The organism is Acetobacterium malicum subsp. dehalogenans DSM 11527, assembly GCF_000472665.1.
Taxonomy (GTDB): Bacteria; Bacillota; Clostridia; order Eubacteriales; family Eubacteriaceae; genus Acetobacterium; species Acetobacterium malicum.
On sequence record NZ_AXAC01000008.1, the window covers coordinates 1 to 115,343 of the forward strand.

Genomic DNA, 115,343 nt, shown 5'->3' on the forward strand with positions numbered 1-115,343 from the left:
CAACCATTGTTTTTACCCGTTACATTCTCCTGGAATGGCTTCGCCGAAGCGAAAATGATGATAAAACCTTGTGCGAATTATTCTTCAGGCTTTGTGATGACATCCAGGATATGGTACTCTCAACCGCTCTTCAAAGTTTGATGAGCTTATTTGTTGAACAATTAAATTCGGTAGGCGCTAGAAAGTCTACACTGTTAAAAAATCAACTCCAGCAATGGATTGACTCTCAGGCCTCTTTTATAAAGGCTTTGTTCGGTCAATTAAGCTGGGAAAGTTGAGTTAATAATTGTTGCGCGCTATAGATCCAAATTCTTAAAAATGACTAATTAATATTTTAAACCGGATTCAAAGGGGTTTTCATTTAATAACCGACATTATATTGGGGAGGTAAAGAGAATGAACATTGAACAAGTGATCAAGAACCTGAAAAAAATTGATGGTTCCCGGGATATCTGGCGGGACATTATCAAAGCATTCGAGGGCTTTTCTTTTAATGGGGTGACTGAAGTCGCTATTGAATCGCAAATGGATGATGAAATTGTCCAGGCTTTTATCGATACCGACGACTCGCCGGTGATCCAAATCGCGCTGGATCAGTGGGCCGATGGCAGCTATGTGGTTATCGATGCGTCGCAGCTCCGTTGACCAACTTTTTTAAGCCATAAAAAACACGCTGGATGGAATCCTTATTTATAAGATGAAAGGATTGTGATGAAAAAAATAATCATCAACGACACCATGCAAAAAGGCTCTTATTATTTAAATGAAGCGATGGGTGCAAATTTTGATCCTGATTTTACACCAGAGCTCTCACCCAAAGAGCTATTAGCTTTGGGTCTTTTCGGAGGCAAGTACATGACTGATTGTCGGTCCGAATTTCCGGAGGATTGGTTTGACCATGCCAAACTCTCGCCGACCCGAAAAGATATTTCTTTAAATTATTATCAGGTCGATGCCTCACAGCCGCTTAAAGTCTGGCAGGCCAATGGCTGGATCAATCCCATCGATCCCCGGGGCTGGTTTCAATGGTATTGCCGCTATTATTATGGTCGCAGAGTTCCTGACGAAGACCGTCGCCAGATCAAACGCTGGAAGGCGATGGTGCGCCATATTGGTGCGATTAAAAAGAATTGCGACAATATGGATCAAAGCTGTCGCAAAAAACAGCGACAGGCCCTGCTGCACTGGGCCTATGACAGTCGCAAACTATAACCACCAAGACATCAGTCTAAAAGCCAATACGTTTAAAAAACCTCGAATCAAGTTGTCGAGGTTTTTTTGCTGAAGCAATCGGATCAGATTATTTCCTACTTATCATAAAGAATATTTTTGCGCAGGGTCTCGGCTTCTGGCGCGCCGACTAAAACCGTCACCAGTTCCAGGGCAAAATCGACGGCTTTGCCCGGGCCCCGGGAGGTGATCAGGTTGCCGTCCCGGACAACCGCGTCCGTTTGGTAGATTGCCTGGGGCAGATCCGCTTCAAAGCCGGGGTATGAGGTCACTTTTTTACCTGCGATGATCCCAGCTTTGGCCAGAACGATAGGCCCGGCACAGATGGCTGCCACTAATTTTCCGGCGGCATTCATGTCGTTGACGATTTTGACAACCCGGGGATCGTCGCGCAGATTGGCGGCTCCGGGCATGCCACCAGGTATAACAACCGCGGCGTAGCCATCAAGGTTTAGCAGTTCATCAATATGTTTGTCCGCTTTGACCTCGATCTGATGACTGCCGGCAACCATCAGGCTGTCGCCGACGCTGACCATCTCCACCGTAATCGGCTTGACGCGTCTTAAATAATCGACCACTGTTAAGGCTTCTACTTCCTCAAATCCCGGTGCTAAAAAAACAATTGTTTTCATCTTTTTCCTCCTTATTACAAACGATTCACTGCTTGTTTCTCTCTCTATTTTAACAGAAATCAGACCATAGTTGGAGAGAATTATCAAACCGGCTGGCGTTAAAATAAAAACCACGCTGGCAATGGTTTAATGCGCCATTGCCAGCGTGTCTTTTTTACTTGTATTTGCGATGTTGTGGGACCCGGTCACAGCGGTTTACCATTTTTATTTCAACCATCCCATCGATCGTTGCACGGCTTGATCCCAGAAGCCACACAATTCCTGACGTTTTTCGGCACTGATTTGCGGTTCAAAGCGCCGTTCAATTTTCCAGAACTCCGCAATTTCGGCAAAGCTGTCCCAATAGCCCACGGCCAGACCGGCGGCATAAACCGCCCCCAGGGTCGTCGTTTCGGTAATCACCGGGCGCTCAACGGGAATACCTAAAATATCCGCCTGAAACTGCAGCATGAAATCACTTTTGGCGCCACCGCCGTCTGCCCGTAGTTTGGTCAATTTAAAACCCGATTTCTTTTCCATCACATTAAAGGCATCTTTCACCTGAAAAGCCATCGATTCCAGGGCCGCCCGGGCAATGTGATGCTTGGTCGTCCCCCGGGAAATCCCGATAATGGTGCCGCGGGCATAAGAATCAAAATAGGGCGCTCCCAAGCCCACAAAAGCCGGCACAAAATAGACCCCAAGACTATCTTCCACCTGCAGTGCCAGTTCCTCGGCCTCTTTGGCATCGTTGATAATTCCCAGACCATCCCGCAGCCATTGGATGACGGCGCCTGATACATCGGCCATGCCTTCCAGACCGTAATCGGTTCGTCCTTTGGCGCTCCATAAAACCGGTGAAAATAGACCGTCAGAAGGCGGCACATATTTATCGCCGGTATTCATCACCATAAACGATCCGGTACCATAGGTGTTTTTAGCCATCCCCTTTTCCAGACAGCCCTGGCCAAATGCGGCGGCCTGCTGATCGCCTAAAATACCGGCCACCGGAATTTCGGCCCCAAAGAACACCGCCGGATCGGTCATGCCATACACCTCGCTGGAGGTTCGCAGCTCCGGCAGGATTTCCCGGGGGATCTGTAATTCATTCAGAATCCATTCATCATAAGCTAACGTTCTGGCGTTTTGCAGCAGCGTAACCGAGGCGTTGGAGTAATCGGTCACATGAGCCCGGCCGCCAGTCAGCTTCCAAACCAGCCAGGTATCAATGGTGCCGTAAAGCAATTCACCGTTATCGACGCCGGCTTTCACCTTAGGGTCATTGTCCATCAGCCAGCGAATTTTTGTGGCCGCATCATTGGGGACAATGATCATCCCGGTGCGATCAACAATCCCGGCCCCGTCTTTGGCTTCCAGGGCTTCGCAAATGTCCAGACTGCGGCGGTCCTGCCAGACAATCGCCCGACACACCGGTTGGCTGGTGGTTTTGTCCCAAAACACCGTGGTTTCCCGTTGATTGGTAATGCCGATGGCTTCAATCGCTTCCGGTTTGACGTTACCGTTTTTTAGCGCCTCCGCCACCATTTTTAGGGTCACTTCCCAAATTTCATTGGCATCATGCTCAACCCATCCGGATTGGGGAAAATGCTGGGTAAATTCCGAGTAAGCCTGGGAAATAATGTTCACAGCTTTATCAAAAATCATGACCTTGACGCCGGTGGTGCCTTCATCAATTCCTAAAATATACTTCATCGCGCTTCTCCTTTATTTTTTATAAACAATTTTGCCTTGATAAATGGTCATCACAACCCCAATATCCTTGATGGTTTCCGGTGCGACCGCCAGCGGATTTTGCTCCAGAACCGTGATATCGCCGGCTTTACCGGAGCTTAAACTGCCACGGAGCAGTTCTTCTTTGGCGGTGAAAGCCCCATCGATGGTAAACAGCCGCAGGGCCTCGCCGGGGCTGATGGCGTTCTGTGAATAGGGTGGATTGACCGCCGCATGAATCCCCAGAACCGGATCGATGGGGGTCACATTGGAATCCGATCCGCCACTGACAACAAGCCCGGCATCGAGAAATTCACGAATCGGATAAGCCCGGTGATTTCGTTCTGCCCCAACCCGTTCTTCGTAAACGCTGTCGGGACCGCCGCGTAAATAGGTAAATGCCGGTTGGGTCGAAATTACCGCACCCAGCGCCGCCGCCCGTTTGATATCGCGGTCATCCGGGAAGCCAAAATGTTCAATCCGAAAGCGATGGTCATCAACCGGATATTTATTTAAAGCCCGTTCCAGACAGTTTAACACCTGGGTGATGGCCCGTTGTCCAATGGCATGAAAACCGGTTTGCAGTCCCGCTCGATGGGCGGTTTCGATGTAATGAGTGATCCACTCATCGGCATAGTAAAGTTCACCGAGCGCTTCGGGATCATCCGCATAGGGTTCCTTAAAAGCGGCGGTGCGAGAGCCAATGGAGCCATCCAGGAGGATATCGATGCCAATAATTCTTAGCCCCTTGGCCACCACCTCCGGCACCGCGGTACTGCACCAGTGCAGCACCACATGGAGCGGCAAACTGTCGATGATTTCTAAAAATACCGGGATGTCGGAATCGGAAGACAGATCGCCGCCTTCCATCGCGTGAATAGTGGTGACGCCCATTGCCACCGCCATTTTTGCGGTATGGCGAATGGCCGCTTCCCGCTGATCCCGGGTCAGCTTATCAAAAAAATATTTGCGGGCATGGCTGTTGGCATGACTGTGAAGCCGGCCATTTCGCTTTCCCGCCTGATCCCGGCCCAGGCCTTCTTCATTTTCTAAAAATCCCATCAATTCCATGGCAATGGTATTGACCTGGGTATAATGCAGGCCCCGGTCGACCAGATAAACGGGCCGGTCTCGGAAAACCTGATCCAATTCGCTGGCAGTGGGCGGTCTTTTCTCCCGTAACCGGGATTCATCCAGCCCATAGCCAAAGATCCATTCCTGTTCATTGGTACTCTTGTCGGCTGCCAGTTTTTCCAGCACTGCGGCAATCGATCGGCAGTCATACAGGTTGATGCCGATCGCCGCCAGGCCGGTACTCATCATATGCACGTGACAATCATGAAGACCGGGCAAAAATGTTTGGCCGTTGAGATCAATAATCGCGGCCTGTTCGAACTCGGCCAGTTTTTTTATCGCCTCGCTGGTGCCGATTTTTTCAATGAACCCATTTTTAAGATAAATTCCCTGGCAAACTGGATGATCTTCATCCATGGTGATGCCAATTCCGTTAATGAGGGCAAGTTTTTCTTCCATTGCTGCCTCCTTCCTCATTCTGATCGATACTGATAAAAGTTCAGGCGGCTCGCGCCGCCTGGGTTTTCGCTTATGCCAAGATCTTTTTAACTTCAGCGGCGACGGCTTTACCCAACGCGGCGTGACTGTCCGCATCTAAATGAAGGCCGTCAATGGCACTGGCCTGGGCCACGGTTCCGGCATCAAAGAAGGGCACGCCCCGGCTGGCGGCGACGCCTTGGTAGAATTCGGCCATCTCAATTGATTTTTCGCGGTTGCCGGCAAACATAAATTTGAAGATGCCATCTTCAATCGGTCCCAATGGCGGTGGCGCAATAAACAGCACCTTTGGTCCCGCCGGGCCAAACGCCCCGACCTGGGCCAGCGTTTTATCGAGAATCAGACTGGCGCCATTGGCAATATCCTGAGCGGTAACGGTATAACGGCATTTTAAGTCATTGGTGCCAATCATGATAATCACTAAATCCAGCGGCGCATGGCTATCCAACAGGGGAATAATCTGTTGTTTGCCGCAGCGGTATTCTTCAATGGGATCGTCCCAAACCGTAGTCCGGCCGTTTAAGCCTTCCGGGATGACCTTGTAATCATCGCCTAATTCGGCCTGGAGCACCCCAGCCCAGCGCACCTCATCCGGCCAGCGTTTAATCGCAGCCACTAAATCATTGGATGGGTCCCATCCCCAGGTGTTTGAATCGCCAAAAATCATCACGTTTTTCATCAATTTTCCTCCATTTATATAATTTTTTTTGATACCATGTAAAGCTGTCAAGCCTGTTGATCCCAGAGTTCCAGATTGCTGGTGGCCACTGACGCGACGCCGATTTTTATCGCCCTGCTGACTTGTTCACTGGTTGTCATTAATCCCCCTAAGATGATGGGCACCCCGGTTTCACCTTTTATCTCCCGGATCAGCTGTTCCGGAATGGTGCCGGGCATCAGAATAACCACATCCGGGTGATGTTCTTTGATATTGATCAGGCCGGTTCGACAGGCATCCGAATCGATGACGAAAAAACCGAATGCCGCCATCATGCCGGATTCCTTAATATATTTCACGCAGAGCGATTTCATCGTGATGACACAGTCGACCCCACAGTTCGCCATATACTGAATATCCATTTTATCCCGGGCTATTCCTTTAATCGAATCCTGATGGACCATCACCTTTTTTCCGGCCCGATGAATATGTCCCACCAGTTGCGGCAGGGTATTGATGTCCCCCAATTTGAGCATAATCCAATCCGCATCGGTTTTTTCGATGGCGTAAAGTAATTCTTTCCGTTGATGGACCGACGGAATAACCGCTTTGAATTTCAATTGTTGACAGCCATTGACTGACACGCCGTTTTTTATTTGCATCCTATTCCCTTCCCGTAACACCGCGGTGACTTTTTTAAACATAAAAAAGTCCGCATCATACCGAGGACGCAAGCCAGAAATTTCCGGCTCGGTGCACCCTCAGTATCATACGGACATCTCTTAAACTCTTGTCCCATGTTTATTCTATTGTCATAAATTCGGTTGTAATGGTTTTCTTTTTCTAATTCTATTCCTTTTTTACCGAGGTGTCAAGGGATAAAGAATCGTTAACAAAGAATTGATTCGCTTAAACCAGTATGAGCAGATTTCAATCTGCGGCAACGATCGCAGTGTCCATGTCTATGAGGGCATCGGGGCGCTGGCCGTAGCCGCCGGTCAAACCCTGACCATTAACCAGCATAACTATCAGGATTATCCGCTGGAACTTTCTTTTATTCACTAGGGGATCACCTTCTACCAGCTCAAATCAGCGGCGGCGGTGGCCGCTTTGGGCTGGGGGCGGATGCTTGATAAACGGAATACACGATAGTTTTGAGGCGCGGGTGGCGGCGCAAAAAATAAAGAAACGCCCACGGGAGTGCGCGTTTCTGGTTCTGAAAGTTATTTAATTAGTCTTCAAAGATTCTTCTACCATCATAAATTTGCATCATCGTTTTAACAATTTCTGTGAAAAATACTTCCTTGAGTTGTTCATAATCATTGTTAAGGTCCACACATTGAAGGGCATCATAATAGCGTTCTTTGCTTTCATATTTCAAATAAACTGGTGGCAAACCTTTGATTTTAAACAGCCAATTGAGGAATACTCTAGATATTCTCCCATTCCCATCATCAAAGCGATAGGCTAACGTAAATACACACGACTCAAAACTGACGCCGAAGTGTAGCGATAATTTCAAGGCATCATCAAACGTTACCTTTCCATCAATTAAATATTTTTGGGCCTCAGCCTCAAAATAGCCTCTTGGCATTAACAGCTCTGAAGCGAACTGATCGGCAAACTTTTCTTTCGCATCCTTATGTCCGCCAATCGGGCAAGCCTTATTCGAACGATCTTTAATATGATGACACAATTCGTGCGCAGCTGTAAAACGCTGTCGCGGAATCGGTCGATTACAATTGATACCAACAATGGGGATATCCTCTTGATTTAGTGGAGCAATATAAATCCCCTCAAGTTCTTTGAAGTCTCGAAATTGGTAAACAATACCATTCATAGACAATAACTTGAAGGGATCAATCGGAAATGTTATCTCATTTTCTTCCTGTAACCTGTCGATGATTCTTTTAGCTAATTGCTGCGGCGAATCTAAATATTCATCATATTTATAATCTCTCAGCATCTAGATCCTTGACTCCTTAAACTTCCTTTTAAAATCAATCAGATTCATTATTTCTTTTTTATCATTGTCGGAAAGCGTTGAAAAAGCTCTGGCAAACATATTAACTTCAGCCTCTTCAGGTTTTGTTTCATGAAGGATTTCATCTACCGTTACACCGTAAATCCGAGCGAACATATCCAATTCATTGGCTAAAACATTACGTTCGCCACATTCTATTGCAGTAATGGTAGTTCGAGAAACCCCAATCTGTTTTGCAACATACTCTTGAGAAAGACCTAACGCCTTTCTGTAACCTTTCAATCTTTCAAAAATAGTTTTCATTTTACTCACTCCTCTTATAAATATTATACTGCCCTGCGCAAAAAAACACAATCTATTTCGTCAGGATTCCTGACATTATTAGTGTTAAGTAAATTCAAGTCTAATTTGTTTTTTAACATGAAACAATTAATATCTTACTGAGAGTATTTCTATTTCTTCCCATGAATTCTTAAATCAAATTGCGCAGTTGAGCACTTATCTCAACCGGCTGGGGGGCGGATGCTTGATAAATGGGGTTAACGGTGGTTTTGAGGCGTTAGTGGCGGCGCAAAATATAAAGAAACGCCCGTGGGAGGGGGCGTTTCAGGGGTGTTGATAAGCATACCGTACCGACCAATTGTTAATCTGTTGTATGCGCACAATTCGTACAGTTGCAATTAAGATTCGGCTAACCAAGTGTTTCTTTGCAACTGTTCGCCTTGAGGCACACAACATGATATAACAATTGTCGGTACTGGGTTAGCTTTTTTTATAATGCTGGTATGCCCTTAGATCAGAGGTTACGTATTAGTTATAACTGATCACTTTGGCTATTGGCTTCCAGCCCGGATCGTTTATTTTTAGCATTCAGTCATCATCTCAGCGACAGCCGGATCGCCCTGATCCGCCTGGGGCTAGCGGGTCATTTGATCAACTTCGGCAATGGCCGCGATTGTTTTGGCCTTTGGCCGCTTTGCGGTCTTCCCTGCCGCCTGGCCGGCTGCAGCGGCGCTGATTTTTTCCTGATACAGCCGCATCAATTCGGCGACACAGGCTGACTCGGTTAGTTTTTTATCAAAACCGTAGGCGTCCATCACGGCCCGGTCATTAAGCTGGTGGGCTTTGCGGAGTTCTGGTGGCATTACCGTTTCATCATAAAGGTCGGCAAAACTGCTGTCGGGGTACAAGGCCCGGGCATCGAGGATGGCCTGGGCAGTTTTTTCGATCATGGCTTTTTGTTTATCGGTGGGTTCCGGCCAGATAAAATTGTTGTAGACGATGTTAATCGAATAGCGGTAGTCACTTTTCAAACGACCCGCTACCGTACGCATCCAGGCCATGTGAACATTGGAAGTGAGGATGCCAAAGTGGTAGAGGGTTGCTTCTGGCATAAGATTAGTCGCATCACCACAAATACAAGACGGGTCCATAAAACCAATTGGTATGTAGCGTCTGTTTTCTGAAGAAACTTTAGGTATAACAATAAACTCTTTTTGTGGCATATTCTCAACATGAAAACGAGTTGGTTTCTCGGCTATCTTACGCGTACCTGCGCTTACACTGTTCAATCTAAACTCTTTGACAGCTTGCACTCTTTTCATGCATTCGGGCATTTTCCTCAGCTCATTTGGCGGACAATCTCCCAGCCAGAGACAATACCTCGGTTTTTGATTGATGAATTCTCTTGACCCATACCATGGTTTAAACCATTTTTCAGACTGCGACTCTTTAGCGATAAATTCGTTTTTTTCTTCCTCTGAAAAAAGATAAAAGCCCCCATCAATCGGTTTATTCCCGATTCCGATTGATGGTACATTGCAAATGGGCATCGTTCGACTTTCCACAAAAGTATTCGGCGCATCCACTAGGTAGCCATTAATATTTGCCACCATTTGTATGTTACTTTCATTTAGGTAAATTCGTTTGATTGAACCATCTTGTATTTGACTAAATCCGATAATGACACAGTGAACCGCCGCTTTATCCTTTGCTTCACTTTCCCATTTAAATGAATGGTAGGCAAAGTCAATGTAAACATTATGACGTTCCATCAAATCTTTCCAGAGTATTGCTGGCTGTTCACCCTGGGTTATAGAATTTGTACTTACAAACGCAACATGAATTGGATTGCTGTCAATGTATTTGGCTGCTTTTTTAAACCAAGCACTTACATAATCAAGATTGCCAACACCTTTTAATTTTTCAAAAATGTGTTCCATATCCACTTTCTGTTCAAGTGTCATCAACCGCGCCCCGGAAAACGGCGGATTCCCCATAATATAATCCAGGCTCGTTTTCGGCACCACGGTCTCCCAGTCCAGCCGCAGCGCGTTGCCTTCGACAATATTGGCGTAGGTTTTTAGCGGCAGAAAATCCAGATGCATATGGATAATGTCCTCGGTTTTCATCATCATCTGAGATTCGGCAATCCATAGCGCCGTTTTGCCAACCGAAACGGCAAAATCATTGATCTCGATGCCATAAAACTGATTGATCGAGACCTTGATCGGGGTATGGGTGTCAGTGCCGATGCGGATCTGATCGCCCAGCAGCACCTTCATTACCTCGTTTTCCAGCTTTCGCAGGGCCAGGTAAGATTCGGTCAGGAAATTTCCCGAGCCGCAGGCCGGGTCCAGAAAGGTCAGCTGCGACAGTTTGGTCTGAAATTCTTCCAGTTGGCGGTTGCGGGTTTTTTCGATTTGAACAGCTTTGATGGCCGCAAATTCGTCCTTGAGCTGATCCAGAAAGAGCGGATCGATGACCTTATGAATATTTTCGATGGAGGTGTAGTGCATCCCCCCGGAGCGTCGGGTGTCAGGATTTAAGGTGCTTTCGAAGACGGCCCCAAAAATAGTCGGGCTGATGGCACTCCAGTCAAAATCTTCGCTGGCATTTTGCAGCAAGAGATTGACAATCGCTTCATTGAAATTGGGGATTTCGATGTTGGCTTCCGAAAACAAGCCGCCATTGACATAGGGAAAGGAAGCCAGGGTCGGTTCCAGATAGGGGTCCCGGTCGGCCGGTTGGGTATCCAGCACCTTAAACAAATCGATTAAAGCGCGGCGGACATCCTTGGGATCGTAATCCTTGAGATAGCTGTGAAATTTGCCATGCTTGCCAAAAATATCGGCATCCTCGGCATACAAACAGAAGACCAGCCGGACGCACAGCATATTCAGACTTTTCAGACTGTCGGGATCATCGGGATGGAGGTACTGTTTGAGCAGCTCATCATAGAGTTGACCGACCAACTCACCGGCCTGGATCGAAATCTCCATTTCTTTTTTGATATGACTGTCGCCAGTATCGACTAAAAATTCCAGCCGATAGGTTTCAGCGGGCAGATTTTCCAGTAAGATTTCTTCCGGTTCGCCGTTGGGCTTTTCCATATCATAGATCAGAAAGGCTTTGAAATTACAGGTGACAATCCAGCGCGGCCGTTTGGAGTAAGGCAGGTCGGCCGAGTATCGTTTAGCCTGCTGAAAGGGACTGAGCATGGTGCCGTCAGATTGTTTGATGGCCTTGCGAAGATCTTTATTAATGCCTTTTTGCTCAATTAAGACATGGGTTTCGGGGATAATCCCATCGATGAAACTGGTATGGTCCAGCACCACCTGGTCTTCAAAGATAATAAACTGTTCCGGATTTTTAACCCCCAGAACATCTCGGAGCAACGAAATCCAGAACGGCTGGCTCTGACCTTTTTCGTAACCCTGATCTTTCCAGATTTCGGCAAATTTTTTCGCCGCTGCGCGCTTCTCGGTATCTGTCATATTTATACCCTTTCAAAAGAAAATTATTTGCACATCATTTTAGTAACATTCATTTACAAATTATTGTTTTAGTGATGTTTCTGATTCGACTTTTATTATAGTATATCACTTCTCTGAGAATAATAAAATTAGATTGTTTTTCTTATCTTTTTAGCAGCGCTTTTACTAACTTCAACTGTTGCAGTTACAATGCATACCAGCTTATCACCCGCGATTTATTCTTATCATTCGTAGCGGTTAGCATCACCGCTAGCTAATTAAGATCGCAAATATAAAAAGCAGCCAATCCTAAAGTCTCCTCTAAAATTGGCTGCTTACAAGGGCAGGTTGTCACAACAGTTATTTCACCATCCAAACGCACCAAAACAATCCACCAAGGTAGAGGATCATATCACGAAGGTCGTTTTCGGCTGGCTCTGAGATTTCAATGCTATAAGTTACCATCGGTTATCTCTTGTCGCAAGTCCTGCATGACATCGCTAAGCGGTCGTGTTTTCCCCGCTTTGACGGCAGCGCGGCCTTCGTCAAGGGCGCGATAAAGTTCCAGCTTGCCGGTTAACATTTCATAAGCTTCGATGCTCATGACCGCCAAATCCCCCTGACCATTCTTGGTAATGAAGATCGGCTCCTCATGGTCGTGACAGAATTTCGATATTTCATTGTAATTATTGCGCAGCTCCGTGCTGGATTTAATATTAGGCATCTGAGTGGCCTCCCTTACTAATCTAAAGATACTATACTAGAATTTCTTTAGATTAACAATATCTGTTGCGTTCTTGTTCAGCTTCTATAAAAGAAACGATGCTACCTGTTTTCCCAGAATCTGCATCGCTAGGGTAGCATCAGCTATTGGGTGCCTGACGCTACATCTTCAATTGGGACTGAAAAACGCCGATTTAATCGTAATGGTTTTAGCGTCATAATCCAGTAAACCCGCTTTTTTCATTTTGGCCAGTTCCCGGCTGAGGGAAGTTCGCTGCACTCCCAGCCGTTCCGCCAGTTCTTTTTTTGAGCAGCCTAAGGTGATCACCAGTGTTTTCTGCAACTGGTATTGATGACTGAGGTAATCGTTAATCCGCTGGCGAACTGTTTTTAAGGAAATCACCGTCAGCTTATCTGTCAGAATCATTGTCTTTTGAGAAATGGACTGCATCAGTCCCTTCAAAAAATCAGCATTTTTTTGGCAGAGGGCCACCACCAGCTCCCGGTCCAGCTGCATCAGTGTCACCTGGGTGGCCGCCACCACCGTCATTGGATAGCCGTTTTTGACTGCAAAGAGCAGATTTTCGCCGACGCTTTCCCCGACCCCAAAGACGTTGACAGTGAGCATATTGCCGTTTTCATCGAGATTCAAAACCGCCACCCGGCCCGAAAGAATCACGTCCATCCGATGACAGGGTTCATTTTTCAAATGGATTACCTGATCCTTGTGGAAGAACTTGACCGTCGTTTCGGCCGAGCGGATTATTTCTGCCAGCTCAGCTTCACAAAAGCCATTAAAAAAATTAGCGCTGATCAATAATTGTAATAGATCATCATTCTTCATTTTTTATCTCCTTGTGTTACCATGGTAACACCTTTTCTTTTATTTATCGATTATACTAGATTATATCCATGACGAAAAGGAGATTACGATGTTAGAAAAAATTTATGAATTTACCAATGGCAATGAAAAACAGATTGAAAAAATTATTGATGACCAGGCGGTGATGATCAACCACATGATTTTCCCGGAAGGCGAAGGCTTGAAGGAGCATTATTCCAATTCCAATGTTTATATGATCGTCATTAAGGGGGCGGTTACCTTGCAGCTGGATGATCAGGAACCACACCGTTATGAAGCCGGACAGATCATCAATATTCCCTACCACATCAAAATGAATGTCAATAACCGTGATCCCGAAATTCTGGAAATTTTTGTGATCAAAGCCCCCGGTCCGACTTATTATCATCCGGACAAGCAATGACAACAGTATGGCGTCGGGTCATCCAGCTGGCTTTTCTGGGCCTGTTTATAGCCTTGCTGGTGACCGGTAAGATGCAGCTGTGGATGGGCCTTTTTGTGCTGGGGGTGCTGGCTTCTTTGGTCTGGAGCCGGCTTTACTGTGGCTGGATCTGTCCGATCAATACCGTGATGGAAGGGATCAGCTTTGTCAAAAAGAAAAGCCATTTAAAAAGTTTTAAGATTCCCCGCTGGCTGTCAAAACCCTGGCTCCGCCTGGTGATCCTGTTGCTATTTTTCCTGGTCTTTGTCTTTGTAATGATGACCGGTAAAAAACTGCCGATTCTGCCCCTGCTCTTTGCCGGCGGTGTCATCCTGACCCTTTTCTTTCCGGCCGAGTTGTGGCATCGCTTTTTATGTCCCTACGGGACGATCTTAAGTCTCTCCAGCATGAAAGCTCGCCACGCTATGGTCATCGACCCGGAAAAATGCAACAATTGCGGGGCCTGTCAAAAAGCCTGTCCTGCGGGAGCCATCGAAAAACAGACGAAACATCAGATTCATCAGAGTGATTGCCTGGTTTGCCTGAAGTGTCAGGAAAGCTGCCACCAGAAAGCCATCCGCTATCAGTAAGGCTTTAGCAAAACCGCCCCTCCCCATAAAAAAGAAACGCCATTCACTAAACTGAATGGCGTTTCTGGTAAAAGATTGATTGATAATTAAATCTGCTCGTCGCCGACAAGTTCCGGCTGCTTCGCGGTTTTATAGTCCCCCAGGAAGGTGGCCCCTAATAACAGCACGGCTCCCAGCATCTGGACCCCGTTCATGGCTTCACCAAAAATCAAAAATGACGCCAGCAGCGCAGTGATCGGGTCGATATAGCTGAGGGTGGCGATGCTCTGACCGTTAAGCCCTTTCATGCCGGTAAAGAAGAGAAAGAAGCCCAGTCCGGTATGCACCAGACCCAAGGCCATCACGGCCATCACCACCACCGGAGTGAGACCGGAAAAAGTGATGCCGCCGCTAAGATTAACATAGCAAAATAACACCACCGTGGCGATGGTCAGCTGTAGCAAGGTGGTGGCCATGCCGTTCATGTTTTTAATGAACTTATTGGTCAGCATCAGGCTGGCATAACAGGCCGCCGCGGCAATCCCCCAGGCAATGCCCAGCAGATCATTCCCCGCGGTACCGCTCTGGCTGCTGCCTTTTAAGATCAGCAACATCCCGACCAGGGCTGCCGCCAGACAAATAACCTTGCGGGGAATGATTTTTTCCTGCAGCACCAATGGTGACAGGGCAATGACAAAGACGGGTGCCATATAATAGCTCAGGGTGGCATTGGCAATGGTGGTGTGCTTAAAGGCTTCAAACAAAAAGATCCAATTGCCGGCCAGGACACCGCCTGAAAACACCAATGGAAAGAGGTTTTCGCGGACGCTGGAAAGCGCCATTTTCTCGCGCCGGATGAGGCTGATCAGCAGCAGAAAAAGACTGCCGATCAGGCCTCTGAGCATGGCGATTTCACTGGATTCCAGATTGATAAACCGCACAAAAATGCCGATGGTTCCGAAGATGACCATCGCCAGAATAAACATTAATTTTGATTTCACGACTGTTCTCGCTTTCTATAAATACTTATGTCAAGTTGCATGATGCTAACAGCAATATTATAGCAATCGCAGAATCAGCCATTGGAGAACATGTCTTTTTATGATCTCAAAGCTACTTCTGCGATGAGACGGTTGGTGGTGATAGCGGTTTACCTGAGATTCTTCCCATGTCGAGCCTCCTTGTTTTCTTAGTTATTGATTATTTAACCCCATCTGGACGGGTCTGTCAAGAATAACTGTTTAGTTAAGGTGCATCTGGCCCATTTAAGCGTCGGCGCGGCGGTTGTACTCGTCCAAATCAAGCGTGTCCCGATCCAGGGCCTCGTAACTGACCACCTGGTTGCGGCCGTTGCGCTTGGCGACAAAGAGGGCCTGGTCGGCTTTTTTGATCGTTTCGAAACAGTCGCCGCCCTCATAAATGGCCAACCCCAGCGAAATGGTGATCTTGCAGACGCCATTAACCGACTTTTCCACCGAGCTGCGGATCCGCTCCGCCACCAGGCTGGCCTGATTACGCTGACAGTCAAACAGAATCGCGACAAACTCTTCGCCACCCCAGCGAATCACCAGATCCGGCCCCCGCAAACTGTGGCGGATGCAGTCGGCGACAAACTGCAGAATCCGATCGCCTTCATCGTGTCCGTAGCTGTCATTAACCTGCTTAAAATGATCGACATCCATAATTACAACGGCGATATCAGGACTCAAAAAAGACAGATCGTGGCCGGCCCCCATAATCTTATGGAGCTGGCGGCGGTTGAACACCTGGGTCAGAGGATCGTGGAACAGCGCAAATTCCAGTTTTCGTTGGGTGATATAATGATCATAATAAAACCCGGTGACGATCAGATCGACCAGGCCCAGAAGAATGATCACCTGAATGTTGAAGGATAGGATCACATCGAGATTGGTATAATGGTAGAGCTGATCAGCCAGCAGGATATTGCCGATCAGTCCCAGTTGGGCGACGATGGCGTATAGTGGCGGCGCACTGAAGGAGGCCAGCAACAGGATGAAGCTCATGATCAAAAAGCCTTCGTTAACATAGGATTGATCGGCCCCATAGGAACCAGCCCAGATGTTGCCCCAGATCATCGCATGAACCATCAGCAGTGAAACGACTGACATGATCCGGTAATTGCTGGTCTGGCGATAGACCAGCACCACCACCGCCAGGGGAATCACCACCATGCTGCGGATCACCAGCAAGCGCCAGGTAAACTGCTCGTAAACCTGCCAGTCCGGTACCAGCAGACTAAAGAACATCAAGGCCGCGGCAAACATGACGCCCAGATTAAAACGCCGGTAATAATCGTATTTGGCCTGGTAAAAATCCTCCTTGGCCTTGCCCTCAAGTCTTAAAAATGCCTCCATCTGTCAAACCTCCCGGATATTGTCGTTGTTTAACATTAAACCCCATCCGGGCCGGGTTTGTCAAGAAAAACAGCGGCGGCAAAAAAGCTCTGGGATGATAAATGCTAGTGTTGTATTGCTAGATCAAATTTAAATATGCTCTTCTGCTATCGACCACGGCATAAAGTATCACCAGCCGCTTATCTTCATTTACCTTGTAAAAAAGGATGTGCTTTTCAACAATTAAAACCCGATATCCCTGCATTTTCAAAATGCGATAGCGGGGACTGGTTCCGCTCAGCGGGAAATCTTCCAGAATCTTCACTGCTTTTTCAATTTTTTTAAGATAATCAAGCGCCGCATCAATTGCGTCGGCATCATCGGCGATGTAATTGATGATTTCATAAAGCTGATCGTTGAATTTATCCGTTCTGATAATCGCGTACTTCATGATCACTTTTTCCTGGCGAGCAGTGATTGGCGGATCCCTTCAAAGGTCTCTTCAACCGGAGCAACCCGCTGCTGCAAAATATCCTCGTCCGCTTCGGCAAGAGTTCTCAGTAATTCAAGCTCCGACTCCATCTGATGGTAGGTCTGTAAATCGAGTACGGCTGTATCGCCCCGACCGTTGACCGTAATAAAAACCGGCTGTCTCGTTTCATGACAAATCTTAGCAATTTCATTGTAATGATTTCTTAAATCGGCTGATGGTCTGATAATTCCCATAATTAAACCTCCCGTATATAATAGTCAAATTATATCATAATTAGACTATTTATTCAATGGTATTGGTTACCTGAACCCGCTACACGGCATACTTCCCGATCCGATTCTTAACCAGATCCGCCACTGCTTCCGTCGCTTCAAACAGGTCGTTGGCGTAGGCATCGGCTTTGATCCGGCTGGCATATTCAGCCGTCACCGGGGCGCCGCCGATGATCACCTTGACCTGGGCGCGCAGTCCCTGTTCCACCAGGGCATCGATCATATTGTCCAGCTCCGGCAGGGTGGTGGTCAGCAACGAGGATAAGGCCAGCACATCGGGTTTATGCATCCGGACGGCTGCAATAAAGGTTTCCGTCGGTACATCAATACCCAGATCAATAACCGTGTAACCGCTGCCCTGAAGCATCATGATGACCAGGTTTTTGCCGATATCGTGGAGATCCCCGGCCACCGTGCCAATCGCCACAATCCCTTTGGAGGTGCCGGTTGAACGGGACAGCATCGGTTCCATCACATACATCGCTGCGTGGGCGGCCCGGGAGGCCATCAGCACATCGGTGACATAGATCTCGCCGTCAAACATTTTCTGACCGAGATCCTTAAAAGCCGGGTTAATCGCAGTCTGGATAATCTTATCAGTGCGGATACCATGATTCAGGGCTTCTTTGGTCTTATTCATGGCGATCTGGGTTTCCCCGTTTTCGATGGCCTGCTGTAATTCGATTAATACTTTTTCCATATTCAGCACCTTATCGTTTGTGAACTTTTCGAAACTGGGTCGGCGTGATCCCTTCAAATTTACGGAACACCTTGGTGAAATAGCCGGCATCCCCATAACCCACCTTTTCGGCAATGGCTTGAATCTGATAATGAGGATTAAGCAGCAGTTTCTTGGATTTTTCAATCCGAACCTTTAACACATAATCCATGATCGGCAACCCCAGCTGCTCTTTGAAAATCCGGCCGGCATAACCGGGGCTGAGGCAGGCGGCATCGGCGATGGCCTCCACCGTCAGGTTGTCCGGGTAGTGATTTTCGATATAGTTGGTCATCAGGGCAATATTGGGGTTTTCCGGTTTGACTGCCGCCACCTCAAGCTGTTCCAGATAGGCATCCACGGCTTTGGACGTGATGACGGAGATGTTTTCTTGCGAAGTTGTCTGATAGATCTGGCCGATGGCGTGATCGTTGATTTGCAGAAACGGTGCCATCGCCGGCCCGATCCGATTGACCACCCGGGACAGCACCACCAGCAGCTCGGTCATTTTGGCCCGCATCGGCGCCAGATTCTGATGGGCTTCATAACGCAGCCCGGAAATCAGCCCCTCCAGATAGGCTTTCGCTTTTTTGCGGTTTTGCTGCAGCTGAACGATGATTTCATCCTCATCAATCAGCGACCGGCTATCGCTTTTGTCCGCTTGTTCTTCCCGGCTTTTGTGGTTTTCAATTTCCGCATGATAGAGCGTCCGCTGACGGGCAAACTCCCGGGACTGTTCAAAATTTTCCCAGCCGGCTTTCATAATATAGTTGGCAACTACATACAACAGGTAGGCCGAGGCCTGGACCTGATTGCCGGTAACAATGGCCAGCTCCCCGACTGCTTCAAACAATTCTTCAAAATCATCGGTGATTGCCTGGTTCATCTTCCTGAGTTCAATCCAGAAAAACTCCTCCGGCTCCCACATCAGCACCTGGCCGCAGATAATCGTGCCGACATGCTCGCCATTTAAGACAATCGGCGCCGCCCACTCAATCAGACCTGAGGGACAGCGAAAAATATAGGGCTCGCCAAACAGTGCCGCCTGCTTGCCGGCCCGTTTGTAAGCCGCCTGACAGCGGTTCTTGCCGCCTTCCAGACTATAGATAATGCGGCAGAATTTACAGCATTTCTTAATCCCCTTGCGCGGAAAGATTGAGACCCCTTCGCCATCGACAATATTGGCCATCAGGCCGGTAGTAGTGGTAAAGGCGTCAAGAATTTCCTGGAGGGTTTTGATGTCGACCAGGTCGCTGAGGCGTTTTTGATTAGGCTTCCGGGTTTCGAATTGATTCATTGCTTCACCTGTTTAGTTTAATCTGTGATTTTTTATCAGTATAGCATGATTTTTCTAAAAACAATATTAAATTAAAAACGTTGTTTTTTGTAAAGATGAAAACAACACAGCGGGTTGGAAGCGCTGTGTTGCTGTCGTTTTTATGCGATTCGTTTATTTTTCTGGAGCCGTGTTTTTTTTCATATACATCAGCAGCCCGATAAAGCCACCCATAAAACCGCTGAGCAAACCACTGATGCCATTGCCGAGGGCGTTGGCCAGCACTGTTTCGGGAATTGGGATCAGTAACCAGTTCATCAGAAAACTCATGAACAGACCCATGACCCCACCGATTAGTCCGGTGACTACTGCTTTTTTCATAAGTTTAACTCATTTTCTTAAAGCTTGTTTATTTCATTGAAAGCTTTTAGCATGGGTTCCAGACGGGGATCACCGACCAGTAATGAGTTTCCGTTTTCATTCATCAGCACCGGCATGAAGATGTAATTACCCTTCGGTCCGTATACTCTGACGCAGCGTTTGGCTTCTTCAATTAAATCTTCAATTGAGGCGCCAATATAACTGACCGGGCCGGAAGAGTCCCATCCGCCTTCAATAATCAGCTTTCCTTTATATCTATCCATTATCCCTTCGAGATCATTGCTTATTTGAGCTGAATGCCATATTTTAGCCCCCATTTCGACATAGTCACCGACAATTTCTTCGCATTTTCCGCAGGTATGTTGTGAGAAAATCACGCCTCTGGAGGTAACTGCTTCAGCTATCCGTTGATGAGCTGGCTTAATGACTTCGCGATAAACCTTGGGTGACATAAACAGGCCGTTGGCCGTGGCTAAGTCATCAAAGTAGGTAATCACATCCGGTTGATAAGCGTCGATAATTCGATTATGGCAATCAATTCGGAAATCGGCAAAAGCCTCAAAAAATTCACGGCTTGCATCTGGATCTTCCACCAGCGAACAGAGTGTGTTCTCAAAGCCCATAAAGGCTGCCATTCGTTCGAACAAACCACAGGCACTAAAAACATTTATAACCATTTCATCTCGTTTTACATCTGCTAGTTCCATTTTAGCAGCTTCTTCAATCCCCAGTGTATCAACATTTGGAAATTTAACATGATCCTTCCAGTCGGTAATGTCATTAAACATGAACTTATTAGGTTCAGGAATTGATCCTTCTTTGGTTGCAATCCAATTGACACCATAGGCATCTAATCCCCCTTGAAAAGGACTGTCTATTATACTTGTTGCCATAACACAGGTTTTATAAACCTCCATTGAATTCGGGATAAACTCCGGTTTCTTTCCCTCGATCATCGCAAAAAAATTCTCTCTCTGATTCATCTTGTATCCTCCCCTTATTCTTGTTCTTTATTTTTTATTCTTAGCAATTAATTCTTACTTAACCAGTTCTTTAGCCTTAACCGCAGCCGATCCGGCATCAGCCGCATAACCATCAGCCCCAATTTCCGCCGCAAACTCCGACGTTACCGGGGCGCCGCCAACGATTACTTTACACCCAGCTAATCCACTGGCTTTGATGGTCGCTACCGCTTCTTTTAAAGCGGGCATGGTGGTGGTCAAAAGTCCCGAGCAGGCGATTAAGGTCACATTGTCATTTTCTCTGGCTGCTGCCACAAATTTTTCAGCCGGTACATCCACACCCAGATCCACCATCGTAAAACCGGCGCTTTCAATCATCATTGAGACCAGGTTTTTACCAATATCATGAAGATCCCCGGCGACCGTTCCGATGACGCAGGTTCCCAGTGAAGCGGCGTTGTCACCGGCCATCAAGGGCCGTAACACATCCACCCCTTTGGACATCGCCTTGGCGGCAATCAGCATTTCTGGTACGAAAATTTCGCCGGCTGAGAATTTATCCCCGACCACGCTCATTGAATCCACCATGGCCTGGAGAATTTCGACTGGCTGGCCACCAGCATCCAACGCTTCCTGGACCGCTGCCCCGATCTTCTTGGACTTCCCTGCTTCCACCAATTGTTTGACTTCTGTAATTTTTGACATGTTTTCTTCCTCCTATTATAGTCGATTTTATATAAATGTGTGATTAACACGTTAACCCTAAACTGTTATTTTTTTACCGCGCCGTGAATTCCCTGGCGGTAAGCCCGGATATATTCGACGCAGTATTCGTCTTCCCCCATCAATGCCTCCGTGGCAAAGATGATCCCCATTAAATCCCGATCGGTGGGATCAAGGATGGCACTGTCCAGCCCGGCCATCATTGCCATAACGGTAAAGCCCATATTGACCGTTTTGCGGGCCGGCAGGTTAAAGGAAATGTTGCTGATCGCCCCGGTAACGTGGATGGTCGGGTATTGATTCTTAATCTCCCGGATCACCTCAGTCACCACCGCGATTCCCTCTTCCGAGGTGCAGAGCATTTCCACCAACGGGTCGATATGCAGTCGCGAGGGGTCAATCCCAAATGCTTTGGCTTTAGCCATAATATCGGTAAAGACATCCAACCGGTCAGTGGCGGTTTTGGGGATGCCCTTGTCACTGTTAAGCAGCGCCACACATTCCCAGCTGGTGTCGGCAATGGCCGCAAAGCCGACATCGACCTTGTTGCCTTCCATCGAAACCGAGTTAAAGAGCCCCGGTTTGTTACAGTAGCTCATGGCCGCAATGCAGGTCTGCTCGTTGGGGCTGTCCACTGCAATCGGGGTCTCGGTGACTTCCTGGACGATGTCAATCAGCCACTTCATCGTCTCCAGCTCGACGTTATTCTCGACTGAGGCGCAGACATCGATATAGTCCACCCCGGCCGCCGTCTGAATCCGGGCCAGATGCTTAATATACTCGGCATCACGCGCCGCAATGGCTTTCGCCGTGGCGGGAATGGCGCCGTTGATTTTTTCTCCGATGATGATCATGCTTTGTTCTCCTAATTTCTCTTCATTATTTTTAATTTTCCTGCCCGGCCAGAAAGGGCTCCAATGCCTTAAGGGTTGCCTCGCTGACCGCCAGCAGGGCGGGACCCTCAGGTCCATCACCCCATTCAAAAACATAAAGGTCTTCGCTGGCGGTTTCGGCCGGGTGGTGATGGTGGTCATGGCAATTACAGCTTTCGCCATGAAGGTGATGGAGTCGCTGCTCCCTGGCCAATACATACTGCTTGTCACCACAGCTGAAATGCTTCAACACATCCATTTTAAAATGGTTGCCGTGTTCATCGCTATAGATCCGACTTTCGACTGGCTGGTTTTTATCGGTCATGGCTTTCTCCTTTTTTCTGGGCGCATTCCAGTTGCTCAAAAAGATCAATCAGCCGCGCTTCCAAATCATTCGGGGGAATAGCAAAAACGATCAGCGCAATACTGACTAAAACCCCATTGCTGCCGTCTGCGGCGGCTGGCTGCAGGCGACAACTTACCTGATCACCGGTTGTCGAGATCATCGCGGTCTGTCCCGTTGTTGCAAGAAAGCTTTTGAGATGACCAACAATCCCACCGCGCGCGGCAATCCATTGATTGATTGCCGCAAATTCTTCCTGGATGACGGTATTTAGGGCCCTAAAAGATTTCTCCTGAAACACTGTTTCCCCGGCCATGGCCACCGCTCCTTCATGCAAAGTGGTCACAATCTGATAGCTTTTGCGTTTGCTCAATTGCTCACTATTTCTGATTTTGATCTTGTAGTCAGCCATTCTGGATCACCTTAAGCAGCCGTTCATCAATGGGTTTAATTCCACTGATCAGATAGATTGCCGCATCTGAATTCAGTTCCCAGAGGTCAGCTTCAACCTCCCGCAATACGGTTTCCTCCACCAGATCAGTTTTATTAATCAGAATCAGGTGGGCATCATTTAGCTGTCCTTCAATCAGATTTGCCAGCGGCATCCGAATCCGCTGCCAGCGACTGGCGTCAACAAGGGTGACAATCTGGGCGGCAATCCCCAGGTTAGTAAACAGTGATTCGGCGATCTTATCGGGAAAGGCCACTCCGGTCGCTTCGATGATCAACCATTCCGGATCAACTTCACGTTTTATTTCCTGCACACCTGACAGCAAATCACTGTTAAGACTGCAGCAGACGCATCCCGAGAAAATGTCCCGGACCGTATAGCCATTGCCCCGCAGCAACTTGTCGTCAATGCCGATCTGGCCGATTTCATTTTCAATGATCGCCACCCGACTCTTTTGATTGCCGGAGGATTGCTGCACCAGATATTGGGCCAGCTGTAGCAGCACCGATGTTTTGCCGGATCCCAGAAAACCACCCAGTATCAATATTTTCAAAGCTTTCGCCTCCTGTTCCCATTTCTTTTGCATCGTTTATAATGTGTTATCGTATCAGCTCCTTCGTTTTTGTAATATCTGCATTATATCCGAATGAAAACGATGAAGATATGGACGAAATCACATCATTTTATGAAAATTCCCGCTTATTTTCCGAGACATCATCCTGCCATTTCGTCAAATAGTAAAATCCCGACATCGATTTAAGGTAAAATTGGATGATTCAGTCATCGCTGACAAACAAAAAAGACCTGAATAAAATTCCAGATCTTTTTTGCTTTCTTTTGAAGATTTTATAATGTCTTTTTTTGCTGAGCCAACAGTCAACTACCAGGCATTGCTGATCAATTATTAAAAACTTGCCAACACCGCGTCTTAATCCCCCAACAACATCGCTTCCACCGTTTTAAATCCCAACCGGGCGATGGTCTGGGCAAAACGCTCCCGGGGCAGCCCCTGCTGCTGATAAAAGAAGATGATTTTCTCGACCAGCTTCAAAACCTCTTCCGGATCGGTAAAAATCCGACGTAGTGGTTGACCGATGGCCACCTGCTTGCCCCAGCGGCCGCCAATCACAATCTGATAGCCGCTTGCTCCACCGCTGACCGCTTCAAACGGACATTTGCCAATACAGAGGCCGCAATTTCGGCAAATGTCCCGGTCGATCGCAATCACCCCGCTATCCAACCGGGCCGCTGCCACCCCACAGGCCTTTATCACACCACAGTTTTTGCAATGCTTGCAGGCTTCGGGGTTGACCACCGGGACCCACTGACCGATGATCCCGAGATCGTTGAGATCCGGCTTCATGCAGTTGTTGGGGCAACCACCGACGGCGATTTTAAATTTATGGGGCAGAGCCAGATCCCTGTGCCCGACATAAAAACGCTCATGGATTTCCCGGGACAACCCAAAGGTGTCGATCAACCCATATTGACAGGTACTGCCTTTACAGGCGGTGATCGGACGGACTTTGGCTCCGGTACCCCCGGTTTCCAGTCCCACTTTCGCCAGATGGTTTCGGAAATGGTCAATCTGTTCAAAGGGGATTCCCTGACATTCGACGGTTAACCGGGTGGTCAGGGTCAAGGTGCCATTGCCATATTTTTCGGCGGCCTCTACCATACACCGCATTTGCTCAGCGCTAATTACTCCGTTTCGGGTAATCACCCGGCCCGAAAACGCATCGGTTCCCTTATTGCTTAAAAACCCCAGGGCCTTAACTCTTTTTTCTTCTTCGTTGCTGATTGTCAGTGTTGCCATCTATTTTTCTCTTAAATAGGTCCTATCGTTAACTTTCTTAATATTTCATGTCCATGTGTTTTTAGTATAGCACTTGTTTTTCAATAATTAAAATGATAATATTTTATATTATCAATAAGTTTTACTTATGTTTCAAATCTACGTGGAGGTTCTATGGATATTCGACATCTTAAAATTATGATTGCCGTGGCTGAATCCGGCTCCATGTCCGGGGCGGCGAAAAAGCTGTATATCACTCAGCCGGCAGTAAGCCAGGTGATTAAAGAACTGGAAAATCACTATGGCTGCCAGCTTTTTGAACGCCTGGGCAAAGGCATCTATATTACCGAAGCCGGGAAACTGATGTGCAGCCAGGCCCGGATGGTGATCCGCCAGTTTGATACCCTGCAAGAAAACATGCAGCATATGCGCGCCCGGGAGGTACTGAAAGTGGGCTCCACCATCACCGTGGGGGCCTGTATCATCCCCGGCTTGATGGCCGATTTTCAAGTCGCTCATCCCACCGTCGATCCCTATAACTTTGTCAATAATACCAAAATTATCAAAGCGCGGCTGCTCCAGTCTCAACTGGATATCGCCCTGGTGGAGGGCGCGGTCCAGCATCCCGATCTGGTGGTTGAACCGGTGATCCCGGATTATCTGGTGATCATCTGTAGCCCTCACCATCCGTTTGCGGGACGAACTTTTATCGACGCCCGGGAGCTGGAAAACGAAACCTTCGTGATGCGCGAGGATGGCAGCGGCACCCGGGAATTATTTGAATCTTTTGCCCGGAACCGGGGCTTTCATGTAAAGATTGGCTGGGAGGTCACCGCGCCGGAAATCATCAAAACCATTGTGCAAAAAAATAACGCCCTGGCCGCCATTTCCATCCGACTGGTGGAAGCGGAGCTGAACAACGGCAGCGTCTACGTGATCCGGCACCCGGAAAACAGCTGGCACCGGAATTTTAATCTGGTCTATCACAAACATAAACAGATCACCGCCGGAATGCAGGGTTTTATGGAGCTGGCCCGCAAAATCGGCAGCCGGGAAATTCCCAGCTATCAGGCCTTTGGGATGCTCCGTTAAGACCCGATCATGCCGACCGAATCGCGGTTATTATGCTATTGACGAACAAACATCGGACGTTGATCATTGATACGATCTTTTTATTCCAGGAAAGACTGCCGCCAAACTTAAAACCCGGGTACTTAACCAACGCCACTTGCTCATCTGAGTTATTTTTTTGGTGCGATCCTCTTCAGAACCTGTTAAAATGAAACCAGATTAATCTGATTAGTGAGGTGTGCCTGATGAACCCTGATTTTGAACTCAACTTTCGACCGTTGTTCGCCCTGGCCCGGATTTTAACCCTGGTGATGCTGTTGCTGATCCCGCTGCAAATTGTGGTCTTTGTGATCGCTCCGCCGCCGGATACGGTCACCGGATATTTTGCTCTTTTTCAGCAGCAGCCCTTTTTAGGTCTGCTGAGCCTGGATTTTATTTACCTCTTCAACAATGCCATTCTGGTGATCATCTATCTGGCCATCGCAGCGCTGCTGTTCCGGGAAAAACCGGTGCCGGTGCTGGTGGCCATCGTCCTCGGTCTGATCGGGATTGCCTGTTACTATCCTTCCAACCCGGCCTTTGAAATGCTGACCCTGAGTAATCTTTATGCCCAGACGCTGCCCCCGGACCAGCCGCTTTATCTGGCCGCCGGTGAAGCGGTGATGGCCGGCTATACCGGCACGGCGTTTAATACTTACTACGTTCTTAACGCCATCGGTCTGTTGCTTTTTGCGGCTACGTTTCTTCGCAGCCCACGTTTTAAAAAATCGATTGGGTACTGGGGTCTGGCTTCCGGCATCCTGATGATCGTCCCTTCATCGGCGGGTCTGATCGGGATGATCTTTTCGCTTGCGTCGCTGATCCCCTGGATGATTTTTATCGCCTTGCTGATGGGGGTTTTTAAACAAGCATCGGCTGATCCCGCGCTTTAATCCGCCCGGTCTTGACAAGGTAATGTTTCATATTGGCCGTGATTCCCTGGCTGAGAGCCTTTCGCGTTTCTGCCTGCTTACATGCTATATCACCCGATTCCAAACATTTTACAACTCAAAATAAGGCCAATTTATCGCATGATCGACCCGCAATTGGGTATAATCTTAATGACAAAACCCCATCTTATTCGTATTTATTCCATCAATGCCCGATGATTAAGGAGACGACTATGTCAATAGATGATAGCCCTGCGCTGATTGCTTATCTTAATGCCCTCCTGGACGATCAGAAAATACCCCTGCCGAACAGTTACGCGAACAACCCGGATTTTCTTGAACTGATCAACAAGCTTGAGCAAATCCAGGTATTTTTCCGTGAAGTCAACAAGCCCAATAACCAGGGCGGATGCGATCTGGCTGAACTGATCGCCATAAAAAAACAGCTCCAGGAAAGTGAAGAACGCCATCGCCTGCTGATTGAAAACGCCAGTGACATTATCACCACCGTCAGCCTTGAGGGAAAATTTACCTATGTCAGCCCCTCGGTGGAGCGAAAGACCGGCTACACGGTCGACGAGGTCCTCAATCATTACCGTGAAATCGGCTATTTTTTACCAGAGACACTCAAGGTCATGGATAAAACCCTTGCCCTGATTAAACAGATGCTGGCTAAAGGTGAGCGCTTTGACTCGGTTCGTTACGAACAGATGCAGTATACCAAAGATGGCCGGATTTTTTGGACCGATACAGTCCTCACTGGTGTTTATGATGAAAGCGGTCAGCTCAAAGAGCTGCTGGGGGTGTCCCGGGATATCACCGAGCAGGTGCGGCTCCGAGAGGAAATCATCCGGATTTCCCAAACCGACAAACTGACCCAGCTGTATAACCGTTCCCGGATCGAGGATCTCCTGGAGTATGAATACAGACGGGCCAATCGCTGTGATCAGCCCTTTGCGGTCATCTTTCTTGATGTGGATCATTTTAAGTGGGTCAATGATCATTTTGGCCATCAGGCCGGAGATCTTCTGCTTAACGAACTGTCGACGGTTCTGCTTGATAACATCCGCCAAACGGATCGGGTTGGCCGCTGGGGCGGCGAAGAGTTCTTTTTTATTCTACCGGATACCGATGCCGCCGGGGCCTTGTTTTTTGCCGAAAAAATCCGCTTGAAGATTGCCAAACACGAATTCACCAATCCGACCCATATCACCGCCAGTCTGGGCGTAGCCGTTTATCAGGGTTGCGGCACCATCAAAAACCTGATCGCCCGAGCCGATGATGCCATGTACGCCGCCAAGAAGGCCGGCCGCAACCAGGCACAGCTGGGCTAGACAGATCGGTTCAAAATGGCCATCAACGCAACGGGATCTTCTTTTGTAAATGGCGGCTGTACCTGCGGTCTTGCGCCATTAACTTGCTAAACTAACGCTATTTCGCCGCCGGCCCAATCACCCCAGCCCGGTAGGCCTTACTGTACTTGCGGCAATGCTTATCCTGACCCAACAGGGCATAGGTGGCAAAGATGCTACCCATCATGTCCCGGTTCAGTGGGTCCAGGACCGCCGAGTCCATTCCCGCGGCAATGGCAAAGGCCATGGCGGTTTTGTTGAGCAACGGCCGCAGCGGCAAACCAAAGGAGATATTACTGATGGCACCGGTCACATGGATGGTCGGATAGAGGGCCTTGATCGCCCGGATCTCTGCCTCCAGATTCAGCAGCGAATTGTTTTCCGTCGACAGCGCCATCACACAGGGATCAATATGGATCCGATCCGGGGTGATACCAAATTTGTCCGCTTTTTCGACCATGCTCCCCGTGATTTTGAGCTTGGTTTCCAGGTCACAGGGAATCCCGTTGTTGTCACAGGTCAACCCCACCACCTCCCAGCTGTTGCCAGCCAGTAGCGGTAACAGCACCGCGCACTTGTCCCCTTCTTCTGAGATCGAGTTAAGCAGCCCTGGTTTATTGGCGTATTGAAACACCGCCTCAATCGCCCGGGGATTGGGACTATCGATACATAACGGCGTTTCTACCGCTTCCTGAACCACTTCGATCAGCCATTTCAAGGTTTCAATTTCCAGCTCCGGAGCGGTACTGGCGCAGACATCAATAAAATCCGCCCCCGCCGCCGCCTGTTTAACCGCCCGGTCGGCAATGAAAGCCGCATCACGCTTCTCAATCGCCTCCTTAACCGACGGAATGCTGCCATTAATTTTTTCTCCGATTATAATCATAATTGCTCCTTCTTGTTGTGTCTTAAATTAACAGGTTCATGTAAAAATCAAAGGTTTCATGGCTGAACCGCTCAAAATTGGCCCTAGCAAAATCCGGGGTCAGCGGATAGCTTTGTTTGAATGTTTCCCAGTCAAACAAATATTGAGACTTGGGCTTGGGCACTAGGCGCTCATCATAGACAAAGCCTTCACTGTTCAGCGGCGTGCCAAAAGCGGCGCCGGGGTTTTCGTAAGCGGCATGGTCGCGGATATACTCAGTTAAGGCGGCCAGGGTTTCCAGATTCACTTCCTTCAGGGTCAGTGGATTTTTGTCAAAGCCAAACAGATAACCACCGCCGGGGAGCATAATATCCAGGAAAGCCTTAGCGCGGTCGACAATCTGGGCCGGCGTATCGGTCTTCAGTGAGGCACTGGGGAATAAGCCGGTCAGCAGGAATTTTTTACCCAGCTTATCTTTGATGGTCTGCGGATCGCCATATTCAAAAGCCAGCTGACAACCAGCCGGAATTTCTGACAGCAGGATATCCAGATAGCGGCTCCAATCGTGTTCACAGAACATATTGGGACGGGCGCCCACCGCGGCAAACTGTTGCAGCATCGTTTTATAGGAAGGCAGATAGATCTCGACAAAATCCTTTTCCCGCATAAAGGTCGGCATATGCAATGGAATAAAGACCGATCCCTGGGGATCGATATTCCCCGGCAGACCCCAATGATAGAGCAGTGGCATTACCGCCGCGGCGGCTTCCTGGAGCTGGGTTTTGTGACGACGGACATCCATGCTGATGCCGGAAAAGCTGCGCAACTGATCGGCAATAAAATCCAGCGGGGCTTCGGTAAAATTAAAGGAACCCAAGGGACTACCGGGATAATAACCATGAGTCTGGATCAGCTCGAAAAAGGTCGGCAGAAAAGCCATTTCGTCATTCTGCAGCGCCAGCTTGCCCATCTGGATGGCTGTGGCCATCTTAATCGGATTTTGCGGATCAAGGTTTTTATGCTGCCGCGGGATGACAGTTTCGACCAGAAAATCAAAGGGTTTCTCAATCAATTGCGGATACTCGTCATCCATCATCCCGACCACCTCAGGATGCTGGACAAAGCCGCCATTGCCCATCACAAAAGACTGGGAGCCATAGAGCTGATACATCGACGGGGTCCGCGATAGCAGAAAATTGGCCGGTGCCACCAGACAGCTATCGGAATAGATTTTAGCACACAACTCCCGGGCCGGATCGGCCAGCATTGCATAATTGAACTGAAAGTCAAACAGATTCTGACCACCATACTCGGCCACCAGATGCTGGGGCAGGGTCAGCCCGATCGGCATCCGCTCAGGAATCGTGTTGGAATAATAATCACTGTACAGTTTTCCCCGTTGCTGTTGTAAAGCTAAAACATCACTCATTTTTTTCCTCCATTATATTAGTTAGATTTTGAACAAAAGTAATTTTGCTACCAGGTTCCACGATCGACCGTTAAAGGTTTACATCGTTACCGACATGATAACAAATTAAAAAGCGTCCTTCTGTCTCGTAAAAGACATTAGGACGCTTATTTTTGTAAATATTATTTATTTTAAGAAAGTTTAAATGTTTTCTGAGCAAAACTCCCGCAGTTTTTCCATGTTTATCACCATTATATGATTTCGCTGGGTATCGATGACCTTTTCTTCGCGTAATACCTTGAGATATTTGGCCACATTGGCCCGGTTCAGCCCCACAAATTCGGCAATCGCCTGCTGCGAAAAGGGAATCCGGCTATCATGATCATTGGTGTTTTTTAAATAGATGTAAAAGAAATTGCAGATCTTTTCCATCCCGGTGGAAAACAACTGGTTGGCCAATTCCTGACCATTCAGGGAAACCAGTTTAATATAGGCCCGATACATGGCGATGTTCAGGGCCGGATTGGTGTTGACATACCGCTCAAAGCCAACCCGGTTAAAAACATAGACTTCCAGATCAGTCACCGCGGTAAAAGCAAAGGATTGCATCATTTCAATCTCGCCGGGAAAATACAGCGGCGCCAGATAACCCTTGCCGTAAAATGACGAGGTTTTGACATTCCCGGATTCATGAATAAAAGACCCGGACATGGTCCCGCTGATGATGTAGTACATCTCATCCATCGGTTCGCCGAAGCCGTTGACCGGCTCATTTTTATGATAGCGCCGGACCGCACTTTTGATCTCGGCGAAATAATCTTCAAACGCCGAAAAATCATCGGCAAAATAATATTGCAGCTCCATCGCGCCTGCCTTTCCATTCGTGAAAGTCTCGTTAACACTGTTAGATGCCTTTTAGTATACCGAAAGAATCTGTTTTTTTCAATCAGTGTTATGACTTTTTTGGCACGCACTTCGAATTCAAGACAAAAAAACACTCTTAGCAAGGGAAAATCACTTCCATTGCTAAGAGTGTGGCACTTAAATTTTCACCAAAAGAGTTATTTACTTAATTAACGTCCCGATCTGCCCAGCCCGATAAGCCTTACTGTATTTACGACAATGTTTATCTTCCCCCATTAGCGCATAGGTCGCAAAGATGGTACCCATCATATCCCGATTCAACGGATCCATGACGGCAGAATCCATCCCGGCCTGGATGGCAAAAGCCATGCATGTCTTGTTCAGCAATGCCCGTACCGGCAGACCAAAGGAAATATTACTGATGGCACCAGTCACATGGATGGTCGGGTAGAGTTCCTTTATTGCTTTGATTTCGGTAGCGAAATTAAGCAACGAGTTATTTTCAGTGGACAAAGCCATAACACAGGGATCGATGTGAATTCGGTCAGGAGTGACATTATACTTAGCCGCTTTTTCCACCATACTGCTGGTAATTACCAGCTTCGTCTCTAAATCACTGGCAATCCCGTTGTTGTCGCAGGTGAGTCCCACCACTTCCCAGGTATTGCCTTCCATTAACGGCAGCAGGATTTCGCATTTATCCCCTTCTTCGGAAATGGAATTGAGCATCCCCGGCTTGTTGGCATATTTAAATACCGCTTCAATCACCCTGGGATTGGGACTGTCGATGCATAGCGGGGTATCGGTGGCATCCTGAACCACTGCCATCAGCCATTTTAGGGTTTCAACCTCGTACTCCGGAGCGGTGCTGGCACAGACGTCGATAAAACTGGCCCCAGCTTCGGTCTGCTTGACCGCCCGGTCGGCAATAAATGCCGCATCCCGTTTTTCGATGGCTTCTTTGACGACTGGGATGGTGCCGTTAATTTTCTCTCCAATAATAATCATAAATATCTCCTAGATCCAGTCTTGAGAAATTTTTACGCCTTCAGCCGCATTTGTAGTGAAGGCATCCGCACCCACATATGCACAGGCATCTTTGGTAACCGGATTGCCGCCGATAATAATTTTAGCATCCACGCCAGCTGCCTTTAGGGCATCGACAGTTTCTTTCATAGAGTCAATGGCCAGAGTTAAGACGCCACTCATGCCTATGATCTGCGGTTTAATTTCCTGTGCTTTGGCAACAAATTCTTCGATGGCCACATCAATCCCGATATCCACCACTTCAAAACCGGCTGCTTCGGACATGCTGCGGAAGATATTTTTCCCGATATCATGTAAATCGCCGTGAACGGTTCCCAGTAAGATGGTGCCAATCACTGCTGAAGCGCCGCCGCCCAGCGCTGGTTTTAAGACGCCAATGGCTTCGGTTAAAAGTTCCCCAGCAAAAATCAAATCACCGACAAAGTACTCGCCTTGTTCAAACAACTCCCCAACAATAGCCATTCCGCCCTGACAGGCCGCAACCGCTTCCAATGCATCCCCTTCGGATGGGTTGGTAGCTGTGAATTCTCTCAGTAGGTCCATAACCTGATCTTCTTCCAAATCTCCCAGTGCCAGTGTTAATACTTTCAAATCTAACATTTTTATTATCCTTTCTATTTTTGACAGTAATTGTTCATTTAAACCGTTTTTGTTTTGTTGTTTCTTTGCGATTTGTTATTTATTAATGCTATTTTCAATCAGAACAAAACTTCAGTCTACGCTAAAAATAAATTAATTAGTTTATGACAACATTTTCTTATTCAAAAATGCTCCTGTTGTTGATATTGCGATACCAAGTAAAAATCCTCCCATCACTGAAAAAGCAATGTATAGTATATTTTGACCTCCCTGAGAAAAGACAAAAGCCAAGGTTGCAAATACCATGGGCGCTTTGTTAAACCATGACTTTTCAAGCAAAATGATATGAAAACCAACAACCATCAGCGTTACAAAAAACAGTACAACGCATGTTGATAGTGTTGGGCTTAAACCTAATCCGATCATCAGTCCTACTGCCGTTATACCTAGAAAGCCCCAAACTAAACCAGCTACAGTGCTGGCAGTATAATTTGGTAACAGTTTGATTTCAGCACCTTCACAAAAGTACACTGCCAGAGCTCCTAAAGAAATCCATAAATAGCCACCAGGTACGATTGTATTGAGTGGGGTAAATGAGTAAATCAAGCCGTAAATAGCTGCTAAAGCGGCCATGCAAATGGCCCAAGTCCACATGTATTTTTTCATTTTTTCTCCATTTCATTTTTAACTGATATTTAATGTAAGAAGACAGTATTGCTGAATTTCATTCATGTCGATATTTAGAGAAATTTCCTTTTAATGTTAAAATCAATTGTTGTATCAAGGGACAAAATTGATCTATTTTATCCCTTGTACTTATCAATCATCGTCAGCTCTATATTAAGAAATTAAATAGATCGTAAAACCAAAGAGCATTTCCTCCAATGTTTGAAGGCTTTCACCTGCAAATAAAACTGCTTCTTCTGGGATATCATATTTTTCCAATGTATTTACCAAATTTGTATAATATTCTGATTTGACTTCCATGTCTTTCCTCCTATTTGTATTGTCCATATTCATGAACAAAATTGAATACAGCTTTTAAATTATCAGCATTGACATCATTTAATCTCAATATTGCCTTATCGAAACTAAAAATATAACCACCTCCTGGAGCAAAGATATCAACGAGTTCTTTCGCTTTATCGATACATTGCTCTTCGGATCCGGATTTTAATAAGCCGATCGGATAAAGACCACTCACAACGTGTCGATCGCCAACTTTTTCTTTAATTGTCTTCGCATCACCATATTCAAAGACCATCAGTGTGCCTTTTGGTAATTCGTTCAGATAATCAAGATAGCGCATCCAATCCTGCTCGACAAATAAATTTGCTCCAACACCGGCATCGGCCATTCCCTGAATGTATGCGGAAAATGTCGGCAGATAAAATTTTAAAAAGTCTTTTTCACGCATATAGGGGGCCATATGCAAGGGGACAAAGGTTCGGTTATAACGATTTGATTTCGGAGTGATACCTGCTTTGAGACAAATCGGCAGCAACGCTTCACAGGCAGCAACAACCTTGTCAGGATAACGCCGGATATCTTTGCTGATTTCAGAAAAAGATCGTAACTGGTCAGAAAGCATATCCAACGGTTCAGCTGAAGCGGCAGAAGCCATAGTGTAAGTACTTCGACCATATTTTGATGCGATTTCTGTATAGCCATTTTCCAGTTGACCCATTGATGAAATGAACGTGAAAAACGCAAAAGCGAGGGTTTTACTGCCCAAAAATGACGGCTCATTCAGACCTTCATAAATTCGTGGTAAAATTGTATCCCATAAGGCTTTATACGGATCAGCAATAAGAGCATCATAATCTTCTACTTCCATTCCCCGCACTTCTGGATGCTGCAAGAATCCATCTGCTCCCATTTTAAAATTTCTTGCTTTCAGGATGCTGTAAAGTTGTGGCAGCCGAAGGGTGATTCCTAAGACGGTATCTCCATTAAAATCACAGGTTGTTTTTTCAATTGCCTGTAATGTTTTTTCGATACTATATTGTTCTTTTTTTAAATCAAATCCGACATATTCCAGGCAGAAAGCGTTGTCAATATTTGTTAAAATCGGGACCCGCTTTGGTGTTTTACCATCGAATACATCTTCAAATAGAGAATTGATTTCGACGGTTTGTTCTGATAAAAAAGATTCTTTCATGTTACCTCCAAAATTAACTGTTCGCGATCAGTATTTAGTATGAGAAAAGAATAACACCTTTGAAATCGAAAGTCAATACATTTATTGATCGCGATCAGTTATTTTAATTTGTGTTGAAATTTTCAACTATTTGTGATTAAATTATTTAAACTGATGCATTAGGAGATAGAACATTGAAAAAAAAGACAAAGCAACTAATCTATGAAACTGCTAAAAGACTGTTTATTGAGAAAGGTTATGAAGTTGGAAGTCGTGAACTGGCAAAAGAAGCCGGTGTGAGCCAGTCTTTAATCCTTTATTATTTTGGAAGCAAACGAAATATTGGTATTCAAGTTTTAAAAGAAGATTATCAAATTCTGTCCACCTATTTAAAATATATAGTCGATCCTAAAGAAAACCCGCTTTTATTTATATTAACGTTTACAAATATGAATTTACGATTACGTGAGAATGATCCCAAAATGGCCCGATTTATAACTGGAGTAATGAAAGAAGACTTGTTGGAACAGTCAATCTATGAAGGGAACCAACAAGAAGTATTTATTCCTTTAGTCACCGCAATGCCCGATAATGGTTATAGCTTTGAAAAAAAATTCAAATTAGCAATCGGCTGTATATTTGGCGTTCAAAGATCACTTCAATGGAAAATTAATGATGGTTTAGATATAACCTACGGTGAATCCTTTGATTATATTGTCAGAACATTTTTATTTGCCTTGCATTTGATTTACACTGAATCTGAAATACACAAATTAATCGAAACTTCAAATCGTTTAGTCGATGATTTATTTACAAAGTATCCTAAGCTGTTAAATACCAACACCTATTTATTGAATGAAATAACTAACTAACTGTTGTTTCACAACCAGATTTCAGTTACCGAACCTTGTTCGCTCAATTTCTAGGGCAGATCCGAACCGGTCCCCATGGCAACAGCACCTAAAACTTCATCATTCAGGTGCAGGAATCGGGACGTTGCCAATGCTATCCAGCTAATGAATGCTTTAGCTTTTGATACTGGATCAATTTTCGATCTAAATTATAGGAAAACATAAAAAAATGTACTAAATTGTTAAGACTGGAATATTTAGGGAACGAATTCAAACAAATTGTTTAACTACAAAAAGCTACAGCTAAGGGGCTGTAGCCTTCTTTTCGCTAGATCAAATTCAGAAATACTCCTCTATCATCGTTGCTCTTGTTCTTCCCCTAAATCGAATGCCTCATCTACAACTAGTTGCGCTTCCTAATTAATAATTTCCTGATATTCAATCGTTTGTTCGCAAAATTCTTTCAGTTTTGGCAAATCTTTTTCGATGGTTCGCCACACAATTGAAACGTCGATATTTCCAACTTTTCCTTGCGTCTATCTCATACAACTGCTGATGTTTGTGCAAAGATAAACCAGACTTCCAGCTATGAGTAAATCCATCGTCTTTGAATAGTTAGTAATCTGCACCCACATCAACGTCAATCCTGTTAACCATTACTTCAAAACGGTGACTTAGGTCACACTTTTAAAAATGAACTGACTTAAAGATCATTATTGTCAGCTTTTACTGCGGTTTTATTGAGATACATTTTTTCATCGGCTTTTTCCAGCATCTGTGGGAGGGAGTCGCCTCCATATTCATATCCAGCTGCATATTGGATTTTCAGTTGGTCTGACTTATGATTATACCGGATCGTCGCCAGCTCGATCTCCTTTAACAGCTGCTCGATTTGTTCCTCAGTATGCTTTTTGACAATCATAATAAATTCATCCCCACCATAACGGCCAACAAACACGTTTTCATTGGTCAAATGATTTAAGATATCCGCAAAAGCCTTAATCAGAACATCTCCGGCACTATGACCGTAGCTGTCATTGATACATTTCAGGTTGTTGAGATCAAACATCACCATACAATAAGGACCTTCATTTCGATCCATGGGGGTCCAGATCTGCTCTTCACAACTGAGTCGCCCGGGCAGCCCGGTTGGTTTATCATAATAAGCGGCGGTCGCCAGCTCTTTATTTTTTCTGAGCAGCTGGATTTCTGTCATCGCCTGCTGCAGCGCAATCACAATTAACAGCCCCAATAGGATGACCATCACCAATTCCAGAGTGGTGAGAATTTTTGTTTTCTGTTCCAGATAGAATTCTGCTGTTCCGACCACGTCGTTGGCCATATTGAAATAGCTCTCACTCATCTGGATGACTTGCCCATGGTTGCCGGGATCGCCGCGATAGATCAGAATTTCGGCTTGCAAATCATCCCAATAATCATCCAATTCTGAGAGCTTTTCAAGATAGGGAATGTCGGCCAGTTTGTCCAGATCGTACTGTCCTTGCCCGGTCTGGAGCTCATTGAGAATTCCGTCCAGATATAGCATCAGATCATCCTTGGGGATGCCGTTGGTTTCCAGCTTGACCAGTCGCTGGGTGCCGCCACGGATAATCCCGGTATAGTTGATCACCCGTCCGGTTCCCTGGATAATGTCCACTAGCTGGAAAATATTAAACAGCACGATCCCTAAAATAACGACACAGACCAATTGTACAACTTTATATAGCAATTTTCGATTACTATTCATACTTTTATTATCCTCAGTTTTTTATCTTTCATCGTATCTGTTTCTGGTTTATCTGTCAACTCTAATTTTGAATGTTGAAAGTAATGAAGCTAAACCTCTTATTACTTCCGCCGCGCCACAATCCGCACAATCCGCGGCCGGTTATAGCGCTGGGCAATGATACAGGGCATGTTGATGGCCAGGGCATAGATCAGCATATAAAGAATCACGATCGGTGGCGTAAAAAAGCCGAAGATCCAAAAGGGCAGAATCGCCAGCCAGTGAATCATTTCGGCCCGGCAGGATTCCAACAGGTATTTGTCGAGATTATCTTTTTCAAAACTGACCAGCTTTTTCTTTTCAAAACCGCCCTTGACCAGCGAACCGCCATCGGGCAGGTATTTTTTCCAACGCCGCACCCGGAACCACTTTTGATGGATCTCGCCATCTCTTTCCCAACGATGGGCCCGGTAAAACCAGGCGGCGTAGTCAAAAAAACGATCCGGCAAGCGGGTGCAGATCAGGGCCGCACCAACCATCAGCAACGGCCAGACAATAAAACACAGCAGAATGGTCAACACCTGAGGCAGAAAAATAATTTGCATGCGCTGCTCCTCTCTACTTATTTATCCAGTCTAATTTCCCGGTCTTTCCAGATAACCGGGCGACCCAGTATTTTTTTTGCCAATGACCGTAAAAAAATCAGCAGATAAAAAAGCAGCAGCGGCGGATAAAAGACGATGCTGATCACTGAGAAGCTGCCGATATTCCGGGCGATGCGGTTCAGTTCCAGCACCCAGATGCCATAGCAGGCGGCCATTATCCCGGCCTCGAGCCACTGCTGCCCAACCAGATTAAGAACCAGATAAAACGGTGCCGAGGCCACTGCGGTGATCCAGAAAAAAACCAGGACAATCACAAACAACGGCGTTTTCGCCACCCCGGCGGCCTGATTTTTGGTCCAGCCCTGGATCAGCTCCCGTAGCCCGCCGCGGTACATCCGATAAGACACGTCGTGATCCCCCATAAACAAAGCAAAGGGAATTTCTTTTTCACGGAGTTTTTCACCCAGGGCAATATCATCGACGATGCTGTCTTTAATGGCGGTATGTCCGCCCACGGCCTGATAATCGGCCCGGCTGATTAAGATCACGGGGCCATAGAGACCGATCTGATAGGGATGCCTGCTTTTATGAATTTTTTGTTTTTGAGTTTTTTGCTCTTGTTTTTTTTGAGCACGCCCCACCGGCAAGCCCAGACCATTGGCCCCCATCTGGATGCAATTAAAAAACAGCGACAAGGCCTCGGTTTTGTTCTCAATCTGATGATAGGGCATCACCGAGATCACCCGACCATTATTTTGATGGGCCATTAACAGCTTGCCGATCCCGGTCGGACTCAGCCGTACATCGGCGTCCAGAAATAACAGCAGCGTCCCGGTGGCCGCTTCCCCGCCCTGCTGGCAGGCCCAGGACTTGCCCAGCCAGCCGGCTGGTCGCGGAGCTGAGGTAATCAGCCGGGCCTCAGCTGCGTTGGCGATGCGGGCTGTTTGATCGGTGGAGCCGTCATCAACACAGATAATTTCGTGAATATCATGCGTCTGGTTTCTTAAATCCCCCAGCAGCAAAGCCAGGTTTTGTTCTTCGTTCCGGGCCGGGATGATAATCGACAGCCGCGGTGTTTGGTTGCCCCGGTCTCGGGGATCACCTCGCTCCAGACCGGGAAAACGATAAAAAAGTATCCAACTGGCCGCCAGCCCCAGCACCATCATGGTCCCGACGATGATCATCGTCGGCCCCCCGAATCATCACCGGACTGATCTGCACGACCCTGTTTTGCGAGCCGCTTGATCACCCCATCCGCCGCCAGCTTACCGGTCAGGATCGAGACCGGCAGTCCTGAGGGACTGAAGGTCCATTGCCCGGCCTGATAAATATGGAGTAGCGGGGTTTCAATGGTTTTGGCAATTTTTCGAAACTGGTTGACCGCCGGTAGTTTTCCGGCGGTCGCCTCGTCGCGAAAGGCCCAGCCGGTAATGGCTCCGTCAGAATTTCCAGTGAGCCGCTCAATCGTCAAGGGGGTGGAACTGAAGCGCTGTTCAACCTGTTCGGTCAAGCCGGGGAAAATGCTGTTCTCCAGCACCACCATCATCTGCTCTTCGCACAACGCTTTAAAGGCCGGATACCAGCCTGCTTCAGCGATGGCTTTGACCAGCCGGTAATCCATTAAGGTGCTGACAATCACCCCGGTTTTTCCGGCTGGAGCCAGGGTCGGATCCCGGAGCGCCGGGCAGGAAATCTCGTAGGTGGTCAGGGCCAGATATTCCCGGACCCAGGCTTCCAAAGCGGTCTGCTTTTCCGCCGCCGATCGGGCCGGATCCGCCAGCACCGCCTACCAGGGTTCTGACCGGATGGCCGAAAGCCCGGCTTTGCTGGGGGTATAAAAACAATGGGGGCCGCAGCGCGGAGCAAAATAAGCCGGGTCCAGATTTACTCCCAGGTAGAGGGTCAAGATCGAGTCCCCGCCACGGTTTTCGCGGATCTTTTGTTGCTGTTCCCGAACCTGCTGGCTGGGTTCCCAGCGTTCCCCGAAATCAACGGCGTGATAAAGGGCCTTCATATCGCCACACCAGATCAGTTCCCGATAGCCGAAGCGGCGGCCATCCCGAGTGGTCACCTGTCGGGCGTGGATATCGATCTGGCTGATCTCGGTGTTCAGAGCCAGCTCGCCCTGGTGGGCGACAATAAAATCACGCAGTGCGGTGACCAGCCGCCCGGTGCCACCGATGGGATAGCTGTAATCACTGTATAAACCAAAATAACTAAGGGCAAAAAAAGCCGGCATCTTTTCAAAAAAGTGCTGGATAATGACATCGATCAGCGCCTGATTTTTGGTAAAGCGCCGCAAATAATCCTCAATCGGTTCACTGAGTTTCTGGGCTTTGCGGATATTCACCTGGTATTTAAGCAACCACGGCAGCAGCGTTTTAAACAGATAGTCCTTGTCCCTGGTCAGATCCATAAACAGCGGGTTTTCAATGCCGTAAAGGACCTCCATATAACCGGTGACTTTACGGATTTCGCTGATAATGGCGGCAATTTCGGCTTGATTGTCGGGAAATTTCGCACTCAGCATGGCGGCATAAGCAGCCAGACTTTCCACTCCAGTTAAGGTCATCTGGGCATCTTCAATGCCGATCACTACCGGATTATTAACAAACTCCAGCTCAATCCCCAGTTGCGCTAACATCGGAAAAACAATTCCCGAATTTTCAAAGGCCCGGATGCCGGCATCAAAGGTAAAGCCCTGGCGGCTGAAGCTCCCCACCAGGCCCCCGGCCTTTTCGCTTTTTTCACAGAGTAGGGTCGTATAACCGGCTTTGGCGGTATAGGCAGCGCTGGTCAAACCGGCAATCCCGGCACCGACGACAATCACATCATAGTCGTTCCCGGCAGCCACCGTTCCGTTTGCAGCGTCTTTTTTAAAATCTTTCATCACAACCACCTCCATCTAGCCCAGCAACCCATCGATCACCGCCTGGATCGCCACCGGCTTACCGTTTCTGGTGTTCTGAATGCAGCGGCTTTCGCAAAGGGCCAGATCCAACGGCGTTGTTTCAATCCTGATCTGGTGTTCAGCGCAATAGGCTTCCAGCCGTTTCCTGGCGCCGACCAGATTCCCCACCGTAACCCGGCGCATGATACCGCGGATATCCAGATCCCGGCCCCGGGCTTGCATCCCAATCGAGCAATAGGGATGCTCACAGTATTCACAGCGGGAGGCCTTCTGCATCAGGATTCGGATTTCGGCCGGGACATCGGCATAGAGTTTTTCGGCGGTCACCGGTTTGTCAAGGATTCGTACCATCTTCTTGCGCTCTGGCTGATAGACATAGGGCCGCAGACCCCGTTTTTTGAGCACGGCATTGGCCGCCGAAATCCCCGATGTGGTCACGGTTGGCGTGCCAGTACCCATCACCGTCGATTCGCCGCAGCAAAACAGATTGTCCCATTCGGTCCGGGTATGGAGCCGCTTGAACATATGCTGCCCCAGCATCTGTTTGGGACCGGCCACCGCCCCACCATTTTTATTGGTATAACGCTCGATCGTCCGGGGCGTGGCCAGTTCGACGTAACGGATTGCTTCGCCAAAGCCGGGAAAGCGGTTTTCCAGCACTGCGATCAGCCGGTCTTTTTCCAGCACTTTTCTGGCCAGATAATCGGCTTCCTCACCCTGTTGCCAGTTTTCAAAGCTGGGGCCGATGGCCAGCACCACATGGCTACTGGCATCACAGAGGGTCTGGTCATCAAGACTGGAAATATAGACGGTAATCTCACTTTCGTCGAGACAGTCCGGATTGCCCACCAGCATTTCCACCGGCTCGCTGTCCGGCGGGATCACCGCTTTGTCGACCTGGGCATAGAGCACCACACTGGGATAGGTAGGCACCTGTCGGGCTGCCCAGCGGGCCCGTTCCAGACTCAGATTGGGCCGATCGATGAGTTTGCCATATAAATTCCAGACCGTTCCCGAATAGATCAGATCCCGGCCAAATAATTTTTCACCACTGCTCAGTTCCACCCCCACCGGCCGGCTATGCTCAAAAATAATCCGGGTCACTGCTTGTTCCAGCACCATCGTACCCTTATTTTCTTCAATCACCTGCTCCAGCTTGCCCGGCAGAAAAATGGTGGAACCGGCGGGATAATAGCTGCCACCGACATGGTTATCGACAAACATCACCGCGGCCAGCACCGCCGGAGCTTCTTCCAGCGTGGCATAGCAATAGGTGGAAGTGATCTTGTCAAAAAATTTGAAAATTTCCGGATCACTGAAATAAGCCGCCAACAGACTGCGGGCACTTTTATTTAAATAACCCAGAAACCGGGCATAGGACAGCGGGTGTTTGATCAGACTTTTAAGGGCGCCCCGGGCTTCTGTTTCATCCGGGGTGGTATAATTGGGATTGGTTACCATCACATCGCCATACATTTTTTCCAGATCCCGGTAAAAACGCCGGATATTGGCTTGTTCCGAGGGGAACACCGTGCCCAGCTGCGCGGCGAAATCATCGATATCAGCCCCAAAGCGAATCACATGGCCCTTGAAATGCATGCAGTAAAGCAACTCATGTTTGACCACCTCAATCGGTTCCTCGAGACAATCAAAAACAAAGCGATGGGCGTTAAAGCCCTGATCACCAAAGCCGAACAGCATCGCCGCCCCAATATCAAAGGTCACCCCATTGCGTTTAAACACCCCGCAGGAACCACCGGGATTATAGCTTTTTTCAACCACTGCCACCTTCAAACCGCTTTTCGAAAGTAAACTCCCGGCCGTCAGACCAGCTAAGCCGCCACCAATAATAATCGCATCGTATTCCATAACTCTTCCCTCTTTGTGCTCGTTTTTTTGTTATTGTTATCTATTCATACCCCGAATCATTACAATTACGCCCGCAGCAGCGTGCAATTTTTTAGAGATTCTGATCAGCCTTTGTTTATTCTGGCCATCAATAGGTATAATAAAACTACCAGAAGGCAAGCCGCTTGTTTAAGGTTTAGCCGTTACATCATCACTGCTCCCCAATTTATCACCGGAGGTAAAAATGATTTTATATGGACTCAATCCCCATCAAATGATCCCCACAGCCCAGGCCCTGCGGCAAAAAGGCAAAGCCGCCCGGTCCGTTGTCAGCTTTGTAAACCAAGGTACCTTTAATCCAGTTAACCGGGATGTCAATATGATGATCGACGAGCAAAACCGCACCCGGCTGCCCGAACTCATCGATCTACGGCGGGAACGGATGGCGGTATCGCCCTTCACCTTTTACCGCGGCACTGCCCTGATCATGGCCCATGACCTGGCTCAGCAGGCCATCACTGGGGCGCCGCTGGTAATCTGCGGCGATGCCCATATCAACAATTTCGGACTGTACGCCTCCCCCGAACGACGGCTGGTTTTTGACCTCAACGACTTCGACGAGGCCGCCCCCGGCCCCTGGGAATGGGATTTGAAGCGCCTCGTCACCAGCATTATCCTTTGTGGCGAAGATCTGGGAATGACCGATGCTCAGGTCAAGGAAGCGGCCACCAAAGCCACTTTCCACTATCGCTACGGCCTCCGCAAACTGCTGGAAACCAGCTCCATGCATCGCTTTTATAGTAGCATCGGCGAAGATGACATTCTCGATTCAGTGTCCAAAAAAAGCAGGAATGCCTATAAGAAAGTCATCAAAAAAGCCAAAAACCGCAACTCGCAACAGGTAATTTCAAAAATGACCCAAAACGACGCCTATGGCCGCCGGGTTTTTACTGAAAATCCACCGGTCCTCACCCATCTGGATGCCGGTCTGGCCGGCGAGGTTGAAGCCGCCTTTGAAGCCTATAGGCAAACCGTTCGCCCGGATATCGCGCTGCTATTATCCCAGCATCTTTTGACAGACGTGGCCCGGCGGGTTGTCGGCGTCGGCAGTGTCGGCACCCGCTGTTATCTGCTGGTGTTAACCTGTGAAAATGCCAGCCACCTGGTGCTCCAGATCAAAGAAGCCTCCCAATCGGTGGTGTCCCGCTATAACCCGATTGTCGGCTCCCCCCTGAGAAAGCTCACCCCCGAACAGAACAACGGCCTGCGTGTTATCACCTGTCAGCAGATTCTGCAGGCCTACTCGGATCCTTTTCTGGGACACTTTCAGGCCAACGGTCGGGATTTTTACGTCCGTCAATTCCGGGATATGAAGGGCTCCTTTGAAATGAATGAATTGACCAGTCAGGGCTTTCTTGATTACGTCGAAGGCTGTGGCCTGATGCTGGCCCGGGCTCACGCCCAAAGTCCCAACGCCAACTACGTGGCCGGCTACATGGGCAAGTCCACGGCCTTTGAAAAAGCCATCGTCAAGTGGTGCTATGGCTATTCCCGCCAGGTTTACCGGGATTACGATAATTTTGTCAAGTAGCTAACGCTTATAAAAAAAAGCACCCGTTAAACAGGTGCTGTGGTTATCGTTAAACTGTCGCTTATCTATTTCTAAACCGATCATTGACTGTTTAAAATCCCAGCAGATCCAGCACCTTGTCATCGACATGGCGGTTTTTGCCGACAAAGGGATAATTATGGATATGCAGAGCTGGATTGAAGTTAAGTTCGATAATGCTGTAGTTTGTTGCATCGGGTTTTTTTTGAATATCCCGGATGATGATATCGGCGCCACAGATCCGGGCACCGACTGCCTGGGCTGCTGCCACCGCAATAGCCTTGTAATCATCAATAATCTCGTCGGTAAAATCAAGACTGTCCCCACCAGTGCTAATATTGGAGTTTTCCCGGAGAAAGACGGTTTCGTCATTCTCCGGAATGGTCTCGATGGATTTAGTCTGCTCACTGAGAAAAGCAATTTCAGTTTTTCCAAGCTGGATCTTTTCAAGAGGGGTAACATATCCCTTTCCCCGCAGCGGATCCTGGTTTTTTTCAGTCACCAACGCTTCAATGGTATGAACCCCATCCCCCACCACGTTGGCCGGAACCCGGTGGAGAATCCCCACTACCTCATCGCCGATTACTAGAAACCGATACTCTTTGCCAGGCACGAATTCTTCAATCAATACCGATGTATCATGACTAAAAGCGTTGATTACCGCCGTCCGATAACAGTTTTCACACTGAAGATTTTTATGAATGACAATCCCCAGGCCAAAATTGGCGGATTTGGGCTTCACCACAATGTCTTTGCCCCGGAATTCTTCATAATGGGCCATCGCTTCAGCCGCCGATTTGACCTTGATCCCGGCCGGCACGTTGATGCCCTTCTCCCGCAGCACCAGCTTGGTGACTTCTTTATTTTCCATGATCAGCGGGGCGATATAGGTGTCGGCCGATGTCCGGGTGGCCTGTTTGACATATTCAATTTTATCGCCTTTTGTAAGCCGGATAAAATTATCCTCAAGATCCAGGATCTCAACCTCAATCCCTCTGTGCTCGGCCGCGTTAATCAGCATCGCCGTTGACAATTCCAAGCCGTTATGATTATTTATAAACATCGTGCCCACTTTCTGAAAGAGATGCTGTTATATTCATCTTTTCCTGTTAATATCATTATTATCTCATAACTCTCTGTTTTTATTATAACGCTAATGGCAATATTTTTAAATATCCGATTGCGAGTAAAATTATCACCGCCGTTATCGTTGATGGACCTACAATTTATTTCAAAGTTCTAATAACATAAAGGTTAACTGCTGGCTAATGGCATCCAGTTCTTTGATTCGATCACCCAGTTGTTTTGAGGTATCTTCTTTATCGGTAATGACCCGATTGACCAGCTCGCTGAGTTCCTGTTTCAGTGTAGTCGATTCCCGCTCCAGCACCGCCTTAAAATCCCGGACGCTCTCGCGGATCTTGTACTGATAATTATAGATCATGTTGTTGATATTGTGCTCCACGTCGGTCTGCATTTTGCTCAGATAACGGGTGTATATTTTTTTATTGGCGTAACCCCGGGGCATCAGGTAAACCAGATCATTCATGTCCACCAAAAATGCCGCCGGCTTCTGATTGACCTTGACATAGAAATCATCCCGAGAGGACAGGGTATGTACGGTAGTGTCAACCTGATAGTTAATACCGAAGAGTTCCGCCACCACTTTGCTCAAAAAGGCCTTCAGATCATCAATTTTCTGGTTGAGCAGCTCAACCAGATCTTCGTACCCCGACGAAAGGCTGGTTAGACCCCGCTCGCTGAGGTCATTGAGCTGGGCAGATAACTGGTTTTCCAGTAGCGTCATCAACACATTTTCCAGTTCTTTAGGTTTCGCCTCCCGATTCTTTTCATAAGCGGCGGCCATTGCCACTGTCAGTTTTTCCCGAATGCCGGCGGAACCGTCCTGTAACTCGGTCCGAATCTGCTCCAATAGCTCATCAATATGGCGCAGCAGATAAAAGGTGGCATCTTTGGTAATCTGATCCAGACTGCCCAGCTTCTCTTCCAGTTCCCGGCGTTTTTCCTCCAGATTTTTAAGGGGCATGCCGTAAGCCCGGCGGTACAATTCCAGGTGGGAAAGGGCCACCCCCAGTACCTCCCGAAACTTGATTTGCACCGATTCGATAATGATCTGATCGGCAGAAACTTTGATATCTTCTGATATTTTCGCAAATAACTCAGCCATCCCCACTTTGGTTTTGGCACTAATGGCAAAAAGTTCGATGGTATCGACGGCCATAATCTCACAGAGAATATCATGACAATAACCCAGATATGCTTCCAGATCCGCCGGGCTGATGGTGTCGATCTTATTAATCGCAAAGTAGAATTTGGCGGCGTAATTTCTGGCTTCAACTAAAAATTCCCGCTCGATTTCGTTAATTGGACTATCCACCGAGAGCATAAAAATAATCGCGTCGCTATCCTTCATAAAGGCATAGGCTTCATCGGTATTGTTCTGATGAATGGATCCCACCCCGGGGGTATCCACCAGTGTGATGCCGTCTTTGAGAAAATCATCGGGCAGAAACAGATTGACAAAGGAAACCCCCTTCTGGTTGTTGGGGTTCTGCTGTTCGGCAATATACCCCACCAGTTGTTCCAGTGCCACCGTCTGACTCTCCCCGGTTTTAAAATGAACCTCAGCTAATTCTTCGCCATACGAAATTTTAGTGGCCACGGAGGTTACCGGAATGATCCCAACCGGCAACACCGCCGCTTCCAACACCCCATTGATAAACGAAGTTTTCCCCCGCTTAAACTGACCAATCACCGAAATGACCAGCTCGCGGTTGGCAATTTTTGTTTTAAGATTTTCAATTTTCCTGATGTCCTCCTCGCATACCCCAGTTACCTGCAGCAAAGCTGTTACATCATTAATTGTTGTCATCATATTTTTTTTGATCATCCACAATTCCTCTCTGCATCGGGTCTTTTGACTGTAGCTAGTGTTCATCGTATGACTTTTGCACAAATCAAAAAAGCCGATGCTCCTGTATGATTAACAGAAGTCATCAGCGTGTCAGCATTTTGGCCGGAGCCAGGGCGAACTTCATCACCTGTTTTATTAGTTTAATCGATTCAGCCGAGAATTTCAATCGCTAATTATTATATTACCCAAATTTGACGGCAATTATTCACAATTTAATTTTGATTTCGATTTCAGCCCCACCTTTTATTGACACGATTATTGCCTCATGATAACATTATTTCAAACAAGGTGATGGAGTTCACCTGAATTGCTTATCAGCTGATGACTCCTGCAGGATTTGTAATGCTGCAGGTTTTTTATTGTCTGAAATAACCATACCTTACAATAAATAAAACCCTTCGTGTCAAACTATTTGTTCACTTGAGTCAGGAGGACTGTTATGAAAAAATATTATTTTATCGCCGCTGGCGGCGCTGTTGGCGCGCTGCTGCGGTTCGAGCTCAAAAACGCTCCCACTCTTTTTCAATCGGCGGATCAGCTGATTAATCTGGCCTTGACCATTCTGGTGATCAACCTGATTGGTTGCCTGATTCTGGGGATGCTCAATGCCGTCTTCTCAAAAACTGAACGGATCAGCACCGATGTCAAGCTAGGCTTAACCGCTGGACTGGTGGGCGCCTTTACCACCTACTCAACCTTCTGCAAAGAAAGTCTGAATATTCTCGATGCCGGCTATCTGCGCTTTTTTTGTTACTATGTGGCAGCCTCGATTATCCTGGGAGTCGGTGCTGTTTACCTGGGCCATCTGATCGGTCATCATATTTTGCATCCGGTTGGCAAAAATCTGGTCGCCCGCTTCAGCATCGATTATTAAAAAGGAAAACATCTCATGGAAACTTTATGCGTCATTGTCGGCGGTGCTTTAGGTAGCACCACCCGCTATTATCTGGGCAAACGGTTTGCCTCCCGGCACCAGCACATTCCGGTCGGGACCTTTGTGATCAACGTGTCTGGCGCCTTTCTTCTCGGTGTCGTCACCGGTTTTGATATTTCAGCCCTGCTTTACGGTTTATTTGCCGAAGGCTTTCTGGGGGCTTACACCACCTTTTCCACCTTTATGTTTGAGGACTTTGTGCTGCTCCAGAATAATCGAATCCTCAGTGCCATTGTCTATGTACTGGCAACGCTGGTCTTGAGTTTTCTGGCTTTTTATGGCGGATTCCTGATTTCAGGCGCACTAATTATTGGGGTGTGACCATCACCGGACAGCACCGTTTTTATCGGTTTTTCTGCATGGAAAAATAATATTCCTCAAAATCATCTGCCGCCAACGGACGGCTGAAAAAATAGCCCTGAATAAAATCGCAGCCGTATTTTTTTAAGAATTCCAGTTGTTCTCTGGTCTCGACACCCTCTGCCACAACCTGTATTCCCAAACCATGGATAATTGTAATCATCGATTCAGCGATCATTTGCTCCCGCTCATCCATGACCATATTGGAAATCAGCGAGCGATCCAATTTAATAATGTCCAGGGGCAGATCCTTCATGCAACCGAAGGAAGAATAGCCGGTTCCAAAATCATCCAACGCCAGTTTGACGCCAATTCCTTTTAAATCATAAAAAACTTTGCGAAGTTCGTCGGTATCACGAATCAAAATGCTTTCGGTTATTTCCAGCTTGATGCTGGTGGGTTTGATACCCGCTGCGCGAATGCCGCTAACAACTGACCCGACCAGCTCGGTTCCGCGATTTTCAAATGACAATAGCGAAACGTTGATGCTGACGGTCATATCCATAATCCCCATCTTTTCCCATCGCCTGACCGTTTGGCAGGCTGCCCCGATGACCCAATCGGTGATTGGAATGATCAGTTTTGTTTTTTCAGCAATCGGAATAAAATCAAGCGGAGAAATCCGTCCCAGATAGGGATGTTCCCATCTGAGTAACGCTTCGGCGTGATTAATGACCTCGTTATGGATATCATAAATGGGCTGGTAATGAAGTTCAAACTCACCCTTTTCAAGGGCAATCTTCAAATCTTTTTCCAAAATTGCCTCCCTGGTTCGGGATTGATCCATTTCTGGAATATATCTGACAATTTTATTTTTTTCTTTTTTGGCCACATATAATGCGGTATCAGCATTTTTGACGGTCTGTTCCAAATCTTCTGTTTCCGAGCCCATTCCGATGCCAATGCTGGCGGTTAAATAGAAAAGCCGTTTGGCCACAATAAACTGAGTTGAAATTGTCTTCAACAGCCGTAATGCCAGGCCTTGAACCGACTGATAGTCACTGGACTCAACAATAATGACAAACTCATCCCCGCCATATCGATAAACTAAACCATTACTATCAACACTTTTTAGAATTCTGGTTGCCATGTCCAGCAGAACATCATCACCTTCCTGATGTCCCAAAGCATCATTGATCACCCGGAAATTATCGATATTGATGATAATCACTGACTTTTGCTGTTTATCGGTTTTCCCGTCCAGAAACTTCTGCCTCAGCGCTTTTCGGTTTAGCAAGCCAGTCAGCGGATCGTGGAAATCAATATAACGGATTTGTTCTTCTTTCATCTTTCGTTCATTAATATTTCGGCTCGAACTGACAATCTCGATCTCTCTTTGAGCATTATAACGAAATCGGGATGCGGTCTCAACCCAGATAGTTTCGCCATTTTTACACGGTTGCTGGATCTCATAGATATAGGTCTTGGGAACATCCGGTTCAGCGATAAATTCTTTTTTCCTTACGGATATTTCTTCCATAAATTTAGGGGCACTGTTAAAAGCCAATTTATCAACAAAGTTCTCCATCATTGCTTCTTCTACTGTATACCCTCGCAGATCCCGAATGGATGGGCTAATATACACAAATTTTCCCAAATCCACATTGAATACCCAGATAACATCGGCCGTTGTATCAGCCAACAATCGATATTTTTCTTCACTGGCTGCCAGTGATGTCCTGGAATCCAGGATTTCCCGAGTCTGGTTTTCCAGACCATCATAAATCATATTGTATAAAAATACCAAAACGATAATAATGATCTGAGCAGTGATCGCATTGACCAGCCAGAAATTGCCGTACATTTCAATGGGCAAACCTTCCAAAATACCAGCCAGGTGCATCAACGTCAAAACAGAGAAAATGACCAGATTAATCGCAAAAAAGACCTTATTCTGTCGCTTATTTAATAAGGACACTGCCAGTACAAAGGAAAAGATTACACTGATCATCCCCGCACCCATGGGGCCCGTATAAATCAGCAAAACGATGCTGATCACGTAGATACTGATGATGACAAGATACTTTCTCGTGTCAATCTTCAATTTCTTTTTACTGACCGCAAATACAATGATGGCAAAGATCGATGCCTCAATTATGGCAAGCAGCGTATTTCCAGCAGTATAGAACAAATATGCGCCATAAATAAGGATTGGGCCACATAAAAAAACGAGCGAAAATGACAACAGTGAAAAGATTCTGTTTTTCCAGAATTCGATGCCGTTGCTATCACCATTTATATCAAATTCCCGGAATATCAGTGTCGCAAAAAAACTTCTTATTTTTTCTCTGTCCATCAGGGTTTATCCTTTTCGTTTAATCACGTTAAAAAATTTGTGTTCTAAAATAATAGGTGAATTATACCACGAAAGTATTTTTCATAATACTATTATTCATTTCATCTACTAAAAAAGACGTCGTTTGTATTTAACATAAACGACGCTTTTTTTATTCGGTTATTCAACCGTTCACTCTATTCCTGATGTCGCCACGACGAAAGTGGATCAGATTATCCACAGCAATGTCCATCAGTCGCTGCCGGCTTTCGCGAGGGGCCCAGGAAATATGCGGCGTGATGATGATGTTTTTGGCCTGAAGCAACGGGTTGGTCAGTTTAATCGGCTCGGTGGAGACCACATCTACCGCTGCGCCCCCCACCTTGCCAATGTTGAGTGCATCACGTAAATCCTCTTCAACAATTAGCTGGCCCCGGGAATTATTGATAATCAGGACTCCGGTTTTCATCTTGGCAATATTTTTAGCATTGATGATCCCCCGGGTTTCGGCAAACAGCGGGCAATGGAGGACGATCACATCGGCTGCTGCAAACAATTCGTCCTGGGTTACATATTGGCAACTTTCTGATTCCAGTTCCGGGTATTTATTGATGTCATTAGCCAGTACCTTCATTCCCAGAGCCTGGGCAATGTGTCCGGTGCGCTGGCCGATTTTTCCAAAGCCAATGATTCCCATGGTTTTTCCGCTCAGTTCAATCAACGGATAATTCCAGAAGCACCAGTCCGGGTTAATGGTCCAGTTACCAGAAAGCACCGACCCGGAATGATCACCAACCCGATGGCACAATTCCATTAACAACGCAATAGCAAACTGCGACACCGCATAGGTGCCATAGGTGGGAATATTGGTCACGGTAATGCCCCGTTCACTGGCAGCTGCCACATCCACCACATTATAGCCGGTAGCCAACACTCCTATGTATTTAATCTGTTGACAAGCAGCCAGCGTTCCTTTGCTGATCGGGGTTTTATTCGTAAAGACTATTTCCGCATCACCAATTCGCTGGCAAACCTCCGCTTCGGTGGTCCGGTCATAAACCGTTAGCTGCCCCAATTTTTCCAGACTGTCCCAGCTGAGATCGCCGGGATTTAATGTATATCCGTCTAAAACGACTATTTTCATTTCGGTCACCTGTTTCTGTACGATTTTATATGCTCACTTTTGTCATTTTCTTTTTTATTCGGGTAGTACATCCGGTGGTGGCGCCTTGATTAGGATCAGCTCCAAGGTCTCCGGGTTGAAGTTATTAAGATTCATTTTGGTATTTACCGGTATTTTTAAAACAGTGCCCGCCGGATAGGCATAATAATCCTGGTCATCCAGCTGCAGCGAGACAATCCCCCGCACCACTGTCATATAGACCACAGCGTTAGTATAATGCTCAGGGAAACCGTCACTCTGCTTAATAATCACATGCATATAATGAAGGTTTTCATCCAGAATAATCTTTTCAACCACCTTGTCATTTCCGCCCGTCAGTTTAAAAATCTGCTCAACCATTGTATTTCTCCTTTTCTGTTTGCTCCTGCAATCATTCTGACAATTCGATGTTAGTTTTATACCCTATTTTGATCAATTTAAAAGACCCTGGTCATTAATAACTTGTATTCGTTTAAGCGCTCTATTTTTTATGCATCACAATAGAATCACCTATTGGTTGATTCTATCAACCATAATCAACTGTAAATCCATTGTGCTTTTTTCTCAAAGGTTCTATAATCAGGGTGAGGTGATGAAATGAAAGAACTTAACATTGGCAAAATAATTGTCGCCAAGCGTCGCGAAAAGGGCCTGACCCAGGAAGATCTGGCCGCTTATATCGGGGTTTCCAAGGCCTCGGTTTCTAAGTGGGAAACCGGCCAGAGCTACCCGGATATTACCTTACTGCCTCAGCTTAGCGCTTATTTTAATATTAGTATCGATGATCTGATGGGTTATTCGCCCCAGCTGACGACGTCAGATATCAAAGCGCTGTATCATCGGTTGGCTAATGATTTTGCAACCAGACCGGTGGCCGAGGTGCTGGTCGAATGCGAAACCATCATTAAAAAATACTACTCCTGTTTTCCGCTGCTACTGCAGATGGCCGTACTTCTGGCCAACCATCATATGCTGGCAGCAGATCCGGAAAGCGACAAGACGATACTGGATCAGGCAGTCACGCTGTGCCAGCGAATCAGAGCCGAAAGCGATGACCGAATCCTGGCTCGGGATGCCATCTCGGTTGAGGGTACCTGCTATCTGATGCTCAACCAGCCTACTCAGATCATGGAACTGCTAGGTGAAGCCGTCCACCCCTTCCCCACCGATACCGAAATGCTGGCCCAGGCTTATCAGATGGCCGGTAATCCGGATAAAGCCAAACAGGTGCTACAGATCAGCAGCTACCAACATTTGCTGTTTCTGGTTTCGACGGCTTCCGCCTATCTGATGCTGAATGCCAAAGATCTTGGCCAGGTCGAAACGATTTTGACCCGCACCCTCGGGGTCGCCAAGCTTTATGATCTCGATGCCCTCCACCCCAATACCATGGCTCAAGTTTATCACGCCGCCGCCCAGGTCTACGCCATTCATCAGAATGCTGACACCACCCTGGCGTATTTGTCAAATTATACCCAGGTCTGCGTTTCTGATTTTTTTCCCTATGCCCTTCACGGCGATGACTATTTTGACGCCATTCAGCCCTGGTTTGAAACATTTGACCTGGGAGTTGGCCCGCCTCGCAGTGAAGAGGTCATCAAACAAAGCATGGTGGATGGCCTGGTAGCCAATCCCCTGTTTGACTTTCTAAAAGCAGACCACCGCTTTCAGGATCTGGTTAGACAATTGGAAGCTCATTTAAACAACAAAGGAGACAATCAATGAAACGACTCGGAATATTTTTAGGATTAACTTTTTTTCTGACCTGGACCCTGGAATTCGCTTTAATGGCCAATGGAGGGTTGGCCAGCAGCTATAGCATTTTTGTGCTATCAGCGGTAATGCTGATGCCGGCTATTTCGGTGGTGGCAACCCGGCTGATTACCAGGGAAGGATTTAAAGATTTTGGCCTCAAGCCCCATCTGAGAGGTAATGTCCGCTATTATCTGATCGCCTGGTTTGGGCCGGCCTTGCTGATTGCGTTGGGCGCACTGATCTATTTTCTGCTGTTCCCCGGTCAGTTTGACCCCACCATGAGTCAGATGGCCAGCCTCTATGTGGCTCAGGGTGTATCCCTGCCAGAAGGTACGCTATTTACCATCTTTATTGCTCAGTTGCTACTTGGCATCTTCCTGGCCCCGCTGCTTAACATTATCACCACCTCCGGCGAAGAAATCGGCTGGCGCGGTTATCTGCTGCCCAAGCTGATGGAAAGCTACAGCCCCCGGGTTTCGATTATTATTACCGGGGTCATCTGGGGTTTGTGGCATGCGCCGATCATTGCTATGGGGCATAATTACGGCACCGGCTATTCCACCGCACCCTGGGGCGGGATTCTGGCGATGGTCGTCTTCTGTTTGTTTATTGGTTCCTTTTTCTCATTTCTGGCAATTCGCACCAAAAGCTTTTTGCCGGCTTCGATCGCCCATGGTTCCCTGAATGGCTTTGCCGCGATATCAATCTGGTTTACCCTGGGAACCCCCAGCCCCTTTCTCGGGCCCTCGCCCACCGGCGTCATCGGTGGCATCGGCTTAATTATCGTGGGTATCATCTGTTTTATTCTGATTGGAGCAAAAAAATCAGAATTGCCAAAATAATTCATCAATTGGAAAGTCGCTTATTGTCATTTTTACAGGCAAACAACAAGCGATTCTGCAAATTTTCATCGATATTTCATTAATCCGTTACTAGTATCTTAAACAATACTAATACCACTATTAATTTAATTTCTTCTTATTATATATACGAATTCTAACGTAACAAAAACAGTTTAATATCATAAAATTTAAACTGTTTTACGGTAATTAATGATTTTAAGTTGACATAATCATATAGCTTTGATATAATGTGATCAATAAAGTTGTGAAGTATGTACTTTGAGTAGTTTTCTCGGTGAGCTTGTTTACGTGTTGAAAAACGTGGAAATATGTAAGCCGGGAGCTTAATAAATGAAATCTGTACAGAAAAACATTTTATGGAACTGGGGCTTGTGTAGGATCGTGAGGTCATACACTATACTATTGGGCAATTTTGTCATAAATGGTATATTGTGAGTTATTTTTATAGCGAAGCTGGGGCACTCTAACTCTGTATTTTCAGAGTTGGAGTGCCCTTTTTTTATAGATTTTTCCTTTAAGATTTTGGATTTCTCTACGAACTCGGTATACATTGCTTTTCCTTGATTTTAATCACTCAATCGAGAAAGGATAATAATCAAGTTAATATAAATTTACTACTTACATTCAGGAGGAAAAAATGAAAAAGAAAAAATTAGTGATAATGGTTTTAGGCGTGTTGCTGGCCGGTGTTTTAAGTGGCTGTTCCGGAGCATCCGCTGACGAAACCACCTATTCAAAGATTATGGTAAAGGGTGAGATGACCTTTGCGATGACTGGTGCCTATCCCCCCTTTAACTACATCGATGAAAATGGTGCTCTGGCCGGATTTGATATTGAAATCGCAAATGCCATCGCCGCAAAAATGGGGGTTACGGCCAAGCCCATCACCGTCGAATGGGACGGCATCATCGGCGGCCTGACTGGAAATCGCTTTGATATGATTATCGGCAGTATGGCAGTAACTGATGAACGCCTGAAACAGGTTAGCTTTAGTGATCCTTACTACTATGACGGGGCGCAGTTCTTTGCCAAAGCCGGTTCCGGTTTAAACAACATCAGCGAACTGGAAAATGGCAAGGTCGGCGTTGTTACCGGTACCACCTTCCATGAATATTTAGACGGGATGACAAACATTGCCGAAATTCTTCAATTCCAGAGTGACGTCGATAACTTTAAAAGCGTCGATCAGGGCCGTTCCGATGGGCTGGTTACCAGCAAGGTCGTTGGTGCTCGCGCTCCGATCGATTATGGGGTCGCCATCGAGCCGGTCGGTGATCTGCTTTATACTGAAAATATCGCCATCGCGATCCGTCAGGATGATAAGGAGCTGCTGGAAGCTGTTAACAAGGCCCTGGCCGCCATCATTGCCGATGGTACCTATGCCGAAATCAGCAATCGCTGGTTTGGTATGAACATTCTTGAAAAATAACAGTGATGCATTCAGGCAGTCCGAATCTTAACCGAACTGCCTGAACCCATTTAAATCGGATCCGGGTGGATCTGAATGAAACCAAATCTAAAACTGTGACATCCGTGTCTTTTTATAGAGACGACACGGATGTCATCATTTTATGGTTATTTTAATTACTACTTATTCAAAAAACAGGAGGTATCCAATGGATGCTATCATCAATAATAGTATCGAATTTTTTAAAACCGTGGTGGAATTTGCGCCGAAGTTTATTCCCGGCGTTATATTAACCCTACAACTGGCGTTCTTTTCAATCATTCTGGGGATGATTATCGGTCTGGTGGTGGCCGTTTTAAAACTGACCAAATACAAGTGGCTTAAAAAAATCATGGACGTCTATATCACCATCGTTCGGGGGACCCCGCTCTTACTCCAATTGTATTTTATCTTTTATGGGCTCCCCAGCCTGGGGATTATGATTGACTCATTCCCCTCGGCGATCATTGCCCTGGCCCTGCATAACGGCGCCTACATCAGCGAAATCTTCCGGGGTTCCATCGAATCCATCGACTATGGCCAGCGGGAAGCTGCCCGGTCGCTGGGTATGACCAAATGGCAGGCAATGAAGCGAGTGGTGCTGCCCCAGGCGTTTAAGCGCTCTGTTCCGGCTTTGGGTAATCAGTTTATCATTGCCGTCAAGGACTCTTCCCTAGCCAGTGTAATCACGATCACCGAAACAATGCTGCTGGCCCGCCAGTTTGGCGCCGCCACCTTTAATGTCTTCCCGATTTATTTCACCGCCGGGGTATACTACCTGATTATAACCATGGGACTGACAAAAGTTCTCAGCATCGTTGAACAAAAGTTAAAAGTAAATGAGAGGTAAACAATGAGCATGATCGAAATAAAAAATTTACACAAGTATTTTGGCGACCTGGAAGTGTTACGCGGCATCGATTTAACCGTTGACGAAAGTGAGGTCGTCTGTCTGATTGGTTCCAGTGGATCGGGAAAAAGCACCCTGCTGCGCTGTATCAATTTTCTGGAAGAGAAAAACGAGGGTGAAATCTATATTGATGGGCAATTGGTGACGGCCAAAGACATCAATCAAATCCGCCAGAAGGTCGGCATGGTTTTTCAGCGTTTTAACCTTTTCCCCCATATGACGGTGCTCCAAAATGTGATGGAAGGTCCCATCACGGTTAAAAAAATGGATCAAAAAAAAGCCCGGGAGCTGGCCATGGCATTGCTTGAAAAGGTTAATCTGCTGGATAAGGCCGACGAATACCCGGCCATGCTTTCCGGTGGACAGCAGCAGCGGGTAGCGATCGCCCGCTCTTTAGCGATGGAGCCGAAGGTGATTCTTTTTGACGAACCGACCTCAGCTCTCGATCCGGAGTTGGTCGGCGAGGTTTTGGGGGTCATGAATGACCTCGCTAAAGAAGGCCGAACGATGATTATTGTGACCCACGAAATGGGCTTTGCCAAGGAAGTAGCAGATCGGGTCATTTTTATTCATGAAGGTCAGATTGCTGAAGAAGGCACTCCGGAAGATATTTTTGATCGCCCGGAAAATGAACGACTGCAGAACTTTCTGGGCCAAATTTTAGTCTAGGTTTCCTTTTTGCCAGGGTTCATCAGTCAATTCTTCAAACCAATCTTTTTTGAACTTCTTGATATTAAGTGCTATACTGATAGCGACAGACATTTTTATCACGATCAAAAGAGGAGGAAATCAATGAAGTTACTTGTTTATGTCTTAAGTCAGCCGGACAAACTGGATGCACTGCTGGCAGCCTTGGCGACCAAACGAATATGCGGAGCCACAGTTCTGGAAAGCCGGGGCATGGCCCGACACCTCAGCCATCTCCACGATGCAGATGAAATCCCCATTCTCAGTTCATTAAGGTCGTTTCTCAATCCGGAAGTGGCTCAAGGTAATGTAATTTTTGTCATTCTCGAAGATGAAAAAATAGGCCAGGTCGTCGAAGTGATTGAGTCCACAGTCGCCCATCTGGATGAACCGGATTCGGGTATTGTCTTCACTATCCCCATCGATTTCGCGAAAGGTCTGTGTTCAATTGGAAGCTAAACTTATCATTGAAATAGCGATTATGTTGTTAGCCGGAATCCTGCTGGGACGATTGGCCAAACAATTCAAAATGCCCAATGTCACCGGATACCTGTTTGCCGGACTTATTTTGGGACCTTCGTTTCTCAATCTCATCTCGATTGATATGGTCAACGGTTTTGTGGTGATCTCAGATATTGCCCTGGGTTTCATCGCCTTTTCCATCGGTAGCCAGTTTGACCTCAACTATTTCCGAAAGGTCGGGATCGCTCCGATTGTGATTGCCACGGCAGAAGCGCTGATGGCGGTGATTCTGGTCACTCTGGTGCTGATACTTTTCGGTTTTGATCCCAAACTTGCGATCATGCTGGGCGCGATTGCCGCCGCCACCGCTCCGGCTCAAACCATTATGGTAATCAAGCAATATGATGCCAAAGGCCCTCTGACCTCGATGCTGATGAGCGTCGTCGCGATTGATGACGCGATTGCTCTGATCGCCTTTGGTTTTGCGGCAACCATCGTCAACGCCATGAATTCAACCGTTGAAACAAGCCTGATCCTCTCGATTCTGGCCCCTTTTTATGAGGTCATTATTTCGTTTGTGCTGGGCGCCGCGGCGGGAATCCTGATGAAACTGTTTTTTCGGTTTTTCAAGAAACCCTCCAATCAAATCTGCATCGTCATTGCGATGATTCTACTGACCTACTGGGTCGCTGATTTGCTTCATGGTTCCCCATTACTGGCTTGCATGGCTCTGGGCGGTGTCCTGGTCAACATTTACCGCGATCATATCGATGCCTTGATGAAAACCACCGATGCTTTTACTCCACCCATTTTCATGGTCTTTTTTGTCATCTCCGGGGCCGGATTTCAAGTTTCCGCCCTGCCTGCGATTGGACTGATCGGAATCATCTATGTGGTTGTCCGGGTTATCGGCAAAATGGCTGGGGCCTGGTTTGGTGGCAAAATCAGCCATCAGAACGAAAATATCTGCAAATATCTGGGACCAACCCTGATGCCCCAGGCCGGCGTCGCGCTAGGACTGGTGGTCGTTGCTGCTAAAATAGTTCCCCTTTATGCCGAACAGATCCAGGTCGTTATTTTATGTTCCACCTTCATTTATTCAGTGATCGGTCCGATTGCCGCCAAATATGCCCTGGTCAGAGCCGGCGAAATCACACTGCCCGAGACCAGACCGATATCCCCTAGCAAAATTCATTCCTAAAACAGCAATGGCGATGCTTCCTTCTAAATAGGAAGTATCGCCATTGTTAATTTATTTCCAGTACCAGCGTGTTACTTAGACCTGACAGCCTTTTTAAAACTTCAATCGTGATAAACAGCTCAAATCAAAGGCGCCCACAACTCGGCCGGCAGCATCCCGGACGCCAATCTGATTGACGCCGTTTTCCAGACAGATCCGGATGCCGACAATCAGCGGATCATCGGCTCTGACCCACAGGGTCATCTCTTTTTCAGCGGCATTGCCGTTCGTGCTACAATTAAAGGGACAAACCACCTGTTCGATTTTGACAATGTTTAAATAAGATAAGAACCCCTTGTTACCGATAAAATCATCGGCAAAATGGCTCTTGCTATGAAAGACAATCGCATCCCGGGAACCCACTTCCATGATTTCACCCTGATTCATCACCACGATTTTGGTCCCCAGCTTGATGGCTTCCTCGATGTCGTGGGTGACAAAGACAATGGTTTTATTGAGGGTTTGATAAATCCGAATAATCTCATCCTGAAGCACCCCCCGATTAATCTGGTCCACCGCGCCCAACGGCTCGTCCATTAAAATAATTTCCGGATCGGCCGCCAGGGCCCGGGCAATGCCGACCCGCTGCTTCTGGCCGCCGCTTAATTCGTTGGGATATTTAGGCAGATAATCTTCATCGAGACCGACCAGTTGGATTAACTCCCGGGCCCGTTGCTTTTTTACGGTTTCGCCGGCCTTTTGAATATCCAGGGCATAGGCAATATTTTTTTCAATAGACAAATGGGGAAACAGCCCCACCTGCTGGATGACGTAACCAATATTTCGCTTCAGGGTAATCGGATCCCACGCTTTGAGCTCTTTCCCCTTGATCCGGATTTCTCCGCTGTCTGGCTGAATCAGGCCGTTCATCATTTTTAACAGGGTCGTTTTACCGCAACCGGAAGGGCCAATCAGCACCACAAACTCGCCCTGTGAAACGGTCAGGCTCAAATTCCGGATAATTGGTTTCTTAGCTTCATACTGCTGGCTGACATCACGAAACTCGATCATCGGATTATAACAAGCCCTTGGCTTTCAGGAATTCAGCGGCAACGTCACCGGCATCCCGGTTTTCTTTTTCCACAAAATAATTCATCTGCTGCATTTCTTCGTCACTGATCTGCCCCGCCAGCTGATTAAGAATGGCTTCAAGTTCCGGGTATTTGTCGAGGGTTTCCTGACGGATCACGGTGGCGGCTTCATAGGCCGGGAAGAAGCCTTTATCGTCTTTTAGCACCTTTAAATCATATTCGGCCAGTAGTCCGTCCGTAGAAAAGTTATTGATCACATCGACCTGACCCTCGCCGATGGCCTTGTATTTCAGACCGATGTCCAGTTCTTTGGTTTCCTTGAAATTAAAGCCATAGGCCATCACTAAACCGGGGTAACCGTCTTCCCGTTCATAAAAATCATATTCCGAACCCAGTACCAGACCGGCACTTTGAGCCGCCAGATCTGAAAAAGTATTAATGCCCATACTATCAGCTTTGGTTTTATCCATCGCCAGGGCGTAGGTGTCATTAAAGCCATAGCGATCCAGCCAGACAAAATTGTATTTTTCCTGATACTGGCTTTTAACCCCTTCGTAAAGGGTTTGTGGATCAGTCACCAGGTCATTTTTCAGGACAAACAGCCAGCCGGTACCGGTATATTCCGGGTACATGTCGATTTCTCCGGTTTCCATGGCTGGCTGAATATTGGAGGTTCCGCCGCCAATCCCCATCTTATACTCCACCTTGATATCAGAATTGGCTTCAATCAGCTGGCCCATCATTTCGGCGATGATATAGCTTTCGGCCATTGGTTTTGACGCGATAACCACCTTCTTTTCCTCGGTTTGACAACCGGCCGCTAAAAATACCAGCACGACGATTAATGCTAAACTGCTCCACTTTTTCATTTTGTCCTCCTTAATAATCTTTTTTCAATTACTCCTAATATACCATCGGCGACAAAGGCCAGCAAGGCCACCAGCAAACTGCCGGCCACCGTCATTTCATCAAAATTTGTGGTAATGCCCCGCCAGATCGCCACCCCCAAGCCACCAGCGCCGATAAAAGAAGCAATCCCGGCCAGCGCAATCGTCATGACCACCATGTTGCGGATCCCGGCGATAATCACCGGCAGCGCCAGCGGAAACTGGATCTTTGACAGCAACTGCCAGGGGGTACTGCCCATCCCCACCGCCGCCTCGAGAATCTGATCGTCCACCTCGATCAGCCCGACATAGGTATTGCGGATCACCGGCAACAGTCCATAAATCACCAGGGCGATGATCGCGGTGGTATTGCCGATGCCGGTGATTGAAACAAAAAAACCGAACATCGCTATTGAGGGAATGGTATAGAGCACGTTGGTCAGACCAATCACTACGCTGGCGGCTTTTTTTGATTTGGAAATCAGAATCCCGGTGGTAACCCCCACCACCGTAATGATCACAATCGCAATCAGACTCAGCATCAGATGTTGCAGCAGCAGTTCAATAAAAAAGTCGCTGCGGGTTTGCAGTAATTCGCCTAAATTTTTAATGAATTCCATCGATATTTCCGTCTCTTTCCAGTTATTTTCTCACTCCCGTTGAAGTTTAATTACTAGCTCTGAACAACCAGGCTATTAAAAAAACATGTTACTACGTTACCATTGATACCCTAAAAAACAAGATTCAAGCAACGCCGCGCTCAAAAGCTCTTTGTATCACAGCTTTATCGTCGTAATTTTTGGGGGGAATACCTCACAAAAGTTCTTATATTTTTATTTAAATATGAATATCTCCTCCTCATTTGGGTAGGCATCTAATAGGATTAAGATTCACACCCGAAAGGAGAACCAATGAAACTAATCATTCACGACTTAAACCAGAGTGAAGCTGATCGTTTATTCGGACAACATCCTGACGACGCAATCTTAATTGGAAAAGATCAGGAAATTCACCAATGTGTTGGCTGTTTTGGCTGCTGGATTGAAACACCAGGGCTTTGCAAAATAAAAGATGACTTCAGCGATATTGGCAAACGGATGGCCCAGAGTGATGAGGTTGAAATCATCAGCCATTGCCTTTACGGCGGTTTCAGTCCCTTTGTCAAAAACGTGCTGGATCGCACCCTACCTTATCATCAACCCTATTTCACAATCAGAGATGGTGAAATGCATCAGAAAGACCGATATAAAAATCATGTGAATCTATCCGTTCGGTTTTATGGTGAAGACATCACCTTACCTGAAAAAACAACTGCTGAAAGGTTTGTGGAGTATAACGGGGTCGACCTCCACGCCCAGTCCCATACCGTAAGCTTTTACAAAAATCTGGAAGAAATGGAGGCTCAGCGACGATGAAAATCGGATTAATCAACGGTAGTCCCAAGGCCATGGGCAGTACCTCGGAAGTGTTGCTTGATGAACTGAAGACACTGCTCCCGCCAGATCATGATCTGGTCAGTTTCGGCATCCATCATGCGATGCTGGGGGTCAACCAGTTAGAAGACATCGCCAGCTGCGATGTGCTGGTCTTTGCCTTACCGATGTATATGGGCGGTATTCCTTCTCATCTGCTGCATTGTTTGATTCAACTGGAAAAATCACTAACTGAATCTCCCCATGACATTACCGTTTATACCATTGTTAACAATGGTCACTATGAAGGCAGCCAGAATGAGACCACCATCGCGATGATGAAAAACTGGACCCACCGGGCCCATCTCAAATGGGGTCAGGGCATCGGCATCGGGTCAGGTGTTATGATTGCCATGGCTAAAGATGTAGCCCTGGGACATGGATCAAAAAAAAATCTGGCCCATCCCTACAGTACCTTTGTCAATAACCTGCTTGACCGGGAATCCGGCGATAACCTCTACGTCAATCCTACCTATCCCCGTTTCGCATTAATACAGGGCGCCAATCACGGTTGGACCAAGCAGGGCAAGGCTCATGGATTACGAAAAAAAGATTTAACCATTGCTCCCTAAAGTAAAAGGCCTCCACAAAAGTGGAGGCCTTTTATACTAATGCTCATTTAGTAATTATTTTAACGCTTCAAAGTCGACGGCACTCACTGGTCGATCGCAGTAATAGCCTTGTACTTCATCGCAGCCCTTTTTCTTAAGAAAAATGAGTTGCGCTTCCGTCTCCACCCCTTCAGCAATCACCCGCAGGCCCAACTTTTTCGCCAGGTTGATCATCACTGAAATAATCGATTCATCTTTGGGATTCACTCCGATTCCCCGGATAAAAGGCCGATCGATTTTAATGCTGTCAATCGGCAGATCTTTTAACCGACTCAGCGAAGAAAACTCGGTGCCAAAATCATCAATACTGATACGCACACCCAGGGCTTTCAACTGGTGCAGGGTCTCGATCACATCCTGGGACTCCTCCATGGCAGTACTTTCGGTGATTTCCAGCTCCAGATATCGGGGCTCCAGGCCAGTTTGGGTTAGACAATTCTGAACCATGGTGGTCAGATCGCCGCGAAACTGCTCCACCGACAGATTCACCGCCACCGGCATCGGTTTAAATCCATGATCCTGCCAGGTTTTATTCTGGGCACAGGCCGTCATCAGGACCCATTCGCCGACCACTGTCATCAGACCATTCTGCTCCGCAAAGGGAATAAACACCTCTGGCAATACCAGTCCCAGTTCCGGATGCTCCCACCGGAGCAGAGCTTCACAGCCAACCATAGTCAGACTTTCCGTCGCAACTTTGGGCTGATAGTGCAGATAAAGCTCTTGTCGCTCCAAAGCCCGATGCAGACTGTTAGTCAGGATCATTTTCTCCCGGACATCCTTTTTCATGGCTTCTGAACAAAAGACCACCTGACCTTTACCCTTTTTTTTGGCATCATACATCGCCAGATCGGCATGTTTGATCAGCGCCTGGACGGTTTCCCCATCTTCCGGGAAAACCGCAATCCCGCCACTCCCGGAAATATAGAATTCCTGTTCACCAAGACTCACTGGTTGGTGGAAGACCGTCATCAATTCATTTGCCACCTTTACCAGTTCGCTTTTATGGGTCAGCTGCGAAACCAGAATCAGAAATTCATCACCACCAAACCGTGCCAGTGAATCGCATTTTCTGAGACGATCCGACAAGCGTCTGCCGATCCGGTTAAGCAGATGATCTCCCCAGTCATGCCCCATAGTGTCGTTAACTTCCTTGAAGCCATCGATATCAATAAAGATCACCCCGAGCGAATTTCCACTGGTCTTAGCCATTTCAATGCACTTTTCCAACCGTTCATGAAACAGTACCCGATTTGGTAAACCAGTGAGACCATCGTAATAAGCCCGGCAGTGCATTTCTTTTTCGTTTTCAATCTTTCCGATGGCATCGCCCAGAATATTGGCCAGCACTCTCAGCAATTCCGGGTCATCCATCCGTCTGGATTTGTTTCCGCGGATCTTATCAAATCCTAAAAAACCGATGATTTTTTCTTTGTTTTGAATCGGAATAAGTAGCAGTGATTGTATTTCCGCCGCTTTCATTTTTTCTTTTTCCCGCATTGCTTCGGCGGGCAACTCATCACAAGATGTTACATAAACCAACTCATTATTAAATAGTTTTCGGGAAAACCATGGATAACTTGAGCTCTGAATATTTCCGTCTTGCTGTACTGAGGGAAAATGACCCTCTGCCAACCACTCATCTGTGCAGATAATCGCTCCCGTTTCTTCGCAACTCTGTACCAGATAAACGCGATCGGATTTCATGATTTCACCGCTTGTTTTTAACAGATCCTGGACCTTTTCGTCAAAGTTGCTGGTTGACACCGATACAAAATGGGTGGTCACCTGGGAAATCATCTTCTGAAAACCAACTTGCCGGTCATTTTCTTTGAGTCTGGCAATGTAAATCCGATTGGTATAGCCTGCCAGCAGAATGGCAACGACGCAAATGAAAAATCTGGCCAGATAATCTGGTGTCCCGATATGAGCCCACTGATCCGGTTTCCATAACCAGATGAACAAAGCCGAAGTAAGCATTGCCAAGGCAAAATGAACAAACATTTTTGTTCGATTTATAATAATGGTCGTCATCAGTAACAGCAGGGGCACCGTCCACACTGTATTAGATAAACTATCCACCGGTTTTAAAAGCATCAGGAGGATGGCAACAGTCATAATCCCGGTCATAATCTGATCCTGGTTTTTTGTTGATAACCCGGAAAAGGGCAGGCTATAAATGCACAGGCCCAGTACCAGATTTGCTGTGCTTACCAGCATAACCCGCCATAATACGGTTGGGTGCAAAAAGAAGTGCCCGAGATTTAAAACACTTATCACAACAAATATTATCGCGATATATCGAAACAGCGCAAAGTGGGCATCATTGCTGAGAATTTCACTGAGCTTCACAACTTTTGTTTCTGTATCAGGAACCATCAATTTGTACTTTCTGATAGCATAGGCAAAAGCCAGCACCGGTATGAGAATAATTATCGGTGCAATGGAGGGAATTTTATAGGTCAGCATGTTGTTTGCCAACATTTCGGATCCTGTTCCCAGGGCAATCGAAATAGAAAAGGCCAGCAGTAAGGAGAACGCCTGCTGCCGCTTTTGCGGGTCCGGAGATGTGCGATACCATTTCAATAAAACGCCCAGTGTAATCAGCGAAAAACTCAGATAATAAAGGTTATAAAAGATATCCCAGAAGTTGTTGACTGGAATATTTCCCCAGCCAGCCGGGGTCTGGACCAGATTATATTGGGCGTCGGCCAAATCAGGAACCAGCGAAAAAACAGCAATGGTGATGGCTGCTGGCAGATAGATAGCCACGCGTATATATGGGGAAAGCAGCAGTTCCTGCTTTTCTGTTAAAATAAGCATAAAATGCAACATAAAACTAAAAGCGATTCCCCACCCTAATGCGGCAATCCGACGCCAGATCAGGACACTGTCAACATCATTCAGAGAATTAGAAAAAGCAAAAGCTAAGGACCAGATTGCATAGCTCATACATAACCAGAAAAAAACCTGATTAAGCCTTACTTTTTTGTTACGAAACAAACAAAAAAATCCCAAACAACTATACAGGATAAAGGTTAAATAGAACAGCATCGAAATTTGGTTTTGTAACATTTTTATCCCCTTAACAGTCATAATCCGGAAATTTTATAATTGGTTCTATGCAAGAACTCCACCAGCCAGAGTTTCTATACACCTGGATTTATTTTTTATGTTGGAAAAATGATTCTCGTAAATATCTTTCTTGATGGCATGAGCCGATACTGGCTTCGAAAAATAAAAACCCTGGATTTCATCGCAATCTTCGGCTTGAAGAAATGATAACTGAGCGGCAGTTTCCACCCCTTCAGCGGTAACTTCCAGGCCCAGTTCCCGGGCCAGATGAATCATTACCGCTATAACTGCTTCATCCCGGGGATTCTCTCCGATTCCCCAGATAAACTGCCGGTCAATTTTGATACGGTCCACGGGCAGATCTTTTAACCGACTCATCGAAGAAAAAGCCGTACCAAAATCATCAATGCTGATGGCTACACCCAGGTTTTTTAATGCAAAAAGCTGACGAATCACATATTGGGAGGTTTTCATGGCAATGCCCTCGGTAATTTCCAGCTCCAGATATTGGGGTTCCAATCCAGTATCTTCCAGGCAGGTACGAATAATACGCTCCAGATTGGAACTACGAAACTGCTCCACCGACAGATTCACTCCCATCCGCACCGGCTTGTATCCCTGATTTTGCCAGGTTTTGTTTTGGGTACAGGCGGTCTTCAAGACCCATTCGCCGATACTGCTGATTAATCCGCTTTGTTCAGCCAGGGGGATAAACACCTCCGGTGAAATGATGCCCCGTTCGGGATGGTTCCACCGCAGCAGTGCTTCAAAACCAGTTATCTCATGGGTCGTGGCGGAAACCTGAGGCTGATAATGGAGAAATAGTTCCTCTCCTTCGAGCGCCCGATGGAGACTATTGGTCAGGGTCATCTTTTCCTGGACCGCCTCTTTCATAACCCCTGAACAGTAAGAAATTCGTCCTTTTCCGCTTTTTTTGGCAGCATACATCGCCAGGTCCGCATTTTTTATCAGACCATTGACATTTTCCCCATCTTTGGGATAAACGGCGATTCCACCGCTTCCGGAAATATACAATTCCTGCTCGGCCACCAGCATCGGGCGATGAAATATCGACATTACCTGCTCAGCCGTTTTTTCCAGCTCCAGATTATCTGAAATTTGGGGAACCATTATCAGAAATTCATCGCCGCCAAATCGCCCCACCAGATCGGCTGCACCGAGACAATCGGTAAGCCGCTTCCCAATCCGTTTTAGTAGCTGGTCGCCCCAATCATGTCCCAGGGTATCATTAACTTCCTTAAAACCATCCAGGTCAATAAAGATCACCCCCAGTTTTTTTCCAGTTTGCCCGGCCAGGTCAATGGCCTGCTCCAGTCGTCGGTAAAACAAAGCGCGATTGGGGATCCCGGTGAGGGGATCATAGTAGGCCAGATAATTCATGTCATGTTCGGTTTCCACTTTGGCGATGGCATCTGCCAGAATATTAGCCAGCACTCTCAGCCAATCCTGATCAATACCCCGTAAGGCCTTGTTGCCACGGATCTGATCAAATCCGATCTGTCCAATAATGCGATGATTGCTCTGGATCGGAACGAGTATCTGAGACCGGACTTTTCGCTTTTTAAGCCGAAGGCGTTCCTCCTCGGCCTCAATCGGAAGTTGATCAGTACTGGGAATAAAAACAATATTATTTTTTAAAATCTGCCCGCTACTCCAGGCCCATTCCGTTATCCCGCTGTTTTCGCTCTCCCCGATCAGCGCTGTTACCCCATCTTTCACCCACTCATGAGTACAGATCAGCTTTTTATCAGCCCGGGAAAAACGCTCGATATAAACCCGATCGGTTCTGGTAAAATTGCCGCTTCTTTCGAGTAACTGATTAACCTTTTCATCAAAATTGCTGCGGTTCATGGTTACAAAATCAGACGACAGTTCTGAAATCATTTTTTGAAAAGCATCCTGTTTGCTGTTTTCCAGCAATCTCTGAACATAAATCTGGGTAATCATGGCGGTTAGCCCAATCCCGATGATGTAAAACAACAGTCTGTAAAAATAAAAGCGTTTGTCCACCATCAGCCATGAATCAGGCAATAATATCCAGAAAATCAGTTCCAGAAGCAGACTTAAAACTCCCAGCCCCAAGAAGATGTTCTTATTATTAAAAATAACCGTAAGCATCATAAAAAATATCGGAACCGGCCAGATGATATTGCTGAAATCCGTGTTGAAATGGATCAGCATCACCACCGGCATCAGAATCCCCAGAAAAAGCCCCAGGGCATTCTCCTGAGATTTAATCGACTTGAAGAGATAGGGAATGCTCATGACAAAGGTACCCATCAGGACCAGAATAAAACTTAAGAGCAGACCAGTAATGCGGGTATCACCATTGTTGACCCGGCCATAGAAATTCAAAATACTCCCAATAACCATCACAATACTGATGTATTTAAAAAGCCTGATCCGGCTGATGGTGCTGAGGATTATTCCTTCCGGTTGCGATTCATTCTTATTCTGCGGCGATGATATCATGCCATATTTATAGATAATGAAAAAGATGCAAGCCACCGGTATCAGCACTTCCACCGGCGCCATCGATGGAATCCGCCCGTTGGGCAGACTGGCCACCACAAAATCGGTGATGGTACCTAAAAAAAACGCTGCTCCAAAGGATACCATCAGCAGCATGGCTTTGGCCCGATCAGGGGTATTTTTTCTTTTTTTGTACCAGCGAACCAGCAGCAGCATCGATATATAAGAAAAACTCAAATAATAAGCAAGAAACAGAAGATTAAACCAGAGCTTATCGCTCTCAGAAATCCATCCGGCATCGGTAAGCGTCATCTGAATGTGCCCATTTTCCGGCATGCTGAAAATAACGAAGACAATGATATTGACCAATGCTGGTGCGTAGAGTACGCTTAACAGCAGCTTTTTTTTATTCGCCTCACTCCAAGGGGCGTTTCGAAGAATAATAATAACGTGAAGAAGAATGCTGTAAGCAACGCCCCAGCCCAATACTGAAAATCGACGCCAAAAAAGGGCTTCTGCAGCAGTCGCTGATGAGTTGGTAGCGGCCACGACAAAACTCCAGATGGCAAAACAAAAACACAATCCGGCAAACACCCGATTCAGCCGGACATCCTTGTTGAGGGTTAAACTATAGGTTCCAAAAATAACATAGACGACAAATGTAAGATAGAGTGTCATTGATATGATATTTTGAAGTGTCATTTGTCCTCCTCGACAATAATTGATCAACGCTAATATTTAGTATTATACTATTTTGCGGCAGGATAATCAATTGGATATTCAGCGCTTGCTCGAACTAGCAAATATTTTACTCTTTCGAATTTAAACTGATTCAAATCGATCAAATAAAATCGGTCTGACAAAATAATGGCCTCCTGATACAGGGAGGCCATTTCTATCCTTTTTTATTTTACTAATTTTTTGAATACTATCAGTATTTATCCATTTCCTGGTCATCCAGAACAATTTTGGGTTGCGGTGCCGGTGCACTGTCGACGATTTTCTTTTTTTCTGGAATCCCGCCATTGAAGCGATTCGCTTTATTCCCCGTGGACTTAAGTTGGAATGCTCCCACCATCTGCTTGAGCATTTCCGCCTGACCAGATAATTCTTCGCTGGCAGCAGCACTTTCTTCCGCCGTGGCTGAATTGGTTTGAACCACCGATGACACCTGTTCGATGCCCTGGGTGATCTGAGCAATCTCTGACGCCTGTTCGTTGGATGCCTGGGCAATATCTCCCACCAGCCCAGTGACCTTTTCAATTTCGCTGAGAATTTCTTTCAGGCTCTCCGCCGTTTCGTCGGCTATTTTTGTCCCCGTTTCCACCTTGTCGATGGAACCTTCGATCAGACCGGTGGTTTCCTTGGCAGCATCAGCACTGCGGGCGGCCAGGCTACGTACTTCTTCGGCAACCACAGCAAAACCTTTGCCATGCTGACCAGCCCGGGCGGCTTCTACCGCCGCATTAAGGGCCAGAATATTCGTCTGGAAAGCGATGTCGTCGATGACTTTGATGATACGGGAAATGTTTTTAGAGGACTCGTTAATGTCCACCATCGCAGTAACCATTTTTGTCATTTGGGCGTTGCCAACCTCAGCATTGCTCCGAACTTCCTGGGCCCGTTGGTTGGCTTCATTGGCACGCATGGCATTTTTCTTGGTTTCCCCGGCAACTTCTTCAATTGAGGCGTTCAGTTCCTGAATGGCGCTGGCCTGTTCGGTGGTTCCTTGAGACAGTGCCTGTCCGCCGTCAGATATTTGGATCGCACCGGATTCAACCTGCCCCGCCGCTTCGTTAATTTCACCCATGGTCGTGCTGAGGGTGGTGGTAATATCATTCAAAGCTGTTTTAATAGCCTGGAAATCTCCCAGATACTCGGTAGTAATCTGTTGATCAAGATTTCCCTGCCCCATTTGTTCCAGGGTCTGGGTGATCTCATCGACATAACGTTTCAGGAAGGCAACGGTATTATTCATCGCTTCTTTGATGACCGCGTAATCGCCATTATAATAACCAGTCATTCCGGTATTTAAATTTCCCTTTGCCAACTCATTGAGTGTCACAGAAGCTTCCTGGACTGGTGCGACCACGGCATCCAGGGTCGCGTTTACGCCATTGACAATTTTAGCAAAGTCGCCTTGATGTCGACTGGCATCAGCTCTTGTATCCAGTTGTCCTTCAATCCCAGCTTGTGCCAGCATATTGGCATCATTAATCAGATTCTCAACTGAATTTTGGACCTCTTCCAGGCTGTTTCTGATTTCGTTGAATTGGGCACTGACTTCAGATGTGTATTCATCGGCTTCGCTGATCTCTAAATCAAAAGCTAAATTCCCTTCAGATAAACGAATCAGGTTATTGCCTAGTCGGGTCACTTCATTTTTGGTGTAATCACTGATGCGGATCATCGGTGTTAAATCGGAAACGACTTCCACAAAGCCGACATTCTCACCTTTGGAATCTTTGAGATAGGCCGTGTCCTGTTTATAGTTTCGACCAAACCAGTCGAAATAGCTGTCGGCCAGTCCCTGATCCACCAGTCTCCGGATCCCACAGCCTTCAGTCTGACAAATACTGGCTCCGGCGTTGTAGCAATCCATGCCACAGCCAGAAGCTCGATCGGTGATTACACCGTTGGCAATCATCATGTCTTCAAAAGCCTTGTTCATAAAGGTCCATTTCATATCATTGTCGGTAACGTGGATGGGGAATGGCACCGCATCAATAATTGCCTCATACCAGACCATTTTGTCGACCACAGTATCCAGCGTAGCGTTAACCCCTTCAACGATTTCTTTGTAACCACCGCTGAATTTTTCGGCATCCCCCCGCGTATTCCATTGTCCCTGGACAGCAGCCAACGCCAACATCGTCGCTTCATCAATAAGCGACCGAATGGTTTCAATGGTCTGCTTAATTGCCGGTGCCAATTCATCCTGATCATCTCTTGGTTCGATGTCTGCACTGACATCACCGCTGGCCAGCTGATTCATCGTTCCGATAACAACGTTCTGAATGGCATCAGAGAAGGAGTCCATGGCCACGGCCATTTCACCAATTTCATCCTTGCGTTTCATATTCAGTCGCATCGTAAAATGACCCATATTCATTTCTTTGCTCATCTGGGTTGCCTGCTGCAAAGGCTTGCTGATCAGGGAACGTAAGACCAGACCAAAGATAATGGCCACCGCAAATGAGATCAATGTGACAATTATCATTGTGTTCTTTGCGGTATTGGCGGTGGCACTATCGAGTTCTTCAAAGGTCTGTGCTTCTTCCAGCTTCATCGGCACCAGTTTGTTAATAGCATCCATTTCGACCATAGCGGCTTTTTCGTAGGCACCTTCATCCGCCAGCAGGGCCAGGGCTTCAGAGTCCTTATTTTCCAGAGCCAGAGCCTTCACCTTTTCAAATTCCTGAGCCAAAACTTTTCGGGATGCCACAAATTCTTCAAACACTGCCTGCATTTCGGAATCAATCAAGGTCTCCTGAAAAGCCGCCGCCGCATCGTCAATTTCCTGGTTGCGCACGGCGACTTTATCAGCATTGGACTGGATTAAGGCCGGATCATTTTCAATAATCATATCTCTGACAATTACCCGCATCCGCTGATAGGAAGTGGAAATCTTGCCGACCTCAGCAATTGGCAGGGTCATTTTTTCGTAAAGGATGACATTAGAGTCTTCCAGTTTTTGGACATTGACATATCCCACAGCCCCTACCACCCCGGTAATCAAGGCGACAATAACGAAGCTAACCAGTAGCTTCGCTCCAATTTTCATGTTATACATCCATTGCATATTTTACTCCTTCTGCTTCTTAATATAAATATCCGATGTTACATTGCAACAAATATAGCGTTTTCGGCAATTTTTATCTATATTTTGGCATAAAAAAAGAACGATATAAGCCAATTGTACTGACTCACGATTCGTTCTCTTTGTTAAACGAACCAAACTTAACTTGATCTCGTTTTTTGTTAATCATCAAGCAACAACTCGTAAATTATACTATTCAGTAAAACAGAAGTCAATTATTAATTTCTCATCCGACTATAATCCTCAAAACTCTTGTTGCGAGCCAGAATTATCAATCCTGTTTGAAAAACGGGGCATACTCTGCCCCCAATCGAATGGCTTCAATCAAACTGACCGGACTGGCGATACCCTGCCCGGCAATATCCAGAGCCGTCCCATGATCCACCGAGGTTCGGAGGATCGGCATACCAATGGTAATGGATATGGTCTTCTCAAAATCTACCATTTTAGTAGCGATATGACCCTGATCATGATAGAGCGATAAAACCGCATCATACTTACCTTTTAAAGCAAAATAAAAAACACTGTCAGCGCCAATCGGTCCCTCAACATTGATACCGCGCTCGCGGGCCGCTGCTACGGCTGGCATCACAACATCCACCTCTTCCCGACCAAAAAGGCCATGCTCACCACTGTGGGGATTAAGACCGGCAATGGCCATATGAGGATTTTTCACGCCCAGAATTTTCAGTGCCGATACACTCTGGTCAATAAAGGCTAACAGCTTATCCTCTGTGACCAATTCGCAGGCCTGACGTAGCGAAACATGACGGCTCAAAAAAAACACCCTGAGATCATGAACCTGAAACATCGTCAGGGGATTTTTGGTTTGGGTTAACGCTCCAACAATTTCGGTATGTCCGATAAAGGGTACCTTGGCAGCTTTTAGAGATTCCTTGTTAATGGCCGTAGTCGTCAGCACATCGGCTTTCTTTGCCAGACAGAGCCGGGTCGCTACTTCAATATATTCATAGGCGGCTTTTCCGGTCATGGCCTGTACCGCTCCCATTTTCAGTTTATTTATTTCAATATTATCCAGATCAATCAGATTAAGAACCCCGGGCACGAAGTTACCGGCCTGGGGTTCATCGATACAATTGATGGTCATCCTCACATTTGAAAACTTGATGGCTTCTTGCAACACCTTTTTGTTCCCCACCACCACCAGTCGGGCCATTTTATGAACGGTATCGTCTGCCAGGGCTTTCACTGTTATTTCAGGGCCGATGCCGGCGGCATCGCCGATCGGAATTACCAGTATTGGTTTTTTCATAGTATTCTCCTTGTCGCCTGTCTGTATAATAATTCTGTTTTTTTAACGTTTATCTGATTTTTTCATAACCTATCAATGTCGGTGTTCTCTGCTTAATCCTTATTCAACTCGTTTAGCAATTTTTCCAGCTGGGATTCACCGATAGGACGGCTGAAATAATAACCCTGAACATGATCGCATTGATAGGTTTTTAAACAATCCAGTTGTTCCAATTCTTCAACCCCTTCCACAATCACATCCATATGAAGGGTATGGGCCATCATAATAATGGATTCCATTAAATTTTCATTGGATTTCTTAGTCAACAGATCCCGGGTAAAGGCCTGATCGATTTTCAAGGTGTCAATCGGCAGGTTTTTTAAATATGCCAGGGACGAATAACCAGTGCCAAAATCATCCAGCGACATGCGGATACCAATCTGCTTCAGGCGATCAAAAATTTTTATGGCCTCTTCAAAGGAATGGATGAATAGATTTTCAGTAATTTCCAGCTCCAGCAACTCCGGTTCCAGTCCACATCGCTTGAGGGTATCTTCCACCATTTCCGGAAAATGCTCATGGCTCAGTTGGACCGGAGAGACATTGACCGAAATCATAATATCAGTACCCATTTTATGGTTGATTGTGATGATTTGCCGGCAGGCGGTTTCCAATACCCAGGCACCAATCGGAACAATCAGTCCGGTGGATTCAGCAATGTGGATAAAGTCCAGCGGGGATACCATCCCCAGTTGCGGATGATCCCAGCGGATCAACGCTTCAAAACCACGAATTTTTTTATTTTTAACATCGATTTGCGGTTGATAGTGTAGAAAAAACTCATTGTTATCAAGAGCAGACCGTAGTGAGTTCTCCAGCATCATATTCCTCAACAGGTTCTGCTTCATGGTGTTTTCAAAAAAAGCGTACTGGGCTCTTCCCCGCTGTTTTGCCATATCTGCCGCCGTATTGGCATATTGCAGTAGTTCTTCCACATCCCGGGCATCATCGGGATAGAGTGCAATACCCACATGAAAACGCAGGTAAACATTATTTTCATTAAAGGTCATGGCCCGGTTGAAAACCGATCTCAGCCTTTCAATCTCAGCCACAGCATTCTCGGGGTTTTCGAGATCTGTCAGAACCCGGATAAAATTAGAGCCATTAATCCGTGCCACAAAGCCATGAGAACATTTAAGCGCCAGTAACCGGGTACCCATCATCTCCAGAATCTTATCCCCAAAAGATGGTCCAAAAGTATCATTGATCCGCTTAAAGTTATGAATATCAAAACAGATTACGGCAATTTTTTCACGGTTGTCGAGGATCAATTGATTCAATGACTCCGCTAAATAGGCCGCATTGGGCAATCTGGTCTGGGAGTCGTAATAGGCCAACACTTTTAGGGCCTCATCCCGTTCTTTGACACTGGCCACCATCCCATTAAAATTCTCGGTGAGCCGATTGAATTCATCAAAGCGATTGTCAGTATTAATTGGATGGTAATCCCCGGCCGCAATTTCTTTTGTCTGCTGGTTCAGTTCTCCAAAAGAATGGTTGATATCTTTAAAAACCAGCCGGGCAATAATCCGGGAAAATAAGACCAGCAAACAGGTGAACAACAACATAATCCCTAAAAAAGGCCTTAATGCGGCATAAATCGAATCATAGGATTCATAAACAAAGACATGCCAGTCGGCATTGTCGACATCAGCATGACTAACCATCGCCGTTTTGCCTTCATAAGTGAACGTATGAATCTGATCTTCGATTTCTACTTCTGGATGGATTGATTGATAATTAGCTTCAATTTCCCGCTGATAGACCTTATTAATATCCTTATTGGAAATAAAAACACCATTGCCATCGGTGATAGCTACTGTTACCGCATCCCCAAAGGTCTTAATATGATTTAGCGAAAGCATACTGATTTCTTCCAGATTCAAATAAGCCACCAATACCCCCTCCGCCTGGGGAATAGCAATAGTGATCGTCGGTTGGCCCGTTTGCTGGGATATAAAGGAAGACGACACAAAGGGGCGCCGGGTGGCTCTTACCTCTGCAAAAAATGGCTGACTGGAACGGTTTGCACCCAGAATATTAGCATTTTGAGGCGCGTTGACTTTTACCATTCCATCCGCGTCAAGAATTTCGAAGCCCTCAATCGAGTCAGAATTTTCAAGTATCGCATTCATATAACTCTCGATGGCTACACCATCCGTTAACGTGCCATCTTCCAATAAATGATTTATCTGATAGAGCACCTGAAATGACTCATCAATAAAATCTGCCATCCGTTGGGCGATGGTTGCTGCAATCATGGTATTTTTTTCCTGCATATCTTTGACCAGATAATTATAGATCAATGGCGTAACTAAAAGACCCACAAGAATCAGCGGGATGATAATGGAAAGCATATTATTGATCAAAATGAAATCTCGCAGCTTTTTAATTCGCCTCATTTTCTATTCCGCCTTTTTAAATTGGCCATCCTTCACAACGTATTCATAAATGGTGCGGCTGGCATCGCCGTACCCGTCAATGATGATGTCACTCTGAAGTCCCTGATAGGTGCTCTTTTTAATGATTGTGTTTTTGATTGTTTCAGGATCATTGCTGTTGGCTTCCGCCATGGCATCAAATAAAATCATGGCGGCTTCATATGTATATACCGCGGCAAAGGTGGGCTCGGCACCGTATTTACTCAGATACTTCTCTCGAAATGCGGTATAAGTGGGGATCCGTGAATCCAAATCGATCAGGCTCGTAATCGTGACACCTTCAACCGCTCCCCCACCCTGCAAGAGCAGGTCATTATTCATTGACCATGCAGCCAGATAAACCGGCGTCTGATTTTTTAGTTTGTAAAATTGCTGGCAAAACATGGCCGCATCAAATGATGAGGCTAAAATTACGATACTGTCTGGATTTGTATTTGAAACCCGTTGGGTAATATCCAGGTAGTTTGGGTTTGATCCGGATAAAAAAGCTTCTTCGTAAATAATTTGCCCGCCAAGCGGGACTATTTCTCGGGCAATACCATCTTTTACAGTACCCGTATAAGCCAGGTTCTGAGATTCATAAATCACAGCCACCTTTTTTTCGCCGCCATTTTTGACCATACTCGCTTTAATGACCGCCGCCTGATCACTGTTCGGCGAAACGACCCCGATTAAATGATCGTCCTGATTAAACAGGGTGGTGGCACTCATGGTCGGGTTAATCATTAACATGTCTTTACTGTTGACAAAGGGGATGCTCAAGGCCGCCATATTACTGGTCATATGACCGATGATAAATGACACCCCGTCTTCGTAGAGCTCCTGATCAACAGCCAGTCCGGTTTCTGGATCATTTTGGTCATCTTTAACAACCACTTCTACCGTTCTGCCATTAATACCGCCCGCATCATTGATTTCTTCCACTGCCATCATCAGCCCATTACGACCATTAACGCCCAACTCCGAGGTACTTCCGGTGAGACTGGCAACAAAACCAATGGTGACCGGTTTCTGCTGAATACAGGCAGTGAGAGTCAAGATTATTCCAATTAATAAAATCAGTCCTGAAAGAAATTTCTTCAGCTTAATGACTAACGCCTCCTTTCCAGGGAATAGTATTTGAGTATATGAAGATCCTGATCATCGATTTGAAAATGATTTATATCAGTATACCCCAAATTTGATATGATTATTCATTGATCATTTATCGGAGTCTCTCTTTAAAATCCATCTTAGTCTGTTTTAAAAAGAAACACAACCGATAAAAGATCATTCTCACAAATTTTACATTTAATGCTGTAATACCATATCGCATATTAAATTTTCAGATAATCCTTTTTTATTCTAGAGTATCTATGTTAACTGTTTATTTTTATAATTGCGGGGTAAAAAATGCGTGTATAAGGCATAATAAATCGCTTGCTCCCATTCCCATTTTCAGCTACACTCATGCTACTCAATCCCGATCTAAATCGACATCAAATTCATCATAAACATGATGAGCCAAAGGAGAAATGAAATGAACAAGAAAAAAGGTCTACTCGTCAAAATGCTGTTGTCCATCGGATTGCCAGTTGCCATTATTTTTGCTGTCGTAGCAGGCATATCCCTTTATGTTGTGAACCAGGCCATCACCAGAATTACCATCGATGAACTATCAGCCCGGTCCCAGGCAGTTTCCAATGAAATAGACAGCTATTTTAGCAAATATCTGGAAGTAGCCAATCAACTGTCTGCCAACCCTGAAATTCAAAGTTTATTTAATCAGGTCGCCCCGGGAACGGGGATCACCACCACGGCTAATTTCCCGGAAATCAAGCAGACCCTGGATAATGTGGTCGCCACTGATCCGGAAAATATTCGGGTCGCCTGGATCGCCGACGTCGATTCCAGTCAGTTTACTCAATCTGATGGATCATCATCTGATGGAACCTATGATATCAATGCCCGCCCCTGGTACCAGGAATTGGTGGCAAAAAAAGAAGTGTTTATTTCCGAACCTTATTTAGACGTCGTTACCAATCAAATTATTGTCAGCGTGGTCGCCCCAGTATTTAAACCCGGTACTAAGGACTTAATTGGGGCAACCTGTGTGGATGTTTCCATTGATCGTATCAAAGAAATCATCGCTGAAAATAAAATTGGGGAAACCGGATTTTTCGTTGTCTCAACCAATAGTGGTGTCGTCTTTGATCATCCCAATCCGGACTTTAATAACGGTCCCCTGAGCGATACCGATCTCTCTGAAAACATTATCGCTGCCCTGACCGATAAAACCGCCGGCCCGATTTCATATTCATCTGGTGCCATCGAAAGCCAGGGCTATGTCACCGAGATCGGTGATACTGGCTGGGTACTGGCCACCGGACTGCCGATGGCAGAATTCAACCAATCGTTTGCCACCATTCAGACGATGATGCTGGTCATCTTTGGCCTGGGTCTTTTGGTCATCGTCGGGCTCATCGTTATTTCCACCCGTAGCTTTATCCGGCCGATTACCAGACTGGCTGAAGCTGCCGATCATCTTGCTCTGGGTGCGGTTGACATTGACTACACCATGGCCAATGATGCCAAAGCCGATGAAATTGGCGAACTGACTAAATCCTTTGTCAACATGGCTGAAAATATCCGGGATCAGGCTGAAGCCGCCCAAAACATTGCTCAGGGTGATTTATCAATTGATATCCAGCCGAGATCAGAAGACGATGTGCTGGGTAATAGTATGGTTTCGATTAAAAATGCCATCGGTAGTCTGGTTGCCGATACCATCATGCTTTCCGATTCAGCTATTCGCGGGGATTTCACCAAGCGGGCAGAAGTCAGTAAACATGCTGGTGAGTATGCTAAGGTTATTTCCGGCGTTAATCAAACTCTGGACACCGTCGTCGACAATATGTTCTGGTATGAAGCGATTATTGATGGCATCCCCTTCCCGGTTCACGTCACCGATATGAATATGAAATGGACCTTTATGAATCGTTCCTTTGAAGATCTGATGATCAAAAATGGTGTCATCACCGATCGAGTTTCCGCCTGCGGTATGGATTGCTATAATGCTGGTGCTAATATTTGTCAGACCGAAGGCTGCGGCATCCGCCGACTGGTGGATCAGGGTCTGGCTGACTCCTATTTTGAATGGGTGGGACGAAACAACAAGCAGGATACTGCTTACCTAAAAAATAAAAAAGGTGAAAACATTGGCTTTGTCGAAATCGTCACCGATCTAACCCCAATTATCCGAGTCAGTGATTATACTCATGCCGAAGTTTCCCGGCTGGGCGATAACCTGATCCGTTTGGCCGAAGGGAATCTGGACTTTGACATGAACATCAGCGAAGCAGATGAATACACCAGTGAGATCAGCGTCCAGTTTAACGAAATCAGTCACAGCTTAACTGCCGTTAAAACGTCCATCGGCGATATGATCGAAGGTGCTTCGATGATCTCCAATGCAGTAATTGATGGCAATCTTCAAACCCGGGCCGATGCCAGTAAATTTAAAGGTGCCTGGCACGAACTTGTCGGCGGGATGAATGCCATTCTTGACGAAATCAATAAACCATTAGGAGAAGTTTTGGTGGTAATGGACGCCATCTCAAACGGTAATCTCCATGAACGTATCACCGGTAACTACAGCGGAGATGTGGATGCTCTTAAACAAACTGTTAACACCACCGCCAGTCGTCTGGAAGCCGTTGTCAGTGAAATTACTGAAAAAATTGAACAACTATCAAAAGGCAATCTTAATATCGAAAACGCCCGGGAATTCCGGGGCGACTGGATTACCATTTCTAATGCCATCAATGTCATCATTCAATCGTTGAACGATGTTATGGGTGATATTAATGTGGCCGCCGAACAAGTTGCCTCTGGCTCCGGGCAGGTCTCTGCAGGAAGTCAGTCACTGGCTCAGGGTTCCACCGAACAGGCCAGTTCCGTTCAGGAATTAACCGCCTCGATTGCTGAAATTGCCGACCAGACCAAAAACAATGCCGTCGACGCCAATAAAGCCAGAGAATTAGCCGACACCGTCAAAGATCATGCTGCCAAAGGCAATGCCCAGATGTCGCAAATGCAGAATTCCATGGTGGCCATCAACCAGTCTTCCGAAGATATTTCGAAAATTATTAAGGTAATTGATGACATTGCCTTCCAAACGAATATTCTAGCCCTTAATGCTGCAGTGGAAGCAGCCCGGGCCGGTCAACATGGCAAAGGGTTTGCCGTCGTTGCTGAAGAAGTTCGCAGCCTGGCGGCACGAAGTGCTGATGCCGCTAAGGAAACTACCACCTTGATTGAGGGTTCTATTGATAAGGTTCAGGAAGGAACCAAAATCGCCGATGATACCGCTGTCGCTTTAGATGACATTGTCGCCGGCATCGAAAAGGTCACTACCCTAATTGGGAATATTGCCGTTGCCTCCAATGAGCAGGCATCGGGCATTGCCCAAATTGATACCGGGGTGGAACAGGTCGCCCACGTTGTTCAGCAGAACTCTGCCACCGCTGAAGAAAGTGCCGCTGCCAGCGAAGAACTTTCGGGACAAGCTGAGCTCCTTAAACAACTGGTTGACACCTTTAAACTCCGAAGCAAAAGCAAATCAACCATCGCTTCAGCTACCCCTTTAAAAAATACGGAAGCTACTCACAGACCAGCACCTGAACCAAGTATCGACCTGGGTGATATGGACATGGATAAATACTAATTCTCCTGTCCGCACTTTTAACAAACAGGCGCCGAAAAAGGCGCCTGTTTTCATAAAATCTCCAATCCTATTTAACCGCAAAAAAGATCAACATACCTTATCTATGACTACTGAAATAATTAAACGATCTTGCTAAACCTATATGCATATATGTCGATATATAAATATGATAGCAATCGATTACTGCAGAACTATCAGATCTAAGTTTGTATTAAATTTGTTAATACAAAAGATCTGGCTGTTCTATCGAATTTTCTATTTAATGTAACATTTAGAAAGGAGCATCATCATGAACGATACCCCATTAAAAAAACACGATCAGGCCTCGGTAAAAACCCGCTTATCCACCAAATTAATGGCTTTTACCACTCTAATTCTGGCCGCTGCGGTACTCACCCTCGGGCTGATTGCCATCAATTTAGGAGCAGCTGCTCTGACCAATGAATCTGCTACCCAGGAAGAGGCCTTTGCCACTGAAGGTGCCGGTCATATCGGTGCCGTCATTTCTGGTAATCTCGGAAAGCTTGATGAAATTGCCCTTAGAGCCCGAACTGCCACCATGGACTGGAATACCCAGGTCACCTCCATTTCCGGAGATGTTGAACGTTTAGGCTATCAGGATATCGCCGTCATGGATCTAAACGGTAACGCCAGATATATTATCGGTGGTCAGGAATTTAAGTCTGAAGGTCAATTTTGGTACGAAGATGGTTTTGCCGGAAAAACATCAATTTCTGACGTAGCTATCAGCAAGGTAACCAATGAGCCGGTTGTCTTTGAAGTATCTCCGATTAAAAACAATGGTCAGGTCGTTGGCCTTCTGGTTGGACGAAGAGATCCTACTTTTATGCTGGACATCACCAATGCCATGGGCGATGGTGAGCGCAAGTACGGTATGGTCATTAACGCAAACGGTGCTGTCATGGCCCATCCCAATGAACAACTGATCCTGGATCAGACCAACGTCTTTGATGAGATTGAAGCCAATGGACCATTAAAAGAGTTTGGTATGGCGATCCAGGAATTGGGAGTAGGTGAAACAGGCAGTATTTCCTATAATTACAAAGGTGATGCCAAACTTGCCTACAATGCGCCGATCCCCAGCACCGACTGGACACTTATCATTACTAAATTCGAAGCTGATGTGCTGGCCCCGATTAATAATCTGCGAAACGTTATTCTGATTGCCTCCTTCCTGATTTTGTTAGTCGGCGGTCTGGCCACCTATGTCCTGGCCCGCAAAATTTCAAAACCAATTATTGCTTTAAATCAGATGATCAAGGAAATGACCCAGGGACATCTGAGTGTTCGACTGGAGGTGGAATCCAAGGACGAGGTCGGCGAAATGACTGCTTCCATGAATCAGCTGGCCGATGATCTCCAGAATGTCGTTATCGGCACGATGAACCAGATTTCCAACGGCGATGTCTCCGCAAACATTGAATTAAGGGATCCTGAGGATGAAATTGCGCCGGCACTAAAACGCACCATTGAAACCATCCGCGGTCTGATTAATGAAGCAACGATGCTGGCTTTGGCCGCCGTCCAGGGCCAATGGCAAACGCGGGGCGACGCCGAAGCTTTTGACGGTGGTTTTAAAGAAATCGTCGAAGGTGTCAACGCTACCCTGGATACCATAGTAGATAAGATGGTCTGGTACGAAGCCATCATCGATGCCGTACCTTTCCCCATTCATGTTACTGACAACGACATGAAATGGACCTTTATGAACAAGCCCTTTGAAAACATGATGGTTAACAATAATGTCATCACTGACCGTGAATGCGGTTATGGCATGGATTGTTATAATGCTGGTGCCAATATCTGCCAGACTGAAGGATGCGGAATCCGCCGACTAGTAGATAAAGGCTTGGGTGACAGCTACTTTGAATGGTACGGGCGAAACTACAAACAAGATACCGCCTATCTCAAAGATTCTAAAGGTGATAATGTCGGCTTTGTGGAAGTCGTCACTGATTTAACCCCGATGATCCGAGTCAGTGACTATACCAAAAATGAGGTCACCCGACTGGGTGCGAATCTGACTCGCTTATCCCAGGGTGATCTGGCTTTTGATATGGACATCAGCCAGGCCGATGAATATACAACCGAAGTCAGTGCTCAATTCAATCAAATTCGAAACAGTCTGGAAATGGTTCAAACATCCATCGACAACCTGATCAGCGACGCCGATATGCTGGCCCAGGCCGGTATTGATGGAAAATTGAATACCCGGGCCGATACCAGCAAGCACCAGGGCGACTTTGCCAAAATTGTCAATGGCGTCAATGCTACCCTGGATGCCGTGGTCAAACCGTTTCAGGAAGCCTCTGCTACCCTTAATGAGCTGGCTAATGGCAATTTAAATACTGGCATGATCGGTAACTACAATGGTGATTATACCCTGATTAAAGATTCCATGAATCAAACCGTCGCCTTCCTGAAACGCTATGTTGACGAGATTACCCACACCCTGGAAGAAATGGGTAGTGGTAACCTTGATCTGGAAATCACTGCCGACTATCTGGGCGATTTCCAGGCGATAAAAGCCGCCCTTAATGGGATTACGGCGACCCTCAGCGAAACCATGGCCGAAATCAATGAAGCGGCCGGTCAGGTTGAAGCCGGTGCCCGCCAGATTTCTGATGGCGGACAGGCCCTGTCTCAGGGCACCACCGAACAGGCCAGTGCGATCCAGCAACTTAACGCATCCATTGAAGAAGTGGCCGGAGAAACCAAAAAGAACGCCACCAACGCCAATGAAGCCAATCAGCGGGCCCTGGAGGTTCGTAACAATGCTGAGGTCGGTAACAAACAGATGAACAAGATGGTTTCAGCCATGGGTGAAATCAATGAGTCCTCCCATAATATTTCAAAAATTATCAAAGTCATCGATGACATTGCCTTCCAGACCAATATCCTGGCCCTTAACGCCGCAGTCGAAGCGGCCCGAGCCGGCCAGCACGGCAAAGGCTTTGCCGTTGTTGCCGAAGAAGTCCGCTCACTGGCGGCCCGCAGTGCCGAAGCCGCCAAAGAAACCACTGGTTTAATTGAAGGCTCGATTGAGAGCGTCGATGTCGGCACCAGAATTGCCGACGAAACCTCTGAAAGCTTAAAAGAGATCTTAAGTGAAATCGAAAAGGTTACCGATCTGGTTGGCAACATTGCCCGGGCTTCCAATGATCAGGCCACCGAAATCGCCCAGATCACCCAGGGCATTGAACAGGTTTCCACCGTCGTTCAGACCAACTCGGCCACCGCCGAAGAAAGTGCTGCTGCCAGTGAAGAGCTGTCCGGACAGGCCGAAATGCTCAAACAGATGGTCGGTGCTTTCAAAATCAAGAAAAAAGGTTCTGCCCGTCATATCGCTCCTCCCCCCCCGGTTGAAAAACCAGTAAAACCGGTACAAGCTGCACCAGCTGCACCCCGGATTGTCCTTGATGATCTGGAGATGGATAAGTATTAGCCCAAGTATTTGAATCAATTAAAGCAAAAAAACAGGCCTCCCCGCGGAGCCTGTTTTTTTGTTACAAACTAATTATTTTATAGTATCTTCGTCATCAAGTTTGATCGTTTCGGTTGTCCTCTCGATGGCTACCGTGCCTTCTTCCATGTCAATAATTTCATCAATCATTAATAGTTCGTCATCGCCGGCGTTTCGCTCTTCTTTGAGTTTTCCATTCGTAAACAGCACATTGTAACAAATGAAACCTACACCAACAACATCCAGGAACAGGAACACAACAAAGTTAACAAATGGGATGTAACCCAAGATGATCGCCGCCGCTGCGACGATTAAGATCGAAACAAACGAGCTGAGCAGCGGTTTCATTTTGTCTTCAAAGAAGCGGATCAGCAGTTTGGATAAGACCACTGCCGCCACCGGCATTCCCAAGATGGCCAGGGCGATGATTCCGCAGGTCATGGCAACTCCAAATGGTGCATAAATAATAAAGGATACAATCACCAACAGTGGTGAGATGAAGAAAAATCCAGCCCCTATCCCTAGTGAAGCCAATATGTGTTTTTTTGCCATCACCGTGGTATTGGCATTAAATTCTTTGGTCATAAAGGTAATCAGTACCCAGATTACCAGGATAAACGCTAGTTTGGTGATAATCGATAACAGAATAGAGCCAACTGTTGGTCCCTGAGCTTCTTCAACGGTTTGTTCTTTTGACACCTTTTCCCAGCTAACTTCTGGTGCAGTGGCCCCAGGGGCTACGACCGCCTGATTGGCACTACGGTTATTGATTGGTCCTGTGATGCTTGCCCCATCATTAATGGTCAACTGATCCACATCGGTTTCCACAAAACCGTTGATGGTGCCATTAATTGAGACATTGCCAGCACCGGCCCGGAGATTTCGACCCACTATGCCATCAATATTCACATTGGCGGCAGCAAGATAAACATCCCGGTTAATGTTGGCTGATTTGCTGATGGTTAGATCGGAACAACCAGCAAAGACATCCCGGGTTACCTCACCATTGATGATGACCTGATTGGCCGCGGTATAGAGATTTCCATTAATTTTACCGTTAACCGTTACCGTATTTGCAGCGGCAAAAACGTCGCCGTTATATTCCCCGTCCAGGGTGATCGCATTGCCAGCAAAAAAGGTGGTGGTATCAAACACCGAATTAGCAGTGATATTAGAACCGGCAAAGGCAAATTCCGCATTGGGAACCGATGCACCCTCAATATTTACATTTCCCGATGAATCTTCGTAAGGGCTGATATCGTTGTTGGTAGCCCCGAAAGCGGTGGTAACAGTGATAAGCAATACCATCACCATCATTAAAACTGAGATACTAAATTTTTTAAACATTTTTTATTCTCCTTCAAATTTTTTTTATTTATCAGGTCAACAGAAATGCTGTTCATTTTTTAAGTGATTAATCAGCACTCCTGTTCCGACACAAATAACGACTGAAATTAAAAACGACATCGCATTGAAACTGTTTTGGAGCTGTTGAGAATAGTGGATGACAATACTGGTAAAAACTGTAATGATGGTTGAATCTCCTGTTTGCGCAAATACGATAAAGCGCATCACCATGACAGTAAAGGCAATGGATAAAATATAAAACAAGGCAAATAAATCTGAATTTCTGGTTTTCTCCAGACTCGCCTGATTGATTCGACTGATAATATCAAATTTTCGGCTGGTAAAAGGAATGGCATTGCCATAGTTTTTTACCGTGGTTTCGTTAAAGCCCAGACAGGCCATCATTTTATCTAGTTCATTCATTATCACATTCCTCCTTCATATAGGTTTTTAAGTTTTTTACAGGCTCGGTTCAACCGGGAAGACAGGGTTCCCATAGGGATATTTAAAAACTCACAGATTTTCTTGTAATCCCAGTCATAATAATACCGGAGGATCACCGCCCCTTTCAGTTCATGTGGCAACTGATCCAGGGATTTTTGAAGCTCGCCAAAATCCAGGGATTCGATGTTGTCATAGCTCAAAGCCTCATCAGTAAAAAATCTTTCGCCATTTTCCTGATCGTCCAGATAAACCATGGTTTTATTTTTTCGCAATAGATCCAGGCTGTTATTATGGACAATTTTCAGAAACCAGTTTTTAAAACTGCTGTCTAGCCGGTACTGTCTGATTTTGGCGAATGCCTTTAAAAAACTTTCCGCCACCACATCCTGTGCATCAAATTCGTTTTTAAGAAGAGAATAAGCATAGATATAGGCATATCGTTCGTACCGTTCAACGATGGGTTCAAAATACCCGGAATTCCCGGTTGTGATATACTTTTTAATCAAGGCGTCATCAGCGTCCTCTTCTTTATGTTCTTTCAACAAATTTCACCTCCGTTTTTTCTGCACATCTATATAACGGATGAGCCCCAGGTTTTCTTCCCAAAAAAATAAAATAATTTAAGAAATTTAAAAATCTTTTCCAGACTCGCAAAAAGCACTGATTCACACCAGTGCTTTTTGTGATCTGATTACTTCCAGAATTTAACACTCTTGACGGTTCCCTGATGGCCTAAAAAGGTCACATAAAATCCGGTTTGATCGTCATTAAACCAGATCATCATGACGATTGGATTATTCGGATCAACGGGATTCGACATTTGAATCATTTCCGTTCCTTCTGATCCAAGGATCTGTTTAACCTCATCATAAGTCATCCCTTCAGTGATGCTTGGCAGTTGATCTTCGGTAACGCTGGCGTCACTCAGGCCCATGACCTCACTGTCATTTTCATGATATAATATTTTTGAAATAACCAAATCGCTGGCGTCGTAACTAATCTGTACACCAAAACCGGTTTGCTCATCTGTGTAGACATAGGTGTCATCAATTTCTTCTGGTGTTACGCCTAATGTCGTCTCAACTTGATCTTTTGCCATCCCTAACTCGATTTGACTATAAAAATAGTCCGGCTTGTTAACCGCTTCATTTTTTGTTCCGCTACCATTGCACCCGGAAAGCATCACTGCCAGTCCCAGGATCAAAATCATGGAAAACAAAAATAGGATTTTTCTATTTTTTAACATCTTCTTCATCTCCCTTACTGATTTTTGCTACAAAATGATCATCATTTGATTGTATCATCCATTATTAAACCGGCGCATTTCGGTATTCCGAAAATAGCACCTTTCCGGTCTCCCCATCAAAGGTCACACTCAATGATGAAAAATCCGAATTGACCCAAACCAGTGTATAAACAATCTTGTCTTTTGTGCCCGGGTAAATCATGGCAGCCAACTCCAGACCTTCACCACCGAGAATATTTTTCACTTGATCATAATTCATGCCTTCAGTAATTTGGGGCACCTGACTTTCTGTTACCGTTGCCGTGCTGAGCTTAATCCATTCGCCGCCGCCGGCCACTACGATCAGCACTTTAGTTGTAACCAAACCACTGGCACTGTAGAAAACATTAATAGAATAACCCGTTGATTCATCATAATATAGATACGAACCGTCCGTATCCATAACTGGCTCAACCCCAAGAGCACTGTCAACCTCAGCTTTTGTCTGATTGATTGCCACCTTATTGTAAAAACTATAGAATGGTTGGTCTTGACCAATTTTGGGAATGGGACTCGCTTCACTCTCTGAGGTAGCCATGCTGTCATTATCCTTTGAGTTATCCGATCCGTTTGGAAAACACCCGGTAACCATTACCAATACACCCAAAACTACGATCAGTACCATCATCAGTCTGGTAAACTTCTTATCTTTCACTGACTATCCCTCCTTTTATTAATCTGTTGTCTCGATGGGATTCAATTATTGTTCATCACCTTTGAACAAACCCGACCATATTGGCAATGCTACAACAAACTATCTCTGAATTCGGCTGCCAGGACCGTATCGGTATCGGCATCAAAGGTCACCACCAGAATCGAACCATCGGTATTGATCCAGGCCAAGGCATAGGCTTCTTTATTTGCACCACTGGGATTAACCATTCTCAGCATTTCCACGCCAACCCCAGTCAACGCTTTTTTAACATTCGTGCGGGTCATTCCACTTGTAATTTTAGCACCCTGAGCTTTTGTGACGCTGGCATTACTCAGTTCAATCAACTCCCTGGCCCCCGAGGTGGGAACCAGTAACTTTAGCGTTACCTGATCTTTGGTATCGAAAAATACATTAACGGCATAGCCCGTGTCCGGATCTAAATAAACATAGGAACCTTCTGCCGACGTATTCCCCGCAGCTCCCAGCGATTTTTCAATATCCGCTTTTTTGTCGTTAATTTCAATCTGATTGTAGAGATCAAAAATCGCATTGTCGGAGATATCGTCCTGTTGCGAGTCACTATCCGATGCATTTTTTGTACCCGTAGATTGGGCCCCGCCTGATGAGCAGCCAGACATCATTGCCGCTAGGCTAAAAACGAGTCCCAATATTAACAGAAAACATATCAAGTTCCTTCTTTTCATTTCAGTCTTTCTCCCTTGCAAAAATAGCTACATCATTAGTCACACTCAGTTTCTATAAATTTGGCGACAAATGAAGCAACACAGATGATAAACATCACTGATCTTCTCTTTATAAATAGTTTTACCCCGAAATCTCAGTTTATAACGTAATCTATATTTCATAAAGCCACCATCTGTCTTTATATTACCGCTGCAATTTAACCTGGCCTCACGATAAAATGGCCGGAGTAAAGGTGCCACTTTACTCCGGCCAGCTATAATAAAATTGCTTATCGCTTATTTTTTATTCAAAAAATTAAATATCTCATCCAGATGACTTTGAACTGCATTGAGCACCTGCTTTTCATCCTGATTCGTGATAACTGCAAAAAGCTGCTCAATATCTACATCCCCATAATTATCATTTAATTTTTTGTTTAAGAAGGCATTCATAAATCCATCAACAACGGCTCTAAGAATGGCTATGTTTTCCTCCAATCCCGTGATCATATCTGCGGTTTTTCCCCGTTTGATCAAAAAATCCAACTGCATCAGATTGATCGTATAGGGCGAACTGTGATAACCCAGCCATTCCCTGACCTGCTGGTTAAAATCCTGCGCTTCAATAGCAGTATAGAGTTTCTCATGGGTCAGTTCTTTAAATTCGATGTTATCCAGTAACAACAGTCTAAAATCAATGGTCAGTTTTCTGGCATTATTCCAGATCTCGGCAATGAGTCGCCTTCGCTCGGTGGTGTAACCGACCACTGCAACGATCAGACTGACCAGTGAACCCGTGAAAATACCAAATAAAAAGGCATTATAATTATCCATGTTATTAAGGATATGGTCTTTCATCGGACCGTTTAGCATATTTGGAATCACATCATCAATGGCGAAAATAGCTATGGCGGATAACACCGTCAGAATCAGGGTCACAATGGTGCTATACTTAAAAGTTTTCATCTTCTACTCCTCAACTCATATCATTTTTTATCATTATAGCGAAAAACTTGTTTGATGTAAACGAATCAGCCTATAAATACTCCAGCTACTCCTTTTTACTATATCTGGAATAACTATTTAGTTTCAAGCTGCTTAAAATACTCGCTGATAATAGCATAGCTGTCTTTGAGGCGTTCTTTATAGGTGGGGATATCCCAATTTTCCCAGACAAAGGCGTTTTGATTGGAAAGACCGATACTGGCGATGGTCTGGTTACTGTCCCGTTTAACCAGGATGCTGCTGGCTAGAATGCCTTCGGTGATCACCGTCTGGAGCTCGTTGGTGGTCGGATTAAGAATGATCCGGGGATCATCAACAACCCGCATCATCGAGGGATCGGTGACGTTAATCCGAGTCCAGGGGATTCGGATTAAGACGGTTTTTCCCGAAACCTGAACCTGATTGTGGGAGTTATTTTCCAGGGTTCCAAAGGATAATTGACTTAAATCCTGAACCTCAGCCTCAATTTTAGTACCATTTTTGGTGACGATCTCCTTATTAGTGAGCATTGACATAGTTTCAAAAAAACCGATTTGTGAAGAAACGGAGCTATGTTTTCCGGTGCTGCTGTTATACCCCGACTGGACCAACAATAGTCCCTCTTGACTGCCATTGATTTCGATGATGTATTCAAGGCCGGAAGCCGCACTAGTTGGGATCGCTGTTCCGAACTTCATGTTGCCCCGGCTGCGGTCATAGGTATCCAGACCGATGATCAGCTGTTCCTGGGAAAAATCAACGAGCCTATTCAAGTCCAGTTCAATATGCAAATATGTTTCGTCTGCCGCCAGTGCCATTTTTGAGATAGCACCATCACCCTCAATGGTATAAGGTAATGATCGTGGCCCATCCGATTCCATGGCATAAATGCCATAGTTTTGTTCCGGATCAACGGCGTTATGCCACAGCGGGTTGCGGTCATAAGGAATGATATAGGGTTCGGTAATCCAGGTCTTCTTGGCCCACTCGTCGGTCCATTCGAAGATGATCCCGCCGGCGTAGCCCTCTTTTTCCATCGCCTTCATCATCCGAACGATGCCAGTTCCCTGGGCTTCTTCAGTCAGCCCGCCGTGATTGTAACCGTCAGGATTTTCATGGGCGTTGCCGGAGCCAGTGGCCAAACCAAATTCCGCCACAATGGCCGGATATTTCTGATGGCCGGCTATAAACTCCTGCAGGTAGCCGCCATAGCGGAAACTACCCGCTTCATCGGTGTAGGCGGCATAACTGGTTTCATTGTTCATAAAGTCCGGGTAGTTGGGATAAATATGATAGGCTCCAAAAAATCCGGCTTGGAGTTTTTCCCGGGTTGAAATGTGATTGATATCCACGGATACCTTGTCGTTGTACTGCTTGCCTTTATCTCCGCTTTCGTTCCATTCTGAGTCATGCTCAGTTGGATCAAGGGTTGGCCAGCTGACTATCCCCACTGGATGCTGCCACTGATAGCTATCTTCTTCGTATTGCAGTACGTAATCGCAGCTCATCGCCAGCCAGGCCTCGGTGGGGCTGGCGTTAGCTTCCGTATAAAGGTAATTACCATTGAAGACAAAACCGGGATTCTTTTCATTGGTGCTGATGACTTCTTCCGGTTCCATTTCCCGGCCCACCAGATAACCAACAATATAAGGTGAAACATCAGCGGTATAGTAGCCATAGGCCCGCCCCTTTCGCTGGGCAATATTAGCCTGACCGTGAATGGCATCAATATCCATCTTTATTTCGGCCAGATAGGCGGCATTGTAATCCCCGCCCAGATAATTATTCTCGGCCGGATGCTCTTCGGGCCAAATTTCCTGATAAAGCCAGAGTTTAGCGTCCGGATGCTGTTCATTGTAGAAAACCAGGGCCGAATAAAACTGCGGCGGCAGCAAGGTATAAACCCGGATCGTATTGGCATTCATTGTACCAATCTGTTCAAACCATTTCAGGTACAGCGCTTCGTCATAGGAGAATTCTGTAAACCATTTCCCCGGAACGGAAGAACCGATATTGACTCCCCGGGCATAAAAGTCTTCCCAGTTACCATCAACTAAAACCTGAAAACCGGTGCCAGACGTACGCGCTTCCATTTGCATCCCCGATATCTCCTGATGAGTCGCTGAGATTTCCGGTTTGGTTTTGACATCATTCATAATTTTTTCCATGACTGGCACATAGCAGCCCCAATAAAATTTACTATCAGCGTTGGGGTTGGCCACCGAAAATAATTGCTTAATTTTGGCAAAACCGGCATAATTCCAGAGCGTTCCGGAAAAATCCATCTGAGCAAAATCCCCGGCAAAATAATAAGCCGTATACTGAGAATTAATTGACCGGGTAATCGCGGCATAATCGGTACCCAGTCCAAACTCCGCTAAAGCAGTTTTACCAGCTTCGGTAACATTAAAATTCAGAGTTGCCAGTGTTTCGGATGAGGCATCAGGTTTGACCAGATCAAACCACTGCTCATAAGGAAACTGGCTGCTGAGTCCAAATTCATCCTGAGCTCCTTCACTAAAGGCCAGACTGACCCCATTTTTGTTCAGGGCTTCCCGATCTTTTAAGACCAGCACCTGATCCTGATTGGACACCAGCACCAGACCACCGCCAGTATATTCCCAGGTCTTGTTGGTCTGTTTTTGATAATTATTAACAATAATTTCGGGAATTTCGACATTCTTTTTAAGATCTGCGAAATATTTCCCACTCCAACCGGTAAAAGAAACCCGGAAGATATCCTGCAGTCCCTGTTGACTGTTGGCATCCCAGATATCAAACTCGCCGATAATCGTATTGCCCCCGCCCAGATTGTTTTTAATGCTAGCCAGATCTGCTTCAGAAAGATCTCCCACCAGCGATTTCTGAGCAATGCCAACATAAATATCATCACTGGCCACGCCGTTATAATCACTGGGATAAACCCCATCAGTATCAGCCAGATAAATGAGCTCTGGCATTTCTTGAGTTTGGGGGATTTCTCTGACTTGATAGTCTTGGTCGGATTTCGGGAAAACCCCAAAGTAATCGCTATCGTAGCGCAGCGGGTTTCCGGTGCTTTCAAGAACGACTTTTTTACTGTTTAAAGCCCACATCAGCCCCTTATGTTCTTTATAGGAGGGATCCGGTACGGTTTTGTCCACCACCCAGACATTCAAAGGCGTTGATTCCTGATTGTTCCAGATTAAAAAAGGCATCACAAAAACGCCGATTAACATCAACCCAATCCCAAAACACCATAAAATCACGGATTTCTTTTTCATGGTGTCACCTCATCTGCTTTGCCGGCAAATCCTTTTCGATCAGCCTTTTGCCAACCCACCGGTTTTTTGAACATATTGATGTAGCCACCAAAGCGCCAGAGGCTGAAATATTGCCGTACGCCAAAGTTTTCAATAGTAGCATAAAAAACCAGAATCCACAATTCTTTGCGGGAAAAATTCTTGCCGTTTTTTTCAGAAATCAGTAAAGAAGATACCGATACCAGTGTGCCCATGAGGACCATGGCGATAAACAGGATAATCGCAATTTGAACATTGAAAATACCGAGAATTACCGACAGAATAACCATCAGATATCCCTGAATCTCAAACAGCGGACCCAGCATTTCGAAAATATAGAAATAAGGCATGGCAACTGTGCCAATCCGGCCATAGATTGGTCTGAACATCATTTCTCGATGAAAGGTCAGAATCTCGATCAAACCACGGTGCCAGCGGTAACGCTGTTTTTTCAGGGTTTTTATGTCTTCGGGAACCTCGGTCCAGCAATTGGCATTATAGGCATAGAGAATGCGGAAAGGACGCCGGGCTTCTTTCATCTGTCGACTGATCCGCACCACCAGTTCCATATCTTCCCCCACCGTATCGGTTTTGTATTTGCCGCTGCTGGTAAGATAGCCGCCCACATTGATAATCCGTTCTTTTCGAAAAAGTCCAAAAGCACCGGAAATAATCAGCAGACAGTTAAAATAAGACCAGCCCAACCGCCCGGACATAAAGGAGCGAATGTATTCAATGGTCTGAAATCGGGCCAGTTTGCTTTCCGCCAGTCCTTTTTGGGCGATCTGTCCGCGATCAATGGTGCAGCCATTGATCGGCAACACATTGCCACCCAGGGCCGGGGTTTCAGTTTCTTCGTCCAGAGTTAAAGACGCCAGCTTGATCAGAGCATCATCCTCCAGCAGTGAATCCGCATCGATCCCACAGACGTATTCTTTGTTGGCAATGTTGATCCCTACGTTAAGGGAATCAGCCTTGCCGCCATTTATTTTATCTACCACAATCAGCTGCGGTCGGGAGCGGTTCAGATAGACCCCCCGAACCGGCTTGGTGTCGAGTCGGCTATCATAAAGATAATCGACCCGTTTCAAATCATAATAGCGAATCAGGGTATTCAAAGTCTGATCTTTGGAACCATCATTGACAATGATCAGTTCATACTCCGGATATTTGAGATTCAAAAGCGAATTGGCACTTTCGATAATGGTTTTTTCCTCGTTGTAAGCTGGGGCGATAATTGAAATTGACGGCAACATCCGTTTTTTAAACAGCAGTGACATATCCTTGATATTCCATAACCGCTCCTGCCTGACTACACTAATATAGGAAAACAGCAGTAGTACCAAATAAATCATATTGAGTGCCATGGCATAATAAGCAATATAGTAATTAAAATCCATCACAAAAAGCTCCAGCTGATCAATAAATGGCATGGCAAAAAGAATGCTCCAGTGGCGAATGCAGTAAACAATGGGGACAATCAGGCCGCTTCCTACTAATAGAATAAGCAGCCGCCGGGTCAGTTTTTCATCGCGTTTAAGCGGCTCATTTACGATTGGTTCAGTAACTCGGATAAGACCGCATTTCTGGGTCAGCCGCCCATTTAAATACTCGGCAAAATCAATTTTCAGCCCCCCGGACTGGATTATTGCTGCTTTGATAATTGCAATCAGCTCATTCTCAATATTGATATCCCTGTTTTTGTTGAGAAAATCGATGACTTCACTGGTTTTTCCCAGCAGAATGATTTCGCTGATGATTTTTTTTGCATCGTCATTGTTTTTTCGGGTCAGTTTCATTATAAAATACTCGATCCGTAGTGCTAAAATCGTGGCCAGATCTTTCTTTACCCGACAATCAGTCTCTGCCAAAAAAGCTGAAATGACCTGATTAAAATAAACCCGGTTTTTTTCAATCAGGGTGGATATGCCATTAATGGCACCTCTGGCAGTGTCTTCCTGCCTGAGAAAGCCCAGCAGCTTATCCAATTTTTCGGTTGATTTAAAATTGGCCAGGGCGCGCATAGCCGCATTCCTGATTTCCGTATCATCCGCATAGAGATACTGCTCCTGATCAAAAACCTTGGGGTAATATTCTGCGACAATATCGCAGGCTTTAATGACCAGCTGGTGATGGGCGGTTCCACTGTTTACACTCACTGGCAACAGCTCATAACGCCGACAGGAAAAATCTGCAGCCACATTTCCCTCGTATCGACACAACGCCCGATTCATCTCCAGCAAGGGACTGCTGTTGACACAATTAATACACTGTCGCACTCCCGCTTTACCATAGAGACTGTTCAGCTGCTCAATGGTTTCTTTCCGGCTATCAATGAGCTGAATCAGGTAGTTTCTTAACGTTTCCGAGAAGTATATCGATGAAAAATCCACAATCAATTCCTGGAATTCAATCCGCTGACTATTGATGATTTCGGGCAGATAACGGTGGAAGTCTTCACCAAAATCCGAAATCAGCATATTCACCTTATTACGGTAAAACCGACTTTCATTTAAGAGTGAATTGGTTAGTATGGGCAGTGATTCTTTATTGCCGATATCGGTCAGACTGTTGGCAATATAAAGTTTCAAGGTGCTGTTTGTTTCGTTTTCCAGAGCTTTTTCCAGCGCCAGCCGGGCTTTTTCGGTACCGAGAACGCCTAAATACAAGGCGGCTTCAGACTTTTTGGTAATATTTCGGGATTTTAATCCTTTCAGATATTTTTTTTCAAAACTGTCCATATCAATAGATTTGGCAATGTTTTCTTTGAGCAGCTGATCGTATCGCACCGATTGGCTAACTTTGCAATAGCTGGCAATTTCCATCGAAGCATAGGCTGGGGCTGGCTTTCCGGTTGCCAAGTTCAATAGTTCTTGTTTTTGATGTTCGGCGAAGATCAAGCTCTTATCATTTTTCCCTCTGCCCCTGATCAAACGCAGGATAATCACCAGATCGGCAATCAACAGTAACATCCCGATAATGATCCAAATTTCAAAGATTTCGATCATCACCGCATTTCTCCCTTAATTCGATTCTGAATCACCCCCATTAATTCCGAAAGCATAAACGGTTTTTTAAAATAATGCTCCACCCCCAAACTGGATGCCCGGAGAACCGATTCATCATTTTTTAGGTAGGACAAATAAATAAAAGGAATTTTGCTGGTACTGGAATCCGTCAGCATTTCTTCCCGGAACAGAAAACCATCCATTTTGGGAATCATCACCTCAGAGATAATCAGCAGCGGTTTTTCATCCCTTGCAATTTGCATAGCGGTCTGACCGTCACTGATGGCAATCACGCGATAATTAATATTTTCAAGGGCGGTTTTTAATACATCTACCGAAATTTCATCGGAATCTGCAATCAGGATTTTACCAATATCTTCCGTATATTCGGTGATCGAAGACTGGCTGCAAACAATATTCCGACCCATATTTCTGGCGATTTTAGTGCGCATGGCGACAACATTATAAAAGGCTTCGTCCAATTTACCATGATATTCTGCTTTCTCTCTGATCTCGCTGAGCCAGGCCAGACCGATGGAAGCCGTTACTTTTTCAATGAATTTTTCTGATGTAGCGACGGAATTTCTGATTTTTTCTGCAAAAACCAGGGCCGCTTCTTTTGTCGTCTGGGGGATATAAAAGGCAAAGGTAAATCCTTGAAGTTTGAATAACATCTCATTTCCCTCCTTCAATGCCTCTAAAATAAACACCACATTCCGCTGAACCGCTTCCACTTCGTCATGACCATAAAGATACTCAATCCGTTCAATATTATCCAGACTGATGACAATCAGGCCCGGGTTCTGTTCAGAAAAATCTGTGAAAATACTGTTGATCTCACTGGCCAGATAGTTCTTGAAAAAACTGAAATTATATAAGCCGGTGATGGCACAACGGATCAGTTTGTTTTGAGATTCCTGAAAACTGGACTCCAACCGGGTATTGACTTCTTTTAACATCCGGTTTTGTTCACTGAGGCTGGAAGCTTCATCTTCGATCTTTTTGATATGACTTTCAAATACTTCTGGCATCGGAATATCATATTCTTTGGACAACGTTTCGGTTAAAGGTTCAATGACAATCAGCCAGGATATCCCTTTTCTGACCAGAATCTGCTCAAAGATCAGATTCCATAACTCATTGCCGGTAACATTGTAATCAGTAATATTCAGGTTATCGTCCAAAGTCAATTCCATATCGGCCACCAACTCCCGGACGGATTCTTGATTAAAAATTGATCCCAACCGTTTTAACACCGCCGAGCAGATGCCCATATAGCCACCGGACTTGGCCAAATCCCGTTTAATCGGGTTAAGCAGAGTGCCACATTCCAGATCTCTTAAAGCTTTAATATAAGAAATGACATTTCCTTTGATGATGGATCCATGCTGGGGAACAATCATCGCGATATCCATCCCCAAGAACATTTCCATCACAGGCCGGAGAATGCTATTAGAAGGCATATAATGTTCATGAAATGTTTTCATTTTTTCCAGATAGTCCTCTCCAGCATAGAGACTCCATTCGTAGGAAAATGCTCCAAAGAGATCGCTCGAAAAGAGCGTTTTGGTCTGGTAATCATAGGAGGTAAAAGCGCCCGGAAAATGAAGATAGGGCGTCAGAACAAAACCCAGCGTCCGTCCGGATTTCAGCTTCAACAAAAAATTATTTTCATTGATGATATAATAATTCGACTGAATGCCATAGTATTTCACCAATGTCTGAGTGCGCCAGTGAGTGACAATTTCGAACTTTGCCCCGGCTTTTTCAAAGAGTGGCACGGCCGAACACAAATCTGGATCTTGATGTTGAAGAATGACATATTTGATTTTCTCAAGGGCGATGAGACTGCAGACATTTTCATAGACATCCTCAAAATCCAACACTGATCCGGGATCAATAAGCACCCCTTCATTCCCTTCTATTATCAGATAGGGATTACAGTGGAGTCCACCGTCTTGGGCACAGCCCCCGACCCAATAAATTCCTGCTGCTATTTCTGCTGTTCGAGATGTTGTCATTTCTTCCTCCTAATATTGAACCCAATCAACTAATAAAAACTGATCTTCTGTGGTCGGGGTTCCCTCCAGCCAGTTGGGGTACCAGCTGTTGACCATCAGCTGCATAGGGTATTCCGCCGGGAAGCCATCTTGCCATTCCAGAATAAACTTATTGTCCACGTAAAAAGCCACCCGATCCGCTGCATAGTCAAAGCGATACGTGTGAAAATCAGAGGTAGGATCAAAGCCCAGCTTTCCTACGTATTCATTCTGTACCTCACCATTAGCATAAGTGGTCAGTAACAGCTTTCCTTCTTTGGTATTATGTATTTCAATATCGATTTCGTAAAAATAATCTGGGGGCGCATAGAGAAAAAAGCCGGTAATGGATGAAGGTGCCTCTGGCAGTTTCATACGACTTGCATAACTGCCATAGGTCACTGCTTCACGGTTAACAATTTCTCCGCCTTCCAGGGTATTGGATGGCATTCTGATTTTCAGGATGCCATCCAATACCTCAATATTTTCGGGATTAAGCCAAGACCGCCCCAGGGTTTTGTCAGAAACAAGCCAGCTCTTTTGATCAAGTAAATCAAAATTTTCCTGACGCATCTGTCTTTTTATTTCCGGGTTACTGTCATGAGCTGACAGATTTATCCGATAGATATATACCATAATCCCAATCAGCAAGCATCCTAGAATAATTATAAGAATGACCTGCGACGGTTTCATTCTGCCGACATTTGCCAGCCAATGCCGAATTTATCGGTTAATGATCCATAGGCCTTACTCCAGAAAGTTTCTTGAAGTAACATCTCAACCGTACCACCTTTGCTTAATAAACCAAACAGCCGCTTGATTTCTTCCACATCATCAAGGGTAACGATCAGAGTAATGTTATTTCCTTTAATAAAAGGCATCCCTGGTGGCACATCCGAAAACATAATCATATTTCCCTTAATATCCATTTGAGCATTGGCCACCAGATCCTTGATGTTATCCGTCATCGGAAAACTTGGATCTGCCGGCATTTCGCCAAAAGTCATAATCTCAGGCTCATCCGTCTTAAATACTTCTTTGTAAAACATCACCGCTTCCAGGCAGTTTCCGGGAAAATTAATGTAAGGACCAATCTTCATTTTTCTCTCCTTTATTTTTTATTCGGCTCTGATATTCTGATTCTAAACCTATTCATACCCAATTGCAGTAAATTTAAAGGACGCTCTTGAATATTTATCGATAAAATGAAAAAAGGCATCTGCGCAGTAATGCCCAGATGCCTAAAGACCTAACTCGATGTTCTCGAATTATTTAGCTTCATATTTTCTTTGAAAGAATTTTACTGTTTCAACAATTGGAATCACGACCACAGCAAGCCCCATGGCAGCAAAATATTCAGCCAGACTGATGGGTTCAAATTCAAAGGCGGCGGCAATCGGCGGAATAAAAATAACCGCTGTTGTCAGCACTAAAGAAACTGCCATCGCCAGAAATAAAAACTTATTCTGGTGCTGCATCTTAAAGATCGACTGACGTCGGCTGCGCATATTGAGCGAGTGGAACATTTCGGCCATCGAGAGGGTTAAGAACGCCATCGTCATCCCATCGGCACTTTCGGCAATTTCCCATACACCGGCTTCCATATAGTGACCCACGAAATAGGCGACTATAGTGACCAGCGCCACCATAATACCCTGCCAGATCACATCAACCCCCAGCCCGCGGGAGAAAATACCCTCTTTAGCTTCACGGGGCGGATTTTTCATCGTATCGGCTTCCTCACCTTCCATTCCTAAGGCAATAGCCGGGAAGGAGTCCGTGATCAGGTTGATCCACAATAAATGAACCGGTTTCAGAATCGTGAATCCCAACAAGGTGGCCACAAAGATGGCGATAACTTCCGATAGGTTGGAAGACAGCAAAAACTGAATCGCCTTGCGGATATTATCGTAAATACGACGACCTTCCTCCACTGCATTGACAATTGTGGCAAAATTATCATCTGCCAGCACCATATCTGCAACATTTTTAGTAACATCGGTGCCAGTGATCCCCATTCCTACTCCAATATCGGCGGTTTTAATCGACGGCGCATCGTTGACCCCATCACCAGTCATCGCCACGATCATGCCCTGATTCTGCCAGGCTTTAACAATTCGCACCTTATGTTCCGGCTGAACTCGGGCATACACAGAGTAATTGCCAATGTCTTTCTTGAGCTGCTCTTCACTGATCTCATCCAGTTGCGCCCCGGTTATGGCTTCTTTGGGATCGGCAATGATCCCCAGTTGTTTGGCGATGGCAATGGCGGTATCGCGATGATCTCCTGTGATCATTACCGGTCGGATACCAGCCGACTTGCATTGGACAATGGCTCCCTTGACCTCTGGCCGGATCGGATCAATCATGCCGGTTAGCCCGACGAAGCACAACTGATGCTCCAAATAGTCCGGTGTCTGATTTTCCGGCATGGTATCCCAACTGCGGAAGGCGCCGGCCAGGACCCGAAGCGCCTGATCAGCCAGACGTTTGTTGGCCTGTCTGATTTCTTCACAAATATCATCTGTAATCGGTAGCTGGGCATTACCATCCCAGTAGGTGGTGCAGCGAGAGATCAGTACATCCGGTGCCCCTTTAACATATTGGGTAAAGCTGCCGTCTGCCATTTTGTGAATAGTACTCATCAGCTTTCGGCCAGAGTCAAAGGGTGCTTCCCCAACCCGTGGGGTTTGAGCTTCCATATCTCGCTTTTTCAAACCCAGCGAAAAACCGTAATTAACCAAGGCCGCCTCGGTGGGCTCTCCTTCGGCCCTGTTTTCGTCATTCAAACGGGCATCATTACAGAGAGCCATGGTTCGACCCAACAACGGTTCATCAAAACCGAAATGATCCACAACCGTCATCTTGTTCTGGGTCAGGGTTCCGGTTTTATCGGAACAGATCACCTGGGTACAACCCAGGGTTTCAACGGCAGTCAGTTTTCGTATGACTGCTTTTTCTTTGGCCATATTGGTCACGCCAATCGAAAGAACAATCGTGACCACTGCGGCCAGACCTTCGGGAATCGCGGCAACTGCGAGCGATACCGCCACCATAAAGGTGTTTAATACACCAATGCCGGTAATTCCTTCACCCAGATATAAGCGCACCAGACTGAGGGCAAAGATGAAAACACAAATGCCCAGAACCAGCCAGCTTAATACCTTACTTAACTGATTAAGCTTGATTTGCAGCGGTGTGGCATGTTCTTTGGCCTGGGTAATGGCATCGGCAATCTTACCCATTTCGGTTTGCATCCCAGTGGCCACAACCGTCGCCGAACCGCGGCCATAAACCACGGCACTACCCATGTAAACCATGTTCTTGCGGTCACCCAGCGAGATATCTTTTTGATCACCCAGATTCAGGGCGTTAATCACCTTGCCGACTGGGACACTTTCTCCGGTCAGAGCCGCCTCTTCAATTTTCAGGCTGGCGCTTTCCAGCAGTCTGGCATCGGCTGGTACCGAGTCGCCAGCTTCCAGCAAGATAACATCCCCCACCACCAGGTCTTCGGTTTTGATTTCCTGGATTTTTCCGTCCCGCATCACCCGGGAGGTGGCCGCGGAAATGGCCTGGAGCGCTTCGATGGCTTTTTCTGCCTTGCTTTCCTGATAAACACCCAGCACTGAATTGATTATAACCACCGCCATAATGATTATCACATCGGCAAATGATTCGCCCGAATAGGCGGCGGTAATGCCCGAAATAATGGCGGCCGCAATCAGGATCACAATCATCGGATCTTTTAACTGATTAAAAAGCCGCATCGCCAATGAATCTTTTTTGGCTTCATCCAGTTTATTTTTGCCGTTTTGTTCCAGCCGCTTGCTGGCCTCGGCCTGGGAGAGCCCTTCTCTCCCGGAGTTTAACTCCTTTAGTACTTCTTCCGAAGTCTGCAAATACGTCTTCATCCAATCCTCCTTCAAGAATAATTTTTGGTATAAAAAAACCAGGTGCTTCTGCACCTGGAAAAAATAACCCAAGTACAGAAAAACTGTACATGAGTCTCACTCATTAAGATAAGCCAGGTATTTCTACCATGCATGTTGACTTATCACGCGAATCGCGCAAATTACTCCCTCATAACTGCTTCATTTTACCCCGGCGCATTATCTTTGTCAAGATAATGCGCCGGATTTTTTATGTTAATTGTTTTCAAGATATGGTTGCGCGGTGGGGCCAGGTGCCGCTGAGCCTTTCGGCAATACCTGAACCTCAATCGCTTCCAAACGGTAGCCAAATCCCGCGGTGCCTGCTTCAGCCCCATTTTGGGCCCAGTCCATCCAGCCGACATTTTCGGCGTGGACCCGGTAATAGACGTCGAACTGGTCGGCATCAGCACCGGTTAACTGGATTTTGATGGCTTCCAGTCGCAGCGATTCGCCGGTCGTTCCACTCATTTCGCCATTGCTGCGATAATCCTGCCAGCCCTGATTTTGTATATGGGTGCGATATTCAATACCCAGATCATAGCCACTGGTATCCATTTTTATTTCAATCCCTTCCAGCCGTAAGGATTGACCGAAGGTACCGCTGATGCCACCATTGCTTTGTAAATTCTGCCAGCCCTGATCCTGGACATGGGTACGGTAGAGACAATTTACAAAGGTGTCCCGGCTTTGGGTAAAGGCTTTGATACACACATTACTGTTATCTTTTTTAGAGGTATCATACCAACCGCCAGTACCCGTGTTACTGGTAAAGCTCTCGCCGGGATTAGCACTGGCAGCGCTGCTGTATTCGGCCACCCGGCTTTCAACCGGCACGGACTCATTGGTTCCCGGGGTTCTGAATTTGACGACAACTGCAAACTTCTGGCCGGCTACCAGCCCCACCGGATTATCCAAATCGATGGTATAATAACCACTACGCTGGAAAGTTGCCGTCTGAGTGGCTCGCAAGGTACCACTGTTTGGCTTGCCATCATTGACATCGGTGTAGATCTTGATCTCCGCCGTTGTTCCGGGGGTTAGTGCGTAGGTACTTACCGCAGTCAGATTGTCGCTGGCGGTAGCGGTATAAATATTGGCTCCCCAGGCAGTGTTATCCCCGTCTGGATAGCCCATCGCGGAGATGTTGCCCAGTGGATCATACTGATAAATCCGGCTGTAATTATCGGTGGCTTGGGCATTGTGAAAAGCGGTCACATTGCTACCGGCATAGCTGTCGTAATAAGACATGTAGAAATAACCACCGTCACCCCAATCAGATCCCCAGCTATTTCGGATAATCCAGGCACCATCACCATCAGGTTTTTTATTAAAATTGCTGCTGCTGTAATTATCATCCCAGCCGACAATCGCCACATCATGATCGGGTTCTTCATCACCATCGTAGTAAAAGGCTGCGTTATCACTATTGAAATACTCATCGCTATCCAATGGTACTGAATACATGGAGGTGTAAAGCACCCCGCCATCCATCAGGGTCTGTTTAATAGCCGATGGTAAGTTGGGAATCGATTCCACTTCCTGAACATGATAGTCTGCAGCTAATCCAGTCTTTTTCGGGGTGCCATAGGGATCACTACTTTCACTGACCGGGCCACTCCATCGAGCCAGATAAGCAGTGGCCATGCTATAGTTCCCGCCATCGTCAGGGGTTCCATCAAAACCACTGTTCCACATCAGGTTATTTTCTGACAGATCGACCGTTGTATCTTGTTTGAGATAGGATTCCAGCGAAGCCAGACTGGCAAAAGCCCAGCAACTGCCATAATCACCCTGGTTGCGGATATCCGTAATGCGTCCTGTGTCGCGCAGATCATAGGATGCCGGGAGCGTTGCGGAAGAAGCTGTCGTGGTCTCTGCTACGCCCTCATAGCGTTGCAATGGTGGGGGGATGTAACCCCGGGAATGGCCGTCGTTAGTTGAGGTATTAAGTGTTCCCGACTTAACATCATCCCGATATTGAACAAAAGCCGGATTTAAAGGCGCCGCTGTCGGCTCAATGATTTCTTCAAAAGCCCAGGCACTTCCCGGAATCAAAACAGTCAACATTAGGCTGACCAGCAGTAATGACAGTAATTTTTTGAAATTATTTTTCATTTTCGCTCCTCGTTCTCATTATTTGGCCTTATCTTTACTCAGTTTACTTTGCTGATTCTCCAGTTCCTGGATCCCTTCCGAACTCGATCTGATCAAGCAACGCGTTGAATTTCTCGGTGAGGGTGTCGACATTAGTCTTCAATTCGTCATCTCCCGGGGTACAGTTCCCGGGGAAGCCGTAGATCCGTCCGCTCCCAACTTCCTTCAATAAAAAAAGAATCTCCGCGATTTCCTGGGCATACTCGTTTCTGATGTCTGTTAATTTATCCATTACTTCCTCCTGATAATTAGCTTTTGGTGCTATTTAGAAACTACTAAAAAAATTTAGCCACTTTGATCAAAAAAACAACCGCCTGATTTAACGGCGGTTATCTTCTTCTGATCCAAAACCAGTCTTTTAATAATCAATGCGATCATGATAAACCTCCCCTTATTCTATTATAGGAAGATATACCCAATCATGTCGTTTTTTAACACCTTACATCACTTCCCGGATCACATCGTATTTGGCATCGTCGCTTTCGACAAAGCCTTCGACTGGAGATTTGATATTTGGTGCCTTTATATATTCTACAAAAGCCTGTCTTAATCGTGTCGTAAATTCTTTTGGAAGTTTCGGATTAGCGGCAATGGCATCCTTGGGAATATCCGGCGTTTTAGCTAAGATTCTGAATTCATCCAGATTAATACCGCTCTTTTCCGCCCCTTCCATGGCTTCGCTATAGGTGGCTCCCGCATCATATTCCCGGGACAGCACCGCTTTGATAACACTGTCGTGGCTCCCCAGATAAGATGTTTTACTGAATATTGACTTGGGGTTCATGCCTTCTGATTTAATAATATGCTGGGCATAGAGAAATCCCGAGGCACTGCCCTCATCGACATAGGCAAAGCTGCGACCTCTTAGTCCACTTAAACTGTTGATGCCACTGTCTTTACGGGTGATAATATAGCCATTATAAGATACCTTGCCGTTTACTCGGGGGGATACCAGAGGCTCAATGCCGATTTTTTCGTGGGCATTGACATAGGCAAAAGGTGAGAACCAGGCCACGTCAATGATACCTTCCTTCATGCCTTCGCTGAGCGCCTCATAATCCTTAACAATCATCGTTCGCACCTTATAGCCGATTTTTTTGAAGACCCCATTTAAAATCGGTACATACATGGTTTTAATATTTTCTGGCGAGGTAAAGGGATTAACCCCAAAGATAATTTCATTTTTGCTTTTGTTTTTGGCGGTAAGCTTCTGAACATTGCTGGCCATTTCCGAAAGTTTTGTACAATAATCCAGCAGTTCAATGTTTTTAGCCTTTTGATTCACAATCGTACTGATCGTATTGGTCGTAACCCGATGGGTCGTGTCCACCGCATCAGATACTTTAGAGATCGACGTTTGAATGCCATGGGAGGTGTCCACCTGGAGGCTGGAAATCGCTTTGATTTCGTTCATCGAGTGGTTTAATTCGATCAGAACTTTTTGAATTTCTTCGATCACTTCGCCGGATTTCTGAGCGGTGTTTTCAATATCTCTGGTCCGGGTGGTACATCGTTCAATCGCAGTGTTGGAACGATCCACCTCAACAATCACCTGATTGACAATCTGTTCGATTTCGGTGGCAAAGGTTGCCGTACTGTCCGACAGCCGTTTGATTTCTTCCGCTACCACCGAAAATCCCTTGCCGGCAGCCCCGGCCCGGGCGGCCTCAATGCTGGCGTTAAGAGCCAGCAGATTGGTTTGCCGGGAAATATCTTTAATATAGTCTACGAACTTACTGATCTGTTTGGATGAACCATCCAGTTCGGTATTAATTCCCGAGGCCTGCTTCACTCCATCGATAAGATCCCGCAACAGATCAGAAATACTTTCGATGGTGGATCGGTTTTCGTTGAGCATGTCCACCGATTGGCTGGAGTTTTCTTCGATTCTGACAATATTTCCCTGAAGCTTATTGGATACTTCAGTAAAATGATTGATCTCCGAGTTGATTTCATAAGTGCTGGCGGCATTTTCCTCGCTGAGTTTGGCGATTTCCTCGGCCTGAGCGACGATCGTATTAAAGACTTTGACATTTTCTTCGGAAAACCAGCTCAACTTTTTTATGTCAAAGTCCATGGTTTCCAGCAATGAAAAAAGCTCGCTGTTGACATTGTCCTTTTCTTCATCTTCGCTGGGTTCTTCTTTCGTTGACATGGCGGTGAGCAGGTTTAAAATGCTGTTCATGGTGGCTTTGTTTTCATTTAATATTTCCACCGACTGAGCCGAGCTTTCTTCCAGGGTTATGATATTTCTTTTCAGCTCGTCTGAGGTCTGAGCAATGGTTTTGACCTCCTGGTGGATATTTTTCAAATTGACTTCATTTTTTATTTCTTCCATGATCTGTCTCCGTTCTCAATTTATAATGACGCTCTACGCCCAGTTTCCATTTATAAAAATGCTGATTTCCTGTCCATCTTTAGTAATTCCGGTGATTTCCAAATCTTTGGTCCCGACCATAAAATCCACATGGGTATCCGACTGATTGCCGCCGACAGCTAGTAACTCTTCTTTAGTCAACTTGCCCCCATCACGGATATTGGTGGGGTAGCATTCTCCCAGGGCAAAATGACAGGCAGCATTTTCATCAAACAGGGTATCATAGAAAAGAATCCCGGTATTAGAAATCGGTGAATTGTGGGGAACCAGTGCCACTTCTCCCAACCGCCTTGATCCCTCATCCGTTTCAATCAGGATCTTAAGATATTCCGCCCCTTTTTCGGCCTGATAATCAGTCACCTTACCATCATGAAAGGTCAGGCTGAAATTTTCGATTAGGTTTCCCTGATAAGAAAGCGGTAGCGACGAAACCAGTGTGCCTTCGGCCCGATAACAGTCCGGGGCGGTAAAGATCTCTTCAGTAGGCATGTTGGCAAAAAAATAAACCTGATCAGGAGTAAACTCACCGCCACCCTCCCAAATATGATCTTTCTGAAGTCCCACGGAAAAATCGGTGCCAATACTGTTTTTATATCGAAGCGTCTCGAAATGAGCGTCATTGAGGATACGGCATTTTTCGGCCAGCAACGCTTTATGGTCATTCCAGGCCGTGACGGCATCACCTTCGCCAATGCGTACGGCTTCAAAGATGGCATCCCAGAGCTTTACAATCGCTTCCTGTTCATAAAGCTCCGGAAAAACCTTCATTGCCCATTTGGCCTCAGGGACAGCTGCTACGCACCACTGGAATTCACTGTTCATCATTTTTTTATAATAAGGCTCAAATGCTTTAGCCGACGCCTTGCTGCTGGCTTGCAGCTTTTCGCTGGCAACCCCTTTATAGGCCTCCGGATCGTTGCCGATAATCGAAATCACCGCCGCTTTCTGCTCGGCATAATAGTTCCGCGATTCAGCCAACCAATTGGGGATATTTCCCAAAACATCCAGACCGACATTATCAAAACGGAGTCGGCTGGTTTTGACATCGTTCCAGAAGACGATTACATCTCTGGCCCCAGCTTTGTAGGCCTCAGCAACAATCATTCGTCCAAATTCAAAATTCTCCACTGAACAATTAACCACCGTCAGTTGATCCCTTTGTACATTTGCCCCCGTTCGGACAATAAGTCGGGCATATTCCCTTAGTTTTTCCATATGGTCCATTTGTTTTCCTCTTTTTCTATGGTATCGTTACAAAATGTGAAAACGCTATTTTGCGTAACAAATTATTGCGCAAAACCGCCGTTGACATATTTTTGTAAAATATGATTTTTTCTTTTTTTGAGCACTTATGGTAAAAATTATATCACTTTCATCAAATAAAGAAACAAGAAAAATTTGTGAAACCGGCTATATCTTTACTTGAACCGGGAACAATTTGTCAACGATTGGCCTTTTGTTCGCCTTCTTTTGCTGTTTAATCGTTAGTAAATAACTGCGGTTCTTCTTCGCCTCTTAGCAATCGTAATCCGCCCAGCGCCAGGGCTTCCATTTCGTTTTCCCCGGGTAGATTTTTAATTGGGGCTAGAAAGGCGATGTATTCTTTAATCATGCTGGTGAGTTTTTCCGAATAGGCCATGCCGCCAGTCAGGATAATCCCATCAATGTCTCCTTTTAACACCACCGCAATTTCACCGATGCCTTTGGCAATCTGATATGCCTGAGCCTCATAGATCTGTTTCGCTTTGGCGTCTCCAGCCAGAATCCAAGTTTCGATTTCCCGGATATCCCCAGTACCCAGATGACCTTTTAAGCCACCCCGCCCGCGGATTTTCTTAAGCAGCTCATTTTTCTGATAATTCCTGCTATATATCAGCTCCACCAGGGCCAACAAGGGGACGCCGCCGGAGCGTTCCGGCGAAAAAGGGCCGGCATCATCGGCTATCACATCGATGATCCGTCCCTTTTTATGAGCGCTGATGGAAATCCCGCCACCAAGATGGGCGACGACCAGATTCATCTCGGCATAGGTTTTCCCCATTTCTTTAGCGTATTTTCTGCCCATGGCCTTGCTGTTTAAAACATGGCAAAGGCTCTTTCTGTGAATCTCGGGAAAGCCGGTGACCCGAGCAATATCGGCCATTTCATCCGACGAAACGGCATCGTAGATAAAGGCTGGGATCCCCAGCGGGCTGGCAATGGCATCTGCCAGCAGCGCCCCCAGATTGGCGGCATGGGGCGAAAGCTGACCCGCTAAAATTAGATCTTTCATGGCTTGATTGACAAGGTAGCCACCCGCATGGATGGGCGGCAGTAAGCCGCCCCGGCCCACCACTGCTGCGAGTTTAGAGCGATCAAACTGATGCCGTCCTAATATCTCCAAGACCATGTTTTTTCTGAATTCGAACTGATCATTAACGGTTGGAAATGCCTCAAGGCTGGCGCTATCATGCTCAACCGACTGGGTAAACAGCTCCGTTTCATTTTCAAAAACGGCGATTTTAGTGGAGGTTGAGCCGGGATTAATGGTTAAAATAAGGTACGTCTTCATCGACCGCCATCCTCTCATTTCTTTTATTTCTACAGCGTTATTCTATCTATCCATTGTAAACCCAATTTTCCCATTATGCAAATTTTATCAGCAATTTTCCAGCTTCATATCTGGCACTTTGAACCGTTTTGTTACGTAACACATCCGGCAGCGTAAAGCAGCGTTTTTCGTTCTTGATCTGTATCATCAGTTCACTGCCTTTTTGGCCCATATCCAGATCCGACTTTTCAGCAAAGGGAATATTCAAGATAAAAGCGTAGCCGTCCTCTTCCTTTTTCACTTCAAAGATCGTATCCTTAAATAAAACCGCCGCGGGATCGGTATAACCGAAAATCTGCTTCGCGGCTTCCAGCAGGATTGATTCGGTAGCCAGTTCCTTATCGAGCAGCATCAGCGTAAAAACCGGTACCTCAGAAAAGCTCTCACGAATCTCCTTCAGCCCTTCCTCCTGCAAATTAATCCATTTACTGAAATAGCCATCGAGGGCTTTGGGCGGATAGACCTTATTGACAATCACGGCATCGATGTTATAGTTGTACAAATGCAGATAGGTAAAATTTCGCTTAGCCTCTTTAATGACAATCCGCTCCGGGGTCGTAACGATTCGAATACTGAGGATTTCTTTATTGGTCATGATCGCCTGAAGTTGATAAAGTTTTTCATTTAATTGTTCCACATCATCAAAGACATTGTCCTCGGGCATCGGGATTTTCATGACCTTCTCGACCATTGGACCGGCCACCTTGACTGCCTTCTTTTTCATCGGCAATACCGTTTTGATCATGTTACCAAACATTTCCGGAAATTTTAACAGCGACATCGTCTCCCCAGTGGGCGCACAGTCAACAATCAATACATCGTACTGGTTTTGTTCATAAATATCGGTGATTTTAAACAACGAAAACAGTTCTTCCAACCCCGGAAAGACCAGCAATTCTTCGGCTTCAATGCCCCCTTCGGCTCTGGCTGTCAACAACTCCTTCATGTAGTTTTTCATATTCCCCCAGGCGCGCTCGCCTTCCAGGATGGCATCAATTTCCAGACCCCAGAGCTTATCAGAAATCTTAACGGGGGTGTTTGCCAGTTTTACACCAAAGGAATCTGATAAACTATGAGCCTGATCGGTACTCATAATTAAAACCTTTTTTCCGTCTTTGGCCAGTTTAACTGCCGTTGCGGCGGCCACACTGGTTTTACCGACGCCGCCTTTGCCTGTGTATAAAATAATTCGCATTGTCTTCTCCCTTTTTATTCAATTGATTAATCGATTCTATTGATTCTAAGTAATCGTAACTTTTCTGACTTTTTTTTCGCCGTCCGATCCATCCGCTTTTTCTTTTTCGGCATCGTTTACCGCACTGCTTACATCAACAGCCCATTCCTTAGCGATGTCAAAGATGATCGCTTTGACTTCTTTTTCAATCACCTGAACATGTTGGGCGATGCTCGGCGACAGCAGCGACAAAAACGCATCACGTTCATATTGCTTTGCCAGGATCATGTTTTTTATAAATTCACGGTTCATTATTTGGGCCTCCCTTAATTTTTAATCTTAATGAATTATACCAGACTTGCTTAGCTGCTTGTTGCAATCAGACTGCGAAGCAAGTCACGCTGTATTTTTATATTACTATTGAAACGCAATGACCAGGGTATTCTGATCAAATTTTGCCGAGGTGACGACCATCCCTCTGAGAGTATTGGGCATTGGAATATTACGCTTATAATTGCCGATTTTGACAATCACATCCGATCCGGATAGATTAACCGCCACCTCATCCTTGGTAATATTCGGTAAAAAAAGTTTTAAGTCATAGCCGGTTTCGGTCTGCTCATATTTCTCTCCTTCGATATCCGCCTTGATCTCAAATAAATCAGTTTTTTCGGCGAAGACATCGTCACAGATCCGATTGATGGCATCCAATCCCAGTAAATCGGTATCGTACCAGGGAATATAATATTTGGGAATCTTGTCAAAGCAGGCTTCGATTTCGGCGATATATTTTTTCTGAATGGTGATCCATTCAGAAAAAAAGGGGTTACCGATTTCACAGGGCAGGATCCGGTTGATAAAAATGCCGTCGACATTGTAGTTGTAGAGTTTCATATACATGTAATTCCGTTTGGTTTCTTCCACCACCATTTTCTCGGGAATGGTCACCAGCCGCACTGAGGACACTTCTTTGTTTTTAAGGAGTTCCTGGAGTTCAATCAGTTTGATATAGAGGGTTTCAATATCACTCATCGCATGGCGGTCGGGCAATTGAATCTTAAATAATGATTTTGAAACCGGCGACAGAATTCGCACTGCCACCTTTCCAATCGGGAAAAACTTATCCATGTACCAGCACATCAGCTCGGGGAATTTAAGCAGCGACAGGGTTTCTCCCGTCGGGGCACAGTCCACAATAATCCGTTCGTAGTCACTGCTGTTATACAATTCCTGAATTTTAAGCAATGCGAAGAGTTCATCCATCCCTGGCATCATCGTGAATTCATCCATTTCAGCGCCTTCCGGATTAATGGAGCCAATCATGTTGCTAAAAGCCCGCATCAAATTTTTAAAATCTTTTTCCATCACATAATTGGGATCAATTTCCAGGGCGTAGAGATGATCGGCTACTGCAACCTCTTCTTTTCCGATTGAAACATTAAACAAATCCCCTAGATTATGCGCCATATCCGTACTGACAATTAAGGTTTTTATACCTTCCTGCGATGATTTAAGGGCATGGGCAGCTGCCACGCTGGTTTTGCCCACCCCGCCTTTGCCGGTAAATATCAGTATTCTCTTCATTTTATTTCCTCCTGCTTTAATTTATAATTCTCTTGTCGAATAGTTCGTCTTTCGAAGTATATGCTCTAAAATATGCTGCCCGGGGGCAGCGGTTTTATTCAATTATGATCTTTCTGATTTTTGGTTCGCTTGATTTGGCCTCAGTTTTGCTGGCATCGTTGCTGAGAGTGTCCATGACCTTATCTACCAGCTTGAAGATCAGTTTAACTTCCTCGGTCGTAAAGCTGTCCATCATCAGCTGTCCGTAACGGATCATCTCGTTAAGGATGTCCCGGATCGCTGCTCTGCCGCCTTCGGTGAGTTTGATGGTGACCACCCGTTTGTCTTCTGAGCTTCTTTCCCGAATTAAAAAGTCCCGCTTTTCCATCCGCGCAACTATACCGGTGGCCGTGTTCAGGGGCACGCTCAAGTAGTCGGCAATCTGGGTCATGTTCACATCACTTCGGCGATATAAGAGCAACAGCACGAACACTTCATTCTTCGAACAATTGAAAAGTTCATTTCCCCAGATCTCCGGGGACAACAAATATTTTATTTTGTCGATGTATTCAAAAATCATTGTTTCAAGATTGCCGTTAAAGTCATTATCCATTGTTTTTCCTTATCCTCTATATGCTAAGTACTTCGCCATTCGAATTAATTTAATTCTACACCCGAAGTATTTCTTTGTCAACCGTTTTTAATTTGTTTTCAAATTTTTTAACACTTCACTATTTCTAGTCGGATCAACCTGACTACTATCAATGTCTGCAACCAGAAAGCATTCCATTTTTAAAGAGCCCTTAAAGTTTTAAGGTTATAATGCCAACTAGGCGATTTCAAAATTGATCGTCACACCCGGTCGTTTCAAAATTACCCCATTATATCAATAACCGAAGGAGTGCCCATGAAATTAGGTAAATTTTTGCTGCTCACGACCTTCACTTTAGCCACAATTTTGGTGGGCAGTTATCTTTATGCCCGATATATTGAACCCAATCTGTTAATGGTAAATCGTGAAAAACTTGAAAGCAGCAATCTTCAAACCCCACTAAAAATTGTCTTTTTTGGCGATACCCACTTGGGCGAATTTAATGACAATGACCAACTTGATCGCATTGTCACCAAAATAAATGCCGAAAAGCCCGATCTGGTTATCTTTACCGGAGACCTGATTGGTTCCACCGGCGATTTCACCGTCAATCCCGAAGCGATTGCCCAGAGTCTGGCCAAGATCCAGACGACCTATGGTAAGGTTGCGGTTATGGGCAATCATGAATATGCTTTATTGGATGAGTACAATTATACCGATTTGATGAACGCCGGTGGCTTTACAGTTCTCGTTGACGACTGGCTGGACATTTCTGAACTCAACGTCCGGCTTCTTGGTCTGGATGATGTTTACCGGGGAAACCCGGATGCCAACCTGACTGATGAGGCACTTGATGGCAGCTATAATATTCTGATCACGCATGAGCCAGATATTGTTGATAAAATGGCTAGCGATCAGGTCCAGCTGGTTTTAGCTGGCCATACTCATGGCGGGCAAATTTCGCTACCTTATTTAACCGAAAAAATTCTGCCAACCAACGGAAAAAAATATGTCAAAGGCCTCTATACCATTGGTAGCGCCGGGCAAACCAAGCTGTTTGTCACCAAAGGTACCGGAATGACCAAACTGCCCTTTCGCTTTATGAACATTCCCGAGATCGTCGCTATTGAAGTCAGTCCTTAGATTTTTTACATATCACCGTGATGCTGTGTCTCCTTGATCGTCACACCCCGAACAGATCAAACACCTGATCGTCCCCGATGACCCGGGGACTTTTTTTGTCGGCATTTTTTAACATACTGTCCATCTTCTCTTCGATCGATTTCTTTATCAATTCAGCAACCGGCATCTTCCGCAGCGAAAACAGCAACATCGGGTTCTGATCCAGCCGCGCCCCCGCGCCATACAAAACCGCTGCCACATGTTTGCACAGCCGGGCACTGTCCGGGCAGCTGCAATGAAAGTGGATTTCTTCAGGTGCGGGAAACAAGCCTTCCTGTCGGGTTGTAAAGAGACGCTCCAATTCTTTGGGAAACTTGCCCGAAACCAGCTGTTCCAGGGATTCAATCCGACGGTTGCACAGGGCGGTGATCTGCTTCCAGGTTTTTTCATCCAGCGGATCAATCCCAATTTCAACCTGATAGGGTTTGGCCGTACTGCCCTGAACCAGCGCATGGATAGTAACACTGTCAATTTTTAAATGTAGCACCGCCCCTTGCCGAACATAGCTGCGTCCCCGACCAATGCGATTGCTGTAATCAGCATAGCTTTCGAGGTTCTTGTTCCAAGCCTTGCCCCACCAGGTTTTGGCGATGGTGGGGCCTTCAATGTCCACTGGCTCAATCTCCGGCATGGTCCGTTTAAGCTGCTCCAGCGATTTTCGGGCTTTTTCTTTTTTTTGTGCTACGGATACGTGGACATAATCATAATCGTAAAAACTCATCTCAGATCCCACCTAAACTTAATAATTTCAGTAGCTGTTCGTTGTCCAGTTCCGTGATCCAGCCCTCACCGGAAGCCTGAATAATATCTCCCGCCAATTGACTTTTTTCTTCAATCATTGCGTCGATTTTTTCTTCAATCGTGCCGGTGGTTATAAATTTATGAACCATCACGTCTTTGGTCTGACCAATACGAAAGGCCCGGTCAGTCGCCTGATTTTCTACCGCCGGGTTCCACCAGCGGTCAAAATGGATGACATTATTAGCGCCAGTCAAATTCAGGCCTACCCCACCGGCTTTGAGGGATAATACCATAAAGGGGATATAAGCTTCACCATTAAAGGCTTCCACCAGTTCAGTTCGTTTGGTCACCGGGGTACCGCCGTGGAGCACCAACCCCGGGCGATGA

The 115,343-nt window shown here is 46.1% G+C and carries 99 protein-coding genes, 2 pseudogenes and 2 riboswitches (1 of these 103 running past the window's edge); of the genes and pseudogenes, 25 read left to right on the plus strand and 76 right to left on the minus strand.

Annotation, left to right across the window (positions count from 1 at the left end; genetic code table 11):
• The 3 genes and pseudogenes from A3KS_RS23715 to A3KS_RS0104415 form a co-directional block, all read left to right on the plus strand.
• Window positions 1-278, plus strand: a pseudogene (locus A3KS_RS23715) (IS4 family transposase); the annotation flags it as partial.
• A gap of 118 nt (window positions 279-396) precedes the next feature.
• The gene (locus tag A3KS_RS0104410) at window positions 397-645 is read left to right on the plus strand and encodes a hypothetical protein (protein WP_026393896.1); all 249 of its coding nucleotides are present in this window, start codon (window positions 397-399) and stop codon (window positions 643-645) included.
• Between the two features lie 66 nt (window positions 646-711).
• Window positions 712-1,212, plus strand: coding sequence for a hypothetical protein (locus A3KS_RS0104415; RefSeq protein WP_026393897.1), 501 nt, complete (start codon window positions 712-714; stop codon window positions 1,210-1,212).
• Between the two features lie 95 nt (window positions 1,213-1,307).
• Here A3KS_RS0104415 and A3KS_RS0104420 read toward each other — a convergent pair whose 3' ends face one another.
• The 5 genes from A3KS_RS0104420 to A3KS_RS0104440 all read right to left on the minus strand — a co-directional run bounded on the left by A3KS_RS0104420 (window position 1,308) and on the right by A3KS_RS0104440 (window position 6,464).
• On the minus strand, window positions 1,308-1,862 hold the full coding sequence (locus A3KS_RS0104420; RefSeq protein ID WP_035355249.1) for a DJ-1 family glyoxalase III: 555 nt from the start codon (window positions 1,860-1,862) through the stop codon (window positions 1,308-1,310).
• A 204-nt stretch (window positions 1,863-2,066) separates the two neighbouring features.
• Window positions 2,067-3,554, minus strand: coding sequence for a glycerol kinase GlpK (gene glpK / locus A3KS_RS0104425; protein ID WP_026393899.1), 1,488 nt, complete (start codon window positions 3,552-3,554; stop codon window positions 2,067-2,069).
• 12 nt (window positions 3,555-3,566) lie between these two features.
• Window positions 3,567-5,105 carry an amidohydrolase gene (locus tag A3KS_RS0104430; RefSeq protein ID WP_026393900.1) on the minus strand — a complete coding sequence of 513 codons (1,539 nt, stop codon included), beginning with the start codon at window positions 5,103-5,105 and terminating at the stop codon, window positions 3,567-3,569.
• Window positions 5,106-5,175: 70 nt separating this feature from the next.
• Window positions 5,176-5,823 carry an SGNH/GDSL hydrolase family protein gene (locus A3KS_RS0104435; RefSeq protein ID WP_035355251.1) on the minus strand — a complete coding sequence of 216 codons (648 nt, stop codon included), beginning with the start codon at window positions 5,821-5,823 and terminating at the stop codon, window positions 5,176-5,178.
• A 47-nt stretch (window positions 5,824-5,870) separates the two neighbouring features.
• Complete coding sequence (locus A3KS_RS0104440; protein WP_026393902.1) at window positions 5,871-6,464, minus strand: glycerol-3-phosphate responsive antiterminator; 594 nt, start codon at window positions 6,462-6,464, stop codon at window positions 5,871-5,873.
• 238 nt (window positions 6,465-6,702) lie between these two features.
• Between A3KS_RS0104440 and A3KS_RS23425 the strand changes: the two genes are divergently transcribed.
• Window positions 6,703-6,867, plus strand: coding sequence for a hypothetical protein (locus tag A3KS_RS23425; protein ID WP_156913198.1), 165 nt, complete (start codon window positions 6,703-6,705; stop codon window positions 6,865-6,867).
• Between the two features lie 166 nt (window positions 6,868-7,033).
• Here A3KS_RS23425 and A3KS_RS0104450 read toward each other — a convergent pair whose 3' ends face one another.
• The 5 genes and pseudogenes from A3KS_RS0104450 to A3KS_RS0104470 all read right to left on the minus strand — a co-directional run bounded on the left by A3KS_RS0104450 (window position 7,034) and on the right by A3KS_RS0104470 (window position 13,108).
• On the minus strand, window positions 7,034-7,768 hold the full coding sequence (locus tag A3KS_RS0104450) for an ImmA/IrrE family metallo-endopeptidase (protein ID WP_026393903.1): 735 nt from the start codon (window positions 7,766-7,768) through the stop codon (window positions 7,034-7,036).
• Window positions 7,769-8,089: a helix-turn-helix domain-containing protein gene (locus A3KS_RS0104455; RefSeq protein ID WP_026393904.1), complete on the minus strand. Its 321-nt coding sequence runs from the start codon at window positions 8,087-8,089 to the stop codon at window positions 7,769-7,771. It lies immediately after the preceding gene.
• Between the two features lie 719 nt (window positions 8,090-8,808).
• Window positions 8,809-11,562: pseudogene (locus A3KS_RS19990) on the minus strand (DNA methyltransferase); the annotation flags it as partial.
• A gap of 430 nt (window positions 11,563-11,992) precedes the next feature.
• A complete protein-coding gene (locus A3KS_RS0104465; RefSeq protein WP_026393905.1) occupies window positions 11,993-12,265 on the minus strand; it encodes a type II toxin-antitoxin system prevent-host-death family antitoxin in 273 nt (90 codons plus the stop codon).
• 168 nt (window positions 12,266-12,433) lie between these two features.
• Window positions 12,434-13,108 carry a Crp/Fnr family transcriptional regulator gene (locus A3KS_RS0104470; protein ID WP_026393906.1) on the minus strand — a complete coding sequence of 225 codons (675 nt, stop codon included), beginning with the start codon at window positions 13,106-13,108 and terminating at the stop codon, window positions 12,434-12,436.
• A gap of 88 nt (window positions 13,109-13,196) precedes the next feature.
• On the opposite strand from A3KS_RS0104470, the gene A3KS_RS0104475 reads away from it, so the two are divergent.
• Complete coding sequence (locus tag A3KS_RS0104475; protein ID WP_026393907.1) at window positions 13,197-13,529, plus strand: cupin domain-containing protein; 333 nt, start codon at window positions 13,197-13,199, stop codon at window positions 13,527-13,529.
• On the plus strand, window positions 13,526-14,137 hold the full coding sequence (locus tag A3KS_RS19995; protein ID WP_051355649.1) for a 4Fe-4S binding protein: 612 nt from the start codon (window positions 13,526-13,528) through the stop codon (window positions 14,135-14,137). The genes A3KS_RS0104475 and A3KS_RS19995 overlap by 4 nt, the downstream gene beginning before the upstream one ends.
• Window positions 14,138-14,223: 86 nt before the next feature.
• On the opposite strand, the gene A3KS_RS0104485 is transcribed toward A3KS_RS19995, so the two are convergent.
• The 14 genes from A3KS_RS0104485 to A3KS_RS20010 all read right to left on the minus strand — a co-directional run bounded on the left by A3KS_RS0104485 (window position 14,224) and on the right by A3KS_RS20010 (window position 24,777).
• On the minus strand, window positions 14,224-15,117 hold the full coding sequence (locus A3KS_RS0104485) for a DMT family transporter (protein WP_026393908.1): 894 nt from the start codon (window positions 15,115-15,117) through the stop codon (window positions 14,224-14,226).
• Between the two features lie 264 nt (window positions 15,118-15,381).
• Window positions 15,382-16,491: a GGDEF domain-containing protein gene (locus A3KS_RS22320; RefSeq protein ID WP_051355650.1), complete on the minus strand. Its 1,110-nt coding sequence runs from the start codon at window positions 16,489-16,491 to the stop codon at window positions 15,382-15,384.
• Between the two features lie 118 nt (window positions 16,492-16,609).
• Window positions 16,610-16,921, minus strand: coding sequence for a type II toxin-antitoxin system RelE/ParE family toxin (locus tag A3KS_RS0104495; RefSeq protein WP_026393909.1), 312 nt, complete (start codon window positions 16,919-16,921; stop codon window positions 16,610-16,612).
• Between the two features lie 2 nt (window positions 16,922-16,923).
• Window positions 16,924-17,196 (minus strand): type II toxin-antitoxin system prevent-host-death family antitoxin, encoded by a 273-nt coding sequence (locus A3KS_RS0104500; RefSeq protein ID WP_026393910.1) that lies wholly within the window; start codon window positions 17,194-17,196, stop codon window positions 16,924-16,926.
• 79 nt (window positions 17,197-17,275) lie between these two features.
• Window positions 17,276-17,935: a cobalamin B12-binding domain-containing protein gene (locus tag A3KS_RS0104505; RefSeq protein WP_026393911.1), complete on the minus strand. Its 660-nt coding sequence runs from the start codon at window positions 17,933-17,935 to the stop codon at window positions 17,276-17,278.
• 10 nt (window positions 17,936-17,945) lie between these two features.
• Window positions 17,946-19,250, minus strand: a complete 1,305-nt coding sequence (locus A3KS_RS0104510; RefSeq protein WP_026393912.1) for a PocR ligand-binding domain-containing protein — start codon at window positions 19,248-19,250, stop codon at window positions 17,946-17,948.
• Between the two features lie 153 nt (window positions 19,251-19,403).
• Window positions 19,404-19,610 (minus strand): hypothetical protein, encoded by a 207-nt coding sequence (locus A3KS_RS0104515; RefSeq protein WP_026393913.1) that lies wholly within the window; start codon window positions 19,608-19,610, stop codon window positions 19,404-19,406.
• A gap of 17 nt (window positions 19,611-19,627) precedes the next feature.
• Window positions 19,628-20,593 carry a uroporphyrinogen decarboxylase family protein gene (locus tag A3KS_RS0104520; protein ID WP_026393914.1) on the minus strand — a complete coding sequence of 322 codons (966 nt, stop codon included), beginning with the start codon at window positions 20,591-20,593 and terminating at the stop codon, window positions 19,628-19,630.
• A gap of 54 nt (window positions 20,594-20,647) precedes the next feature.
• A complete protein-coding gene (locus A3KS_RS0104525; RefSeq protein WP_026393915.1) occupies window positions 20,648-21,277 on the minus strand; it encodes a corrinoid protein in 630 nt (209 codons plus the stop codon).
• Window positions 21,278-21,342: 65 nt separating this feature from the next.
• Window positions 21,343-22,149, minus strand: a complete 807-nt coding sequence (locus A3KS_RS0104530; protein WP_026393916.1) for a methyltetrahydrofolate cobalamin methyltransferase — start codon at window positions 22,147-22,149, stop codon at window positions 21,343-21,345.
• 31 nt (window positions 22,150-22,180) lie between these two features.
• Window positions 22,181-22,492, minus strand: coding sequence for a hypothetical protein (locus A3KS_RS0104535; protein ID WP_026393917.1), 312 nt, complete (start codon window positions 22,490-22,492; stop codon window positions 22,181-22,183).
• Window positions 22,482-22,922 (minus strand): hypothetical protein, encoded by a 441-nt coding sequence (locus A3KS_RS20005; RefSeq protein ID WP_051355651.1) that lies wholly within the window; start codon window positions 22,920-22,922, stop codon window positions 22,482-22,484. The genes A3KS_RS0104535 and A3KS_RS20005 overlap by 11 nt, the downstream gene beginning before the upstream one ends.
• The gene (locus A3KS_RS0104545; RefSeq protein ID WP_026393918.1) at window positions 22,915-23,514 is read right to left on the minus strand and encodes a CobW family GTP-binding protein; all 600 of its coding nucleotides are present in this window, start codon (window positions 23,512-23,514) and stop codon (window positions 22,915-22,917) included. The genes A3KS_RS20005 and A3KS_RS0104545 overlap by 8 nt, the downstream gene beginning before the upstream one ends.
• Window positions 23,515-23,889: 375 nt before the next feature.
• The gene (locus A3KS_RS20010; protein WP_035355292.1) at window positions 23,890-24,777 is read right to left on the minus strand and encodes a 4Fe-4S binding protein; all 888 of its coding nucleotides are present in this window, start codon (window positions 24,775-24,777) and stop codon (window positions 23,890-23,892) included.
• A 153-nt stretch (window positions 24,778-24,930) separates the two neighbouring features.
• Between A3KS_RS20010 and A3KS_RS20015 the strand changes: the two genes are divergently transcribed.
• The 3 genes from A3KS_RS20015 to A3KS_RS20025 all read left to right on the plus strand — a co-directional run bounded on the left by A3KS_RS20015 (window position 24,931) and on the right by A3KS_RS20025 (window position 28,090).
• Window positions 24,931-25,848, plus strand: coding sequence for a LysR family transcriptional regulator (locus A3KS_RS20015; protein WP_035355253.1), 918 nt, complete (start codon window positions 24,931-24,933; stop codon window positions 25,846-25,848).
• Between the two features lie 224 nt (window positions 25,849-26,072).
• Window positions 26,073-26,759: a DUF4386 family protein gene (locus A3KS_RS20020; protein WP_051355652.1), complete on the plus strand. Its 687-nt coding sequence runs from the start codon at window positions 26,073-26,075 to the stop codon at window positions 26,757-26,759.
• A gap of 230 nt (window positions 26,760-26,989) precedes the next feature.
• Complete coding sequence (locus A3KS_RS20025) at window positions 26,990-28,090, plus strand: sensor domain-containing diguanylate cyclase (RefSeq protein ID WP_051355653.1); 1,101 nt, start codon at window positions 26,990-26,992, stop codon at window positions 28,088-28,090.
• A gap of 97 nt (window positions 28,091-28,187) precedes the next feature.
• On the opposite strand, the gene A3KS_RS0104570 is transcribed toward A3KS_RS20025, so the two are convergent.
• The 8 genes from A3KS_RS0104570 to A3KS_RS0104605 all read right to left on the minus strand — a co-directional run bounded on the left by A3KS_RS0104570 (window position 28,188) and on the right by A3KS_RS0104605 (window position 35,032).
• Window positions 28,188-28,994, minus strand: coding sequence for a methyltetrahydrofolate cobalamin methyltransferase (locus tag A3KS_RS0104570; RefSeq protein WP_026393919.1), 807 nt, complete (start codon window positions 28,992-28,994; stop codon window positions 28,188-28,190).
• 22 nt (window positions 28,995-29,016) lie between these two features.
• Entirely contained in the window at window positions 29,017-30,402 is a 1,386-nt protein-coding gene (locus tag A3KS_RS0104575) for a uroporphyrinogen decarboxylase/cobalamine-independent methonine synthase family protein (RefSeq protein ID WP_026393920.1), read from the minus strand.
• A gap of 180 nt (window positions 30,403-30,582) precedes the next feature.
• Entirely contained in the window at window positions 30,583-31,245 is a 663-nt protein-coding gene (locus A3KS_RS0104580; protein WP_026393921.1) for a Crp/Fnr family transcriptional regulator, read from the minus strand.
• Between the two features lie 201 nt (window positions 31,246-31,446).
• Window positions 31,447-32,253, minus strand: a complete 807-nt coding sequence (locus A3KS_RS0104585; RefSeq protein WP_026393922.1) for a methyltetrahydrofolate cobalamin methyltransferase — start codon at window positions 32,251-32,253, stop codon at window positions 31,447-31,449.
• Between the two features lie 9 nt (window positions 32,254-32,262).
• Window positions 32,263-32,892 carry a cobalamin B12-binding domain-containing protein gene (locus A3KS_RS0104590; protein ID WP_026393923.1) on the minus strand — a complete coding sequence of 210 codons (630 nt, stop codon included), beginning with the start codon at window positions 32,890-32,892 and terminating at the stop codon, window positions 32,263-32,265.
• Window positions 32,893-33,033: 141 nt separating this feature from the next.
• On the minus strand, window positions 33,034-33,537 hold the full coding sequence (locus A3KS_RS0104595; RefSeq protein ID WP_026393924.1) for a DUF1097 family protein: 504 nt from the start codon (window positions 33,535-33,537) through the stop codon (window positions 33,034-33,036).
• 174 nt (window positions 33,538-33,711) lie between these two features.
• Window positions 33,712-33,858, minus strand: a complete 147-nt coding sequence (locus A3KS_RS23720) for a hypothetical protein (protein WP_169727692.1) — start codon at window positions 33,856-33,858, stop codon at window positions 33,712-33,714.
• Between the two features lie 10 nt (window positions 33,859-33,868).
• Window positions 33,869-35,032 (minus strand): uroporphyrinogen decarboxylase family protein, encoded by a 1,164-nt coding sequence (locus tag A3KS_RS0104605; protein ID WP_035355258.1) that lies wholly within the window; start codon window positions 35,030-35,032, stop codon window positions 33,869-33,871.
• A gap of 173 nt (window positions 35,033-35,205) precedes the next feature.
• Between A3KS_RS0104605 and A3KS_RS0104610 the strand changes: the two genes are divergently transcribed.
• Window positions 35,206-35,883: a TetR/AcrR family transcriptional regulator gene (locus tag A3KS_RS0104610; RefSeq protein WP_026393926.1), complete on the plus strand. Its 678-nt coding sequence runs from the start codon at window positions 35,206-35,208 to the stop codon at window positions 35,881-35,883.
• A 682-nt stretch (window positions 35,884-36,565) separates the two neighbouring features.
• Here A3KS_RS0104610 and A3KS_RS0104620 read toward each other — a convergent pair.
• The 6 genes from A3KS_RS0104620 to A3KS_RS0104640 form a co-directional block, all read right to left on the minus strand.
• Window positions 36,566-37,609, minus strand: coding sequence for a GGDEF domain-containing protein (locus A3KS_RS0104620; RefSeq protein ID WP_026393927.1), 1,044 nt, complete (start codon window positions 37,607-37,609; stop codon window positions 36,566-36,568).
• 101 nt (window positions 37,610-37,710) lie between these two features.
• On the minus strand, window positions 37,711-38,193 hold the full coding sequence (locus tag A3KS_RS0104625; RefSeq protein ID WP_026393928.1) for a glycosyl-4,4'-diaponeurosporenoate acyltransferase CrtO family protein: 483 nt from the start codon (window positions 38,191-38,193) through the stop codon (window positions 37,711-37,713).
• Between the two features lie 17 nt (window positions 38,194-38,210).
• Window positions 38,211-39,377, minus strand: coding sequence for a glycosyltransferase (locus tag A3KS_RS0104630; protein WP_026393929.1), 1,167 nt, complete (start codon window positions 39,375-39,377; stop codon window positions 38,211-38,213).
• Complete coding sequence (locus A3KS_RS23900) at window positions 39,374-39,976, minus strand: phytoene desaturase family protein (protein WP_051355654.1); 603 nt, start codon at window positions 39,974-39,976, stop codon at window positions 39,374-39,376. Before A3KS_RS23900 ends, A3KS_RS0104630 begins: the two co-directional genes overlap by 4 nt.
• Before the next feature lie 3 nt (window positions 39,977-39,979).
• Window positions 39,980-41,083: a phytoene desaturase family protein gene (locus A3KS_RS23905; RefSeq protein ID WP_051355655.1), complete on the minus strand. Its 1,104-nt coding sequence runs from the start codon at window positions 41,081-41,083 to the stop codon at window positions 39,980-39,982.
• 15 nt (window positions 41,084-41,098) lie between these two features.
• On the minus strand, window positions 41,099-42,973 hold the full coding sequence (locus A3KS_RS0104640) for an FAD-dependent oxidoreductase (RefSeq protein WP_026393930.1): 1,875 nt from the start codon (window positions 42,971-42,973) through the stop codon (window positions 41,099-41,101).
• Between the two features lie 223 nt (window positions 42,974-43,196).
• On the opposite strand from A3KS_RS0104640, the gene A3KS_RS0104645 reads away from it, so the two are divergent.
• Window positions 43,197-44,543, plus strand: a complete 1,347-nt coding sequence (locus A3KS_RS0104645) for a DUF2252 domain-containing protein (protein ID WP_051355656.1) — start codon at window positions 43,197-43,199, stop codon at window positions 44,541-44,543.
• 91 nt (window positions 44,544-44,634) lie between these two features.
• Here the strand turns inward: A3KS_RS0104645 and gshAB are convergent, their stop codons facing one another.
• The gene (gene gshAB / locus A3KS_RS0104650) at window positions 44,635-45,624 is read right to left on the minus strand and encodes a bifunctional glutamate--cysteine ligase GshA/glutathione synthetase GshB (protein WP_026393932.1); all 990 of its coding nucleotides are present in this window, start codon (window positions 45,622-45,624) and stop codon (window positions 44,635-44,637) included.
• A gap of 168 nt (window positions 45,625-45,792) precedes the next feature.
• Window positions 45,793-47,472, minus strand: a complete 1,680-nt coding sequence (locus A3KS_RS0104655) for a dynamin family protein (RefSeq protein ID WP_026393933.1) — start codon at window positions 47,470-47,472, stop codon at window positions 45,793-45,795.
• A 90-nt stretch (window positions 47,473-47,562) separates the two neighbouring features.
• A riboswitch (Fluoride riboswitch) is annotated at window positions 47,563-47,633 on the minus strand.
• Window positions 47,634-47,774: 141 nt separating this feature from the next.
• Window positions 47,775-47,834: riboswitch (Fluoride riboswitch) on the plus strand.
• A gap of 101 nt (window positions 47,835-47,935) precedes the next feature.
• Between A3KS_RS0104655 and A3KS_RS20035 the strand changes: the two genes are divergently transcribed.
• Both A3KS_RS20035 and crcB read left to right on the plus strand, forming a co-directional pair.
• Entirely contained in the window at window positions 47,936-48,370 is a 435-nt protein-coding gene (locus A3KS_RS20035; RefSeq protein WP_051355657.1) for a fluoride efflux transporter FluC, read from the plus strand.
• A gap of 15 nt (window positions 48,371-48,385) precedes the next feature.
• Window positions 48,386-48,751 carry a fluoride efflux transporter CrcB gene (crcB, locus tag A3KS_RS0104665; RefSeq protein WP_026393934.1) on the plus strand — a complete coding sequence of 122 codons (366 nt, stop codon included), beginning with the start codon at window positions 48,386-48,388 and terminating at the stop codon, window positions 48,749-48,751.
• Between the two features lie 22 nt (window positions 48,752-48,773).
• Here the strand turns inward: crcB and A3KS_RS0104670 are convergent, their stop codons facing one another.
• The 3 genes from A3KS_RS0104670 to A3KS_RS0104680 all read right to left on the minus strand — a co-directional run bounded on the left by A3KS_RS0104670 (window position 48,774) and on the right by A3KS_RS0104680 (window position 52,587).
• On the minus strand, window positions 48,774-51,086 hold the full coding sequence (locus A3KS_RS0104670) for a putative bifunctional diguanylate cyclase/phosphodiesterase (protein WP_026393935.1): 2,313 nt from the start codon (window positions 51,084-51,086) through the stop codon (window positions 48,774-48,776).
• 163 nt (window positions 51,087-51,249) lie between these two features.
• Window positions 51,250-52,209, minus strand: coding sequence for a D-2-hydroxyacid dehydrogenase (locus A3KS_RS0104675; RefSeq protein WP_026393936.1), 960 nt, complete (start codon window positions 52,207-52,209; stop codon window positions 51,250-51,252).
• 54 nt (window positions 52,210-52,263) lie between these two features.
• Window positions 52,264-52,587, minus strand: coding sequence for a cupin domain-containing protein (locus A3KS_RS0104680; RefSeq protein WP_026393937.1), 324 nt, complete (start codon window positions 52,585-52,587; stop codon window positions 52,264-52,266).
• 237 nt (window positions 52,588-52,824) lie between these two features.
• On the opposite strand from A3KS_RS0104680, the gene A3KS_RS0104685 reads away from it, so the two are divergent.
• From A3KS_RS0104685 to A3KS_RS20045, 7 genes are all read left to right on the plus strand, one after another.
• On the plus strand, window positions 52,825-53,952 hold the full coding sequence (locus A3KS_RS0104685; RefSeq protein WP_026393938.1) for a helix-turn-helix domain-containing protein: 1,128 nt from the start codon (window positions 52,825-52,827) through the stop codon (window positions 53,950-53,952).
• On the plus strand, window positions 53,949-54,824 hold the full coding sequence (locus A3KS_RS20040; protein ID WP_051355658.1) for a CPBP family intramembrane glutamic endopeptidase: 876 nt from the start codon (window positions 53,949-53,951) through the stop codon (window positions 54,822-54,824). Before A3KS_RS0104685 ends, A3KS_RS20040 begins: the two co-directional genes overlap by 4 nt.
• A 658-nt stretch (window positions 54,825-55,482) precedes the next feature.
• A complete protein-coding gene (locus A3KS_RS0104700; RefSeq protein ID WP_026393940.1) occupies window positions 55,483-56,274 on the plus strand; it encodes an ABC transporter substrate-binding protein in 792 nt (263 codons plus the stop codon).
• A gap of 187 nt (window positions 56,275-56,461) precedes the next feature.
• Window positions 56,462-57,142, plus strand: a complete 681-nt coding sequence (locus A3KS_RS0104705) for an amino acid ABC transporter permease (protein ID WP_035355263.1) — start codon at window positions 56,462-56,464, stop codon at window positions 57,140-57,142.
• Window positions 57,143-57,151: 9 nt separating this feature from the next.
• Complete coding sequence (locus tag A3KS_RS0104710) at window positions 57,152-57,871, plus strand: amino acid ABC transporter ATP-binding protein (RefSeq protein ID WP_026393942.1); 720 nt, start codon at window positions 57,152-57,154, stop codon at window positions 57,869-57,871.
• 123 nt (window positions 57,872-57,994) lie between these two features.
• Window positions 57,995-58,348: a P-II family nitrogen regulator gene (locus A3KS_RS0104715; RefSeq protein ID WP_026393943.1), complete on the plus strand. Its 354-nt coding sequence runs from the start codon at window positions 57,995-57,997 to the stop codon at window positions 58,346-58,348.
• Entirely contained in the window at window positions 58,338-59,552 is a 1,215-nt protein-coding gene (locus A3KS_RS20045) for a cation:proton antiporter (RefSeq protein ID WP_242834737.1), read from the plus strand. Before A3KS_RS0104715 ends, A3KS_RS20045 begins: the two co-directional genes overlap by 11 nt.
• Before the next feature lie 93 nt (window positions 59,553-59,645).
• Here A3KS_RS20045 and A3KS_RS20050 read toward each other — a convergent pair whose 3' ends face one another.
• Genes A3KS_RS20050 through A3KS_RS23995 form a run of 3 tightly spaced genes read right to left on the minus strand, consistent with a single transcriptional unit; the run spans window position 59,646 to window position 62,129 of the window.
• Entirely contained in the window at window positions 59,646-60,602 is a 957-nt protein-coding gene (locus A3KS_RS20050) for an ABC transporter ATP-binding protein (protein ID WP_084504886.1), read from the minus strand.
• Window positions 60,603-60,606: 4 nt separating this feature from the next.
• On the minus strand, window positions 60,607-61,491 hold the full coding sequence (locus A3KS_RS23990) for a glycine betaine ABC transporter substrate-binding protein (RefSeq protein ID WP_035355269.1): 885 nt from the start codon (window positions 61,489-61,491) through the stop codon (window positions 60,607-60,609).
• Window positions 61,488-62,129: an ABC transporter permease gene (locus A3KS_RS23995; RefSeq protein ID WP_035355272.1), complete on the minus strand. Its 642-nt coding sequence runs from the start codon at window positions 62,127-62,129 to the stop codon at window positions 61,488-61,490. The genes A3KS_RS23990 and A3KS_RS23995 overlap by 4 nt, the downstream gene beginning before the upstream one ends.
• A 291-nt stretch (window positions 62,130-62,420) precedes the next feature.
• On the opposite strand from A3KS_RS23995, the gene A3KS_RS0104735 reads away from it, so the two are divergent.
• Together A3KS_RS0104735 and A3KS_RS0104740 are read left to right on the plus strand one after the other, a co-directional pair.
• A complete protein-coding gene (locus A3KS_RS0104735) occupies window positions 62,421-62,924 on the plus strand; it encodes a flavodoxin family protein (RefSeq protein ID WP_026393944.1) in 504 nt (167 codons plus the stop codon).
• Window positions 62,921-63,553: an NADPH-dependent FMN reductase family protein gene (locus A3KS_RS0104740; protein WP_026393945.1), complete on the plus strand. Its 633-nt coding sequence runs from the start codon at window positions 62,921-62,923 to the stop codon at window positions 63,551-63,553. The genes A3KS_RS0104735 and A3KS_RS0104740 overlap by 4 nt, the downstream gene beginning before the upstream one ends.
• A gap of 54 nt (window positions 63,554-63,607) precedes the next feature.
• On the opposite strand, the gene A3KS_RS0104745 is transcribed toward A3KS_RS0104740, so the two are convergent.
• The 6 genes from A3KS_RS0104745 to A3KS_RS0104775 form a co-directional block, all read right to left on the minus strand.
• A complete protein-coding gene (locus A3KS_RS0104745; protein WP_051355659.1) occupies window positions 63,608-66,667 on the minus strand; it encodes an EAL domain-containing protein in 3,060 nt (1,019 codons plus the stop codon).
• Window positions 66,668-66,712: 45 nt separating this feature from the next.
• Window positions 66,713-69,862 (minus strand): EAL domain-containing protein, encoded by a 3,150-nt coding sequence (locus tag A3KS_RS20065; protein ID WP_051355660.1) that lies wholly within the window; start codon window positions 69,860-69,862, stop codon window positions 66,713-66,715.
• 229 nt (window positions 69,863-70,091) lie between these two features.
• The gene (locus A3KS_RS23070; RefSeq protein WP_084504888.1) at window positions 70,092-72,962 is read right to left on the minus strand and encodes a methyl-accepting chemotaxis protein; all 2,871 of its coding nucleotides are present in this window, start codon (window positions 72,960-72,962) and stop codon (window positions 70,092-70,094) included.
• A 289-nt stretch (window positions 72,963-73,251) separates the two neighbouring features.
• Complete coding sequence (gene pdxA, locus A3KS_RS0104765; RefSeq protein WP_026393947.1) at window positions 73,252-74,253, minus strand: 4-hydroxythreonine-4-phosphate dehydrogenase PdxA; 1,002 nt, start codon at window positions 74,251-74,253, stop codon at window positions 73,252-73,254.
• A 92-nt stretch (window positions 74,254-74,345) separates the two neighbouring features.
• A complete protein-coding gene (locus tag A3KS_RS22335; protein WP_051355661.1) occupies window positions 74,346-76,694 on the minus strand; it encodes a bifunctional diguanylate cyclase/phosphodiesterase in 2,349 nt (782 codons plus the stop codon).
• A 3-nt stretch (window positions 76,695-76,697) separates the two neighbouring features.
• Window positions 76,698-77,771, minus strand: a complete 1,074-nt coding sequence (locus tag A3KS_RS0104775) for an ABC transporter substrate-binding protein (protein WP_026393948.1) — start codon at window positions 77,769-77,771, stop codon at window positions 76,698-76,700.
• 481 nt (window positions 77,772-78,252) lie between these two features.
• Here A3KS_RS0104775 and A3KS_RS22340 point away from each other — a divergent pair, with 481 nt between their 5' ends.
• Together A3KS_RS22340 and A3KS_RS22345 are read left to right on the plus strand one after the other, a co-directional pair.
• Window positions 78,253-81,438 (plus strand): methyl-accepting chemotaxis protein, encoded by a 3,186-nt coding sequence (locus A3KS_RS22340; RefSeq protein WP_051355662.1) that lies wholly within the window; start codon window positions 78,253-78,255, stop codon window positions 81,436-81,438.
• Window positions 81,439-81,727: 289 nt separating this feature from the next.
• The gene (locus A3KS_RS22345; RefSeq protein WP_051355663.1) at window positions 81,728-84,904 is read left to right on the plus strand and encodes a methyl-accepting chemotaxis protein; all 3,177 of its coding nucleotides are present in this window, start codon (window positions 81,728-81,730) and stop codon (window positions 84,902-84,904) included.
• A gap of 72 nt (window positions 84,905-84,976) precedes the next feature.
• On the opposite strand, the gene A3KS_RS0104790 is transcribed toward A3KS_RS22345, so the two are convergent.
• The 22 genes from A3KS_RS0104790 to A3KS_RS0104900 all read right to left on the minus strand — a co-directional run bounded on the left by A3KS_RS0104790 (window position 84,977) and on the right by A3KS_RS0104900 (window position 113,054).
• The gene (locus A3KS_RS0104790) at window positions 84,977-86,269 is read right to left on the minus strand and encodes a bactofilin family protein (protein WP_026393949.1); all 1,293 of its coding nucleotides are present in this window, start codon (window positions 86,267-86,269) and stop codon (window positions 84,977-84,979) included.
• A gap of 36 nt (window positions 86,270-86,305) precedes the next feature.
• Entirely contained in the window at window positions 86,306-86,692 is a 387-nt protein-coding gene (locus A3KS_RS0104795) for a hypothetical protein (protein WP_026393950.1), read from the minus strand.
• A gap of 2 nt (window positions 86,693-86,694) precedes the next feature.
• Window positions 86,695-87,255, minus strand: a complete 561-nt coding sequence (locus A3KS_RS0104800; protein ID WP_169727693.1) for an RNA polymerase sigma factor — start codon at window positions 87,253-87,255, stop codon at window positions 86,695-86,697.
• Window positions 87,256-87,404: 149 nt separating this feature from the next.
• The gene (locus A3KS_RS0104805) at window positions 87,405-87,959 is read right to left on the minus strand and encodes a hypothetical protein (RefSeq protein WP_026393952.1); all 555 of its coding nucleotides are present in this window, start codon (window positions 87,957-87,959) and stop codon (window positions 87,405-87,407) included.
• A gap of 64 nt (window positions 87,960-88,023) precedes the next feature.
• On the minus strand, window positions 88,024-88,653 hold the full coding sequence (locus tag A3KS_RS0104810; RefSeq protein ID WP_026393953.1) for a hypothetical protein: 630 nt from the start codon (window positions 88,651-88,653) through the stop codon (window positions 88,024-88,026).
• A gap of 89 nt (window positions 88,654-88,742) precedes the next feature.
• Complete coding sequence (locus A3KS_RS0104815) at window positions 88,743-89,357, minus strand: hypothetical protein (protein WP_156913201.1); 615 nt, start codon at window positions 89,355-89,357, stop codon at window positions 88,743-88,745.
• Window positions 89,358-89,633: 276 nt separating this feature from the next.
• The gene (locus A3KS_RS0104820; RefSeq protein WP_026393955.1) at window positions 89,634-90,302 is read right to left on the minus strand and encodes a hypothetical protein; all 669 of its coding nucleotides are present in this window, start codon (window positions 90,300-90,302) and stop codon (window positions 89,634-89,636) included.
• A 113-nt stretch (window positions 90,303-90,415) separates the two neighbouring features.
• Window positions 90,416-93,583: a hypothetical protein gene (locus tag A3KS_RS0104825; RefSeq protein WP_035355275.1), complete on the minus strand. Its 3,168-nt coding sequence runs from the start codon at window positions 93,581-93,583 to the stop codon at window positions 90,416-90,418.
• Entirely contained in the window at window positions 93,580-96,609 is a 3,030-nt protein-coding gene (locus tag A3KS_RS23075) for a glycosyltransferase (protein WP_084504891.1), read from the minus strand. The genes A3KS_RS0104825 and A3KS_RS23075 overlap by 4 nt, the downstream gene beginning before the upstream one ends.
• Window positions 96,609-98,630, minus strand: a complete 2,022-nt coding sequence (locus A3KS_RS22350) for an oxygen-binding di-iron domain-containing protein (RefSeq protein WP_051355664.1) — start codon at window positions 98,628-98,630, stop codon at window positions 96,609-96,611. The genes A3KS_RS23075 and A3KS_RS22350 overlap by 1 nt, the downstream gene beginning before the upstream one ends.
• Window positions 98,631-98,639: 9 nt before the next feature.
• Window positions 98,640-99,284, minus strand: a complete 645-nt coding sequence (locus A3KS_RS0104840) for a glycoside hydrolase family 16 protein (protein WP_169727694.1) — start codon at window positions 99,282-99,284, stop codon at window positions 98,640-98,642.
• 53 nt (window positions 99,285-99,337) lie between these two features.
• Window positions 99,338-99,748: a VOC family protein gene (locus tag A3KS_RS0104845; protein WP_026393958.1), complete on the minus strand. Its 411-nt coding sequence runs from the start codon at window positions 99,746-99,748 to the stop codon at window positions 99,338-99,340.
• A 168-nt stretch (window positions 99,749-99,916) separates the two neighbouring features.
• On the minus strand, window positions 99,917-102,562 hold the full coding sequence (locus A3KS_RS0104850) for a cation-translocating P-type ATPase (RefSeq protein ID WP_026393959.1): 2,646 nt from the start codon (window positions 102,560-102,562) through the stop codon (window positions 99,917-99,919).
• 234 nt (window positions 102,563-102,796) lie between these two features.
• Complete coding sequence (locus A3KS_RS20100; protein ID WP_051355665.1) at window positions 102,797-104,698, minus strand: lectin like domain-containing protein; 1,902 nt, start codon at window positions 104,696-104,698, stop codon at window positions 102,797-102,799.
• A gap of 43 nt (window positions 104,699-104,741) precedes the next feature.
• Entirely contained in the window at window positions 104,742-104,969 is a 228-nt protein-coding gene (locus tag A3KS_RS0104860; RefSeq protein ID WP_026393960.1) for a hypothetical protein, read from the minus strand.
• Window positions 104,970-105,176: 207 nt separating this feature from the next.
• Window positions 105,177-107,075 carry a phosphate/phosphite/phosphonate ABC transporter substrate-binding protein gene (phnD, locus tag A3KS_RS20105; RefSeq protein ID WP_051355666.1) on the minus strand — a complete coding sequence of 633 codons (1,899 nt, stop codon included), beginning with the start codon at window positions 107,073-107,075 and terminating at the stop codon, window positions 105,177-105,179.
• A gap of 33 nt (window positions 107,076-107,108) precedes the next feature.
• Entirely contained in the window at window positions 107,109-108,338 is a 1,230-nt protein-coding gene (locus A3KS_RS0104875) for an aminopeptidase (protein WP_026393961.1), read from the minus strand.
• A gap of 253 nt (window positions 108,339-108,591) precedes the next feature.
• Window positions 108,592-109,665, minus strand: coding sequence for a butyrate kinase (gene buk / locus A3KS_RS0104880; protein ID WP_026393962.1), 1,074 nt, complete (start codon window positions 109,663-109,665; stop codon window positions 108,592-108,594).
• A gap of 73 nt (window positions 109,666-109,738) precedes the next feature.
• Window positions 109,739-110,899: an ArsA family ATPase gene (locus tag A3KS_RS0104885; RefSeq protein WP_026393963.1), complete on the minus strand. Its 1,161-nt coding sequence runs from the start codon at window positions 110,897-110,899 to the stop codon at window positions 109,739-109,741.
• 45 nt (window positions 110,900-110,944) lie between these two features.
• Window positions 110,945-111,190, minus strand: coding sequence for a hypothetical protein (locus A3KS_RS0104890; RefSeq protein ID WP_026393964.1), 246 nt, complete (start codon window positions 111,188-111,190; stop codon window positions 110,945-110,947).
• Between the two features lie 105 nt (window positions 111,191-111,295).
• Window positions 111,296-112,462 carry an ArsA family ATPase gene (locus tag A3KS_RS0104895; RefSeq protein ID WP_026393965.1) on the minus strand — a complete coding sequence of 389 codons (1,167 nt, stop codon included), beginning with the start codon at window positions 112,460-112,462 and terminating at the stop codon, window positions 111,296-111,298.
• Window positions 112,463-112,556: 94 nt separating this feature from the next.
• A complete protein-coding gene (locus tag A3KS_RS0104900) occupies window positions 112,557-113,054 on the minus strand; it encodes a MarR family transcriptional regulator (RefSeq protein WP_026393966.1) in 498 nt (165 codons plus the stop codon).
• A gap of 294 nt (window positions 113,055-113,348) precedes the next feature.
• On the opposite strand from A3KS_RS0104900, the gene A3KS_RS0104905 reads away from it, so the two are divergent.
• The gene (locus tag A3KS_RS0104905) at window positions 113,349-114,176 is read left to right on the plus strand and encodes a metallophosphoesterase (RefSeq protein ID WP_026393967.1); all 828 of its coding nucleotides are present in this window, start codon (window positions 113,349-113,351) and stop codon (window positions 114,174-114,176) included.
• Window positions 114,177-114,216: 40 nt separating this feature from the next.
• Here the strand turns inward: A3KS_RS0104905 and A3KS_RS0104910 are convergent, their stop codons facing one another.
• Together A3KS_RS0104910 and A3KS_RS0104915 are read right to left on the minus strand one after the other, a co-directional pair.
• On the minus strand, window positions 114,217-114,936 hold the full coding sequence (locus tag A3KS_RS0104910) for an SWIM zinc finger family protein (protein WP_026393968.1): 720 nt from the start codon (window positions 114,934-114,936) through the stop codon (window positions 114,217-114,219).
• 1 nt (window position 114,937) lies between these two features.
• Window positions 114,938-115,343, minus strand: partial view of a DEAD/DEAH box helicase gene (locus A3KS_RS0104915; RefSeq protein WP_026393969.1) — the final stretch only. The gene runs 2,252 nt beyond the window's last position; 406 of the gene's 2,658 nt are visible here — the last part of the coding sequence; the start codon falls outside the window, past its right edge — the gene reads right to left on this strand; it ends in the stop codon at window positions 114,938-114,940.

What these genes read in the sequence shown, in the direction of transcription:
- A3KS_RS0104410 (WP_026393896.1), top strand. Translation starts at nt 397, where the DNA reads ATGAACATTGAACAAGTGATCAAGAACCTGAAAAAAATTGATGGTTCC.
- A3KS_RS0104415 (WP_026393897.1), top strand. Translation starts at nt 712, where the DNA reads ATGAAAAAAATAATCATCAACGACACCATGCAAAAAGGCTCTTATTAT.
- A3KS_RS0104420 (WP_035355249.1), bottom strand. Translation starts at nt 1,862, where the DNA reads ATGAAAACAATTGTTTTTTTAGCACCGGGATTTGAGGAAGTAGAAGCC.
- glpK (WP_026393899.1), bottom strand. Translation starts at nt 3,554, where the DNA reads ATGAAGTATATTTTAGGAATTGATGAAGGCACCACCGGCGTCAAGGTC.
- A3KS_RS0104430 (WP_026393900.1), bottom strand. Translation starts at nt 5,105, where the DNA reads ATGGAAGAAAAACTTGCCCTCATTAACGGAATTGGCATCACCATGGAT.
- A3KS_RS0104435 (WP_035355251.1), bottom strand. Translation starts at nt 5,823, where the DNA reads ATGAAAAACGTGATGATTTTTGGCGATTCAAACACCTGGGGATGGGAC.
- A3KS_RS0104440 (WP_026393902.1), bottom strand. Translation starts at nt 6,464, where the DNA reads ATGCAAATAAAAAACGGCGTGTCAGTCAATGGCTGTCAACAATTGAAA.
- A3KS_RS0104450 (WP_026393903.1), bottom strand. Translation starts at nt 7,768, where the DNA reads ATGCTGAGAGATTATAAATATGATGAATATTTAGATTCGCCGCAGCAA.
- A3KS_RS0104455 (WP_026393904.1), bottom strand. Translation starts at nt 8,089, where the DNA reads ATGAAAACTATTTTTGAAAGATTGAAAGGTTACAGAAAGGCGTTAGGT.
- A3KS_RS0104465 (WP_026393905.1), bottom strand. Translation starts at nt 12,265, where the DNA reads ATGCCTAATATTAAATCCAGCACGGAGCTGCGCAATAATTACAATGAA.
- A3KS_RS0104470 (WP_026393906.1), bottom strand. Translation starts at nt 13,108, where the DNA reads ATGAAGAATGATGATCTATTACAATTATTGATCAGCGCTAATTTTTTT.
- A3KS_RS0104475 (WP_026393907.1), top strand. Translation starts at nt 13,197, where the DNA reads ATGTTAGAAAAAATTTATGAATTTACCAATGGCAATGAAAAACAGATT.
- A3KS_RS19995 (WP_051355649.1), top strand. Translation starts at nt 13,526, where the DNA reads ATGACAACAGTATGGCGTCGGGTCATCCAGCTGGCTTTTCTGGGCCTG.
- A3KS_RS22320 (WP_051355650.1), bottom strand. Translation starts at nt 16,491, where the DNA reads ATGGAGGCATTTTTAAGACTTGAGGGCAAGGCCAAGGAGGATTTTTAC.
- A3KS_RS0104495 (WP_026393909.1), bottom strand. Translation starts at nt 16,921, where the DNA reads ATGAAGTACGCGATTATCAGAACGGATAAATTCAACGATCAGCTTTAT.
- A3KS_RS0104500 (WP_026393910.1), bottom strand. Translation starts at nt 17,196, where the DNA reads ATGGGAATTATCAGACCATCAGCCGATTTAAGAAATCATTACAATGAA.
- A3KS_RS0104505 (WP_026393911.1), bottom strand. Translation starts at nt 17,935, where the DNA reads ATGGAAAAAGTATTAATCGAATTACAGCAGGCCATCGAAAACGGGGAA.
- A3KS_RS0104510 (WP_026393912.1), bottom strand. Translation starts at nt 19,250, where the DNA reads ATGAATCAATTCGAAACCCGGAAGCCTAATCAAAAACGCCTCAGCGAC.
- A3KS_RS0104515 (WP_026393913.1), bottom strand. Translation starts at nt 19,610, where the DNA reads ATGAAAAAAGCAGTAGTCACCGGACTAATCGGTGGGGTCATGGGTCTG.
- A3KS_RS0104520 (WP_026393914.1), bottom strand. Translation starts at nt 20,593, where the DNA reads ATGAATCAGAGAGAGAATTTTTTTGCGATGATCGAGGGAAAGAAACCG.
- A3KS_RS0104525 (WP_026393915.1), bottom strand. Translation starts at nt 21,277, where the DNA reads ATGTCAAAAATTACAGAAGTCAAACAATTGGTGGAAGCAGGGAAGTCC.
- A3KS_RS0104530 (WP_026393916.1), bottom strand. Translation starts at nt 22,149, where the DNA reads ATGATCATCATCGGAGAAAAAATCAACGGCGCCATTCCCGCCACGGCG.
- A3KS_RS0104535 (WP_026393917.1), bottom strand. Translation starts at nt 22,492, where the DNA reads ATGACCGATAAAAACCAGCCAGTCGAAAGTCGGATCTATAGCGATGAA.
- A3KS_RS20005 (WP_051355651.1), bottom strand. Translation starts at nt 22,922, where the DNA reads ATGGCTGACTACAAGATCAAAATCAGAAATAGTGAGCAATTGAGCAAA.
- A3KS_RS20010 (WP_035355292.1), bottom strand. Translation starts at nt 24,777, where the DNA reads ATGGCAACACTGACAATCAGCAACGAAGAAGAAAAAAGAGTTAAGGCC.
- A3KS_RS20015 (WP_035355253.1), top strand. Translation starts at nt 24,931, where the DNA reads ATGGATATTCGACATCTTAAAATTATGATTGCCGTGGCTGAATCCGGC.
- A3KS_RS20020 (WP_051355652.1), top strand. Translation starts at nt 26,073, where the DNA reads ATGAACCCTGATTTTGAACTCAACTTTCGACCGTTGTTCGCCCTGGCC.
- A3KS_RS20025 (WP_051355653.1), top strand. Translation starts at nt 26,990, where the DNA reads ATGTCAATAGATGATAGCCCTGCGCTGATTGCTTATCTTAATGCCCTC.
- A3KS_RS0104570 (WP_026393919.1), bottom strand. Translation starts at nt 28,994, where the DNA reads ATGATTATAATCGGAGAAAAAATTAATGGCAGCATTCCGTCGGTTAAG.
- A3KS_RS0104575 (WP_026393920.1), bottom strand. Translation starts at nt 30,402, where the DNA reads ATGAGTGATGTTTTAGCTTTACAACAGCAACGGGGAAAACTGTACAGT.
- A3KS_RS0104580 (WP_026393921.1), bottom strand. Translation starts at nt 31,245, where the DNA reads ATGGAGCTGCAATATTATTTTGCCGATGATTTTTCGGCGTTTGAAGAT.
- A3KS_RS0104585 (WP_026393922.1), bottom strand. Translation starts at nt 32,253, where the DNA reads ATGATTATTATTGGAGAGAAAATTAACGGCACCATCCCAGTCGTCAAA.
- A3KS_RS0104590 (WP_026393923.1), bottom strand. Translation starts at nt 32,892, where the DNA reads ATGTTAGATTTGAAAGTATTAACACTGGCACTGGGAGATTTGGAAGAA.
- A3KS_RS0104595 (WP_026393924.1), bottom strand. Translation starts at nt 33,537, where the DNA reads ATGAAAAAATACATGTGGACTTGGGCCATTTGCATGGCCGCTTTAGCA.
- A3KS_RS23720 (WP_169727692.1), bottom strand. Translation starts at nt 33,858, where the DNA reads ATGGAAGTCAAATCAGAATATTATACAAATTTGGTAAATACATTGGAA.
- A3KS_RS0104605 (WP_035355258.1), bottom strand. Translation starts at nt 35,032, where the DNA reads ATGAAAGAATCTTTTTTATCAGAACAAACCGTCGAAATCAATTCTCTA.
- A3KS_RS0104620 (WP_026393927.1), bottom strand. Translation starts at nt 37,609, where the DNA reads ATGAATAGTAATCGAAAATTGCTATATAAAGTTGTACAATTGGTCTGT.
- A3KS_RS0104625 (WP_026393928.1), bottom strand. Translation starts at nt 38,193, where the DNA reads ATGCAAATTATTTTTCTGCCTCAGGTGTTGACCATTCTGCTGTGTTTT.
- A3KS_RS0104630 (WP_026393929.1), bottom strand. Translation starts at nt 39,377, where the DNA reads ATGATCATCGTCGGGACCATGATGGTGCTGGGGCTGGCGGCCAGTTGG.
- A3KS_RS23905 (WP_051355655.1), bottom strand. Translation starts at nt 41,083, where the DNA reads ATGAAAGATTTTAAAAAAGACGCTGCAAACGGAACGGTGGCTGCCGGG.
- A3KS_RS0104640 (WP_026393930.1), bottom strand. Translation starts at nt 42,973, where the DNA reads ATGGAATACGATGCGATTATTATTGGTGGCGGCTTAGCTGGTCTGACG.
- A3KS_RS0104645 (WP_051355656.1), top strand. Translation starts at nt 43,197, where the DNA reads ATGATTTTATATGGACTCAATCCCCATCAAATGATCCCCACAGCCCAG.
- gshAB (WP_026393932.1), bottom strand. Translation starts at nt 45,624, where the DNA reads ATGTTTATAAATAATCATAACGGCTTGGAATTGTCAACGGCGATGCTG.
- A3KS_RS0104655 (WP_026393933.1), bottom strand. Translation starts at nt 47,472, where the DNA reads ATGATCAAAAAAAATATGATGACAACAATTAATGATGTAACAGCTTTG.
- A3KS_RS20035 (WP_051355657.1), top strand. Translation starts at nt 47,936, where the DNA reads ATGAAAAAATATTATTTTATCGCCGCTGGCGGCGCTGTTGGCGCGCTG.
- crcB (WP_026393934.1), top strand. Translation starts at nt 48,386, where the DNA reads ATGGAAACTTTATGCGTCATTGTCGGCGGTGCTTTAGGTAGCACCACC.
- A3KS_RS0104670 (WP_026393935.1), bottom strand. Translation starts at nt 51,086, where the DNA reads ATGGACAGAGAAAAAATAAGAAGTTTTTTTGCGACACTGATATTCCGG.
- A3KS_RS0104675 (WP_026393936.1), bottom strand. Translation starts at nt 52,209, where the DNA reads ATGAAAATAGTCGTTTTAGACGGATATACATTAAATCCCGGCGATCTC.
- A3KS_RS0104680 (WP_026393937.1), bottom strand. Translation starts at nt 52,587, where the DNA reads ATGGTTGAGCAGATTTTTAAACTGACGGGCGGAAATGACAAGGTGGTT.
- A3KS_RS0104685 (WP_026393938.1), top strand. Translation starts at nt 52,825, where the DNA reads ATGAAAGAACTTAACATTGGCAAAATAATTGTCGCCAAGCGTCGCGAA.
- A3KS_RS20040 (WP_051355658.1), top strand. Translation starts at nt 53,949, where the DNA reads ATGAAACGACTCGGAATATTTTTAGGATTAACTTTTTTTCTGACCTGG.
- A3KS_RS0104700 (WP_026393940.1), top strand. Translation starts at nt 55,483, where the DNA reads ATGAAAAAGAAAAAATTAGTGATAATGGTTTTAGGCGTGTTGCTGGCC.
- A3KS_RS0104705 (WP_035355263.1), top strand. Translation starts at nt 56,462, where the DNA reads ATGGATGCTATCATCAATAATAGTATCGAATTTTTTAAAACCGTGGTG.
- A3KS_RS0104710 (WP_026393942.1), top strand. Translation starts at nt 57,152, where the DNA reads ATGATCGAAATAAAAAATTTACACAAGTATTTTGGCGACCTGGAAGTG.
- A3KS_RS0104715 (WP_026393943.1), top strand. Translation starts at nt 57,995, where the DNA reads ATGAAGTTACTTGTTTATGTCTTAAGTCAGCCGGACAAACTGGATGCA.
- A3KS_RS20050 (WP_084504886.1), bottom strand. Translation starts at nt 60,602, where the DNA reads ATGATCGAGTTTCGTGATGTCAGCCAGCAGTATGAAGCTAAGAAACCA.
- A3KS_RS23990 (WP_035355269.1), bottom strand. Translation starts at nt 61,491, where the DNA reads ATGAAAAAGTGGAGCAGTTTAGCATTAATCGTCGTGCTGGTATTTTTA.
- A3KS_RS23995 (WP_035355272.1), bottom strand. Translation starts at nt 62,129, where the DNA reads ATGGAATTCATTAAAAATTTAGGCGAATTACTGCAAACCCGCAGCGAC.
- A3KS_RS0104735 (WP_026393944.1), top strand. Translation starts at nt 62,421, where the DNA reads ATGAAACTAATCATTCACGACTTAAACCAGAGTGAAGCTGATCGTTTA.
- A3KS_RS0104740 (WP_026393945.1), top strand. Translation starts at nt 62,921, where the DNA reads ATGAAAATCGGATTAATCAACGGTAGTCCCAAGGCCATGGGCAGTACC.
- A3KS_RS0104745 (WP_051355659.1), bottom strand. Translation starts at nt 66,667, where the DNA reads ATGTTACAAAACCAAATTTCGATGCTGTTCTATTTAACCTTTATCCTG.
- A3KS_RS20065 (WP_051355660.1), bottom strand. Translation starts at nt 69,862, where the DNA reads ATGACACTTCAAAATATCATATCAATGACACTCTATCTTACATTTGTC.
- A3KS_RS23070 (WP_084504888.1), bottom strand. Translation starts at nt 72,962, where the DNA reads ATGCAATGGATGTATAACATGAAAATTGGAGCGAAGCTACTGGTTAGC.
- pdxA (WP_026393947.1), bottom strand. Translation starts at nt 74,253, where the DNA reads ATGAAAAAACCAATACTGGTAATTCCGATCGGCGATGCCGCCGGCATC.
- A3KS_RS22335 (WP_051355661.1), bottom strand. Translation starts at nt 76,694, where the DNA reads ATGAGGCGAATTAAAAAGCTGCGAGATTTCATTTTGATCAATAATATG.
- A3KS_RS22340 (WP_051355662.1), top strand. Translation starts at nt 78,253, where the DNA reads ATGAACAAGAAAAAAGGTCTACTCGTCAAAATGCTGTTGTCCATCGGA.
- A3KS_RS22345 (WP_051355663.1), top strand. Translation starts at nt 81,728, where the DNA reads ATGAACGATACCCCATTAAAAAAACACGATCAGGCCTCGGTAAAAACC.
- A3KS_RS0104790 (WP_026393949.1), bottom strand. Translation starts at nt 86,269, where the DNA reads ATGTTTAAAAAATTTAGTATCTCAGTTTTAATGATGGTGATGGTATTG.
- A3KS_RS0104795 (WP_026393950.1), bottom strand. Translation starts at nt 86,692, where the DNA reads ATGAATGAACTAGATAAAATGATGGCCTGTCTGGGCTTTAACGAAACC.
- A3KS_RS0104805 (WP_026393952.1), bottom strand. Translation starts at nt 87,959, where the DNA reads ATGTTAAAAAATAGAAAAATCCTATTTTTGTTTTCCATGATTTTGATC.
- A3KS_RS0104815 (WP_156913201.1), bottom strand. Translation starts at nt 89,357, where the DNA reads ATGAAAAGAAGGAACTTGATATGTTTTCTGTTAATATTGGGACTCGTT.
- A3KS_RS0104820 (WP_026393955.1), bottom strand. Translation starts at nt 90,302, where the DNA reads ATGAAAACTTTTAAGTATAGCACCATTGTGACCCTGATTCTGACGGTG.
- A3KS_RS0104825 (WP_035355275.1), bottom strand. Translation starts at nt 93,583, where the DNA reads ATGAAAAAGAAATCCGTGATTTTATGGTGTTTTGGGATTGGGTTGATG.
- A3KS_RS23075 (WP_084504891.1), bottom strand. Translation starts at nt 96,609, where the DNA reads ATGATCGAAATCTTTGAAATTTGGATCATTATCGGGATGTTACTGTTG.
- A3KS_RS22350 (WP_051355664.1), bottom strand. Translation starts at nt 98,630, where the DNA reads ATGACAACATCTCGAACAGCAGAAATAGCAGCAGGAATTTATTGGGTC.
- A3KS_RS0104840 (WP_169727694.1), bottom strand. Translation starts at nt 99,284, where the DNA reads ATGGTATATATCTATCGGATAAATCTGTCAGCTCATGACAGTAACCCG.
- A3KS_RS0104845 (WP_026393958.1), bottom strand. Translation starts at nt 99,748, where the DNA reads ATGAAGATTGGTCCTTACATTAATTTTCCCGGAAACTGCCTGGAAGCG.
- A3KS_RS0104850 (WP_026393959.1), bottom strand. Translation starts at nt 102,562, where the DNA reads ATGAAGACGTATTTGCAGACTTCGGAAGAAGTACTAAAGGAGTTAAAC.
- A3KS_RS20100 (WP_051355665.1), bottom strand. Translation starts at nt 104,698, where the DNA reads ATGAAAAATAATTTCAAAAAATTACTGTCATTACTGCTGGTCAGCCTA.
- A3KS_RS0104860 (WP_026393960.1), bottom strand. Translation starts at nt 104,969, where the DNA reads ATGGATAAATTAACAGACATCAGAAACGAGTATGCCCAGGAAATCGCG.
- phnD (WP_051355666.1), bottom strand. Translation starts at nt 107,075, where the DNA reads ATGGAAGAAATAAAAAATGAAGTCAATTTGAAAAATATCCACCAGGAG.
- A3KS_RS0104875 (WP_026393961.1), bottom strand. Translation starts at nt 108,338, where the DNA reads ATGGACCATATGGAAAAACTAAGGGAATATGCCCGACTTATTGTCCGA.
- buk (WP_026393962.1), bottom strand. Translation starts at nt 109,665, where the DNA reads ATGAAGACGTACCTTATTTTAACCATTAATCCCGGCTCAACCTCCACT.
- A3KS_RS0104885 (WP_026393963.1), bottom strand. Translation starts at nt 110,899, where the DNA reads ATGCGAATTATTTTATACACAGGCAAAGGCGGCGTCGGTAAAACCAGT.
- A3KS_RS0104890 (WP_026393964.1), bottom strand. Translation starts at nt 111,190, where the DNA reads ATGAACCGTGAATTTATAAAAAACATGATCCTGGCAAAGCAATATGAA.
- A3KS_RS0104895 (WP_026393965.1), bottom strand. Translation starts at nt 112,462, where the DNA reads ATGAAGAGAATACTGATATTTACCGGCAAAGGCGGGGTGGGCAAAACC.
- A3KS_RS0104900 (WP_026393966.1), bottom strand. Translation starts at nt 113,054, where the DNA reads ATGGATAATGACTTTAACGGCAATCTTGAAACAATGATTTTTGAATAC.
- A3KS_RS0104905 (WP_026393967.1), top strand. Translation starts at nt 113,349, where the DNA reads ATGAAATTAGGTAAATTTTTGCTGCTCACGACCTTCACTTTAGCCACA.
- A3KS_RS0104910 (WP_026393968.1), bottom strand. Translation starts at nt 114,936, where the DNA reads ATGAGTTTTTACGATTATGATTATGTCCACGTATCCGTAGCACAAAAA.